109 protein-coding genes and 2 riboswitches (2 of these 111 only partly in view) are annotated in these 115,343 nt (G+C 34.0%); of the genes, 42 read left to right on the top strand and 67 right to left on the bottom strand.

The genetic code is table 11. The features are described 5' to 3' along the window. Positions 1-720, top strand: partial view of a phytanoyl-CoA dioxygenase family protein gene (locus LNQ81_RS10425; protein WP_229946513.1) — the 3' portion only. It extends 15 nt beyond the left edge of the window; only the last 720 of its 735 coding nucleotides appear in the window; the start codon falls outside the window, past its left edge; it ends in the stop codon at positions 718-720. Between the two features lie 64 nt (positions 721-784). Here LNQ81_RS10425 and LNQ81_RS10420 read toward each other — a convergent pair whose 3' ends face one another. Further along, the gene (locus LNQ81_RS10420; protein WP_229946511.1) at positions 785-1,093 is read right to left on the bottom strand and encodes a DUF805 domain-containing protein; all 309 of its coding nucleotides are present in this window, start codon (positions 1,091-1,093) and stop codon (positions 785-787) included. Between the two features lie 260 nt (positions 1,094-1,353). On the opposite strand from LNQ81_RS10420, the gene LNQ81_RS10415 reads away from it, so the two are divergent. After that, positions 1,354-3,726: an erythromycin esterase family protein gene (locus LNQ81_RS10415; protein ID WP_229946509.1), complete on the top strand. Its 2,373-nt coding sequence runs from the start codon at positions 1,354-1,356 to the stop codon at positions 3,724-3,726. 50 nt (positions 3,727-3,776) lie between these two features. On the opposite strand, the gene LNQ81_RS10410 is transcribed toward LNQ81_RS10415, so the two are convergent. From LNQ81_RS10410 to LNQ81_RS10360, 11 genes are all read right to left on the bottom strand, one after another. Next, positions 3,777-4,187, bottom strand: coding sequence for a hypothetical protein (locus LNQ81_RS10410; protein ID WP_229946508.1), 411 nt, complete (start codon positions 4,185-4,187; stop codon positions 3,777-3,779). Positions 4,188-4,279: 92 nt separating this feature from the next. Next, positions 4,280-5,311, bottom strand: coding sequence for an alpha/beta fold hydrolase (locus LNQ81_RS10405; protein ID WP_229946506.1), 1,032 nt, complete (start codon positions 5,309-5,311; stop codon positions 4,280-4,282). A gap of 116 nt (positions 5,312-5,427) precedes the next feature. Then, positions 5,428-6,669: a hypothetical protein gene (locus tag LNQ81_RS10400; RefSeq protein WP_229946505.1), complete on the bottom strand. Its 1,242-nt coding sequence runs from the start codon at positions 6,667-6,669 to the stop codon at positions 5,428-5,430. 58 nt (positions 6,670-6,727) lie between these two features. Continuing rightward, positions 6,728-7,168: a bleomycin resistance protein gene (locus tag LNQ81_RS10395; protein WP_229946503.1), complete on the bottom strand. Its 441-nt coding sequence runs from the start codon at positions 7,166-7,168 to the stop codon at positions 6,728-6,730. Positions 7,169-7,265: 97 nt separating this feature from the next. Then, on the bottom strand, positions 7,266-7,724 hold the full coding sequence (locus LNQ81_RS10390) for an SMI1/KNR4 family protein (protein ID WP_229946501.1): 459 nt from the start codon (positions 7,722-7,724) through the stop codon (positions 7,266-7,268). Positions 7,725-7,766: 42 nt separating this feature from the next. Then, positions 7,767-9,023, bottom strand: coding sequence for an NAD(P)/FAD-dependent oxidoreductase (locus tag LNQ81_RS10385; RefSeq protein ID WP_229946500.1), 1,257 nt, complete (start codon positions 9,021-9,023; stop codon positions 7,767-7,769). Between the two features lie 128 nt (positions 9,024-9,151). Further along, a complete protein-coding gene (locus LNQ81_RS10380; RefSeq protein ID WP_229946498.1) occupies positions 9,152-9,571 on the bottom strand; it encodes a hypothetical protein in 420 nt (139 codons plus the stop codon). A 176-nt stretch (positions 9,572-9,747) separates the two neighbouring features. Further along, complete coding sequence (locus LNQ81_RS10375; RefSeq protein WP_229946496.1) at positions 9,748-10,635, bottom strand: bifunctional 5,10-methylenetetrahydrofolate dehydrogenase/5,10-methenyltetrahydrofolate cyclohydrolase; 888 nt, start codon at positions 10,633-10,635, stop codon at positions 9,748-9,750. A gap of 77 nt (positions 10,636-10,712) precedes the next feature. After that, entirely contained in the window at positions 10,713-12,050 is a 1,338-nt protein-coding gene (gene ffh, locus LNQ81_RS10370) for a signal recognition particle protein (RefSeq protein WP_121965858.1), read from the bottom strand. A 181-nt stretch (positions 12,051-12,231) separates the two neighbouring features. Further along, a complete protein-coding gene (locus LNQ81_RS10365; RefSeq protein ID WP_229946495.1) occupies positions 12,232-12,435 on the bottom strand; it encodes a hypothetical protein in 204 nt (67 codons plus the stop codon). 35 nt (positions 12,436-12,470) lie between these two features. Next, on the bottom strand, positions 12,471-12,695 hold the full coding sequence (locus LNQ81_RS10360) for a hypothetical protein (RefSeq protein WP_229946493.1): 225 nt from the start codon (positions 12,693-12,695) through the stop codon (positions 12,471-12,473). 276 nt (positions 12,696-12,971) lie between these two features. On the opposite strand from LNQ81_RS10360, the gene LNQ81_RS10355 reads away from it, so the two are divergent. Then, on the top strand, positions 12,972-13,751 hold the full coding sequence (locus tag LNQ81_RS10355) for a phosphodiester glycosidase family protein (RefSeq protein WP_229946491.1): 780 nt from the start codon (positions 12,972-12,974) through the stop codon (positions 13,749-13,751). A 17-nt stretch (positions 13,752-13,768) separates the two neighbouring features. On the opposite strand, the gene LNQ81_RS10350 is transcribed toward LNQ81_RS10355, so the two are convergent. Then, positions 13,769-14,155, bottom strand: a complete 387-nt coding sequence (locus tag LNQ81_RS10350) for a hypothetical protein (protein WP_229946490.1) — start codon at positions 14,153-14,155, stop codon at positions 13,769-13,771. A 21-nt stretch (positions 14,156-14,176) separates the two neighbouring features. Next, the gene (locus LNQ81_RS10345; RefSeq protein WP_229946489.1) at positions 14,177-14,440 is read right to left on the bottom strand and encodes a hypothetical protein; all 264 of its coding nucleotides are present in this window, start codon (positions 14,438-14,440) and stop codon (positions 14,177-14,179) included. A gap of 211 nt (positions 14,441-14,651) precedes the next feature. Between LNQ81_RS10345 and LNQ81_RS10340 the strand changes: the two genes are divergently transcribed. From LNQ81_RS10340 to LNQ81_RS10330, 3 genes are all read left to right on the top strand, one after another. After that, positions 14,652-15,740 carry a serine hydrolase domain-containing protein gene (locus tag LNQ81_RS10340; protein WP_229946487.1) on the top strand — a complete coding sequence of 363 codons (1,089 nt, stop codon included), beginning with the start codon at positions 14,652-14,654 and terminating at the stop codon, positions 15,738-15,740. Between the two features lie 84 nt (positions 15,741-15,824). Next, complete coding sequence (locus LNQ81_RS10335) at positions 15,825-17,516, top strand: RluA family pseudouridine synthase (protein ID WP_229946485.1); 1,692 nt, start codon at positions 15,825-15,827, stop codon at positions 17,514-17,516. 42 nt (positions 17,517-17,558) lie between these two features. Further along, positions 17,559-18,791: a DUF445 domain-containing protein gene (locus LNQ81_RS10330; protein ID WP_229946483.1), complete on the top strand. Its 1,233-nt coding sequence runs from the start codon at positions 17,559-17,561 to the stop codon at positions 18,789-18,791. 7 nt (positions 18,792-18,798) lie between these two features. Here LNQ81_RS10330 and LNQ81_RS10325 read toward each other — a convergent pair whose 3' ends face one another. The 6 genes from LNQ81_RS10325 to hisS form a co-directional block, all read right to left on the bottom strand. Continuing rightward, positions 18,799-20,115, bottom strand: a complete 1,317-nt coding sequence (locus LNQ81_RS10325) for an IS1380 family transposase (protein ID WP_229946480.1) — start codon at positions 20,113-20,115, stop codon at positions 18,799-18,801. Between the two features lie 311 nt (positions 20,116-20,426). Further along, positions 20,427-21,185 carry a hypothetical protein gene (locus LNQ81_RS10320; protein WP_229946479.1) on the bottom strand — a complete coding sequence of 253 codons (759 nt, stop codon included), beginning with the start codon at positions 21,183-21,185 and terminating at the stop codon, positions 20,427-20,429. Between the two features lie 2 nt (positions 21,186-21,187). After that, positions 21,188-21,682 (bottom strand): hypothetical protein, encoded by a 495-nt coding sequence (locus LNQ81_RS10315; protein WP_229946476.1) that lies wholly within the window; start codon positions 21,680-21,682, stop codon positions 21,188-21,190. A 175-nt stretch (positions 21,683-21,857) separates the two neighbouring features. Continuing rightward, positions 21,858-22,664 (bottom strand): DUF4261 domain-containing protein, encoded by an 807-nt coding sequence (locus tag LNQ81_RS10310; RefSeq protein WP_229946474.1) that lies wholly within the window; start codon positions 22,662-22,664, stop codon positions 21,858-21,860. A gap of 112 nt (positions 22,665-22,776) precedes the next feature. After that, on the bottom strand, positions 22,777-23,169 hold the full coding sequence (locus tag LNQ81_RS10305; RefSeq protein WP_229946472.1) for a hypothetical protein: 393 nt from the start codon (positions 23,167-23,169) through the stop codon (positions 22,777-22,779). A 63-nt stretch (positions 23,170-23,232) separates the two neighbouring features. Continuing rightward, positions 23,233-24,603 (bottom strand): histidine--tRNA ligase, encoded by a 1,371-nt coding sequence (gene hisS, locus LNQ81_RS10300; RefSeq protein WP_229946471.1) that lies wholly within the window; start codon positions 24,601-24,603, stop codon positions 23,233-23,235. 174 nt (positions 24,604-24,777) lie between these two features. On the opposite strand from hisS, the gene LNQ81_RS10295 reads away from it, so the two are divergent. Beyond that, the gene (locus LNQ81_RS10295; protein ID WP_418887953.1) at positions 24,778-26,019 is read left to right on the top strand and encodes an ABC transporter permease; all 1,242 of its coding nucleotides are present in this window, start codon (positions 24,778-24,780) and stop codon (positions 26,017-26,019) included. A 165-nt stretch (positions 26,020-26,184) separates the two neighbouring features. Here LNQ81_RS10295 and LNQ81_RS10290 read toward each other — a convergent pair whose 3' ends face one another. Continuing rightward, positions 26,185-26,880, bottom strand: a complete 696-nt coding sequence (locus LNQ81_RS10290) for a pseudouridine synthase (protein WP_229946467.1) — start codon at positions 26,878-26,880, stop codon at positions 26,185-26,187. Between the two features lie 181 nt (positions 26,881-27,061). On the opposite strand from LNQ81_RS10290, the gene yiaA reads away from it, so the two are divergent. Beyond that, positions 27,062-27,544 carry an inner membrane protein YiaA gene (gene yiaA, locus LNQ81_RS10285; RefSeq protein WP_229946465.1) on the top strand — a complete coding sequence of 161 codons (483 nt, stop codon included), beginning with the start codon at positions 27,062-27,064 and terminating at the stop codon, positions 27,542-27,544. A gap of 68 nt (positions 27,545-27,612) precedes the next feature. Here yiaA and LNQ81_RS10280 read toward each other — a convergent pair whose 3' ends face one another. From LNQ81_RS10280 to LNQ81_RS10260, 5 genes are read right to left on the bottom strand one after another with little or no spacing between them, the layout of a single operon-like run. Next, a complete protein-coding gene (locus LNQ81_RS10280) occupies positions 27,613-30,270 on the bottom strand; it encodes a carboxypeptidase-like regulatory domain-containing protein (protein WP_229946463.1) in 2,658 nt (885 codons plus the stop codon). 25 nt (positions 30,271-30,295) lie between these two features. Continuing rightward, positions 30,296-31,081: a GLPGLI family protein gene (locus tag LNQ81_RS10275; RefSeq protein WP_229946461.1), complete on the bottom strand. Its 786-nt coding sequence runs from the start codon at positions 31,079-31,081 to the stop codon at positions 30,296-30,298. A 4-nt stretch (positions 31,082-31,085) separates the two neighbouring features. Then, positions 31,086-31,892: a GLPGLI family protein gene (locus LNQ81_RS10270; protein ID WP_229946459.1), complete on the bottom strand. Its 807-nt coding sequence runs from the start codon at positions 31,890-31,892 to the stop codon at positions 31,086-31,088. Between the two features lie 17 nt (positions 31,893-31,909). After that, positions 31,910-32,737 carry a GLPGLI family protein gene (locus LNQ81_RS10265; protein WP_229946458.1) on the bottom strand — a complete coding sequence of 276 codons (828 nt, stop codon included), beginning with the start codon at positions 32,735-32,737 and terminating at the stop codon, positions 31,910-31,912. Positions 32,738-32,779: 42 nt separating this feature from the next. Then, positions 32,780-33,628, bottom strand: a complete 849-nt coding sequence (locus LNQ81_RS10260; RefSeq protein WP_229946455.1) for a GLPGLI family protein — start codon at positions 33,626-33,628, stop codon at positions 32,780-32,782. Positions 33,629-34,023: 395 nt separating this feature from the next. Between LNQ81_RS10260 and LNQ81_RS10255 the strand changes: the two genes are divergently transcribed. Next, the gene (locus tag LNQ81_RS10255; protein ID WP_229946453.1) at positions 34,024-35,442 is read left to right on the top strand and encodes an MATE family efflux transporter; all 1,419 of its coding nucleotides are present in this window, start codon (positions 34,024-34,026) and stop codon (positions 35,440-35,442) included. 51 nt (positions 35,443-35,493) lie between these two features. Here LNQ81_RS10255 and LNQ81_RS10250 read toward each other — a convergent pair whose 3' ends face one another. The 8 genes from LNQ81_RS10250 to LNQ81_RS10215 form a co-directional block, all read right to left on the bottom strand. After that, the gene (locus tag LNQ81_RS10250) at positions 35,494-35,967 is read right to left on the bottom strand and encodes a GNAT family N-acetyltransferase (RefSeq protein WP_229946452.1); all 474 of its coding nucleotides are present in this window, start codon (positions 35,965-35,967) and stop codon (positions 35,494-35,496) included. Positions 35,968-36,064: 97 nt separating this feature from the next. Beyond that, a complete protein-coding gene (locus LNQ81_RS10245) occupies positions 36,065-36,778 on the bottom strand; it encodes a CPBP family glutamic-type intramembrane protease (protein ID WP_229946450.1) in 714 nt (237 codons plus the stop codon). Positions 36,779-36,927: 149 nt separating this feature from the next. Further along, entirely contained in the window at positions 36,928-38,145 is a 1,218-nt protein-coding gene (locus LNQ81_RS10240) for a DUF4374 domain-containing protein (RefSeq protein WP_229946444.1), read from the bottom strand. A gap of 23 nt (positions 38,146-38,168) precedes the next feature. Then, a complete protein-coding gene (locus LNQ81_RS10235; RefSeq protein ID WP_229946442.1) occupies positions 38,169-40,529 on the bottom strand; it encodes a TonB-dependent receptor in 2,361 nt (786 codons plus the stop codon). 354 nt (positions 40,530-40,883) lie between these two features. Further along, complete coding sequence (locus tag LNQ81_RS10230; protein ID WP_229946440.1) at positions 40,884-41,360, bottom strand: hypothetical protein; 477 nt, start codon at positions 41,358-41,360, stop codon at positions 40,884-40,886. A gap of 32 nt (positions 41,361-41,392) precedes the next feature. Beyond that, positions 41,393-42,343: an NAD(P)-dependent oxidoreductase gene (locus LNQ81_RS10225; RefSeq protein ID WP_229946438.1), complete on the bottom strand. Its 951-nt coding sequence runs from the start codon at positions 42,341-42,343 to the stop codon at positions 41,393-41,395. Between the two features lie 9 nt (positions 42,344-42,352). Continuing rightward, a complete protein-coding gene (serC, locus tag LNQ81_RS10220) occupies positions 42,353-43,420 on the bottom strand; it encodes a 3-phosphoserine/phosphohydroxythreonine transaminase (protein ID WP_229946436.1) in 1,068 nt (355 codons plus the stop codon). A gap of 145 nt (positions 43,421-43,565) precedes the next feature. Further along, positions 43,566-44,624, bottom strand: coding sequence for an acyl-CoA reductase (locus tag LNQ81_RS10215; protein ID WP_229946428.1), 1,059 nt, complete (start codon positions 44,622-44,624; stop codon positions 43,566-43,568). A 74-nt stretch (positions 44,625-44,698) separates the two neighbouring features. Here LNQ81_RS10215 and LNQ81_RS10210 point away from each other — a divergent pair, with 74 nt between their 5' ends. Continuing rightward, on the top strand, positions 44,699-45,049 hold the full coding sequence (locus tag LNQ81_RS10210; RefSeq protein ID WP_038987937.1) for a 4Fe-4S binding protein: 351 nt from the start codon (positions 44,699-44,701) through the stop codon (positions 45,047-45,049). Positions 45,050-45,278: 229 nt separating this feature from the next. Beyond that, positions 45,279-45,500: a hypothetical protein gene (locus LNQ81_RS10205; RefSeq protein ID WP_229946426.1), complete on the top strand. Its 222-nt coding sequence runs from the start codon at positions 45,279-45,281 to the stop codon at positions 45,498-45,500. 123 nt (positions 45,501-45,623) lie between these two features. Here the strand turns inward: LNQ81_RS10205 and LNQ81_RS10200 are convergent, their stop codons facing one another. Continuing rightward, positions 45,624-46,460 (bottom strand): hypothetical protein, encoded by an 837-nt coding sequence (locus LNQ81_RS10200; protein ID WP_229946424.1) that lies wholly within the window; start codon positions 46,458-46,460, stop codon positions 45,624-45,626. 876 nt (positions 46,461-47,336) lie between these two features. Between LNQ81_RS10200 and LNQ81_RS10195 the strand changes: the two genes are divergently transcribed. Beyond that, positions 47,337-47,690: an ISAon1 family transposase N-terminal region protein gene (locus tag LNQ81_RS10195; RefSeq protein ID WP_229944319.1), complete on the top strand. Its 354-nt coding sequence runs from the start codon at positions 47,337-47,339 to the stop codon at positions 47,688-47,690. Beyond that, positions 47,680-48,663, top strand: a complete 984-nt coding sequence (locus LNQ81_RS10190) for an ISAon1 family transposase (protein ID WP_472850265.1) — start codon at positions 47,680-47,682, stop codon at positions 48,661-48,663. The genes LNQ81_RS10195 and LNQ81_RS10190 overlap by 11 nt, the downstream gene beginning before the upstream one ends. A gap of 345 nt (positions 48,664-49,008) precedes the next feature. Here LNQ81_RS10190 and LNQ81_RS10185 read toward each other — a convergent pair whose 3' ends face one another. Beyond that, positions 49,009-49,407, bottom strand: a complete 399-nt coding sequence (locus LNQ81_RS10185; RefSeq protein ID WP_229949281.1) for an acyl-CoA thioesterase — start codon at positions 49,405-49,407, stop codon at positions 49,009-49,011. 191 nt (positions 49,408-49,598) lie between these two features. Beyond that, positions 49,599-49,790: riboswitch (cobalamin riboswitch) on the bottom strand. 133 nt (positions 49,791-49,923) lie between these two features. Next, positions 49,924-51,417 (bottom strand): hypothetical protein, encoded by a 1,494-nt coding sequence (locus tag LNQ81_RS10180; RefSeq protein WP_229946422.1) that lies wholly within the window; start codon positions 51,415-51,417, stop codon positions 49,924-49,926. A gap of 146 nt (positions 51,418-51,563) precedes the next feature. Here LNQ81_RS10180 and LNQ81_RS10175 point away from each other — a divergent pair, with 146 nt between their 5' ends. The 8 genes from LNQ81_RS10175 (at position 51,564) to mgtE (ending at position 62,128) form a co-directional block, all read left to right on the top strand. After that, complete coding sequence (locus LNQ81_RS10175; RefSeq protein ID WP_229946421.1) at positions 51,564-52,739, top strand: 2-isopropylmalate synthase; 1,176 nt, start codon at positions 51,564-51,566, stop codon at positions 52,737-52,739. 11 nt (positions 52,740-52,750) lie between these two features. Then, positions 52,751-54,154: a 3-isopropylmalate dehydratase large subunit gene (leuC, locus tag LNQ81_RS10170; RefSeq protein ID WP_229946419.1), complete on the top strand. Its 1,404-nt coding sequence runs from the start codon at positions 52,751-52,753 to the stop codon at positions 54,152-54,154. After that, positions 54,138-54,725, top strand: coding sequence for a 3-isopropylmalate dehydratase small subunit (leuD, locus tag LNQ81_RS10165; protein WP_229946414.1), 588 nt, complete (start codon positions 54,138-54,140; stop codon positions 54,723-54,725). The genes leuC and leuD overlap by 17 nt, the downstream gene beginning before the upstream one ends. Position 54,726: 1 nt before the next feature. After that, on the top strand, positions 54,727-55,845 hold the full coding sequence (gene leuB / locus LNQ81_RS10160) for a 3-isopropylmalate dehydrogenase (RefSeq protein WP_229946412.1): 1,119 nt from the start codon (positions 54,727-54,729) through the stop codon (positions 55,843-55,845). A 213-nt stretch (positions 55,846-56,058) separates the two neighbouring features. Beyond that, positions 56,059-56,220: a 50S ribosomal protein L34 gene (gene rpmH / locus LNQ81_RS10155; protein WP_006256972.1), complete on the top strand. Its 162-nt coding sequence runs from the start codon at positions 56,059-56,061 to the stop codon at positions 56,218-56,220. A gap of 147 nt (positions 56,221-56,367) precedes the next feature. Next, on the top strand, positions 56,368-59,220 hold the full coding sequence (gene carB, locus LNQ81_RS10150; protein ID WP_229946405.1) for a carbamoyl-phosphate synthase large subunit: 2,853 nt from the start codon (positions 56,368-56,370) through the stop codon (positions 59,218-59,220). Positions 59,221-59,357: 137 nt separating this feature from the next. Next, positions 59,358-60,680: a DNA recombination protein RmuC gene (locus LNQ81_RS10145; protein ID WP_229946403.1), complete on the top strand. Its 1,323-nt coding sequence runs from the start codon at positions 59,358-59,360 to the stop codon at positions 60,678-60,680. Between the two features lie 134 nt (positions 60,681-60,814). Continuing rightward, positions 60,815-62,128 carry a magnesium transporter gene (gene mgtE, locus LNQ81_RS10140; protein WP_229946402.1) on the top strand — a complete coding sequence of 438 codons (1,314 nt, stop codon included), beginning with the start codon at positions 60,815-60,817 and terminating at the stop codon, positions 62,126-62,128. An 81-nt stretch (positions 62,129-62,209) separates the two neighbouring features. Here mgtE and LNQ81_RS10135 read toward each other — a convergent pair whose 3' ends face one another. After that, positions 62,210-63,454 (bottom strand): MFS transporter, encoded by a 1,245-nt coding sequence (locus LNQ81_RS10135; RefSeq protein WP_229946400.1) that lies wholly within the window; start codon positions 63,452-63,454, stop codon positions 62,210-62,212. A 136-nt stretch (positions 63,455-63,590) separates the two neighbouring features. Here LNQ81_RS10135 and meaB point away from each other — a divergent pair, with 136 nt between their 5' ends. Beyond that, positions 63,591-64,697, top strand: a complete 1,107-nt coding sequence (meaB, locus tag LNQ81_RS10130; protein ID WP_229946399.1) for a methylmalonyl Co-A mutase-associated GTPase MeaB — start codon at positions 63,591-63,593, stop codon at positions 64,695-64,697. 23 nt (positions 64,698-64,720) lie between these two features. Here the strand turns inward: meaB and LNQ81_RS10125 are convergent, their stop codons facing one another. Together LNQ81_RS10125 and LNQ81_RS10120 are read right to left on the bottom strand one after the other, a co-directional pair. After that, the gene (locus tag LNQ81_RS10125; protein WP_229946396.1) at positions 64,721-64,972 is read right to left on the bottom strand and encodes a hypothetical protein; all 252 of its coding nucleotides are present in this window, start codon (positions 64,970-64,972) and stop codon (positions 64,721-64,723) included. A 6-nt stretch (positions 64,973-64,978) separates the two neighbouring features. Next, positions 64,979-66,352, bottom strand: coding sequence for an MATE family efflux transporter (locus tag LNQ81_RS10120; protein ID WP_229946395.1), 1,374 nt, complete (start codon positions 66,350-66,352; stop codon positions 64,979-64,981). 139 nt (positions 66,353-66,491) lie between these two features. Between LNQ81_RS10120 and LNQ81_RS10115 the strand changes: the two genes are divergently transcribed. Continuing rightward, on the top strand, positions 66,492-67,016 hold the full coding sequence (locus tag LNQ81_RS10115; RefSeq protein ID WP_229946394.1) for a hypothetical protein: 525 nt from the start codon (positions 66,492-66,494) through the stop codon (positions 67,014-67,016). Between the two features lie 55 nt (positions 67,017-67,071). Here LNQ81_RS10115 and LNQ81_RS10110 read toward each other — a convergent pair whose 3' ends face one another. Continuing rightward, positions 67,072-67,950, bottom strand: coding sequence for a PPK2 family polyphosphate kinase (locus tag LNQ81_RS10110; protein ID WP_229946393.1), 879 nt, complete (start codon positions 67,948-67,950; stop codon positions 67,072-67,074). A 56-nt stretch (positions 67,951-68,006) separates the two neighbouring features. Between LNQ81_RS10110 and LNQ81_RS10105 the strand changes: the two genes are divergently transcribed. Next, the gene (locus tag LNQ81_RS10105) at positions 68,007-68,846 is read left to right on the top strand and encodes a DUF6929 family protein (RefSeq protein ID WP_229946392.1); all 840 of its coding nucleotides are present in this window, start codon (positions 68,007-68,009) and stop codon (positions 68,844-68,846) included. 75 nt (positions 68,847-68,921) lie between these two features. After that, positions 68,922-69,617, top strand: coding sequence for a hypothetical protein (locus LNQ81_RS10100; RefSeq protein WP_229946391.1), 696 nt, complete (start codon positions 68,922-68,924; stop codon positions 69,615-69,617). A gap of 80 nt (positions 69,618-69,697) precedes the next feature. Here LNQ81_RS10100 and LNQ81_RS10095 read toward each other — a convergent pair whose 3' ends face one another. The 6 genes from LNQ81_RS10095 to nhaA all read right to left on the bottom strand — a co-directional run bounded on the left by LNQ81_RS10095 (position 69,698) and on the right by nhaA (position 78,034). Continuing rightward, positions 69,698-70,774, bottom strand: a complete 1,077-nt coding sequence (locus LNQ81_RS10095; protein WP_229946389.1) for an ABC transporter permease — start codon at positions 70,772-70,774, stop codon at positions 69,698-69,700. Positions 70,775-70,862: 88 nt separating this feature from the next. Then, positions 70,863-72,047, bottom strand: a complete 1,185-nt coding sequence (locus tag LNQ81_RS10090) for an ABC transporter permease (protein ID WP_229946388.1) — start codon at positions 72,045-72,047, stop codon at positions 70,863-70,865. 8 nt (positions 72,048-72,055) lie between these two features. Beyond that, complete coding sequence (locus LNQ81_RS10085; protein WP_229946385.1) at positions 72,056-73,042, bottom strand: HlyD family secretion protein; 987 nt, start codon at positions 73,040-73,042, stop codon at positions 72,056-72,058. A 15-nt stretch (positions 73,043-73,057) separates the two neighbouring features. Beyond that, positions 73,058-74,446: a TolC family protein gene (locus LNQ81_RS10080; protein WP_229946383.1), complete on the bottom strand. Its 1,389-nt coding sequence runs from the start codon at positions 74,444-74,446 to the stop codon at positions 73,058-73,060. 467 nt (positions 74,447-74,913) lie between these two features. Next, a complete protein-coding gene (locus tag LNQ81_RS10075) occupies positions 74,914-76,548 on the bottom strand; it encodes an ABC-F family ATP-binding cassette domain-containing protein (protein WP_229946381.1) in 1,635 nt (544 codons plus the stop codon). A gap of 133 nt (positions 76,549-76,681) precedes the next feature. Further along, entirely contained in the window at positions 76,682-78,034 is a 1,353-nt protein-coding gene (gene nhaA / locus LNQ81_RS10070; protein ID WP_229946379.1) for a Na+/H+ antiporter NhaA, read from the bottom strand. Between the two features lie 1,248 nt (positions 78,035-79,282). Here nhaA and lipA point away from each other — a divergent pair. Both lipA and gap read left to right on the top strand, forming a co-directional pair. After that, positions 79,283-80,155, top strand: a complete 873-nt coding sequence (gene lipA, locus LNQ81_RS10065; RefSeq protein WP_121965908.1) for a lipoyl synthase — start codon at positions 79,283-79,285, stop codon at positions 80,153-80,155. A 45-nt stretch (positions 80,156-80,200) separates the two neighbouring features. Further along, positions 80,201-81,208, top strand: coding sequence for a type I glyceraldehyde-3-phosphate dehydrogenase (gap, locus tag LNQ81_RS10060; RefSeq protein WP_229946378.1), 1,008 nt, complete (start codon positions 80,201-80,203; stop codon positions 81,206-81,208). Positions 81,209-81,418: 210 nt separating this feature from the next. On the opposite strand, the gene yajC is transcribed toward gap, so the two are convergent. Genes yajC through nusB form a run of 3 tightly spaced genes read right to left on the bottom strand, consistent with a single transcriptional unit; the run spans position 81,419 to position 83,131 of the window. Continuing rightward, the gene (gene yajC, locus LNQ81_RS10055) at positions 81,419-81,694 is read right to left on the bottom strand and encodes a preprotein translocase subunit YajC (RefSeq protein ID WP_229946376.1); all 276 of its coding nucleotides are present in this window, start codon (positions 81,692-81,694) and stop codon (positions 81,419-81,421) included. A gap of 20 nt (positions 81,695-81,714) precedes the next feature. Next, complete coding sequence (locus LNQ81_RS10050; RefSeq protein ID WP_229946374.1) at positions 81,715-82,161, bottom strand: DUF1573 domain-containing protein; 447 nt, start codon at positions 82,159-82,161, stop codon at positions 81,715-81,717. 28 nt (positions 82,162-82,189) lie between these two features. Beyond that, positions 82,190-83,131, bottom strand: a complete 942-nt coding sequence (nusB, locus tag LNQ81_RS10045; RefSeq protein WP_229946372.1) for a transcription antitermination factor NusB — start codon at positions 83,129-83,131, stop codon at positions 82,190-82,192. Positions 83,132-83,378: 247 nt separating this feature from the next. On the opposite strand from nusB, the gene LNQ81_RS10040 reads away from it, so the two are divergent. From LNQ81_RS10040 to LNQ81_RS10020, 5 genes are all read left to right on the top strand, one after another. After that, a complete protein-coding gene (locus tag LNQ81_RS10040; protein ID WP_229946371.1) occupies positions 83,379-85,130 on the top strand; it encodes an ABC transporter ATP-binding protein in 1,752 nt (583 codons plus the stop codon). A 76-nt stretch (positions 85,131-85,206) separates the two neighbouring features. Then, positions 85,207-85,566: a PUR family DNA/RNA-binding protein gene (locus tag LNQ81_RS10035; protein WP_229946369.1), complete on the top strand. Its 360-nt coding sequence runs from the start codon at positions 85,207-85,209 to the stop codon at positions 85,564-85,566. A gap of 95 nt (positions 85,567-85,661) precedes the next feature. Then, a riboswitch (Fluoride riboswitch) is annotated at positions 85,662-85,729 on the top strand. Between the two features lie 24 nt (positions 85,730-85,753). Then, entirely contained in the window at positions 85,754-87,013 is a 1,260-nt protein-coding gene (locus tag LNQ81_RS10030) for a chloride channel protein (RefSeq protein WP_229946367.1), read from the top strand. A 295-nt stretch (positions 87,014-87,308) separates the two neighbouring features. Next, positions 87,309-88,865 carry an FMN-binding glutamate synthase family protein gene (locus tag LNQ81_RS10025; protein ID WP_418887952.1) on the top strand — a complete coding sequence of 519 codons (1,557 nt, stop codon included), beginning with the start codon at positions 87,309-87,311 and terminating at the stop codon, positions 88,863-88,865. A gap of 81 nt (positions 88,866-88,946) precedes the next feature. Continuing rightward, positions 88,947-89,864, top strand: coding sequence for a DMT family transporter (locus tag LNQ81_RS10020; RefSeq protein WP_229946363.1), 918 nt, complete (start codon positions 88,947-88,949; stop codon positions 89,862-89,864). A 62-nt stretch (positions 89,865-89,926) separates the two neighbouring features. On the opposite strand, the gene LNQ81_RS10015 is transcribed toward LNQ81_RS10020, so the two are convergent. The 3 genes from LNQ81_RS10015 to LNQ81_RS10005 form a co-directional block, all read right to left on the bottom strand. Continuing rightward, the gene (locus LNQ81_RS10015) at positions 89,927-90,865 is read right to left on the bottom strand and encodes a pyridoxal-phosphate dependent enzyme (RefSeq protein ID WP_229946361.1); all 939 of its coding nucleotides are present in this window, start codon (positions 90,863-90,865) and stop codon (positions 89,927-89,929) included. Positions 90,866-90,929: 64 nt separating this feature from the next. After that, positions 90,930-91,862 (bottom strand): peptidylprolyl isomerase, encoded by a 933-nt coding sequence (locus LNQ81_RS10010; RefSeq protein WP_229946360.1) that lies wholly within the window; start codon positions 91,860-91,862, stop codon positions 90,930-90,932. Positions 91,863-91,926: 64 nt separating this feature from the next. After that, positions 91,927-93,081 carry an MFS transporter gene (locus tag LNQ81_RS10005; protein ID WP_229946358.1) on the bottom strand — a complete coding sequence of 385 codons (1,155 nt, stop codon included), beginning with the start codon at positions 93,079-93,081 and terminating at the stop codon, positions 91,927-91,929. A gap of 273 nt (positions 93,082-93,354) precedes the next feature. Between LNQ81_RS10005 and LNQ81_RS10000 the strand changes: the two genes are divergently transcribed. The 3 genes from LNQ81_RS10000 (at position 93,355) to rplS (ending at position 94,963) form a co-directional block, all read left to right on the top strand. Further along, a complete protein-coding gene (locus tag LNQ81_RS10000) occupies positions 93,355-93,687 on the top strand; it encodes a DMT family transporter (protein WP_229946356.1) in 333 nt (110 codons plus the stop codon). A 58-nt stretch (positions 93,688-93,745) separates the two neighbouring features. Continuing rightward, positions 93,746-94,429: a tRNA (guanosine(37)-N1)-methyltransferase TrmD gene (gene trmD / locus LNQ81_RS09995; RefSeq protein ID WP_229946355.1), complete on the top strand. Its 684-nt coding sequence runs from the start codon at positions 93,746-93,748 to the stop codon at positions 94,427-94,429. A 183-nt stretch (positions 94,430-94,612) separates the two neighbouring features. After that, positions 94,613-94,963: a 50S ribosomal protein L19 gene (gene rplS, locus LNQ81_RS09990; RefSeq protein WP_229946353.1), complete on the top strand. Its 351-nt coding sequence runs from the start codon at positions 94,613-94,615 to the stop codon at positions 94,961-94,963. A 469-nt stretch (positions 94,964-95,432) separates the two neighbouring features. On the opposite strand, the gene LNQ81_RS09985 is transcribed toward rplS, so the two are convergent. Continuing rightward, a complete protein-coding gene (locus tag LNQ81_RS09985) occupies positions 95,433-99,116 on the bottom strand; it encodes an ABC transporter permease/M1 family aminopeptidase (protein ID WP_229949279.1) in 3,684 nt (1,227 codons plus the stop codon). A gap of 3 nt (positions 99,117-99,119) precedes the next feature. Next, positions 99,120-99,995, bottom strand: a complete 876-nt coding sequence (locus LNQ81_RS09980) for an ABC transporter ATP-binding protein (RefSeq protein ID WP_229946352.1) — start codon at positions 99,993-99,995, stop codon at positions 99,120-99,122. 186 nt (positions 99,996-100,181) lie between these two features. On the opposite strand from LNQ81_RS09980, the gene LNQ81_RS09975 reads away from it, so the two are divergent. After that, entirely contained in the window at positions 100,182-101,687 is a 1,506-nt protein-coding gene (locus tag LNQ81_RS09975) for a SulP family inorganic anion transporter (RefSeq protein ID WP_229946350.1), read from the top strand. Positions 101,688-101,763: 76 nt separating this feature from the next. Then, the gene (locus LNQ81_RS09970) at positions 101,764-101,916 is read left to right on the top strand and encodes a hypothetical protein (protein ID WP_173835566.1); all 153 of its coding nucleotides are present in this window, start codon (positions 101,764-101,766) and stop codon (positions 101,914-101,916) included. 71 nt (positions 101,917-101,987) lie between these two features. Here the strand turns inward: LNQ81_RS09970 and LNQ81_RS09965 are convergent, their stop codons facing one another. The 10 genes from LNQ81_RS09965 to LNQ81_RS09920 all read right to left on the bottom strand — a co-directional run bounded on the left by LNQ81_RS09965 (position 101,988) and on the right by LNQ81_RS09920 (position 110,988). After that, positions 101,988-102,698, bottom strand: coding sequence for an SH3 domain-containing protein (locus LNQ81_RS09965; RefSeq protein WP_229946349.1), 711 nt, complete (start codon positions 102,696-102,698; stop codon positions 101,988-101,990). A gap of 3 nt (positions 102,699-102,701) precedes the next feature. Next, the gene (locus tag LNQ81_RS09960; RefSeq protein ID WP_229946347.1) at positions 102,702-103,112 is read right to left on the bottom strand and encodes a hypothetical protein; all 411 of its coding nucleotides are present in this window, start codon (positions 103,110-103,112) and stop codon (positions 102,702-102,704) included. 160 nt (positions 103,113-103,272) lie between these two features. Next, entirely contained in the window at positions 103,273-103,530 is a 258-nt protein-coding gene (locus LNQ81_RS09955; RefSeq protein ID WP_229946345.1) for a Txe/YoeB family addiction module toxin, read from the bottom strand. After that, positions 103,531-103,785 carry a type II toxin-antitoxin system Phd/YefM family antitoxin gene (locus tag LNQ81_RS09950; RefSeq protein WP_229946343.1) on the bottom strand — a complete coding sequence of 85 codons (255 nt, stop codon included), beginning with the start codon at positions 103,783-103,785 and terminating at the stop codon, positions 103,531-103,533. A gap of 106 nt (positions 103,786-103,891) precedes the next feature. After that, entirely contained in the window at positions 103,892-104,506 is a 615-nt protein-coding gene (locus tag LNQ81_RS09945; protein ID WP_229949278.1) for a Vat family streptogramin A O-acetyltransferase, read from the bottom strand. Positions 104,507-104,636: 130 nt separating this feature from the next. Then, positions 104,637-104,819 (bottom strand): type II toxin-antitoxin system Phd/YefM family antitoxin, encoded by a 183-nt coding sequence (locus LNQ81_RS09940; RefSeq protein WP_229946341.1) that lies wholly within the window; start codon positions 104,817-104,819, stop codon positions 104,637-104,639. 100 nt (positions 104,820-104,919) lie between these two features. Continuing rightward, positions 104,920-105,951: a PLP-dependent cysteine synthase family protein gene (locus LNQ81_RS09935; protein ID WP_229946339.1), complete on the bottom strand. Its 1,032-nt coding sequence runs from the start codon at positions 105,949-105,951 to the stop codon at positions 104,920-104,922. Positions 105,952-106,025: 74 nt separating this feature from the next. Beyond that, positions 106,026-108,086 carry a S9 family peptidase gene (locus LNQ81_RS09930; protein ID WP_229946337.1) on the bottom strand — a complete coding sequence of 687 codons (2,061 nt, stop codon included), beginning with the start codon at positions 108,084-108,086 and terminating at the stop codon, positions 106,026-106,028. Between the two features lie 110 nt (positions 108,087-108,196). Then, on the bottom strand, positions 108,197-109,888 hold the full coding sequence (locus LNQ81_RS09925) for a S41 family peptidase (protein WP_229946335.1): 1,692 nt from the start codon (positions 109,886-109,888) through the stop codon (positions 108,197-108,199). A 152-nt stretch (positions 109,889-110,040) separates the two neighbouring features. Beyond that, complete coding sequence (locus LNQ81_RS09920; RefSeq protein WP_229946334.1) at positions 110,041-110,988, bottom strand: NADP-dependent oxidoreductase; 948 nt, start codon at positions 110,986-110,988, stop codon at positions 110,041-110,043. Positions 110,989-111,115: 127 nt separating this feature from the next. On the opposite strand from LNQ81_RS09920, the gene LNQ81_RS09915 reads away from it, so the two are divergent. After that, the gene (locus LNQ81_RS09915; protein WP_229946332.1) at positions 111,116-111,466 is read left to right on the top strand and encodes a winged helix-turn-helix transcriptional regulator; all 351 of its coding nucleotides are present in this window, start codon (positions 111,116-111,118) and stop codon (positions 111,464-111,466) included. Positions 111,467-111,520: 54 nt separating this feature from the next. Here LNQ81_RS09915 and LNQ81_RS09910 read toward each other — a convergent pair whose 3' ends face one another. Together LNQ81_RS09910 and LNQ81_RS09905 are read right to left on the bottom strand one after the other, a co-directional pair. Next, positions 111,521-112,048, bottom strand: coding sequence for an NADPH-dependent FMN reductase (locus LNQ81_RS09910; RefSeq protein ID WP_229946331.1), 528 nt, complete (start codon positions 112,046-112,048; stop codon positions 111,521-111,523). A gap of 13 nt (positions 112,049-112,061) precedes the next feature. After that, positions 112,062-112,379, bottom strand: coding sequence for a GNAT family N-acetyltransferase (locus tag LNQ81_RS09905; protein WP_229946329.1), 318 nt, complete (start codon positions 112,377-112,379; stop codon positions 112,062-112,064). 1,151 nt (positions 112,380-113,530) lie between these two features. Here LNQ81_RS09905 and LNQ81_RS09900 point away from each other — a divergent pair. The 4 genes from LNQ81_RS09900 to cobT form a co-directional block, all read left to right on the top strand. Further along, a complete protein-coding gene (locus LNQ81_RS09900) occupies positions 113,531-113,854 on the top strand; it encodes a YbaB/EbfC family nucleoid-associated protein (RefSeq protein WP_229946328.1) in 324 nt (107 codons plus the stop codon). Between the two features lie 4 nt (positions 113,855-113,858). Then, positions 113,859-114,620 carry a DUF4369 domain-containing protein gene (locus LNQ81_RS09895; protein ID WP_229946326.1) on the top strand — a complete coding sequence of 254 codons (762 nt, stop codon included), beginning with the start codon at positions 113,859-113,861 and terminating at the stop codon, positions 114,618-114,620. Between the two features lie 42 nt (positions 114,621-114,662). Next, positions 114,663-115,229 carry a Crp/Fnr family transcriptional regulator gene (locus tag LNQ81_RS09890; RefSeq protein WP_229946325.1) on the top strand — a complete coding sequence of 189 codons (567 nt, stop codon included), beginning with the start codon at positions 114,663-114,665 and terminating at the stop codon, positions 115,227-115,229. Positions 115,230-115,328: 99 nt separating this feature from the next. After that, positions 115,329-115,343, top strand: the beginning of a protein-coding gene (gene cobT, locus LNQ81_RS09885) for a nicotinate-nucleotide--dimethylbenzimidazole phosphoribosyltransferase (RefSeq protein WP_229946323.1). The gene runs 990 nt beyond the window's last position; only the first 15 of its 1,005 coding nucleotides appear in the window; it begins with the start codon at positions 115,329-115,331; the stop codon falls past the right edge of the window.

The following is a 115,343-nucleotide window of genomic DNA, read 5'->3' as shown; positions in this document are numbered from 1 at the left end:
TATAACAAAAACGGCTATCTATACCTTCCTAAATTCATTACTGAAAAAGAATTAGAACTAATAGAACTGATACTTGATAACTTTCACAAACAGTGGTTGATCAAATATGAACAAGATTATAAAAAAGGACTAATCAACAGTCACAGCCTTACGAGCAGTCCTTTTATTACTATACAAGAAAGGCTAGCATTATTCCAATTCATTACTCAGACTAAGCTTATGGATATCGTCAAGTCTATCTTTCCTGATAAAGCTAAATTCTTAAATACTCAATTGTTCTTTGACCCATATCACAGGGAACAAAAGAATTATTGGCACAGGGATATTCAATATACAGGCCTTTCAATAGAAGAACAACAAGAAAAGATTAAAACAGAAAATGTAGTTCACTTTAGAATCCCACTAAAGAAAGAGAATGGAATAGAAATCATCCCTTCTAGTCATCGACTATGGGATAGCCCTATAGAAGAAGATACTAGGTTATCTCAGCATGGTAGACACCCCAGTGATGCTCTAGAACGAGGGCAAGTGATTAATCTAAACAGAGGTGATCTATTTATCTTCTCTGCGAATAGTATCCACAGAGGGCTGTATGGTGATGAGAGGTTCTCTTTCGATATTATCTATTGTGATGATACACCAGCTTTTAATGCATTTATAGATCCTAAAAATCAGCCTACTGAAGAAGAGTTAATTCTTCTAAACAACAGTGTATTCTAAGAGTCTGTCCTTTATATGAAGGAACTAAAAAAGATGTAATGATACAATATTCATTACATCTTTTTTAGCTTTCTATTGGCTCTGATACAGGCTTAGTCACTTTTATCTCTCTGGATAACATACCTAACCAGGTTCTAAAACTAAACTGCTCCCATCCCTTCTTACCTAAATCATGACAACGTCTAGTCCCCTTGCCGAAAAGATAAATATGTAGCCCTATAAAAACAATTAGAAATAGTATTCCGAAAAAAGCCCCACTTAATCTCGCAAACAGTGAAAAGCTTAAAAACAACAGCGCAAAGTAAGTTACTAAACTTATGATATATGCCTTTCTGTTGATTGTCCCTTTATAAGAAAATGTATCTTTAATCACAATTATTCCGTTTATTTTGAAGCGTCAAATTTAAGTAAAAACTAGTGAAAAATTCACTCCCATTATATAAGTAATAGGTAGACTTATTTATGATATAATAAAGTTTTGTTTAGGTATACTGACTGTAAATATTTTAATCCCAAACAATATGACACCTTATGGCAAATATGTTAAACAATCAAACAACACTTTACAGTTAAACAATAAGAACCTTATATTTAGTGTTATATCTATAACCAACTAGAAACAAACACCATAATATGAGATTTTTATTCACCTTACTAATGGCTTTAGCAGTCACCATGACTAAAGCGCAAGAGTTAATAATACAGCCACTGCTTCCTCCAGATAGTAAGGAACTAACAGACCTGTCTTTCCTTAAAGAAGAGCTCAAAGACAAACAAATCGTCATGCTAGGAGAACAAACACATATGTATGATAATATCTTTGAGATGAAGATAAGAGTAGTTGAATACCTACACCAAAAAATGGGGTTTACTACTTTCGCTATGGAGTCTCCTGTATATGATATATGGAAGATGAATCAACAGGGGTTTAATACTGATGCGTTTAATCAAGCTATATTTGATACATGGAGTAAAAGTCAAGAGTTTCAAAGATTAGTTAAATATATAGAAGATAATAACCTAAAGGTAATAGGATATGACCCGCAAATCCTAAATGAGGATATCTTCATAGAAGACTTTTTTACTTATCTAGAGCAACAAAAAATAAGTTTAAAGATTGACTCAGATGACTTCGGTATCGCATTAGAGGCATTGCTAGCTACTTATAAATACGATAATCAAGATATCAAGTTTACTGCTTTTGAAAAAGAGCTTAAAAGAATAATTACTGCCATAGAGAAGTTACCTCAAACAGACACTAATCTTACTTGGGTACAAATCACTAAAGGTCTTCTAAGCACTGCACAATCAGCCAATGATACGAAAGAACCTATTATGACAAGTGACCTTACTTCTAAAGATCACAACTATCGCGATAAGCAGATGGCGGATAACTTAATACAGTATATCAAAAGACATCCTCAAGAGAAAATCATAGTATGGGCTGATAATATCCATGTTATGTACAGTACCCCTAATAGTGGAAATGTACAGGCAAGAGCGTTCATCTCTATGGGGCGACAGATAAAAGATTATTATAAAGAGAAAGTATTTAGTCTAGGTACATTACATGCCAATGATTCCCTATTCGATACAGGGACACGTACATTACATGCTACTCCTATTCAAGAAGGTTCTTTTGAAGATCAGTTACAGAAGTTACATACTCCTTATCTGTATATTTCTTCTAATCAGGAAGCAATGCATCGACCTATAGACACAAGGCTACTTCACTTCGTAGATTATACGAAGGAGAGATTAGACTTGTTTCACGATGGTTATATATTTCTAAATACTGCTTCACAAGCAGAACGAAAAAAGATAAAGAAACAAGATGCCCAAAACAATGTAATTACTCCTTCTAAAGAAATCAAACAAGAACAAGGTTCTTTTAAAGGGCAACTATTAGATAAAGACACTCAACAGCCTATCGCCTTTGCAACTATCATTTTAGTAGAACAAGATATCTATAGAGTAACGGATGACAATGGATATTATGAACTACCTTTTGACCCTAAGGCAAAAGGTAACTCTACACTAGAGATACAAGCTCTAGGGTATGATAACTATAGTGTATCCTTAAATGAATTAGCTTCTGTTATCTCCTTAGAAGCAAACTTTGACATACTCGATGAATTAGTTATCACCAAACAACTTACTCCAAAAGAAGTACTCCGCCTTGCCATCAAAAAGAAAGCTGAGAACCACCCTACTGAACCATTTAACTTCACTAGATTTAGTCATGAATTAATCTATAAGAACGATACTAAAATATTTGACCTTGAAATGATAACTAAAGATTATCAGAAAACTTATTTAGGCTTACACAGAACAACTTTTGAGGTACAACAAGTAAAATGGAACAATAGGGGTATTAAGAACATAAAAAATACAGACCATATTTTTAGAGGCAGAGAGAATCCTATTCAATACTCTAATATATTGCACAAAAGAAAATACAAGAAATTTAAACTTTCGTTTTTAGAATCAAAAGATCCTAATGATAGTAACTTATATGTTATCGCATTTGAAACAGAGAGAGAGGGGTGGAATTACACTAATAAAGTTGATCCCTCTAAATACTCAGGTAGAATTTATATTAATCAAGATAATTATGCCATCGTAAAAGTGGTTGAAACATGGGAATCATCATTAGATGCTGATTATTTAAAAAGTAAGTATAAACACAATTCTAATATAGAGCGTATTGCATTAAGGACTGCTAAGGAAGAAAATATCAGCGTATTCAAAGATCTCCTCAATAATGGTAAATACTATGCTACTAACTTCTTCTATAGATCCTTTAGTGAAGAAACTTATCAAAATGGAGAAAAACATAATTTCACCAACTCTAATGACTCACATTTATTTGATTTAAAAACAAATGACGTCAAATTCATAGAATATGAATTTAAAAACAAAAGCAAAACTTTACTAGATAGAGTTTCTTACGATGAGGACTTTTGGAACAACTTCTACAAAGAAAACCCTCAGTATAAACCATAATTAAGTTAATCAAAAAGAGGCTGTAATTCCATTACAGCCTCTTTTTATATCTATTTCGTAATTACGATCATCCCAAAATCACCTTTTTTATAGCCATACATCACATCTGTCTGTTTTGATTTCTCGAAGCGTATTTCTTTTACATCTTCTACTTTTAACAAGGCTAAGTCTCTTGACTTCATCATTGTATTTCCATCTCCTTTTTTATCTATTACCACTACACTAAAATCCCCAGATTCTATAGTAGGTATAGCTCCCTTGTGATATAACTTACAAGTATTAATATAAAGATCTTCTACATACTGCTGTAGAGTAAGTTTATTACCAAGGGTTATTTCTTCTTTAGATTGATATAAAGAAGCTAAACTGTCATTTATACTTGTGTTTTTGTCTTGTGGATTTTGTCCAATACAGAATGTAGTAACACATAGTGCCACTACTATATATCTTAAATGTCGCATGAGGTATAGAGTGAAATTATAAAGCTCTAATTTACTCTATCAATTCTTAATATAATGATAAAGATAAGGTATTGAAATGCTAATTAAATCAACTATTGCTTTAGCACCCAGTCCACTATTTTTTGTTTAGGCTCTTGATGGATTTCATAACTTTCTCCATCAGCAAAGAAATGATTCTCTCCTTCTAATACTTCTATTGTTATATTCTGATTATGAAAATTCTTTAGCAATTCAACATTACTGACAGGATCTACTAATACGTCTTGATCCCCTATCATATAGAACATTGGTATAGCGATCTTTCTATACTTATCCTTATTGTCTTTTGCTACTAAATCTTTTTCTGCACGTCCTATTAGAAATCGAAATCTCGTTTTAGTTTTCTTATCTGTATATCCTATCTCCTTCATCTTTTTCTTATACCTCTTCCAATAATTCTTATCATCCTTAATTGAAATATAATAATCCGCTAATTCGTTATACACCTTTTCTTTTTCTTCTTGAGTATCATACGCAAAGTAATCTTGAAAACCATTCTCCTTTTGTCTTAGTTGGTATAGAAACATCTCTTTACCAGAAACAACAGGTGATGATAACATCACTAAAAAATCAGGATCGAAAGAATGAGCATAAGCATCCATAATAGCAATCCCTCCCATGCTATGACCTATAACACCGATCTTTTTATCCTTTAACTCTTCTTTCTTCTTTAACATCTGAAAGGCAGAAGCTAATTCTGCACCCATTATAATAGGACTATATGACATATCTCCACCTCCTGTTCCTCCCGAATTTCCCTTCTCTCTTTCATCATATCTAAATACAGCTACATTGTGATCTAATAAGGCTTCTGCTAAATAGCTATGTGTATTACGCGTATTATATCCTGTACCTGGTTTAATAATCACTACTTTATCGAAGCCTGTCTTAGGTATGATCAAACTTCCTTCAAAAGAAACGCTATCTATCTTCTCTTTCCAATGAAAGGCAGGTACATTAAATTTAATCGTAGTAAAAGAATAATTGTCTTTTTTAGGAACATAGGTTTCTAAGTCAGTTTTAGCATTCTGTCCTATACACATCGAAGTAATCAGTAGAAAACTGTATAGAATTAAGTGTTTCATAATTATAAGTTTTAGTTAAGTGTTCTTTAGATAACTACTTAACTAAAAACTTTAGTATAAAACAAAGCTACTTTAACATATAGTAAAGTAGCTTTGTTCATTCTTATATCAAGTGATTACCATACTAATACGCTATCCTCATTCTTCCAAAGTAACAAACGGAAGTCTTCATAAATATCAGCAGTACCAATAGTATGTGTATCTCTTACAGGCTTATTCAAAGTCAACTTGTGTAATATACCTGCATGTGTACCTACATATAGTGTCTTCTCATCCTCTGATAATACGATTCCACTTATGGTAGAACCTAAGAAGTGTTGCCACAGTTCTCTTCCGTCTTTATGTACTGCTCTGATATATCCATAAGCATCTCCTAAGATATAGTAGTCATTAAAAGCTACACCAGCATACACACGCATTCCTTCATCTAATATTGTAATATCCTCATGATCATCCCAACCTGGTATATCCATTCCTTCTAACTTATCACCATCTACCCCTATCGATATCCCATTATAAAAATGACAAGAGTTAGTCAATAATTGTTTATCATCTTTAGTAAACAAACAATAATGTGGGTATTCAGTTTGTGGACCTACTGATCCTACTTTATTCCCTTCACTGTCCAAAACGATGTGATCGCTACACTGTTCTCCTAATACAATGTACTTATTATCATGAGATACAGTAGCATGATCCATAGATAATCCATTGTTTTCTTCCCCTTCTCCTAGTATTGGAAACAACAGTTTCTCTTCTTTAGTATTTAATAAATAAATTCCCTCTGAAGAGATGAACAAGACTTTCTGCCCATTATTAAAAGGAATAAGTCTTGTAATTCCTATATTAGCTAAAGTATCTAATCTAAACTCTGCTATAATTTCTCCTTCCCATCCTTGACGAGTCACTATCTTATCTGCGTATGCTGTCGCATAAACAAGGTTGCGCATAGACTGTCCGATGCTTTTAATCTCTTTATCTAATGCAACTACTTCTGTTCCTTTTACTATATATGCTTGTCGCTCTTCATAAGAAGTCCCTTGTATAAAAGCAACGCAATCTTCTGCTATATAACAAATATCTCCTATATACCCACCCTTATTGTCTAACATAGATGTTACAGGAGCATGTGCAGGAGCAAACTCTTCTCTAAAAGCAGCTACTGTACCATTTGCATTAGCTTCTCTTAATAGCTTAATAACTGCTTCTCCTATCTTACCTCTAGTATCTACAGCTTCCTCTCCTTCCCAATTATCCCATCCGTGTTCATTACCAAAAGCTACCATCTCATTAATATCCTTAGCGTATTTCGCTCCTTTTAAGCTCCACTCACGTTGCAACTCTTCTCTTGTTTTCATGTTTTATTCGTTTTATTAATGGCTAAAATACACTCTTAAGATCATTTACTTAATACCTTTATTCCGCTATTTTACGTTCACCTAGATTCTCTATCAATCTCACTAAATATCCATCAGGATCTTGTACTAAGAACTGCTTCTGACCGAACTCTACATCTTCTGCTCTATACCAACGCTCTTCTACATCAATAAATAAAGTATAATCAGCTTCCTGAAGTCGTTTTAGAATAGGTGCTATAGTATTTACTTCTATCTGAAAGTTTATCCCTCTACCATAAGGTTTCTCTAATACCCCCGTCTCCCACTCTCTGTCACTTGGATTATATTGCTCTAACATTATCTGGGCTTCTCCTAATCCTAAATAAGCGAAGTTCTCCTCAGGACGATCATACATTATCACAAAGCCAATTACTTCACACCAAAAATATAAACTTGCTGTAATATCTGATATCACCAACTCTGGCACTAAGGCTGCCCACTTTACATCTTGACTTCGCATAAATTATCTTTTTGAGTAAAAATACAACTTATTAGGTACAAAAAAAGCTACCTTTCAGGTAGCTTATATCATTCTAGAACTAGTATTCTTCCTCTTCCTAAAAAGAGAACTCGCTCCACACTAATTCCCAAAATGGATTATCTAAATCAAAATGCTCATTATACAATCTCTCTATTTCTTCTTTAGAAAACTCCGATTCTGTCAAATAAATCATATACTTCAAACATTCTTCAAACTCATCTAAAGAATTTGCTACTAATAATGGTTCCCATTTACCTGCTCCATGCTCTGCAAAATAAACAGGAAATCCTTTCTCTTCTTCTGTAATATCTATCCAATAAGGATCATTAGCATAACCACTACATATTACATACCAATTGGGATGAAAGTCACCTTCCAGAGTTCCAGTGATACCCCTTCCTTCAACACTATTAAATTTATACCCATCTTGAAAACTTTCAATATCACCATTTTGAGGATAAAAATGAGGCATAAAATAATGAGTACATTCTAGTTTGCTATTTATAAAATCTCTGATTGCTTGTGGAAACACCATATTAATCTTTTTATGTGGTTAAAGATAAAACATTCTCTTTCCCTACACCTGCTTACCTTTCATCATTTTATTCCAATATAAATAAGGTAACATATACTTTTTCAACATCCATAAACGCCAATGCTCCTGATCGCTGTCTGATACAAACATTTGCTTTAATTTAGGATCAGGTGTAAATTCATTCTTATAATTAAACTCTGCTAATACTAACTTACCATACCCTGTCACTAAAGGACAAGAAGAATATCCATCATATTCTTTATTAGAAGCTTCTTTACTTTCCAGTAGTTTACATAGATTATCTACTACTACAGGAACTTGTTTGCGAATAGCCGCTCCGGTCTTAGCTGTAGGTAACCCTACTACATCACCTAATCCAAACACATTAGCATACTTGTTGTGTTGTAAGCTGTTCAAATCAACATCCAACCATCCAGCACTATTGACCAAATCAGACTTCTTAACAAACTGTGGTGCTACCTGCGGTGGCGCTAAATGTAAGAAATCAAAAGACATCTCTACTACACTATCATCAATAGTAGTTGTACTTCCATCAGAAATCACAACACATTTATTATCTACCATATTAGTCTGCTTAAAATAGATCTTCTTATTAGCAGCATCAATTTTTATTGGATTGTAAAAAGGTTTAAAGTCAATCCCATATCGATCTACTACTTTCATTAGAGTATCTGCAATAGGTTTAACTCCAAAAATCACACTACCAGGCATTAGAAAGTGTACTTTCGTGTTCTGATCTATTCCTTTCTTGCGAAAGTAATCACATGCTAGATACATAATTTTCTGAGGTGCTCCTCCACACTTAATTGGAGTATTCGGTTGAGTAAAAATAGCTGTTCCTCCTTTAAACTCTTGTAGCAATTTCCAAGTATATTCAGGGTCTATATAATTACTACATACTACACCTTTCTCTACAGCGTCAGCTAATCCTTCTATCAAGGATAAATCATTCACTAGTCCAGGACAGACTACTAAATAATCATAGGTATAGTTTATTCCTTCTTTAGTATTTATTTTATTGTTTTGCGCATCCATTGATACTACCCAATCTTTTATCCATTGTACTCCTTTAGGAATAAGATCTCTAGTTGGTTTTATAGTTTTTTTCTTATCATAAGCTCCCGCTCCTACAAGTGTAAATGCAGGTTGATAGTAATGTAATTCTGAAGGGTCAATAATTCCGATATCTATTGTTTGTTTGCTCTTTTTTAATTGAGCAGCTACCATTATACCAGCAGTCCCTGCTCCTATAATAAGAATTTGATAGTGAGTTTTCATTTTTTACAATATTGTTTTGGTTAATATAGCAAAATATCAATTAACATCTAACTCTTGTGTAACATTTGTTACAATACTATTGGTAATATATTAATAAATATGCAAAGCAATCTTCTCTACTGAAATTATTAATTCAACGTGACAAATACTATCCCAAAAAGACCTCCTCTAGAACCATACAATGCTGTTATACTAGGTCCATTTTTATACTCTATAGACTTGACATCTTCTCTTTTGATAGTTGCTAAATCTTTCGAATAACTAGGTTCAGTACTATACTTCCCTTCATTCCTCACAATTATCACGATATACTCTCCTGACTTTATAATTGGCAAAGCCCCGTCATTATACCAAGCACTACTTAAATGATATAAACGCTCTACATACTCCTGCAAATTCAGTTTATTCTCTTCTTTTACCTCAGATGGAGCTTCTATTAGTAGTTTTGATATACTTCGACCTGGATGAGGAGGTCTCACTGTTAGCTTTTGGGCACTTACATTTATACCTACTAACAAACAAAGACAAATAATTACTTTCTTTCTCATAATACAACTACTTCTTTAAACCATCTACCTGATATTTTCCTAACATTCTGTTCCGCATCACACAATACATCTACAATATAACAAAAAGAAAAATCACAATACAACAGTAGAGACGATTACTTCAAAATAAAAAAAGAGACACATACATGCATCTCTCTTTTATAAATATTTATTTTTTATTCTCCTTTTTTAGCTCTTCTTGATCTAGCTAATAAAGTGTTCTTTAATAACATTGCTATAGTCATTGGTCCTACACCTCCAGGTACAGGAGTGATAAAAGCAGCTTTCTTACTAACCTCATCGAAGTCCACATCTCCAGCGATAACATATCCTTTCGGATTAGAAGCATCTGGTACACGAGTGATACCTACATCTACTACCGTTACACCATCTTTCACCATATCCCCTTTTAAGAAGTAAGGCACTCCTAATGCAGAGATAATGATATCTGCTTCACGAGTAATCTCAGCGATATTCTTTGTGCGACTATGGGTAAGAGTTACAGTAGCATCACCAGGATACCCTTTACGGCTTAACAAGATACTCATCGGACGTCCCACGATGTGAGAACGACCTATAACTACCACATTCTTACCTGCTGTCTCTACTTTATAACGCTCTAATAATTCCATGATTCCATAAGGAGTAGCTGGTAAGAATGTTTCCATCTCTAACGCCATACGACCGAAGTTAGTCGGGTGAAATCCATCTACATCTTTATCTGCATCGATAGCTAATAAAATCTTTTGCTCATCAATGTGTTTAGGAAGAGGTAACTGAACGATATATCCATCAATAGCTGGGTTCTCATTCAACTCTTTTACTTTAGCCAAAAGCTCCTCTTCTGTAGTATCTTCTGGTAAAGAAACTAAAGTAGATTCAAAACCTACTTTCTCACAAGACTTAACTTTACTTCCTACGTAAGTTAAACTTGCTCCATTACTTCCAACAATAACTGCTGCTAAGTGAGGTACTTTCTCTCCACGAGCCTTCATCTGTTGAACCTCAACAGCGATCTCTTCTTTGATATCTTCCGATACCTTTTTTCCGTCTAGTAGTTGCATTAAATAATAATATGTGTGTGTTGTATAAATAAAGAAGGTTTAAACCTCATAACGAACCTTAAACCTTCTCTTGTGTCTTATTGCATTCCTTTCATTTGCCCCATCATTCTCATCAAATTCTTTCCTTTAGCTCCTTGCATCATCTTCATCATTTTGCTCATTTGATCGAACTGCTTAAGCAATTGATTAACTTGTTGAATATCCGTACCCGAACCTTTAGCGATACGGGTCTTGCGTTTCACATCTATAATCGCAGGTTTAGAACGCTCAGCAGGAGTCATCGAGTGGATAATCGCTTCGATGTGTTTAAACGCATCGTCTTCGATCTCTACATCTTTCATCGCTTTTCCTACCCCTGGTATCATCCCCATCAAGTCTTTCATGCTACCCATGTTTTTCACTTGTTGGATTTGAGTTAAGAAGTCATCAAAACCAAACTCATTCTTCGCGATTTTCTTCTGGATCTTACGAGCTTCCTCCTCATCATACTGAGCTTGTGCACGCTCTACTAACGAGATTACGTCTCCCATCCCTAAGATACGGTCAGCCATACGATCTGGATAGAACACATCGATTGCATCCATCTTCTCACCAGTACCGATAAACTTAATTGGTTTATTCACTACTGATTTAATAGAGATAGCAGCTCCACCACGTGTATCCCCATCTAACTTAGTAAGGATAACTCCGTCGAAGTTTAATCTATCATTAAATGCTTTTGCTGTATTTACTGCATCTTGTCCAGTCATAGAGTCCACTACGAATAATGTCTCATGTGGAGCAATAGCTTTATGGATATTAGCAATCTCTGTCATCATCTCCTCATCTACAGCTAGACGACCAGCCGTATCGACGATTACTACGTTAAATCCATTTGCTTTTGCATGTTTAACTGCGTTCTCCGCGATCAGTACAGGATTGTTATTTCCTTCTTCTGAATATACTTCTATACCTAATTGATCACCTACTACATGTAGCTGATTAATAGCTGCAGGACGATAAACATCACACGCCACCAATAAAGGCTTCTTATTTTTCTTTGTCTTTAAGAAGTTTGCTAATTTACCAGAGAATGTTGTTTTCCCTGATCCTTGCAAACCTGACATTAAAATAACTGAAGGATTACCAGATAAATTAATACCTGCAGCCTCACCACCCATTAATTGAGTCAACTCGTCTTTAACGATCTTGATCATCAATTGTCCTGGTTGTAACGTAGTAAGTACTTCTTCTCCTAAGGCTTTTTCTTTTACTATATTAGTAAAATCTTTAGCAATCTTAAAGTTAACGTCGGCATCTAATAAAGCTCTACGAACCTCTTTTAGAGTATCTGCTACATTGACTTCTGTAATCTTGCCGTGTCCCTTAAGGATATGAAAGGCTTTATCTAATTTATCACTTAAATTATCGAACATATCGGTATTATTTTAATACTTTGAGTCGCCAAAGATACTATATAACTCGTTAAGTCACAAAAAGCAAAAGCAACAAAACTTACTTTTTTTGAATATTCTATATATTTCTTTGATTTCACAGACCTCAACAACTTCCTATACTAAACTATACAAAAACATTTTCAATACTTTAACCACAATATTAGTTTTTGTAATTAATAAAAAAGAATTCTTGATTCAGAAACAAACTATAATTCAAGTACTTTGTTTTTCTATAATTGTAAACCCAATACTTCGTGATAGATTGATAATAATTCAATTTGAAATACAACCTTTCTACATCTATTTCTTTTATCACTGTACGATCACCATCCATTCTCAATCCTTCATCTGACATCAGCTCCATAAAAAAAAGTTCTATATCAATTAAATTACTGTTTTCTATGTACTTTCTATGTACTTTCTATGTTCTATTGCATAAAAATCATATGGTTCATCATCTTTTTCGCCTCCAGTTTTTTCTAAAAGTGATTCGACTATTATTACCTTTTTAGTATATAATTGATCACTTAGTTTAAACTCCTTCTCTATTTTGGGATAATCATCCTCATGAGAATTACATCCTACTAATACAATTACTATCGTAACAAATAAAAAAATCTTCATAAATAAAATAAATTATTAAAACCCAATCTAATATTGCTCAACAACTAAGCCATTCAAAAGAAAATATTACATTTTACAAAACATTAAATAATATAGCGTTAACACTATTGATTTTTTATATCCCTACTTTTATTCTTTATGAATAACATATTATAAGCCCTAGCTATTATGAAAAACGCATTGACTCTCATCTGTTTTTATCTTACTATTATCTCCCTTTATAGTCAAGTCCATTCTCAAATAAACATCTCAAATAAACTATTGCAAAACACAGATTTGATAAGTAAAATATACAAAGACAGTGTTTATACCCTAACAGAGGGCGTTACTGTCAATGAACTGTCTTACTTATCTAACCAAGATAAAGCAATGAAGGTCTTTATTTACAAAGTCGATTTATCTAATCCAAAGATATCCATTGCGACTACTCTACCTAACAACGAGTTAAAATTCGCGATGCAACCTATGACAGAACAAGCTAAAGCTGCACAAAACCCCTTCTTTAATATTCTAGGAGGTGTTAATGGTGATTTTTACAACATGACTACAGGTGTTCCACAAGGGATATATGTCACTTATGGTGCTAAACTAAAATCTACATATAATGACAAAATTAAGGGGTTCCTCTCTGTAGATAAACACAACAAAGTAAACCTTTTTGATATAGAACAATTCAATATACAATCTACTACTATACAGCATGCTATTTCTGGTGGTGATTGGTTAGTAAAAGACAGCCAGATAATCCCTCAAAACAACACTGATATACATCCTAGAACCGCCGTAGGGTTGACAACGTCTAATCAACTTATCTTACTGGTAGTCGACGGGCGAAATCCTCAATGGTCTAATGGAATGAATTTAGAAGAATTAGCTACTATGATGCTAGCGCTAGGAGCTGATAGAGCACTTAACTTAGATGGTGGTGGTAGTTCTACTTTCTTTACTAACCCTAATCTAACTGAGAACAAATACACCATCCGCAATCTCCCATCAGATAAAAACGCTAAAGAAAGAGCTGTTAGTAATGGGGTGATTATTACAGAAGTGAAGTGATAAATTATCTATTTGCTTTAATAATCTGCTTCATACCCATGACCATTCTTGCCATAAAATATTAGCCACTTTGCAACCGCATATAGAATATGTAATCTTGCCTCCATAGTATCCTCATTTGCATCAGGTATTTCTCTCTGTTTCTTTAAGTAGACTAAGTTATACTCATCAGCAGCTGCCATTAGCCTATTACCATAGTCTAAAGTTGCATCAGCTCTCTTCGTTTCCCATGCCTCATAAACCAAATCTTCATCTATAATAGATAAACAATCATTTAAAAACTGCCCTCTTAATACATTTTGATCTTGTCCAAAAGAACAATACAACGGTACTCCATCCAGCTCTTCTGCTAAATCTATAACATAATATCCCTCGTGTTCTTTTACAAAATCATCATAAGACATAGACTTTTCATCTAATGCTTCTTATCTTGAACTCAACCACTGATTAGCTCGTTCATCTCTTCCTACCATAGGAGCTTTAATCGTCTGATAAGTAAATATAAGATTAGCGAACCATTCTGTCAATAATTCCTCTCTACTAGGAGCTTTCTTTCCCTTTAGTTTATCCCAAATACTAAGCTCTTGTTTTTTTCCATTATTGATATCACTTACTAAATCCATAATCTCATAATACCTATGCTCAAAACCAGGCTTTGCCTTACCCATAGGGCCCATATCTAATCCCATATTACGCTAATTCAAATTCTACAATATTTCTTCAAACACTTTTTCTATGAAGTCTATTCCGACAAAATTAGATTCGTCTCGTATCAGATTATTACTTTTATTATTAATAACTAAAGATATAAAAAACCTTAACCATAAACTTATACAAATCAAACTAGTATCCTTAATCACAAATTTAATTATCTAAATTAGTACACTTATAAACCACCCTATGAAGAAACTTTTTATACTAAGTAATACATTATTCTTACTAATGACTAATGTTATATATAGCCAAGACCTACAATCTAAAATAGACAGTATACGACAACTACATAATGTCCCTGAAGTAACCTACGCTATTGTCAATAAAGATAAAGTCATCGCTATCGGAGCAACAGGCCACCATAAGTTTAGTGAGATATCTGACATTCCTAACGCTAATCTAAAAGACTATTTTCATTTGGGTTCTAATACTAAAGCAATCACTGGGTTTATAGCTGCTAAATTAGTAGAGCAAGGCAAAATTAATTGGACGACTACTTATTTTGACTTATCCCCTGAAGTGAAAGAATCTTCTAATCCCACATATTATACCGCTACACTAAAAGATTTCTTCACACACAGAGCTAAAGTACACGCTTTCACTAATGGTAGTGAACGCATTGGACTTCCTAAATTTGAAGGTACGAAGCAACAACAACGACAAGCTTTCGCTAAGCATGTATTAACTATGTCGCCTTTAGACTCTCCTGATGGATATACTTACTCTAATGCAGGGTATAGTATAGCTGCATCAATGTTAGAGAAAGCAACTAATAAATCTTGGGAAGAACTTACGAGAGACATCCTTACTAAAGAGCTTGGAATAGACTTCGTTATTGGCTGGCCTAATCGCAATTTAGATAACCAACCTTGGGGACACGCGTTACAGTTTGATGTACTAGAATCTGTACCTCCTACTTATGATTATGCCTTAACACTTATAGAGCCTGCTGGTGACATCAGTATGAATATAGAAAACTATATCAAATACATTCAACTCAATCTAAAAGGCCTTTCTGGTCAAGACAACATACTTAAAACCAAGACGTATGACTACCTATTTAACAGTCAAAGCAAATACGCCATAGGATGGAGTAACCTTATTAATGATACTACTAAACTTTATGATCATGCTGGTTCTGACGGTACATTCTTCGCCTATACACAGATAGATGGCATCACTAATACTGCCTATATCATCTTAATCAACAGTGGTACTACTAATGCTCAACAAGCTGTAATGAAGATAATTGAAATAATGAAAAGCAATATCTAATAACAACTCACTCTTAATTTTAATACTTTCCCCTCCTCCATCTCTCATTTATCCTTAATTTTGCGCTTTAAATATTCAGAATAAATGTCTCAGCCTAAAGCAATCTTCAGAAAGTTCTCTACAGATGTGAAGTCTATCGAACTGCCAACTAAGTTTACTTTCCCTTTTTATTACGAACCACATCCACTGACTGTTATAGCAGTAGAGGAGCTACAGCAGGAGTTAAGTACACATCCACTTATTGCTCCCTTATTTGATACAGCGCACGCAGACTGTTTGCCTACAGGGAAGATGTTCGGAGTATTAATCGTGAAGAATGCAGAGGGAGAACTAGGATATTTAGCTGCTTTCTCAGGGAAGTTAGGCAGTCATACTGACTTAGAAGGTTATGTTCCGTTAATATGCGACCTGTGGAATGAGGAGGGCTTTTTTGCTAAAGAGGGAGAAGAAGTAACCGCTATTAATACGATCAATGCTAGAATAGAACTTCTTGAGTCTAATCCTACCTATATTTCTGCTAAAACGCTACTAAAACAACAAGTAGCAGAGGAAAAACAAGCAATAGAAGAGAGAAAGGCAGAACACAAAACACTTAAGAACGAACGCAAAACTATCCGCAAAGCACAAGAACCTCTCCTATCAGAAGAAGAATTTAAACTGCTGAATGACGATTTAGTTAGACAGAGCTTAAGAGATAAATATGAGCTACGTGTATTGACTGAACACTGGCAAGCTCAAGTGGATACTACTAAAGCAATCACAGAAAGCGTAGAGCAAGAATTAAATAGACTAAAAGAAGAACGCAAGAATAAGTCAAATGGCTTACAACACAAGCTATTTGCTTCTTACAAGTTCCTAAACTATAAAGGTGAACAACAGAGTCTATTAGAGATATTTGCTAAGACTGTAATACAGCAGCCACCAGCAGCAGCAGGAGATTGTGCTGCTCCTAAGTTGATACAGTATGCGTATGAACACGGATATATGCCACTCGCATTAGGGGAATTTTGGTGGGGTGAATCTCCGAAGTCTGAGATACGCAAGCACCAGCACTTCTACCCTTCTTGTCGTGGTAAGTGTGAACCTATCTTAGGACATATGTTAGAGGGGCTAGAGGTAGAGGATAATCCTCTGTTAGTTAATCCTGCACTTAACAGACCTATCGATGTAGTTTATGAAGATGAATACTTCGCTATCGTAAATAAGCCTGAGGATTTCTTATCTGTACCCGGTATCTATATTTTTGACTCTGTATATGAGCGTATGAAACTGCGCTATCCTGATGCGACAGGTCCCCTAATCGTACACCGATTAGATATGCCTACATCAGGTATATTGATCATCGCTAAAGACAAGGACTCTCATAAAGTAATACAAAGTCAGTTTATCAAAAAGACACTTGAGAAACGATATGTAGCTGTACTAGATGGGATTATTACAGAAGATGAAGGGATAATCGAACTACCGTTACGAATAGACTTTGACGACAGACCGAGACAAATGGTTTGCTACGAATATGGTAAATATGCGAAGACTCGTTATGAAGTAATCGAACGCAAAGATGGCAAAACTAAAGTGTACTTCTACCCGATTACAGGGCGTACCCATCAGTTGCGTATGCATGCCTCACATCCTAATGGGCTAAACACCCCTATCGTTGGTGATGACCTATATGGTATGAAGGCAGATAGGCTATATCTACACGCTGAAAGCATCACTTTCAAACATCCGAAAACACACGAATTAATGACTTTTACTATAAAAGAGAGCTTTTAAGCTCTCTTTTTTCATTACATTAGCTATTAAATCCCCTTTAGTATGACCGAAAAGAAAAGACAATTACAACAACATAAACGCATCGCTACAGGTCTATTTCTCTTTATGGCATTAGTCTATATTATTATGGTCTATGCCATCAGACATACTCCTGCAGTGTGGATGGGATATGTCAAAGCATTCTCAGAGGCAGCTATGGTAGGGGCTTTGGCGGATTGGTTTGCAGTGACTGCTTTATTTAGACATCCTATGGGTATACCTATTCCTCACACGAATCTTATCGTTAATAGCAAAAATAAAATAGGTGATAACCTTGGCGACTTCGTGACAGATAACTTCTTGACTTCTGAGAATATCCGACCTTATGTAGAGAAAGTAGACTTGGCTAATATGATTTCTTCTTGGTTAAACAAACCTGCTAACCAAACGATACTCGAAAGCGAACTAGCTACCCTTACTAAGAGAATACTCTCTGAGCTGGATGACGACACTATCATACATCTAATGACCGCAAAGGCTAAAGAAGGTATCAGAGCTATTAACATACAAAGCTTCGTTTCTAAGGGAGTATCCTATGCCATTGACCAAAATGAACACAATAAACTACTCGATATCATCCTTCCTAAAGCGCAGGTATATGTAGAAGAACACCGTCAGGAAATCTATGATAATGTAATCGAAAAGAAACCTATACTAGGGCTTATCGGTGGTAAAGCAGTGACAAATCAATTAGTAAATGGTATCAATACTTTCTTAGAAGATATCGCTCGCGATCCGAATCACAAAATTAGAAAAGAGATTACACTTCGCTTAGAAATGTTAGCGGTAGACATAGAGGCTTCTCCATCGTGGAAAGCGAAGTTCGACGAAATACTAAATCAATTCATCACAGATGAGAAGATCAATACGTATATGTCTGACTTGTGGCAATCAACCAAAACAAGTTTACTTGCACAGCTTGAAGATAAACAGTCTACTCTGCGCACTTATATCACTAAGAGCATAGCTCGTGTAGCAGATGATCTAGAAAACAACGAAGAGAACAAAGCCAAAATAAACAAGTGGATACAGCATACCATTTATAAAGTAGCTCTTAAGAATACTAAAGAAGTAGGACAATTAATCCGCAACACTGTGGATAGTTGGGATGGTCAGGAGCTTAGCGATAAGCTAGAACTAGAGGTAGGTAAAGACTTACAGTACATTCGTATCAACGGAACTATCGTAGGTGGTCTAGTAGGTCTGCTTATCTACATTATCACTTCATATCTTTAAACCCGGATTACGCATTAGGTATATTTAAAGGTAGCTCTAAAGGGTAATCCCATAGGCCTACGAACCATTTTCGTCGCTTCTTGACCAGTGCTATTTTAAGCTTGATTGTGTCATTTGTTTTTTCAAAATAAGCTCCAATAGCAAAGGTTCTATATCTTAATGTAGAAAGTGATTTTTGTGTTTTCTCCTGTAAAACAAACATTCTAAAAAGAGCCATTAGATTGTAAGCAATCATTACAAAGATTAGGGCAGCTTCGGTAGCATAGAAGTCTTTTAGATTAAATGATTCTGCTCCAAAATCTTGTTTTAGCTCTTTGATTCTATTTTCTGCATCACCTCTTGCTCGATAGTTTTTCCATACATCATAAGCTCCACATTCCAAGTTCGTAACATAAGCGGAGTATCTGTAATTTCTATGTATTTCATCTTCTGGAAACAGACTTAATGTTTTTCCAGGCGCTTGTGGGCGTTTACTTATTTTTTGTCTTACAATAATAACTCTTCTAGGTTTTTCCCAATTCTTAGCTTGGTAGAAGGTATCATTTATTTGGATAGCTTCATCGACATTTAGCCAAGTGGTTTGGCTATCTACTAGTCTTTGTACAGGATGAGTAAACTTAGCAGCAATGATGTAGTTCATAGGTTTAGATTCTAAATGATCTAAAATATCCTTTTGAAAAAAACCACTATCTAATCGTATTAAACCTACTTTTTTATTTCCAAAAACAGATAAAGTATCCTCTAAGAAGCTAATAAAGTTATTGGCAGAACTTGTATCTCCACTTCGCAACCAAAAGTTGGCTACCATGCGAATATCATTTACAAAAGCTATAATAGGATGATGAGATCTACGTCCGCGTTTACTGGGATTATATCCTCTTTTAGCTCCTTGTTGCTGTTCTCCATAGCGAGTTATGACAGTAGAGTCAATATCCAAGGTAAAGTAATTTAAATTGATGTTTTTAAAAAACCACTCAAAGAAGTGCTTAGCAGTTTCAATGTTACTACTAGCATCAAACTTGGAGAAATAACGTTTATACGCATCTTGACCTGGCGAAGTTCGCCAGTTAAAGATTTTACCAAGAGCTTTATCATGTCTAGTTACTTCTGTGTGTAAAAAACGATTTGCACCACACCAAACACTAGTCATAAAAGACTCTAAAATCACATCAACATCATGTGCCCTATTAGAATTTTGACAAGGAAGACTTTCACAGGAATTAATCTGAGATTTAAAGTCTATTTTATCTAACATTTGCTTTAAAAAGACCATTCCACCCCATGGTGTAATCTCTTTGTTGGTAAAGGATAGATCAAAATTCATAGGCTTAAATTTTCTAACGCTAAGCGTTAGGATTTACACATAATAAATATACATCTTTTTCTAATGCGGAATGTGGGTTAAAACAATTTCAACTAAATGCTACACCCTCTATGTAAGGTATATTTATTTTCTTAAATTTGCATTACACTTTGATTATAAACAAAGTATCAAAAATTAAGGCTTCCTATTCTAGAATACTATGCTGCCAATATCTAATCACTCCGAATCAGATAACAACTATAACCACAAAAGGGCTGTAACGTATACGTTACAGCCCTTTTGTGGTTACTTTTATTTAAATTTTACAGCTACTAATTATCTGATAATCCAGTAAGATTTCTCTCCTTACCTTCAGTGTCCTTTATGATGATAACTACCTCATGACGTACAGTAGATTCAGGATTATCCATTAGGATAGTAATAGTCTCTTGTCTCTTTTTATTTGTAAACTCAAGTACTCTATTTGCCATTGTCCCTTGTATCTCTTCAGTTCCATCTAATACTTGATTAGGTACATCTGCCATCGTTTTACCATCGATCCACATCACTAGACGCATCACATCTTGACTTTTTCTATCTATACGCCAGATATCTTGACCGACTTTAATAATCGCATACGGTTCTAAGAACTTGTTTACACTGCGGTGTATATTTTTTTTATCAGCCTGAATTAGCGTCTTTCTTAGTTCTTTCTCCACATCCGTCTGATCATTGATACGGAAGATATCTCCATCCTCTGTCAACCACATTCTTCCAAGGTCAAACATAATTCCCCTCCATCCCATTGGGCTATATTCTTCGATAACTGAGTGTGCTATCTTAGCAGAAAATTCAGGTGCAAACAATTCTTCAAAGCGACTCACAAATTCGAACTCCGTAGTAATCTCTGGTATTGGGTATTCTCTTTTTAGAGGGTAAACCACACGCTCAGCAATACTTTCTCTATCCTCATTTTCAAATAAAGACATTAAAGACTCAATCTTCATTACAGTACTTGGAGCGATCGTGCTCTCTTGACTAATCCCCTTAAATCCTATTAAAAGGAATAATATAGCTAACGCTTTTTTCATATTTATTCTTTATTTTTTAACTCTTCTAAACGATTGCGCATGTGTTCTGATAACATCTTCTGCACTTCAGCATCTGACTCTGTTGCCTTTAGATAATCGAAGTAAACAATCAATTCTTCTAAACGTTCTGTACTTAAATTTATTCTTGCTGTGCTTAAGAATGTATCAAATGAGATATGTGCCGCGCATAGATAATCATATAAGTATTCTGTTCCTCCGCGTTCTAATAAAGTTTCTGCTAATAAATGAAACTTGTTATAGACTGAAAAGTTTAGTTTAGTAACCATTCCTAAATTGATAAATAATTCTCTTAACAACACCAAATCAACTGTGTCCAACTGTTCGCAGACTAACTCTGCTATCTGTATTCTAAACAGGTAATTGTCATCTTTAAACTTACCACCGTACTTTCCGTTCCATTCCACTGCGATCCACTCACTATCAGTCGGGGAATAATTATCTATAAAACTCTGAAAATCAACACTACTCACTTGCATATCTCCTTACTTTTTTATTTCTACTTCGAGCGATAAAAATACAACTAAAAACAAAACCTTTACCACTAGTTTACCATAAATATAAAATTGTAATGACTACAAAAAAAGAGAAGTAACAACTGTAGTAGCCATTACCTCTCTTCGTTTGATTTTATATAAAATGTAAGTGTACTCCCTAATCTACTTTCAGATTAATCACAGTACGGCGTGGCTGTGAACTCGCAAACTGTTTCTGACACAGCCATTTGCTTCCTACTTCTAGTCCTTCTATTGTATGTCCATCCTCTATCACATCACCTGCTTCCATTAGATAGTAAGCGTAGTCCCATAGGCGACTTGCTACATCATTAAGAATAGCTTCGTCGTCATAAAAGAATTGGAAGTCTGAGACACCTAAAGCGTGAAGCCCTACTGTATCCATCAATAAACTTCCATATTCTGGTTGCTCCACATTAAATAGACGTACATTAATCATGAGATCGAGGCCTACATAGTTAGGATCCAGACAATCAGCCATAAACACTTCTGGATTAATTAACTTCTCGCCATGCTCTGAGACAATAACTGTCGGTTTAGACACTTTTGCCATTGCAAATAACATTTGTTGCATCAATACGATTCTCACTCTTGGCTCAAGGCTACGACTTAAGAAATCGGTTACTAATACCTCATAATTACACTTCTCTAAAGCTTCCGCGCCCTCTTCCCAATGCCAGTTCTGTTCTATATATTTAGATCCTACATTCTTTATACTATCATCCTCAGCGTGCATAACCACACACTGCGCTGGTACAATTCCTTCTTCAAACTCTACTTCACAGTCAGGAAAAGTAAACACATTCGCCTCTTCAGCTAATGTCACATTAGGAAACACCTTGTGCAATTCTGTTAATACGGCTTGCAAATCTATGGATGGTTTACTTTCGAATAATAATCTAAACATCATCATCTTTGGGTTGTTACCTAATTTTTTACTTGCCATATCTATTTTAGTTTGTTTTATATTAATCTTGAATAAAGTTTAAAATTACGAAATTACAAGGACTAAAAGCTGAGTAATGTCACCTTATTCAAAAAAACGAAATACAACTTACCTATACCATATCTTGTAGTAGTAACTTCTGTATATCATACTCCAATTCTACTAATAGTTGCAGACCATCTAATACTTGTGATGCATTCTCAGGATTCCACCCTTGACTTAATCCATAATCTAACGCCTGACGAATAAACAGAGGTCTATTTAAATTGACTACTATCTCTTTCTGAAGTATTTTATTATAAAGTAAAGCTCCGTGATTTAATGGATTACCTACATAATAATCATCTAACGTCCTGAAGTGAACTAGCAACGCATACTTACTCTTTTTATCTATAAAAATGCGCATCGTGAAAATGCTCTCCTCTGTCTCTGGTAAATAAGTAACTCCTATACGATATAAGTATAGGGTTTCATCAACCGTTAATGTTCTAATTTTCTTCTTCATAGATATAAAAAAAGGTATGTGAAGTTACTCACATACCTTATATTAATCAAGCTTAATGCTTATTTATTTTAGTTTCTCTATTAACTCTTCTAGCGATAATACAGTCTGTTCACCTGAAGCTAAATCCTTTAGCGTATATTTTTGATCAGCCATTTCTTGTGACCCTACTAATACTGCAAATGGAATTGCTTTCTTATCAGCGAACTGGAATTGCTTACCTACTTTTGCTTTATCAGGATATATTTCTGTACGGATACCTACGTCTCTAAGTTTCATTACTGCTTGCATTCCATAACTCATTTCTTCTTCCCCCATATTAAGGAACATCGCTTTAGAAGATGTACTCACTGTCTCAGGAAACAAGTTAAGCTCTTCCATCACTAGATAGATACGATCTAACCCAAATGAGATACCTACTCCGCTCATATCTTTTAATCCGAAGATACCAGTAAGGTCATCATAACGACCACCTCCACCGATAGAACCAAGCTGTACTGTCTCAGGTGCTCCAATCTCGAATATCGCTCCTGTATAATAGTTAAGTCCACGAGCTAAGGTTACATCTAAGTTTAGCTTTGCTGTCTGTAGCTCAATAAGCGCTACTTCTTTTCCTACGAATGCTAATTCTTCTACACCTTTAAGCCCTACTTCTGATGAAGCTAACATAATACGTAGTTTATCTAACTTCTCTTCGAATGTACCTGTGAAGTTAAATAGTGCTTTTACTTTATCGATAGCCTCTTCAGAGATACCCTTTTCAGTCATCTCTTTTCTCACTCCTTCTTCTCCTATTTTATCCAGTTTATCAAGAGCGACAGTGAAGTCGATTAGTTTATCACTTGCGTCGATCACCTCAGCGATACCAGCTAATATCTTTCTATTGTTTAATTTAATTGTTACTCCGTGTACTCCCAACGCTGTAAATACTCTATCGTATAAGGTCACAAACTCTACCTCTTGCCATAGCGATGTAGATCCGATCACGTCAGCATCACACTGATAGAACTCTCTATATCTCCCTTTTTGAGGGCGGTCAGCACGCCATACAGGTTGCATTTGGTAACGTTTAAATGGGAAGTCTAACTCATTGTGATGCATTACTACGTAACGAGCGAAAGGAACAGTCAAGTCATAACGCAATGCCTTCTCAGAGATTTGATTAGTTAGTTTTAAACTATTCTTACTCTCTAATACAGCGTCATCTACTTTACTTAGATAGTCACCTGAGTTTAATATCTTAAAAATTAAGCGATCACCCTCTTCACCATACTTACCTAGTAGGGTATCAAGGTTCTCAAAAGAAGGAGTCTCGATAGGATGGAAACCAAATTTCTCAAATCCATGTCGGATAGTTTGCATGATGTATTGTCTTCTTGCTACTTCTGTTGGAGAAAAGTCTCTTGTACCTTTTGGTATTCCAGGTTTCTTTGCCATCTCTGTTTAATTTTTATGTATTATTAATAGACAAAATTACTACTTTTTTTAAAATCAACCTATTCAAACTATAGCCTAAAAGAAGGATTTGTGACATAATTTAAGAATTACAGACAAGGAAGTATTTTAAACTTTTTTGTGTATTTTTACTATTTCAGTAATTTACGTGCCACTATGTTTAAACTCAGTATCGAAAATATGAGAATCGCATTATCAAGTATCAAGAGTCAAATGCTCCGTACTTGTATAACTGTATTTATCATCGCTATCGGTATTTGGGCATTAGTGGGCATACTAGCTGTAGTATCTGCTCTGCGCAACACCATACTCAATGACTTTGCTTCAATGGGAGCTAATACTTTTACTGTGTTACAATATGATGTTGCAAGCCGTATGGCTAAAAATAAATCTGTTCAACAGATCAACCCACCTATCAGCTATAGTCAAGCACAACAATTTAAAAAGGAGTTTCTCTTCCCCATGGCTAACGTATCTATATCATTTAATGCTGCATCTAATGTGGAGGTTAAAAATGATTATATGAAAACTGACCCTGAAGTTCCTATTATTGGTTGTGATGAAAATTATTTATCCAATAGTGGGTTAACTGTATTACAAGGGAGAAACTTTAGTTATAATGATATTTCTAATAATCGTTTTGTTTGTATTGTAGGATCTGATTTCTCTAAAAGTATGTTTAAAGGTTATAGTCCTCTAGAGCAAACCATCTCTATTAGAGGTTATAAGTTTAAAATAATAGGTATGCTAAAAGAGCAAGGAAGTACTTTTGGTAAAAATGAAGATCAACGAATCTTTATTCCTATCCAAATCGCTCGCTCTGTATTTAATATAGCTAATGTGAATTATGATATAAAAGTAGGGTTAATGCAGGACAATCTTCTTAATCAAGCTGTAAATCAAGCTACGCTAGACTTTAGAAATATAAGGCGATTGACCCCAACTCAACAGTCAAACTTCGGTATAGAACGCAGTGATGATTTAATACGCTCTATGATGACACAGGTAAATATGCTTAATGTAGCTGCTTGGGTAATCGGGTTAATCACTATACTAGGCTCCTCTATAGCATTAATGAATATTATGCTGGTATCTGTAACAGAACGAACTCGAGAAATAGGGGTGCGAAAAGCACTGGGTGCTAAGAGAAAGACCATCGCTATCCAATTTTTCACTGAGACTATTATCATCGGACAATTAGGTGGACTACTAGGTACAATATTAGGAATTATAACTGCTTATGCCTTAGCACAAGTTATGCATTTTAACTTTACTATTCCGTGGACTGCTATTATAGCTGCATTCACGACTACATTTATTGTCGCTATTATCTCAGGTTTATACCCTGCTGTGAAGGCAGCTAAGTTAGACCCTGTGGAAGCACTGAGGTATGAGTGATTTTGGTTGTTTTTTTGTGATGGTGTGATGTTGTTTAGTCTATCAGATCAATCGTTAGTATATTCTATCATCTAAGTACATTATACTCCCTTCTCCCTAGCCGAAGGCGACTCCCTCTTACGCCCGTAGGGCAAGACTGTGAACCGTTAACTGATAACTGTAAACCTAATAATACTGTTCTAGGTCGAATCCTAATACAGCATTGTACTTGCGATACTGATCATCGATAGTCGCTCTAAGTTCTATTGTATCTTTTGTAATAGGGTGTGTGAACTTTAGTTCAAGAGCATGTAGTAACATTGCTCCTAATCCATGTGTATCTAGCCATAGCTTATTCTGCTTATTGCAGCCATGTGGACGGCTGCCTAATATCGGGTGAAAGATATGTTTAAAGTGTTTGCGCAGTTGGTGTTGGCGTCCTGTCTCAGGATGCGCTTCTACTAGCGAGTAACGCGAAGTCAAGTGATTGCCAAAAGGCATATCTACTTCTACTCTCTGCAAGGTTTTATAATAAGTCTTTGCTTCTTGTACTTGGCCGTTGTCATTTGTCAAGGCGTAGTCTATTGTTTCCTCTTCTATGGTATATCCTCTCACGATAGCGATATACTTCTTCTCTACACTCCGAGTAGCAAAGTCATCGTTTAGTACTTTTAAAACTTCTTTATCAAGAGCAAATAACAACACCCCTGAAGTTTTTCTATCTAAGCGATGTACTGGATAGACATACTGCCCTATCTGATCTCTTAAGATCTGAATAGCGTACTCCTGAATATCACTTGCTATAAAAGATTTGTGCACTAATAAGTCACGAGGTTTATTAATAGCTACAATATATTCGTCTTGGTAAAGAATTTCTAACATAACGGCAAAGATAAAAAAGCTACTAATACTATCTACCAAAAACAGTTTGTACATATCAGTTTTAAGTCTTTCATGACAACATTAAACTAAATTATGTCACACAATTTCTAACATAAAAACACTATTAAAGTAATATATGTTAATATTTTATATATATTTACTTTAAAATACAAAAAAAAACATGTTAGAAGAAAAAGAAACAGAGGTTACAAATAAAGTACAACCTGACAATACAAACAAACCACATTTACAGTCTAATAACCAAAACTTAGACAGATTTAAACCTTCAGCTATTTATGTACTAGTAGCCTGGTTAGCACTAGGAATAGGAGTTACAACATTTCTGATCGGATTATGGAATGCGGAAATACTATTAAGCGAGAAAGGGTTCTACTTTACGCTACTATTATTTGGTCTATTCGCTGTAGTGGCACTACAAAAAAGTGTTAGAGATAAAATAGAAGGAGTTCCTGTGACACCTATATTTTATACTATCGGATGGATAGGTACATTAGCAAGTGTTACTTTATTAACTATCGGATTAATCAATGCTGAAATGCTATTAAGTGAAAAAGGATTCTATGCTATCTCTTATTTACTTTCTCTATTCGCAGCAGTGAGTGTGCAAAAGAACGTAAGGGACTTAGATAACTTTAGCAAGTAAAAAACACAAAGGTTATAAAAAGAAACCTCCAATCTTAATATTGATTGGAGGTTTTTTTATGTTCTATTTTAAAAATTAAATCTCACTGAAACTAAAAATTGTGAAGGTCTAAGTTTAAAATTAGTAGTTGATGTCTGAATACTATTGATGATTACTTGTTCATATTCTTTTGTATTCAAAATATTATTCCACTGGAAATCAAAGTCTATCTTCTTTTTATCCCATTTGAATCTGTACGCTACATCCATAAATCGATTAGCAAATTTCTGTTGACTAAAAACACTCTCCTGATAATCTAATTTCCAAATAAAACTATGTGATTTAAAAGGAATCAAATCTATACGTACATTATGTGAATTTCCATAAGAATATGTTGATTGACTGTTGTCCTTTCTCTCTGTTTCATTGTAAGCAAAATCATAAGTAAAGTTTAACCAATCAAAGTGATTATTTGTCAATTGTAAACCGTAATTATATCTATAAGTGTCAACATCTCTTAAAGATTGATTCACTAATATTTCTGTTGTATTCTTATTAATAGAGAAGCTTCCTTTAATATTAGAACTATACTCACTAAAGAATTTCCCAACATTCAGATTAGCAGATTGTGTATTGCTTTTATTCTTTTTTTCTACTGCTTCTATTACCGTTTGCCCATTCTCATCAATCGTTTGAGCCAACATAATTTTATTCCTAGAACTATTTATATTAATTCTTCCATTAGCAAACAATCCGTTAAATGGATTCTTAAACTCAAAGCGTATCCAAGAAGTAAATGACTGCGTATCTTCTATTTTACCTTTATAAGCCGTAAAGTTTAATCCACTAAATATATAGTGATTATACAATTGGCTAAGTGGTGTATAACTAGTATTTACTAAACTTCCACCACGTAGTGTCCACATATTATTTAACTTATATGACAAATAAAGGGATGGTGAAAAATCAACTGCATTCTTAGTATTCTTCTCTTCTATACTTCTGTCATTTAACTTGATAGCACTCCATATTATAGGAACTGTAAATGTCATGTCCCATGATATCCCTTTAAAATTGATACTTGAATTAAGTTGATTTACGAAGCGATTATAGGTCAAATCATTTTGATAATTACTCCCCATCCATACTCTCTCTTTATCTTGACCAAAAAGATTTGTTTCAAAGCGTTTATTCTCATACAATAAACTGTACTCTTCTGTAAAAGTCCACTGTCTATGCTTCCATGATAAAGACACAGCATTCTGCGTATAAAATGTATTATCTACAAATGACTGATTCAGCAATCTATACTTCTCTAAATTAGCATCCGGAAAGTTAACATTGCCATTCGATACTACATCATAATCTTGCTTATCTCTAGTAAAGTCAACGATAGACTTAAAGTTTGCAAACTTATTATTACCTACAGGAATTAGTGTACTCAACGAATTTTGGAGGATATAAGATGGGGATAAGATACTCTGTGAAATAGGATCATTATTCTGTAACAACAATCCCCTTTCCTTGTTTCTACTCACATTAATCGTTATGTAATCTTTTAAATAGTTTTCCTTTGTATTCTTTGTTATTGTAAACTTAGAGTTAAAAGCTTCTGTAAAATATTTACTATTGCTTTTGCGGTTATAGCGAATTACATCACCTATAAGATTGCCATTAACATCAACATTTCTAATCTCAGTAGACTGCTCTCCTGTTCTTTCTACTTCATCATTGACATAAGAGACATTAGTATTCATCTCTATTTTATCTGTAAACTTCGTCAAAAAGTTAGCTGATACCAAATGAGTTTTATTAAATAGATACCTAGATTTATCTATCCCAGGTAATGAAGTTGTCTCCATACTAAGTGTAGTTCCTGTTCCTTTACTATAGTTATATGTATCAAATGCTCCCATGGCTCCAAATGCTCTAAACTTATTCTGAACATCGTCACCCGAATTATTCGTATCGTAACTCACTAAATACTGTAAACCTTTGCTAAAAAACATAGGAGATATACTACTGTTCCACAAAAATGGATCTGCGCCAATCCCTATCTTACCACTCCCACTTAGACTTACCTTATTCTTCAATCTTATATTAATAGCAGGGCTCTCTGAAGCAACTTTGCCCTCTAACATTTTGATAGGCTGGTGATTCTCTATCACTTCTAATTTACTCACGTGTAGATTAGGTAGTGCCTTAGTAATGGCACCGTAGCTTCCTTGCATTAGGTCTTTTCCCTCTACATAAAACTTGTTAAGAGGCTTGCCTTGATATTCTATCTCACCGCTACTCTTCACTTCCATACCTGGCATCTTCTTAATTACATCTTCTAATACTCTATCATTCTTACCAGCGAATTTGCTTAGGTCAAATACTAATGTATCATTATGCTGTGTGATAGCAGATGCCTTCACAAAGATTTCTTGCAACTCAGTGAATTCATCCACTAGCTGTACCTGAACGTCTTGAGACTTATTCTCTATCGTTCTCTCAAATACACTATAGTTGACTGCTGATGCTTTTATCTTAAGTTGAGTTAGTGTGGTCTTAACGGGTATATGGAATGCTCCTTTATCATCAGACATCTCATAAGCAATCACAGCATTAGTCTCTGGATGTAGAATCGACACTATCACATTGGATAATACCTTTTTATTTTCGTCAATTACCTTTCCTTTTATTGCTACTTGAGCTTGTACAGATACACTTAGCAAAAGAAGTATATATAAATAGTATTTCATCGTTAATAAGGTGGATTAATTGTTGTTAATAAAACTCTATAGGGTTAGGTTCTTTACCAAACTTCTTGGTCATAAAATCAGAAGGTTCTTTGTCATCATTCATTAGCTTACTTCCGCGCTCTCGAAGAACTTGTATTAAATTTTTGTTTGCATTCAACGTCTTAATACGTTTTAGCTGTTTATCTGTTATCTCTTTATATTTATCATATCCCCCCATCTCAACCCAATAGTTATTGACTCTCATACTCTCAGTAAACTCAAAGATGTAATCTTGATTGCTATCCTGTGCTTTGACTACAAAGCCAGGCAGGTTCTTGAACTTATATGGTCCTTCTATAATAGATATCTCTGTAGTGAACCATACTGTCCATATACGTCCACTTAGTTCTCCAGTAGCCTTCTGTACCTTCATACCGTGATAATCTTCTGTCTCGTTTGTTATAGTCCATTTAATAAGATTAAGTGGTTGTTTAACTTTATAAAATTCCAGATAGTTCAGCACTTCATTTAGTGACATTTCTTTACTATCCTTAGTGACTAACCAAGTAATTTTTGATTCTTTTCCTTTATACTCCTCTCCTATTACATCAGATACAAATTCACTATAAGACAAATCAGATACAAATACTGAATTACTCCCCTCTACATCCAGATAGAACTTCTCTGTAATAGGAAGACTATCAGGCATTACTTTCAAATCATAAGGTTTATATGTCAAGATGTACTCATAGCGCATAAAGTCTTTTTTTTCTTGAGCTAAACAATTGCAAAAGAATAACAAGGTTAATAGAGGTATCACTAGAAACTTCATATCTTTATTTTTTTAAATGTTCTATATAATTCGTATTATCTCCTATTTTCTGATTCATCTTTTGTTGATTCTCAATTGTATCTTCTTCTACTATAACTATTCGTTGTGCAGCTAAACTCTGCTTTGAAGTCATATTTGCTCTCACATTTCTAATTTTAACCAGCTCACTTTCTTTAGATAAACTTGCTTTTTCATATTCATAAAAATGAACTGGTACTTGTGCCTTTTCACTCTTTCGAAACTCAAAAGTATAATCCCCTTTATCATCTTTTGCTTTGACCACAAAACCAGGCAAATTCTTAAACTTATAAGGCCCCTCTATTACTGGTACCTCTGTAGTAAACCATACTGTCCACGTTCGTCCACTTAACTCTCCTACTGCTTTCTGCACTTTCATTCCTTCATATTGTTCTATTTCTTCTTCTAACGTCCATTTCACTTGATTGATTAGACTCTCTACTTTAAGCATAGTACCTGTAACCTGTTGCACATAGAATAACTTATTATTATCTCTCACTACTACTGCTTCAAAATCAGTGAGCTCGTCAGGCATACTAACAGATTTACCTATTAGTCCTTTATTCTTAGGGTTGGCTAAACTTTCCACTCGAGTAGCATACCCTTTAGAATAAAATCGAGAAGAAGTATCCCATACATCTAAAAATACAGACTCTGTAAACATTTCGTCTGACTTAACAGATGGTTTAAATGTAACTTCATATTCATATCTCATGACCTCTATTTTATCCTGAGCTAGTGTTCCTAAAACTGTTAAAACAGTAACTGTAATACTAAATAAATATTTCTTCATAATTTAATCACTTTAGACTAATAGAACTCAATAGGTTTATCCTCTTTACCTAACTTCTTAGTCAATCTCTCACTAGTGTCCTCTTTTGATTTTAGAGTAATACCTCTTTCTCCTAATATCTGATTAGCATTCTTATTTGCATTAGTATTTCTTATTTTATTCCATTGCTTTTTATCAACAGCCATTGCCTTAGCATTTCTTTCTGTTAACCAATAAGATGTAGTTACTTTTTCACTTTTAAGAAACTCTAATTTATAATCTCCTGTACCATCCTCAGCCTTTACCACAAACCCTGGCAGGTTCTTAAACTTATAGGGGCCGTCTATCAAAGGGATATCTTGGGTAAACCACACTGTCCAGATACGTCCACTTAACTCTCCTACTGCTTTCTGTACCTTCATATCATTATATTCCTCTACTTCAGAGGAAATATCCCATTTAATAAGATTAGTGGATTCTCCTACTTTATAAATATCAAAACCAGAACTATCATAGGTGTTTAACTCTGTTTTACTTTTATAAACTGTCCACTTAACACTACTTCTATACTTATTTAATACCTGCAAACGATCCATAGCTAAAGACCTATCTTTAGGTTCCTTAGAGAATATTAAAAGTTCTTCTTCTTTGCGAATGTTTCCTTCACTAGTACATCTAGATTCACTACCAAGAATATCTAGATAAACAGTTTCTGTCTTAAGCGAAACTTCTTTATTATCAGCTTCTTTATTAACAGATGGCATTGTCATCTCAAACTCATAACGCATTACCTCTATTTTCTCTTGGGCAGATACACTTATTATGAATCCTAGAAGAGTTACTATATTTACAAACACTTTATACATACCTAATCTTTTTTATTAAAAAATCATCTCTTAAATATTACACTAATAGAACTCTATTGGTTTATCTCCTTTTCCCATCTTCTTTTTCGTCATTTCATCTGTAATATCTTTACCCTTATCATCTACTACTTTAAAGATTGCCTTTCCTCCACTTTCATTCATAATTTGAGAGAAGCTTTTATTTGCATTCATATTTCTAATCTTATCCCATTGCTTTTTATCTACTTTCATTGCTTTTTTATGTCTATCAGACATCCAATACGAAGTAGATGTTTTTTCACTTTTTAAAAACTCAAACTTATAATCTCCCGTACTATCTTCAGCTTTAACCACAAATCCAGGCAAGTTTTTAAACTTATAAGGTCCATCTATTAATGGTATGTCTTGTGTAAACCACACTGTCCAGGTACGTCCACTTAACTCTCCTACTGCTTTCTGTACCTTCATACCATTGTATTCCTCTATTTCAGGAGAAATATCCCATTTAATAAGATTAGTAGATTCCCCTACATTATAAGCCTCTATCCCAGAATTCCCATAAGTATTTAATTCCGAACCATTCTTATACGTCAACCATTGTATTTGACTTCTATATTGTCCTAATGCCTGAAACCTAGCAGTATGATCTGCATCTTTTTTGGCACCTGTAGTAAATTCTATTAATGTTTCTTCTCTTTTTATATTCCCCTCACTTCCACATCTAGATTCACTATTCAATACATCTAAATAAATAATCTCTGTTCCTCCTTTAGAAGCTTCCTCATCTCCTGATTCCTTTTTTTCAGGCAAGGTCATTTGATATTCATATCTCATTACATCTACTTTCTCTTGGGCATTAGCTATAATCGCAGAACACAATAAAGCTGCCGATACACACAATACTCTAATCATAATTTATATTTTTTTAAGGTTCCTAATTGGACGAACACACATATTAACATTTAACGCAACACACATAACACTCACAACAAACAATATACTACTAATAAGTACAATTTAATAAACATATTCAATCATAAATAACCAAATACAGAATTATACTAAATAATACTCTATACCCCAAACTAACAACTATTTATTTAGTTTTACAACTAAATAAATAGTTAATCTATCTTTTTTTTGCACACTAAAATCTATACTTCTAATAAACAGTTATTTATAGTAAAAATGAATTAAAAATATTTACCTCATAAATACCATTGACATAAAATCTAGAGAGGATGCACTTGTGAACTGTCTAATCAACTATCTTTGAATCCTCAAATTACTATAGACTATTCATTACCATGTCGACAACAACTCAAGCACAAAAGACTCCTATACTTGCTCTAATTAAACAATCGTTCTCTAGCGAGAACTTTGATCTGACGAATATGTCTATTAATAAAGCTGTATTTTTACTTGCTATTCCTATGATGTTTGAGATGCTGATGGAATCTGTATTTGCATTAGTGGATTTATACTTCGTAGGTCATCTTAAAGAGAGTGCATATGCCATACAGAGTGTCGGTCTGACAGAGTCTCTACTCTCTATTATCTATGCTATTTGTATTGGGATTAGTATGGCAGCTACGGCTATTGTAGCTAGGCGTATCGGAGAAAAAGATAAAGTAAAAGCCGCACAGAATGCTGCCCAAGCTATCACACTATCCATTATCATCACCATTATATTAAGTATCTTAGGCTTTATATTTGCAAAAGATTGGTTACTATGGATGGGAGCCTCTGAAGAATCAGCAGAATATGGATACGGATACACAAGAATCTTATTAGTTAGCTGTATAAGTATTATGTTATTATTCTTAATCAACGGAATCTTTAGAGGAGCAGGTAATGCTGCTATTGCTATGAAGAGTCTTGGTTTTGGTAATATTATAAACATCATCCTATGCCCTATTATGGTTAGAGGTTGGTGGATATTCCCAGAGATGGGATTAGAGGGAGCTGCTTATTCTACAGCAATCGGTAGAAGTATGGGAGTGGTTTACCAACTTTATTATCTTTCTAAAAAAGACTCTTTAATACAACTTAAACTGCGCTACTTTAAGATACAGTGGGAGATGACGTGGAATATCATTAAGATAGCCGTACCGGGGATGGTACAGTATATGATCTCTACTTGTAGTTGGGTGATATTAGCGAGAATAGTAGCACAGAGCGGAGGTGAGATAGGGTCTTCTGGATTCCTTACTTGTCTGCGTTTACTAGTATTCTTTATACTACCTGCTTGGGGACTAAGCAATGCTGCATCTACTCTAGTGGGGCAAAACCTAGGAAATAACAATCCTGACAGAGCATATAAATCTGTTATCGTTACCCTAAAATACAATGTTCTATATATGGCGATAGTTACGATTATCTTCTTTACTATGGCACAGATACTAGCATCATTCTTTACTACGGATCCTGCTATTAAAGCTGTTGCTATTCAGGCGATGTATATCGGAGCCATAGGGTTCGTAGCTTATGGAGCAGGGATGACCTTGATGAACGCCTTTAATGGGGCTGGAGATACGATTACCCCAACGATAATCAACGTTGTAGGCTTCTGGTTATTCCAAATACCTTTTGCTTATCTAATGACATATTATTTTGAATTAGGTCCTAAAGGAGCTTTTATAGCTATCCCTTCAGCTGAAGTTCTCATAGCAATACTCGCGTTTATACTATTTAAACGAGGAAAGTGGAAACTAAAGAAAGTGTAATCTCATTTATAATAGCGAAGGGCAATAGTTTACTACTACTGCCCTTCGCTATTATAATTTTGTCCAATAATGCTTAGCTTTTCTGATCATATCTACATGAGGAATGCCATCTTCCACATACTCTTCTGATGACGGTTCAAAACCAAAAGAACCATAGAACTTCTTCAAATAACCTTGTGCACCAATCTGTATATCTTGTTCGCCAAATTCTTCTGCTATTTTATCAATAGCATGTTGCATTAATACACGTCCATAACCATCTTTTCGATAATCAGCATGTACAGCAACTCTTCCGATAGCAATCTCTGGATAACTAAGTCCCGGAGGTACTATACGTGCACATGCTACTATTTGATCTAGTTTAGTTGCAAAGATGTGTAAACACTTCTTATCCTTGCCATCTAATTCAGGATATGGGCAATTCTGTTCCACTACAAACACATCTGTACGCAGACGCATTATATCATATAACTCATTCACTGTTAACTCATCAAATGCTTTCGTATGCCAATGTATACTATTCATAACTCACCGATTTATATTATCTTATCAAAGATAATTATTACAATTTAAGTTGCCTTAATTTTTATTCAAAAGTCAATAACCTTACACTGTTAAATAATTAGATATTAAAGTATCCTTGTGAATATAAAAAAAATGTTATCACACTATTATGCAAAATATGAAACAATACTCCATACCAAAAACCTAAACGCACTCTAACATACCCCATTCCCAAGCCTAACAAAATCTGTGGCAATACTATAAGCGGTGAAAGCCACAAAATCCTCGCGGTAATATCTTCAAAATTAGCAATATGTACATACCCAAAGACAATAGCTACCCCATAGAATATATAGGGATAATAAGTCACATAGAACATCTGGCTCTTCTCTCCTTTCTGACTAACAAAATAGACTAATATCAAAAAAATGACAGTAAACAATATAGCTAAACTAACTACCAAAGATTCACTTATCTTACTCATACTTGCTAGGATATATAAAGCAATAAACACAAAGGATATCAATAAATATGAAGGCTTATACCGCAACCCTAAACGAAAAGTAAGTTCTTCTAAAAAAGGACCTATAACCGTTACCAACAAGACAAATAATGGTACACCTAATTCTTTTAATTTAATGTCAAACAAATCTGGTATAGGTACATCTACTAAGTTATTAATTACTTGCCCTAGTAGTACAATAGTAAACAAAGTTATTATCCACAACTTCAATACTAGTCCTATTTTTTTGCTTTTCGAAAATTCTATCCCTAACAGATTTGGTGTCTTTAAGAAATCTATAATATCTTTTACTAATTCTTTATTTGTCATAATAATATCCCTCTAATTAATCTACAAGATAATAAAAAAGCAGCAACCTCATCACTGAGATTACTGCCTTAAAAAAAACGTATCAACGCTAGAGTAATTCTAGTTTATAACGCTAACTAATGAATTGTATATTTATGAAAATTCAAAAACTATTGTACAGATTCTAATTTAGAAATAGCTGTTACATCATTGGCATTTTCTATTGTAATACCTTTTTTAGCAATACCTGTTGTAACATCTATATTATACACTTGAAAACGGTTTGTTTTCTCAATTGGTGCTACGTAGTGTACTGTTTTCTTATCTTTCTCTACATATATCTTTTGTTTATATGGCATTTGTGCATGCTCAGCGATAGTTTCTATCCATTTAATCGATTTACTAGATACATCTACTAAAGCTAATTTAGTCACACCAGACCAAGTACTTTCAATGTTTTTATCTACAAAGAAGCTTACTAAAAACAGATTACCACTAATATATTCGGCACGAGATAATTTATGTCCTCCTGTTGCTTTTTGTACATCGAAGAAATAATCTTTATCTATCTCATGGTTTTTAATTCTAATAAATGCAGAAGGGTTTTTAGACTTCTCAGCAGGAGACCATGCATATACAGATCCATCCTCTACCTGTTGAATACCATTCATTCCAAACCAGCTTCCTATTAACCCACTTCTATCATCTATAATCGTTTTACTAATTTTAAGACTAGGATAATCTACTACAGCAATAAATGTATTATCTCTATACTTTGTATCTCCTTCTTTCGGTGACACAGAATAAGGAATATATAATTTATCTGTTCCTACTGCAAATACTCCAGTTAAATTACGTCCCCCAGCTTCTTCATCTTTATACTTTAATTTATCAAAATCAACAGCCCCTTTATGAGTCATTTGTTTTAATTCTGTATTTATAGCAAATAAGTTCCCTCCTAATGTAGCATTAACTACATCTGTCTTTCCAATATTCCCGTAACTACCAATCGTTTCAGTTGCTAACTTAGTTCCTTCTACTATTTCATTATTAGCATTTAGACTATAGAACGTCAATGGACTTTGTCCACTAAATCCGTATACAGCAGCCATTAATTGATTGTTTTGCACAAAGAATGAATAAGAATCAGTTTCGATACCGTTATTCTTATCTATTTTTATAATTCCTTCTGTTAAGGATGTTGTTGTTGCTATATATTTTGTTCCTCCTTCTTGTCCTGTCAAAGAATTAATTACAAAGACGTAAGAACTAGCTTTTTCTCCTTCTTCAGGTATTGTTGGTTTTTCTGGTGATGAATTGTCATCACTACTACATGATGCTATTAATACAAGTGATAATAGACCTAATGTTTTTTTTATGATATTCATTTTATATTAATTATGGTTTTTATTTATAAATTATATCTTAATTTTAAAGTAACTGAACGACTTGGTTTTTGTAAGCTAAAGTTGTCATACAGTGTTTTATTTGTTAAGTTTCTTACTTCTAATGCTACATTATATCTTCCATCACGAATGGCATAATGTAGACTGATATCTTGTGAGAATTGCTCTGGGATATATCTCTTATACTTTGCTATACCAGCACTCGGAGCATATAAATAGTATTTCTGTACATACATCATATTATAGTCAAGACGTAAGCTATTCTTAGATCCAAATACTTCTTTAAAATTAAATGACACCATTCCATTTCCATATAAATAAGGGATATTTGCTACCCTATCTCTGTATAATGCACTTACTTCTGTAGAATTATTTTCATATTTAATATCATTTAAAATATCCTGATAAGTAACATTAGCCATAATAGAAAAGATGTCTTTATAATTATATCTTATTTCACCATCAAATGATTTTACTAATACTCCTCCGATATTTCTATTTACTTTTTGAGCTGCAGTACCTTGTCCTGTGTTAACTTCCTCTTTAATATAATCATTAGCTTTTCGATATAAGAAATTAGTCTCAACCTTAAACTGGTTTACTTCATTTAGAGTAAATCCATATTGAAGCCCTACATTAAAATTATTACTAGACTCTGGCTTTAGATTATAATTAGAAGCTAAGTTTACTTCATCTCCAAACATCTCATACGCTTCTGGCATACGTATACTATGCTCAAATGAGCCCTTTACTTGTAAGTCTGGCAGTATATTATAAGCTGTAGCCACCCCATATCCCGTAAAGTTCTGTCTATTGTCTTGCGTGAAATATGTTTCATTATAATAACGTTCCGAGTAATTATACTGGAAGTACTTCTTTAAAAATGCTATTGCATTCCATTTTTCATTATGAGTATATTGGTAACTAAACCCTAGGATAGCTTTATTAGATTTCTTAGGAAGATTATTATTCTTTAATGTAGAGTCTAATAAGTCCTCTCCTTTTCTGTTGAATAAAGACAAATTATAATTTACAGCAAACAAATGATGTTCACTTAGCGCATAATTAGCATTAGCGATTACTGATCCATTGTTATTCTTATACTTAAACTGTCTTCTCTCTATCTCTCCTCCTTCTTTCTTTAAAGCATTTTTTATAATATAATCTCCATCCCAGTTGTATAATCTATTCATTGTATCTACTGCCTGTTCACTACCCAGATTATAGTTTGCATTTACAGACACATTCAAATTATCAACCAAGAAATCTTTCTTTATATAACTAAAACTTGGTAATATTAAATTACCTTTAGTAAAACGTCCTCCATACACATCCTCCATTCTATTACCTGTCTGGATCTGATTATAATTCTTTCCTAACGTAATGCCGAAAAGTAACTCATCAGCATACCATTTATTCACCATACCTCCTTTTAGGACTATACCTTCATTGTGATAGCGATCGTGGAAACGACTAACTCTCTTTGGAGTAAGTACTCCTGTTTCAAAATTGTGAACATCAACATTTACTTTATAATCATTATCTGAATAATTCTGATAAGCATTTAATTGAAATTTATAGCCCTTATCCGTAGTCATACCCATATTTATAGACGAACGTACTGTATTAAAAGAACCGTAAGAAACTGTTGCATCTAAATATTTACTCTTCGTATTCTTAGTGATAATATTTAGAGCTCCTCCTAAAGCATCTCCTCCTAAATTAATAGGAACTACACCTTTATAAATCTCAATGCGTTCTATCATATTTACAGGAATATTGTTTAGCTGAAAAGAAGATCCTACACCTTCTAAAGGAACACCATCTAAGTAAAATTTGATCTGATTACCACTAAATCCATTTAGAGCAAAGTTAAAGTTCGAACCAAGTCCTCCTTCTTCACGCACGCGTACACCAGCACTTCTATTTAATATTTGATTGACATCAGACACTGTATTTGCTAAGGCTTTTACTTCTATAGCGTTGACTGTATAGGCGCTTTGCTTTACTTTTTCAGTAGCACTCTTCGCTTTTATATTAATTTCTCCTAATTGTTCTTTTTCTTCCTTAAGTTTTATAGATAGTGTTTTTGTAGTCACACCATCGAAATCTATATTAGTTTTAAAAGTTTTATAACCAACAAAACTTATCTCGACAATTTCTTTTTCTTTTGAAAGACTTAATTCAAAACTTCCTTGCTGATCCGTTTGTGTAGATTGATTTGAATTTACACCTATAATTGTGGCATATCCGATAGCTACGTTGTTTTCATCTAGAACCTTTCCTTTTAAAGAGTATGTCTTTTGCTGAGCATAACTCCAAATATTTAGCAAAAGAAAGCACGTAAGTAGTATATATTTTTTCATTTAAGATTACATTTCCCAAAAAAGCTTCAGGTTATAGCTTTATTGATTTCTATTGATTGAATAATTTATTAGCACTTTAAGAGCAAGCATCATATTACTTGTTAGCTAAAAATTTTAACAGCTATTTATATATACCATGATAAGTTTAATTACTAACAACTAACTAATAATCAATCCTATGAAAATAAAACAATTAATTATTATTTAGACTAATTTTATATAACCACAAATATATAGTAAAACTTAACATAAAATCAAGTTATGAGAACTTTTATTTTTACTAAATCTAAATAAATAAAAAAGGCGATTACCTAGTATATAGATAATCGCCTTTTATTCAATATGATAAGTTGGTTAAAACAATCCTTTTAATTTATCGATTGCTCCACCTAATCCTTCTTTTCCTCCTAAAAGAGACCCAAGTAAATCCTGAGCTCCTCCTCCTCCTAGTCCACTTAAGATACTAGAAAGGTCAAATCCTGACTCACCTCCTTGTATCTTAGCTATTATAGTAGAGATTACTTGTGGTACTACTCCATTTGCAAAACTATCTGCTACGCTCTCAGATAATCCTAACTTAGCGATTAAACTAGTGGCTAAATTACCTACCATACCACTAACGATAGGATTAGATGCGATATTAGATGTTGATCCAGATAGTAAGTTCGTTAACCCACTGATATCTCCAGAAGACACACTGTCTTTTAATCCGTTGATAATACTGTCTCCAGTCTCTCTTGTGACTGCGCTAGTAAGGTCGGAAGTGATTCCTCCTTTAGCTACTTCAGAAGAACTAATTTGTTCTACTAATTTTGTGATTTGTTCTAACATAGTTTTTTTTATTATTCAATAAAACTACTATATTATTTTCGCATTATTTGAATTTTCTCAAATATTTCGTCCCAGATTAACATTTTGCTTTCATCTGTCGCTCCATTGATATTAGGAGATAAAGAGAACGCAGGTTGCATCAGTACTTGTATTGCAGGATGAGGCTCTTCTTCAAAGCGATCTATCCCAGCAAACAAGATAGTTTCAGCGTTAATAAGGTCTACTAAATCCACTTCATTTACTGCCTCTGCATACGCACAATTAATCACTCCGATCAAGTTATGAGCATGACTAAAAGCCTCTTTATCTAAGATATATTTCTGATAATGCTTAGTATGAATAGTGATAAAATGCGAATCATGTAGCAATCTATGCATATCAGTAGATTCTAGATTTACAGGGAAGTGTATACCATTAGGCAATACAAACTCCGCTTTTAGACTAGGCACTGTACTATCAGCATACAGTACATTCATTCCTAAAGCTAATGCTTTCTGTGCTACCTTTTCTCCTGCTGCATTCAGACCAATAATACCAAGAGTTTTACCTGCTAACTCGATCCCACTACTATACGACTGTTGTAGTGATTTAAAACTAGCATCACCCTCTAAAGGCATATTTCTATTTGCCTCTTGTAATAATCTAGCTCCTGAGAATAAATGTGCGAACACCAACTCCGCTGTAGCATTAGACAAGGCCTCTTCTGCCCAAATTACTTTAATCCCACATCCTTTGATGTAATCTATTATATCTAGATCTATCTGTGTACCCGCAAAAACTATAGCCTTTAAGAAAGACAACTCATCGATCATCGCCTTATTAAGTAACGTCCCTTGCTGTAACAGAAGTATTTCTATCTCATTTTTACTGGTGTAATTCACTAATTGCTCGTGAGCTACCCTTACTTCCTTTACTTCAAAACCTAATCCCTCTAAGTCAATCTTTACTTCCTCTGGGATACCATCATTAGCTAATATTCTCATCTACTCTTATTAAATCTTTGTTTTCATTGTGTGAAGTACTTCTACTAGCGCATCCACACTTTGTTGTTTTAAGGCATTATAAAGTGAGGCTCTATATCCACCAGCCACTCTATGCCCTTTTATATTTAAGATACTCGCCTCCTTACATAAGCTGTCGAATATCTCTTTCATACGTTCTTCTTTAAAATCAAAAGTGACATTCATCTTAGATCGGTACTCCACATCTGCTAATCCCACTACATAATCTAACGCATCAATAGCACTATATAAGGTGGTCGCCTTCTGATTATTTATCTTCTCTATAGCTTGTACGCCACCTAGATTACGTAACCATCTTAGATTTAATAAACAAGTATAAATACCAAAGACGTTAGCTGTATGATAGAGACTACCTTTATCTACATGCTCTGCATAATCCATCATTTGAGGAATGCTACGACCAGACTTGCCTAAAATATCATCTCTAACCAATACAACACTTAATCCCGCAGGACCTATGTTCTTCTGTGCTCCTGCATAAATCAAATCAATCTGCTCACAGTCATAAACTCTCGAGTAGATATCCGAACTCATATCACATACTATAGGACAGTCAGCCTGAGGTATATCATGCCACTGTGTACCATAAATTGTATTATTAGATGTATAGTGTACATAATCTAAACCTAAAGGTATTTCTATCTGCTGAGGAATATAACTATAGTTGCGATCCTCAGATGATGCTAATACATTAACCACTCCGAAAGCTGTAGCCTGAGCCATCGCCTTAGAAGACCAATTACCTGTGTTGATATACCCCGCTTTAGATTTCATCAGATTATAAGGTACACGTAAGAATTCCATACTTGCCCCTCCTTGTAAGAATAGAGCTGAATATCCCTTCCCCTCTAATCCCAACAGAGAAAGAGCCAAATGCTGTGCTTCTTCTAACACCGCTATAAACTCCTTACTGCGATGTGAGATAGACAATAGCGAAAGTCCACTCCCATTAAAATCCAAAACAGCTTCTGCTGCTCCTTTATAAACCTCATCTGGCAATAAACAAGGACCCGCACAGAAATTATGTACTTGAATCATCTTTTTATGTTTTTTCGTGATTTTGTTTTTTTGTGATGTTGTTTTTTTGTGATGTTGTTTTTTCGTGATGGGGTGATTCTGTAAACCATTAACTTTGACACACAACGTATTGTGTCTCTACTAACTGTAAACCGTTCACTGTAAACTATAACTCCAATAAAAACTTCATTGCATCTACATTATCAGCATAATCCCACAGTTGTGGTTCTTGTGTTTGACCGAATGCAATACTTCCCTCTACTAAGTTATTAGACACGATACACTGTATCTTATCTGCATCTTCAACTAAACGAGTTCTTACCTCATTAATGTCCGTATAATACTCATAAAAAATAGATGAGATCGGAGAAGCATATCCATTATCTTGCTTAACAGTCAAGAATCCATTATCTAAAATCTTAAACTCACTCATTAAAAATACAGCCTTATTATAATCATAATTATTAGCATAACGCTCATACATTATAACGTCTCTGTACTCATACATCCCCTGATAAAAACTGTCAAACACATACCCCTCAGGCACGAATATTTTAGAGACATTACGGCATCCTAATCCATAATAGGTAAATACATCTTTACCCAGTGCTACTAAGTCTTCATGACTCTCTGTACCGTCAAGTACAGCAACAGAATTTCTGCTTTTACGTATAATATTAGGAACATTATTAAAGTAGTAATCAAAATAACGAGCAGTATTATTACTACCTGTAGCGATTACAGCATCGAACCCCTCCATTTTCCCTTCTATAAACTCATAACGATCAGCAAAACCAGGTTCTACTGCTACTATATACTTTACTAAGAAAGGCAGTAACTTCTGATCATTAGAAGACATCTTTACTACAGCAATATTACCAGAAATTAAAACACTGATAAAATCGTGAAAACCTACTAAGGGAATATTACCTGCCAATATCAATCCAATGCGCTTATTTGGCTCAGTTGAAAAATCATATTTTGAAGTCCATTTATCTAAATTCTCAGGTGTCAACGCACTTGCCCAAGAGTTGATCGAGGCAACTACTTGCTCTAATGTGAACCATCCATTATAGTGTACTGAGCTGTGAATCAGTTCAGAAAATGTTGTGAAAAATTCATCATTATGACATACATCATTGTTTTTTACAAATTCATTTGTAGTAAATTGAGCTAAAAATTGACCTAACTTAACAAATGCATTTTTTTTAACATCTAAATTCATATTGACTTGTTTGTGAATTGTTTTGGGTGTAAATTTGCATACAAAGTTAATACATATAAAACAAAATATAAGCTATGGCAATCATTATAACAGACGAATGCATAAATTGTGGAGCTTGCGAACCTGAATGTCCGAATACAGCGATATATGAAGGGGCAGATGACTGGAGATATAAAGACGGTACAGCACTGACTGGTAAGGTAGTACTACCTGACGGAACAGAAGTAGATGCTGATGCTGCTCAAGAACCAGTTTCTGACGAATTCTATTTTATCGTACCTTCTAAATGTACGGAGTGTAAAGGATTTCACGAAGAACCGCAATGTGCTGCTGTATGCCCTGTAGATTGTTGTATTCCTGACGACAACCATGTCGAAAGTGAAGAAACACTTCTACAAAGACAAGCATTCTTACACAAGCATTAAGACACATACAAAGCTACTCTATATGAGTGGCTTTTTTTATCATAATACAACTCATATCTAAAATATTAAAACCTCAAGTATCATTAATATGCTACTTGAGGTTTTGTTTTTCTACCCCACAAAAAGTCCTTAGTTCACCATTTAGATTCACAAAATAATACTCTAAATTAAACACTTGTTTTCATAAATAGATTAACTTTAGAGCTAATTAACACAAAAACAATTAACTATGACTAAATCAAATTTATTCTGGACACTAGCTTTAGCGATGACTACTACTATGACCTTCGCAGGTGGACCATCTATCCAGCTATGGGGGGGAGGGCTAACTATTGGTTCTATTGTCGCTGTATATTTATCTTGGACAAGAAACCAATCCATATTATGGGCAATAATCCACTTCTTCTTAGGGTGGATATATGTAATCTATAATGTCTTAACTAAAAAATAAAAATAACTGATTATATCACTGCTCTGAATCTCTCGAATCAGAGCAGACTTTTTTACACTAGTTCTTTCAGAACATTTTTATTAAAAGACCTAGACACTAGTTATACTCTACAAAGTTTCTTATTTACTTCTTATTCACTTCTTTTTGAAAAGTAACAGGAACTATTAAATTGCAGTTATAGTAATTCCCCTTTATATCCTTATTAAAGTGAAACCCTTCTAACTTTTCATTATTCAAAACATACATTATAGCAGTTACTAGTTCTGTATACATATTATTTTCTAAACTATAATTTTTAGGAAAATCTAATGATAAGTTCCACTTTTGAGCTTTATAATCAGATTCTATATTTACTAAAATATAATTTGGTACAGGTCCATTTTTAGTATAAACAACTTTACTTATTTGTTCTTTTAATTTTTCAGATAAAGTTTTCATTTTTTCCTTTGGATAGTCAAATCTAGTATACAGTAGACATCCATCACTATTAATAATTTTTCTATCTTGATCAAAACACTTAACAACCTTTTTTTTATTTTTAGTTGTAATTTCTTCTACTAATCCATCTATCAAAAACTGCTTAGTAACAAGTATAGATCCTTTTTCTTTTTTATTATTATAAGTTCTAACTCTTTCCATATACAGAGTTTCTTCTTTAGTATCCAAATCTCTCTGATATACCTCAGATTTTAATTCGTACTTATTATCATCTAATACAGTACCAGTATAGATAACTCTATTCGTCCAAGAACGAGTAGAGTCTAACTCAAAACCACCATTGAAATAACGTATAAACGATGTATTCTCATTCTTTTTAAGGATACTCTTAATATTATCTGTTCCTAAAAATTTCATTCTGCTCTGCCTAAGAGCACTACCACCAGGTGTCATCTGACCATACCCTAAGGTAGAAAGAGTTACGATGACTACTAATAGTGTTGACTTAAATAATGCTTTCATTTAGTTATCTTTTAAATATTTATTGATAGTAACCTCAAAGCTACCTACTCCTCTTATTAAATCCCAGACATTATATGTCAAAACAAACAAGGCTTTGATACAATCTCAGTAAACACTAAAAGGACAATAATTGGTCAATAAAAGGATACTCCTTCAAATAATAACCTCTTTTCCCCACTATATGCGGCTTATTCTCCACCAAGTGTCGAAGGAATTACAAATAAACCCAGAATCAGCATTAGCCAAATACTACAAAGTAATTCTACTTTATAGTTCTTTTATTAGCTCTATAACCATACTATAGTATGCTGAAATCACTAATTCAGACCTATCTTGTATAATTGCTTTTCGTTTATCTGTCTATTGCTGATTCTGGGATAAACTAGTATTTATAAGGCTTCAAGAGTATATCAATAAACTATTCATTGTTTACAAAAAACAAATAAAACAATACAAATCAATACATTAAAATAAAAGCACTCATAAAAAATGACATCTTTTTTTCAGAAACGAGCTCATTATAGGTCTTTAAAGAGCTTCATATCTAAAAAAAAGAAGTAAAACTTAAAAAAAACTTTATAAAGGATTATATTTTATGTATGTCCGTTTGATGTAATAAGAGGGTATAATGTTGTAATTATCCCATTAAACTAGATAATACCAATTTTTACAATTACTGTATATTAACTAGTTACTTGTTTACATGATCAGTTCCTTTAACCTATAAATTATCAGTATGACACTAAACGGAGATACATTTTATATTTTAATCAAAAAGTAAAAAAGAATTTAGTGTTTTTAAGATTATACCGGATCAATCTCAAAAGTTGTGTGTGAATTAAAAACTACAGATCTTTGTAATGATAAATAATAAACGTGGAAAACTATATTGAGTTTATAAAAATGATTTTACCTGAGTTTTTAGTAGAACATTTTGATTTAGTAAAAACGATAAAACAAGGTGAAACAATGCACCTATATTTTGAAGAATTTAATAGAGTCCCAGATGAAGCGAAAGACCGTATTCTTATAGGTCATGGGTTTCATAATGAAACCACAATACAAGACTTTCCATTACGAGGAAATAGTGTTTATCTTCATGTCAAGCGACGTCGTTGGTTAGATAAAACTACTCGCGAATTAGTACAGAGAGATTGGAATCTAGTAGCAAAAGGCACTCGTTTAACTGATGAGTTTGCCTCTTTTTTAAAAGAAATTAATAGATACTAAGGCAAGTGATTGTCATACAATAGGAGGTTTCTTTAATATTGATGGTAAAAAACTACAACGCCAATACAAAGATTCACTAAGTGATTTTCAAGCTTGGGAACATAAAGAACACGCTAAAGACTATCTTCTTTTTCCTGAAAACATAGGACCTAAACTATCAATAGACGAAACAGCTTTGTCAAAAGGTGAGCTCTATACAATTATTACAAACAAGTATAGTAGAGGAAAGAAAGGGAGTATAGTAGCCATTTTTTCTGGCACTAAAGTAGAGCCTATTATAGAAAAGCTCCTTACAATCTCCTCTAAGACAAGATCTAAAGTTAAGGAGATAACACTTGATATGGCAAATTCTATGAAAAAAATTGTTACGAAGTGCTTTGTTAATGCCACACAAGTAACAGATCGTTTTCATGTACAGAAACTAGTAAATGAAGCATTACAAGATATTAGAATACAAGAACGTTGGAATGCTTCAGATATTGAAAACAACTTAATCCTACAAGCTAAAAAAGAAGGTAAACAATTTATTCCAATAGAGTTTGATAATGGAGATACAGCTAAGCAACTACTTATAAGGAGTAGATATCTACTAACTATGGATCCAAGTAAATGGACCACTAATCAAATACAAAGAGCAGATATATTATTTAATCAATATCCTTTGATTAAACAAGCTTATAATGTAGCGCAACACTTAAGAATAATATATAACACAACCACAGTAAAAGAAGTAGCTTATACTAAACTGGCTCATTGGTACAATGATGTTATGAAGATTAATTTAAAACAATTCGGCACTGTTATCAATACAATGCAAATCAATTATAAAACAATTCTTAACTATTTTGATAATAGAAGTACTAATGCCTCTGCTGAATCTTTTAATGCCAAAATTAAAGCATTCAGAGCTCAGTTTAGAGGTGTAAGAGATATTGATTTCTTTTTATACAGATTGACTAAGCTTTATGCATAAACACAACTTTTGAGATTGATCCATTATACCTCTTATAAAAGATTAAATCATTGAGTTAGATCTCTATAATGAGGCCAATGTTTAGACCTCAAAGACTTGATTAAATCCAGAATCAACATTAGCCAAATACTACAAAGCAATTCTATCATTAGCTCTACAATCATACTATAGTATGATTGTAGAGCTAATTCAGACCTATTTTGTATAATTACTTTTTGCTATTTTTTCTATTGCATGTTCTAGGTTAAAACAGGCGTAAAAAAATGGGGATAGACACTAACCTGTCTATCCCCCTACCAAAAACTAAAAAATGTAAGATGCTTACAAAATTTACTTGTATAAAACCTAATCTAATATAGATATCGGTTTGAAATTATCATCTAATGCGACGAGGGTGAATACACCTGTCACTACCTTTATGCGTTCCTCTTCCTTCATCTTCTCTCTATACACATTAACGCGGATACGAATACTCGTATTACCGATAGACTCTACCTCTCCTACCATCTCAACTAATGAGCCTGCTGGTATGGGTTGTCTAAAATCTATTTTATCACTGCTAACGATCACAAAGCTCTTACGGCAGAAACGTGTTGCAGTCATAAAAGCAGTCTCAGTCATCATCATGATTACTCGACCTCCGAACATCGTGTTATGGTGATTAGTAGTATCTGGAAATACTACTTTAAACACACTGGTCACAGCTTTTAATTTGCGCTCTTCTATATCTGCTTCTAATAACATCATTATGCTTGTTAGTCCTACAGTATTGTAACAATAATATAGACCTGATAATAACTTATCTGTGTGCTATTCGATAAAATGGTTTGGATTAAAATGAAAAGATACAATGTGCTTATCCTAGATACAACTTATAGGATGAATGAATTAACACATTCCAACTTGACATGAAGCTCTAAACCGCGAAAGCATAGTCTATAAAACAGAATAAGGCAGGTCTCCTGACTTGTAACAGCTTTTATCGTCCTTCCCATTATCTTAAATCATAACAGTGGATCACTAGGATAAAAACTAGCATGTTACTTACAGTTGCGCGACAGTTCGTGATTCTCACACGATTCCCTTTTCATATACAACTAAGTATAACCTATTCTCTGGAATTAATACTGTATTATTACTCTAATACAGAGGCGAAGATAGTAATTCTTTTGATACAAGCAAGCCTTTTTTAACAAACAAAGCCACAACAACTTCACAGTATGCGTGGCTTTCTATTTTACTTAATGTGATATTACCTTATTAACTTAGTTTCCTTTTAGCCCAATTTAGCACATCGATATACAGAATACTACGGATATAAAACTTATTGTCATACAGCAGTTCCATCTTTTCGACAAACTCCTTTAAGACAACAACTTGCTCTTTAGATGACGATCCTAAAAGTCCCTCAAATAACTTCATAAAAGTGTCGTGTATCTCAGTCTTGTTTTTCATCTTTTTCATCAAGTTTCTATTCGCTTTGATAAAGTCTTCATAGTGTTGATCTTGTCCTGATTCGAATTGTGCCATTAACGATAAAATACGGGTGTGAAACAGCAAATCTTCCTGTACCGTATAGTCAGTATTCGCTAAAATACGTGCTGTATAGGCTAAGGAATCTTCATATTTCTTATACCCAAAGTACAATGAAGCTACTTTAAAATATAGAATATGAAAGTGGTGCTCATCTATCATATTACTATATTCATTGATCCCTCGTTGCAGTTGTTTTACAAAGATTGTACTTCCACTATATGTCTGCTGTATAAATTCGATATTCAGTTTGTTGCTAAACTGCAATAAGAATGCCTGTGAATTAATATTCTCTGATTGTGGGAAGTTCTCGCTTGTCAATTGTTCTTCTAGTCTATTGTTCCAATAAATATATTTGTCTACCGACTTAAATAGTAGCAGTATTTTAAATAGATACGAATTTCCCTTAAGGTACCATATTGGGTGACTTAATATCATCTTTGGGTGGTCGTAAAATAACGCTACCCATAACTTAGCATATTTATAAGCATTGCGATAATCTTGTATCAAGAAACACAACCATACATGCGCTTTAAAGTACCACAGCTTCTCTCTAAAATTTAGCAACTCAATATTAATATCTAATAATTGATCACTAAACCTGGCGATTAGTTCTTGTTTTTCATCCTCACTCTTTGCATATCCAGAAGTAAGCATCTCATTATAATACTTTAGCGATAAGTTAGATAACTTCGTTGCATAATAATTCTGAATGATAAGCTCATTAGATTGGGCAATCAGTTCATCCGCACGACCAGTGATACTACGTGTGATATACTGAGATTCGATAACTTTCTCTAACTCTATAATTTCTAAAGCAAGGCTCTTCTCTTCTACGTCTAATGCGATTTGTTTTGCCTTATCTAATATTTTTAATCCCTGTTTATGTAGTCCTTTTTGATATAGAATAGTAGCGAAATCAAGTTGTTCACGTATTTGTATTCTGACATTTTTTCTACTAGGATTCATACGCAGACTCACTAAGATAGCCTTGTATAGATTTGCTTTTAAATTAGATAATTGCTGTTTGCTTGTGATTTTTTGTTTGAGAATATACTGCTCGTCATACTCCTCCATTTTATCCATAGCATTAAATAACGAGATGAATTTAGCATCCGCATTGTTCTGCAATCTGTTTACATATAATGTGAATTGACGTTTCTCTGACCTTGTCAGTGATTTTATCAATACAAATAACCAGTCTTTCCCCCAATTTGACATTGTAACAAAAAATACTTTAAATAATTATAAAACAACAACTTATATTACAAAAACCACATTTTAACATTGTAGTTTTTAACTTTTTTTTAAAGATAGTGAAAAGCTTTTATACACTTTTGTTTAAAGTTATTTAAAACACTAAAAATATGAAAACTGAAAAAATTGAGATTTTTGACACCACATTAAGAGACGGAGAACAAGTACCTGGTTGTAAGTTAGATAAAAAACAAAAACTAGAGATTGCTTACCAACTCGATGAGTTAGGAGTCGATGTTATCGAGGCAGGCTTTCCTATTTCTAGTCCAGGTGACTTTGAAGCTGTACAAGCCATCAGTAAAATAGTAAAGAATGCTAAGATATGTGCCCTAACACGTGCCAATACTAAAGATATCGATTCAGCTGTAAAAGCATTAGAATACGCTCATAAGCCTAGAATACATACAGGTATAGGTACTTCTGATTCGCATATTAAATACAAGTTTAACTCTACACAAGAGGAAATAATAGGTAGAGCCAGTGAAGCTGTAGCCTATGCAAAAAAATATGTCCAGGATATAGAATTCTATGCGGAGGATGCAGGAAGGACAGATAATCCTTATCTAGCTAAGGTTTGTGAAGCAGTAATACAAGCAGGGGCTACTGTTATCAATATCCCTGATACAACAGGGTACTGCTTACCTACTGACTATGGTAACAAAATTAAATATCTAAAAGAACACGTCAAGGGAATAGAGAATGTAATCTTATCATGTCACTGTCACAATGATTTAGGAATGGCAACAGCCAATTCTATAGCAGGTATTATGAATGGAGCTAGACAAATAGAGTGTACGATCAATGGTATCGGCGAGCGAGCGGGTAATACAGCACTAGAAGAGGTGGTAATGATCTTAAAACAACATAAGAATTTAGGTTTCCATACAGATGTCAATAGCACTATGTTAAACACATTAAGTCAATTGACCTCTAACACAATGGGAATGGTCGTGCAGCCAAATAAAGCTATTGTAGGGGCTAATGCATTTGCTCACAGTTCGGGTATACATCAGGATGGAGTGATTAAACGCCGTGATACCTATGAGATTATCGATCCTAAAGAGGTAGGTGTGGATGCCTCATCTATCATTCTTACAGCGCGAAGTGGTAGATCTGCATTAGCTTATAGATTTAAAAACATTGGATTTGATGTGACTAAAATAGAATTAGACACACTATATGAATACTTCTTAGGAGTAGCTGATACTAAGAAAGAAGTAACTGAGGTAGACTTACATGCTATTATGACTATGTACACTCAAAACCAAATGATTAAACACGCTTAAACCAACAACTAATGACTAATAAACCAAAAACATTATTTGACAAAGTATGGGACGCTCACGTAGTAGAGAGTATAGAGAATGGCCCAGATATATTATATATAGACAAACATCTAATTCATGAGGTAACAAGTCCACAGGCATTTGACGAACTTAAGAAAAGAGGTATCTCTGTTTTTAGACCAAAACAAATAGTAGCTACTGTAGATCACAATGTACCAACTCTAAATCAAGAACAACCTATAAAAGATCCGCTATCAAAACAACAAGTAGATCAATTAGCAATAAACTGTAAGGAAAATACTATTACCTATTATGACCTAGGACATGAATATCAGGGGATAGTACACATTATAGCACCAGAGTTAGGTATTACTCAACCGGGGATGAGTATGGTCTGTGGAGATAGCCATACATCCACACATGGTGCCTTTGGTACAATTGCTTTTGGAATTGGAACAAGTCAAGTAGCCCAAGTATTCGCTAGTCAGTGTACCTTAATGAATAAGCCTAAGACAATGCGCATCACTGTTGAAGGCAAACTAAATAGTCATGTTCAACCAAAAGATGTTATCCTGTATATCATTTCTAAAGTAGGAACGGATGCAGGTACAGGATATTTCTGTGAATATGCAGGTAATGTATTTGAACAGATGACTATGGAAGGCAGAATGACTGTCTGCAATATGAGTATAGAGATGGGGGCACGTGGAGGAATGATTGCTCCTGACCAAACTACATTTGACTATGTAAAAGGAAAGCCCTTCGCTCCTACAGGAGAACAATGGGATAAAAAAGTAGCATATTGGCAGACCTTACCTACAGATAAAAAAGCGAAGTTCGACTGTGAATATCACTTTAAAGCTGAAGATATAAAACCAATGATCACCTATGGAACTAATCCTAGTATGGGGATAAACATTGATACATTTATTCCTCTAAACAAAACCGAGTCAGAAGAAAAGGCACTTAGTTATATGGGATTATTACCAGGTCAGGCTATAGATACCATACCTGTAAAACACGTTTTTATAGGTAGTTGTACCAATGCTAGAATAGAAGATTTTAGAGTGGCAGCATCATATATTAAAGGAAAGAGAATATCTCAAGACATCAATGCCTTAATAGTTCCAGGTTCACAACAAGTGGTGGCTCAAATAAAAGAAGAAGGCTTAGATGCTGTATTCCAAGAAGCGGGATTTGTGATTAGACAGCCCGGATGCTCTGCTTGTCTTGCGATGAATGAGGATAAGATCCCATCAGGAGAATTTTGTGTATCTACTTCGAACAGAAACTTCGAAGGTAGACAAGGACAAGGATCTCGTACATTATTAGCAAGCCCTCTAACAGCTGCGATAGTAGCGATAGAAGGCAAAATTACTTACTCTAAAATGAATGAATATGCAAGCGTTAACTAAGATAACATCAACAGCAACTCCTCTAGCAATAGAGAATATAGATACAGATCAGATTATCCCTGCTAGATTCTTAAAGAGTATTAACAGAGAGGGCTTCGGAGATAATCTGTTTAGAGATTGGCGATCTAATAATGACGGTAGTCCTAAACTAGATTTCCCACTTAACAACCCTAAGTACTCAGGTGAAATATTAATCGCTGGAAATAACTTTGGTTGTGGAAGTAGTAGAGAACACGCTGCGTGGGCGTTGTCTGATTATGGCTTTAAAGTTATCGTAAGTAGTTTCTTCGCTGATATCTTTAAAAGCAATGCACTAAATAATGGCGTATTGCCTGTTATGGTCAGCAAAGAATACCTCGCTTACCTATTTAATGAAATAGAGAATAACCCTAAAACACAGATAACTGTAGATGTAGAACACCAATCTATAGTAATAAATAATAGAGAAGAACACTTCGAATTAGACCCATATAAAAAGATTTGTTTGCTTAATGGATATGATGATATCGACTATTTAATTGCTAAAAAAGAGGCTATCACAGCCTTTGAGTTAACCACTAATACCTACTAATATGATGAACAAATACGATATCGCTGTATTACCAGGAGATGGTATAGGCCCAGAAGTAATCAATGAAACTATTAAAGTGCTTAATGCAGCTGCTCAGACGTATGTCTTCCAGTTACAATATCACGAAGCATTAGTAGGTGCAATAGCTATCGATCAAACGAATAACCCACTACCCGCAGATACCTTATCGAAGTGCAAAGCTTCTGATGCAGTCTTATTTGGTGCTATCGGAGATCCTAAATATGATAATGACCCTACTGCTAAAATACGTCCTGAACAAGGATTATTAGCACTTAGAAAAGCCTTAGGATTATATGCTAACGTACGTCCTGTGAAGGCTTACAAGAAGTTAATCGATAAGAGTCCTTTAAAAGAGAGCATTATTCAAGGCACTGATATGGTTATTTACAGAGAGTTAATCAGTGGTATTTACTTTGGTGAAAAGAGTACAGCTACTGATGGAAAATCAGCTACTGATATCTGTACTTATCATCAAGAGGAAATCGAAAACATTACTCGTAGAGCCTTTAAAGCAGCTACGCAGAGACGTAATAAAGTTACTCTAATCGACAAAGCTAATGTGTTAGAAACGTCAAGATTATGGAGAAAAGTAGTAAAGGAGATTGCAGCTGAATTTCCACAAGTAGAACTAGACTTTATGTTTGTAGACAATGCTGCTATGCAATTAATACTTAATCCAAAACAGTTTGACGTCATCTTGACAGAAAATATGTTTGGCGATATTATTTCTGATGAAGCAAGTGTAATCGGAGGGTCTATCGGCTTATTACCTTCTGCCTCTATTGGTGATGAGCATGCTTTATTTGAACCGATCCACGGTTCTTATCCACAAGCTAAAGGACAAGGTATTGCTAATCCTATTGCTTCGATTTTAAGTGGAGCGATGATGTTGGAGCACTTGGGGGAACACGATGCCGCAGAAGCTATTCAGGACGCTGTATTACATTGTATTAATGCAGGGGTACTAACCACAGATTTAGATCCATCTTCTAAATTCAAGACGATTGATATAGGAGATTATATTAGTAATCATATTCATTATAGAACAGGATATAGATATCAAGACACTATCCCATATAATAAAACAACAATTATTTAATAATTTTAAAACAGTCTAATCTTAGGTTTTATCAGTATCTTAGCGCTCTAACTTGATTAAAATGTAGAGATCTTTTCAATGTTATAAAATATTTTTCAAAAACGTTTTGTAAGAGTTAAAAGACTTTTATATATTTGCACTCGGTTTTTAAGCAACAGCTAATTCAAAGAAACCAGTTAGATTAGTAAAATTTAAGATTTAAAGATAAAAGCAATGAGCAAAAGAACATTTCAACCATCGAACAGAAAAAGAAGAAACAAACATGGTTTCATGGATAGAATGTCTACTCCTAACGGTAGAAAAGTATTAGCTGCTAGAAGAGCTAAAGGAAGACATAAATTGACTGTTTCTTGTGAAACAAGACATAAAAAATAATGTTTGATTCAAACATAAATAAAGGTGTTACTATTATTTGTAACGCCTTTTTTTATACCTTAACATAATCAAACCAATCTATTACACGCAACAATACTAAACTTACTTCATTCACAACGAAGTATTTAACATAACAACACAATTAAAATGCCCAAAGACACTTCAATCAAAACAGTATTAATAATTGGTTCAGGACCAATTATTATTGGACAAGCCTGCGAATTCGATTATTCAGGTTCACAATCAGCAAGATCATTAAGAGAAGAAGGAATTAAAGTTATTTTAATTAACTCCAACCCTGCTACAATTATGACTGACCCATCAATGGCAGATCATATTTACTTAAAACCATTAACTGCAAGATCTATCATCGAGATTCTTGTAGCACATCCTGAAATTGACGCTGTACTTCCTACTATGGGAGGACAAACAGCCCTAAACTTATGTTTAGAATGTGATGAAAAAGGTATATGGGCAGACTTTGGAGTACACCTAATCGGTGTTGACATCAACGCTATTAACATCACTGAAGACCGTGAGCAGTTCAAACAACTTTTAGAAAGAATAGATGTACCTGCAGCACCTGCAAAAACAGCTACTTCATTCTTAGAAGGAAAAGAAATTGCACAAGAATTCGGTTTTCCATTAGTTATTCGTCCTTCATTTACACTTGGAGGTACTGGAGCAGCTTTCGTACACAAAGAAGAAGACTTCGACGATTTATTAACGTATGGACTAGAAGCCTCTCCTATCCACGAAGTTTTAATTGACAAAGCTTTATTGGGATGGAAAGAATACGAATTAGAATTATTACGCGACAAAAATGATAACGTAGTAATCATCTGTACTATCGAAAATATGGACCCTATGGGTATTCACACTGGAGATAGTATCACAGTAGCTCCTGCTATGACATTATCAGATAGAACATTCCAAAGAATGCGAGATCTATCTATCAAAATGATGCGTAGCATCGGTAACTTCGCTGGAGGATGTAACGTACAGTTCGCTGTATCACCTGACGAAAAAGAAGATATCGTAGCTATTGAGATCAACCCTCGTGTATCTCGTTCTTCTGCATTAGCTTCTAAAGCTACAGGATACCCTATCGCTAAAATTGCTACTAAACTTGCATTAGGATACACATTAGATGAGTTACAAAACCAAATTACTAAATCTACATCTGCTTTATTCGAGCCGACTTTAGACTATGTAATCGTAAAAATACCACGTTGGAACTTTGATAAGTTTGAAGGAGCTGATAGAACATTAGGCCTTCAAATGAAATCTGTAGGAGAAGTAATGGGTATCGGGCGCTCATTCCAAGAAGCGTTACATAAAGCAACGCAATCATTAGAGATTAAACGAAATGGTCTAGGAGCTGATGGTAAAGGATACACTAACTACGATCAGATAATCGATAAACTTACTCACGCAAGCTGGGACAGAGTTTTCGTTATCTATGATGCGATACAACACGGTATTCCATTAAGTAGAATACACGAAATCACTAAAATAGATATGTGGTTCTTAAAACAATATGAAGAACTATATACACTAGAAAAAGAGATTTCTAAATATACACTTGAGACTTTACCTAAAGATTTAATGCTTGAAGCAAAACAAAAAGGTTTTGCAGATAGACAAATCGCTCACATGTTAAATACACTTGAGAGTAAAGTACATGACTTACGTGATACAATGAATATCAACCGTGTGTTTAAATTAGTAGATACATGTGCTGCAGAATTCCCTGCTAAAACACCTTACTACTACTCTACTTTCGAAGCTGAAATTCAGAGACCTGACGGAACGCGTTATGTGTCTAACGAAAGTATCGTAACAGATAAGAAGAAAGTAGTGGTATTAGGATCAGGACCTAACCGTATCGGTCAAGGGATTGAGTTTGACTACTCTTGTGTGCACGGAGTATTAGCAGCAGAAGAATGCGGATACGAAACGATAATGATTAACTGTAACCCAGAGACAGTATCAACTGACTTTGATACAGCAAATAAATTATACTTCGAACCAGTATTCTGGGAGCACATCTATGACATTATCAGACACGAGAAACCAGAAGGTGTAATCGTACAGTTAGGTGGTCAGACTGCTCTTAAATTAGCTGAAAAACTTGAGAAAAATGGTATCAAAATATTAGGTACTAGTTTTGATGCATTAGACTTAGCGGAAGATAGAGGTCGTTTCTCTGAACTATTAGAGCAATTAAACATCCCATTCCCACAGTTTGGTGTTGCTAAAACAGCAGAACAAGCAAACAAATTAGCAGATCAATTAGACTTCCCTCTATTAGTAAGACCTTCTTATGTATTAGGAGGACAAGGAATGAAGATTGTTATCAATAAAAAGGAATTAGAAGATCACGTAATCGAATTACTAAACTCTATTCCTGGTAACTCATTATTACTTGACCACTATTTAGCAGGAGCTATAGAAGCTGAAGCGGACGCTATCTGTGATGGAGAGAATGTACACATTATTGGTATTATGGAGCATATAGAGCCTTGTGGAGTTCACTCTGGTGATAGTCACGCTATGTTACCTCCATTTAACTTAGGTGAGTACGTGTTAAACCAAATTAAAGACCACACAAGAAAAATTGCTGTAGCTTTAAAAACAGTTGGTTTGATCAACATTCAGTTTGCTATCAAAGATGATATCGTATACATCATCGAAGCTAACCCTAGAGCATCTAGAACAGTTCCGTTCATCGCTAAAGCGTATGGAGAGCCTTATGTAAACTACGCTACAAAAGTAATGTTAGGTCACAATAAGGTAACTGACTTTGAATTTAATCCACAATTAAACGGATACGCTATCAAAACACCTGTATTCTCATTCAACAAGTTCAAAAATGTAAATAAAGCATTAGGACCTGAAATGAAATCTACAGGAGAAAGCATCTTGTTTATCGAAAACTTAAGAGACGATCAATTCTATGAAATCTATTCTCGTAGAAAAATGTACTTGAGTAGATAATATAAATTACAATATCATAGAGAGGTTAACTTAATTGTTAACCTCTCTCTTTTTTTGCTATAAACCATCGCAATTCTATTAGCATATATAACTACTTAATTTAGTACTTTTGATCGTTAAACTTTAGTAAACAAATTATGTCTCAAGAACTATTAATTGCACTATTAGCTATCTTAATTATCATCGCATTTTTTATTGGTAAATCTGGCAAAAAAGAAACTACCTCATCTAATGATCTAATTAGACTAGAAGCAGATAATGACTATAAAAGCAAACAAATAGAACAATTAAAGACTGAAAAGAAAACTATAGAAGAAAGTCTAGAGATTATTCGATTAGACAATCAAGAACTAATTGCACGCATATCTATACGCGATACAGAATACCTCAATCTTCAAGAGCGATTAGAGTCACAACAATTAGAAACAGCTAACTTACAAGAGAAGTTCACAAAAGAGTTTGAGAACCTTGCTAATCGAATATTAGAAGAGAAGAGTGATAAGTTTACCAAACAGAACAAAGCTAGCTTAGAGACTCTCCTAAACCCTCTACAAGAGAAGATACTTCATTTCGAACAAAAAGTAGAACAAACACATAAAGAAAGTATTGACCATCACGCATCATTACGTCAACAGATATTCGGTTTACAACAACTCAACCAAAAGATGAGTCAAGAAACACTTAACCTTACTAAAGCTCTAAAAGGAGATAATAAAATGCAAGGGAATTGGGGAGAGATGATCTTAGAGAGCGTACTAGAAAAATCTGGTCTAGAGAAAGGACGTGAATACGAAACACAGCAAAGTTATACTTCTGATACAGGAAATAGATTACAGCCCGATGTAGTTATTTATCTACCTGACAACAGACATATGGTAGTTGACTCAAAAGTATCCTTAGTTGCTTATGAACAATATGTCAACTCAATAGATACTGAAGAGCAAAAACGTTGCTTACAAGAACATTTATACTCATTGAAAAGACATATCGATGGGCTGTCTGAGAAGAATTACTTTGAACTATACAAAGGTACTAGTCCAGACTTTGTACTGTTGTTCATTCCTATTGAGACTGCCTTCTCTATCGCTATTAATACCGATAATACCTTATACACAAAAGCATTCGAAAAGAACATTGTGATAGTCACTCCTTCTACCCTATTAGCTACTCTTCGTACTATAGAATCAATGTGGAGTCAGCGTAAGCAACAAGAAAATGCTTATGAAATAGCAAAACAAGCAGGTTTATTATATGATAAATTTGTTGGTTTAGTAACCGATTTACAAAAAGTAGGTAAAAGAATAGAAGAAACTAGAAACGAATACGATAGTGCCTTCAATAAACTTAGTGAAGGAAAAGGAAACTTAATTACCTCTGTACAAAAACTAAAAGACATGGGAGCAAAAGCAAAGAAAACCTTAGATTCACAAATTATAGATAATGCTATAGATAAGCACTAGTTTAAATACAGAAAATATTGATAGAAGTTTATTTTATTAAAAAATCATTAGAAATTTTAAAGTACACCAAGTAAAGATTACCTTTGCTTTGTTTTAAAAAAACTTTGTACTAACACCTTAATATACTTCAATCTATGACTTTTAAAGATATGCACCCAGCAGATATTGCTGAAGCTATTACAGAGATGAAAAGAACTGAAAGAAACCTTGCATTTCTAAAGCTTTCACCTGACTTAAAAGTTGAAGTATTCTCCTTTTTAGACATTAATATTCAAGAGGAAATAGTACGCAGTATGACTCAAGAAGATTATGCTGATGTATTAAACAACCTTGAACCTGATGACCGTACGGAGCTTTTAGAAGATTTTCCTGATGAGCTAATCAAATATTCTATCAACCTACTTAACGATAAAGAGAAACAAATAGCATTAAACTTAATAGGTTATAAAGAAGATAGTATTGCTAGGCTAATGACTCCTTTATATATCCAAACCAAAGCTAACAGAACAGTTAGACAGGTTTTAGACCATATAAAAGTCTATGGAAAGAAAGCTGAAACATTAAATTACATCTATGTAGTAGATGACCACAATAAGCTAATCGATGACCTAAAATTAGGAGAACTAGTATTAGCTGATGAGAATACATTAATCTCAGATTTAATAGACAATACCTTTGTCTCTATCACCAGCACAACTAAGACAGAAAATGCTTTTGATATATTCGAAAAATATGATCGCTCTGCATTGCCTATTATCACAGAAAGTGGTGTACTAGTAGGTATTGTGACCTTCGATGACATCTTAGACGCTATTAAAGATAGAGATACTGAAGATATCCAGAAGTTCGGAGGGATGGAAGAGTTAGACCTATCATATACTCAGACCCCCTTATTCGAACTAGTTCGCAAAAGAGCAGGTTGGTTAATTATTCTATTCTTAGGAGAAATGCTAACAGCTTCTGCGATGGGACACTTCGAAGGAGAAATAGAAAAGGCAGTAGTATTAGCTCTATTTGTTCCTTTAATTATCTCAAGTGGTGGTAACTCAGGATCACAGGCAGCGTCACTTATCATCCGTGCAATGGCACTAGGTGAATTAAAAATAAGCGATTGGTGGTATGTAATGCGCAAAGAATTGGCTTCAGGGGTAATGCTTGGAGGTATTCTTGGTGTTATCGGTTTTATACGAATCTTTATCTGGCAAGAAGCCAATATATATGATTATGGAGAGCACTGGGTATATGTAGGATTGAGCGTTTCTGTATCCTTACTTTTAATTGTATTATGGGGAACCTTATCTGGATCATTAATCCCATTTGTCTTGAGAAAATTTGGTATGGATCCCGCTACAGCATCAGCACCATTTGTAGCTACTTTAGTAGACGTTTCTGGATTGATTATCTACTTTTCAATTGCAGCAATGTTCTTATCTGGAAAGATATTATAACAACAATATAAAATAAGAAAGGGCGTAGTATCACAGTACTTACGCCCTTTGATATATTAAAGAAAGACTTTATTATTAATATTACTCCTCTTCTCTAAACTTAATTTTCTTCATATTAGGTAAGAAAGCAGCTATGATACCAATTAATGGAAGGTAAGCACAGATTACATAGATATGTTCTATTGATGTATGATCTGCCCACCAACCTAATACAGCAGAACCTAATCCTCCCATACCAAAGGCAAAACCATAGAATAGACCAGATACCATACCTATCTTTCGAGGTAATAACTCTTGCGCATATACTAATATAGAAGGAAATGCAGATGATAAAATTAGTCCTATAATTACGATTAGTATTCCTGTCCACTCTAACGACGCATAAGGTAGCATTAGTGTAAAAGGAGCCACTCCTAATACTGAGAACCAGATAATGTACTTACGTCCTACTTTATCTCCAAAGAAACCTCCTATCAACGTTCCTGCAGCCACAGCTAATAAGAAATAGAACAAATGTACTTGTGCCTGTACTTCACTTAGTCCAAACTTCTGCATTGTATAAAATTGGAAATAACTAGAAATACTAGCTACATAGAAATATTTAGAGAAAATGAGCAACAACAATACAGCAATAGATATCCATACTCTCAGCTTAGACAGCTCAGGTATACGAATAGCTTTTTTGGTCTTTCCTACTTGATTTTTTAAAACGTCTTTATACCATCCCCCAATAAAAGCATATATAAATTGGGCTACAATTCCGACCACTAAAAACCACAATAGATGTTGTTGTCCTTTAGGTAATACTATCCACGCAACTAATAAAGGAGCTAATGCCGTTCCAGTATTTCCTCCTATTTGAAAGATGGACTGAGCCAGACTTCGTTTACCACCTGATGCTACATAAGAGACTCTAGATGACTCTGGATGAAAGATAGATGATCCTATACCTATTAATACCACTGCGCAGAGTACCATCGCATAACTAGGCGCATAACTTAATAAGATAACTCCAAACATAGAGCATAGCATTCCTATCATTTGAGAATAAGGTTTAGGGTGCTTATCTGTATAGGTACCTACTAAAGGTTGAAGCAAAGAAGAAGAAACTTGATAACAGAAAGTAATCATTCCTATTTGCGCAAAAGTCAAATTATAATTAGTCTTAAGCAACGGATAAACCGCTGGAACTATTGCTTGTAGAAAATCATTACATAAGTGTCCAAAACTAATTGCAAGCAGTATTGGATAGACTGTTTTTTGATTTACTGTTAGTTCATTGATTTTGTTTACTAATGTTTTGGGTGCAAAAATTTTAGTATTCATTACATCGTTTTTCGTTAAGCCCAAATATACTAGGTTGTATATATACTGTCCTAACCATTCAAATAAATTTCGAAATATGCCTATTTTTAGTACATTTACCTTTTATCATTGTTACCAACTATTTAGATTCTTAAAAATGTTACAGCATAATCATAATAAATCAGCGTTAACTGAAAACCAAGGTATAGAGCAACCTAATACTACGGATAGAAGTGCTATTGCTAAGTTTCAAGAAAGACGCAGACAAAAAATATCGACAGCTGAAATTATTAATAGAATAATAAACAATGATAAAGTAGCCTTGAGTCAAGGGATTACTTTAATAGAAAGCTTAAATCCTGAACACCATGCTCAAGCAGAAGAAATAGTACAAGGGTGTCTACCTTATGCCAACAAATCTATCCGCATTGGTATCACTGGAGTGCCTGGAGTTGGAAAAAGCACCTTCATAGAAGCATTTGGACTTCTACTTACTCAACTAGGAAAGAAAGTGGCAGTATTAGCTATCGACCCTAGTAGCAGTATCACAAAAGGAAGCATCCTAGGTGATAAAACACGAATGGAAGAATTAGTAAAAGAAGAAAATGCTTTTATACGTCCATCAGCATCAGGAGATAGTTTAGGAGGTGTAGCTAGAAAAACAAGAGAGAGTATTATATTATGTGAAGCCTGTGGTTTTGATACTATTTTGGTAGAGACAGTAGGTGTTGGTCAGAGTGAAACCGCTGTACAGAGTATGGTTGACTTCTTTCTGCTATTAGGTTTGGCTGGTGCAGGTGATGAACTACAAGGGATCAAAAGAGGAATAATGGAAATGGCAGATGCTGTAATTATCAACAAAGCGGATGGTGAGAATGTCAAAAAAGCACATATGGCTAAACTTGATTATAACCGAGCGTTACATCTATTTCCTAGAAAACCATCAGACTGGAGTCCCAAAGTAAGTACCTGTAGCGCTATCGAAAATACTGGTATCCAAGAAATTTGGAATATCATCACACAATACATTGAATTGACAAAAGACAATAGATATTTTGATTTACATCGCAAAGAACAGAATCAATATTGGATGATGGAAACTATCAATGAGAATATATTAATGAACTTCCATAACCATCCTGAAGTAAAAGCAATGCTAGTAGAAAACAAAAAAGCAGTGCAAAATAGTGAGTTATCACCTTTTGCAGCTGCTCATAAAATATTGGATCTTTATTTCAAATCAGACGATTCAAGTAAATTATAAAATCGAAAGTGCTTAATGAAATATTAGTCTTCCTCATCTAATTCTTCATCGTCTACATAACGTTCCATTTCTCTTTCGTAAAACGCTCCTGCTTTAACGATAAGCCCTTCCATCTCTGCTTCTATTTCTTCTTCTTCTGACTCTTCTATCGATTCTAAGAATTCTACCTCATCAGTATTTAAATTGATGATAAATCTTGGAAATTCTAAATGTACAATAAAAATATCCTCTGGATACTCTGTATTATCTGCTAGTACGAACTTTGGTAATTCCATATTATTCTAATTATTATTTATTAATTTGTTTGACAGTTTATGAAAACGCCAATAAAGACAAACTGCTGCCATTGTCAATCCTGCTAATAGCCCTATCCAGATTCCTGCTGCCCCTACACTTGTGTATAGTCCTAAATATATTGACACAGGGAAACCTACAATCCAATATGATACAAAAGTAATAATCATCGGCATATTTACATCTTGAAGACCTCTCAATGCACCTAATGTCACTACTTGAATACAATCTGATATTTGGAATACAGCGGCTACTAATAGTAATTTGCCTGCTAATTTAATCACTTCTTGATTCATTACAGCACTTTCGATGTTTTTATTATCTAAAAACAACATCGGAATGTAGTTGTGGAATAAGACAAAGAGAAGTGCAAAAACAGTGTAAATCAATATTGCCATCAAAATAATAGAACGTGCTACCACTCTTAATTGCACATAATCCTTTAATCCTCTTTGATTTCCTACTCTAATCATCGCTGCTACACTTAATCCACTAGCAAACATAAATGTCATAGATGACATACTAAGCGCTATTTGATTAGCTGCTTGAGCTTCTGTACCTATCATTCCTGATAACCAAACGGCACCAACAAATAAAGCAACTTCAAAGAAACTCATCATTCCTGAAGGGATACCAATCTTAGTAATCCTAGTAATCATAGCCTTCTTTACCTCACTAAACTTTATATCGCTCATAAAAGGCTTAAATATATCCTGTTTATGCAAAGCAAAGTGCATATATATTAACATAACAATACGGGCAATAAGTGTACCATAAGCAGCACCTAACATCCCCATTTTGGGGAATAACCACACACCGTGTATCAAAGAATAACTCAATACAAGATTTGTTATATTAGTAATTAAGGTAGCATACATTGCATTTTTAGTCTTTGACTTACCGTCTGCAAACTGCTTATACGCTTGATACATTACCAATGGAATTAAAGATAATGCAACTATATCTAAGAAAGGTCTAGCTAGTGTAACTACCTCTTCTGGCTGTCCCATATAAATTAATAGTGGCTTGCAAAAATAGATAAGAGCAAACAAAATTAACCCAACAGTAGTACATAAAAACAACCCATTGACAAATACTGAACGACCTTCATTAACATCTTTTGCGGCATCACTATGTGCCACTAGAGGTGTTAAAGCTGTTGAGAATCCGACTCCTAAAGAAATACCTATAAAGACAAAACTATTGGCTAAAGACGCTGCCGCTAATTCTGTTGCACCTATTTTTCCAACTAATATATTGTCAATTACTCCCACTACCGTGTGACCTAACATGGCTAATATAATAGGGTATGCTAATCGTATGTTATATCCGAATTCTTTATAATATACTGATAAATTCATTTACTTAATTTTTGTGCAAATATACTGAGTGTAGATTAAACTAACTTCCCTTATTACGCGAATCAACAAAAACAAATTCTCAAACGGCAAGTTTATTGCAGTGCATTTAGTACAAACAACAAATAAAAACACAAAACTTATGTTCAAGCTCACTAAGAAAATAGCCTTAGCTTCTCTTGCTATTGCTACATTAGCGGCATTACCTGTAACAGCACAAAAAAAAGACAAACCCTATTACCCTAAAGGATTTAGAGTTGGTTTCGGATTAAATGGTGGTCTGCCATTAGACTCTGAATATAATGTCGCCGTAGGTATTGACGCAAGAATACAATATGATGTAAGCCAAAAAACATCATTTACACTTACCTCTGGTTATACTCATCTATTTGATAGTGATAATGGAGACTTAGGTTTAATACCTGTTAAAGCAGGTTTTAAACAATTCTTAAACAAGAATATCTATGCGATGGGAGAACTAGGAGCTGGTATAGGTACACATAAGGGTATGGGAAATACTTTTATATGGTCACCAGCTATAGGGTATGCTAATCGCTATGTAGATATAAGTCTTCGCTACGAAAACTTTAATGATTATAATACAGATCAACTTGCTGTCCGTCTAGCCTACGGATTCTCTTTAAAAAAGAACAGCAAAAAGAAATAGCATATAACTGAATAATAAAGCCAATTCTACTACTAGAATTGGCTTTATTATAAATTTACTCTTCATTCTTTAATGTCTCGATATACAAATCTAAATCTTTCTGAATCTCAGGAGCTAGTCTGGGTAACTTGATATCATCATATTTACTGAATACTTCTTCTAATATCTTAGCAAAAGTAAATCTACAGTATGCCTTATCATCTGCTGGTATCACATACCAAGGACACTGATCAGTAGACGTTCTATTAATAGCTTCTTCATAATACTTCTGATAATCATCCCAATACTCTCTTTCTTTGATATCACTTGGTTCGAACTTCCAATTGTGCTTTTCCTTTTCAAGTCTACGCAATATTCTCTTCTTCTGTTCTTTTTTACTCAAGTGTAAAAAGAACTTCAGTACGATAACTCCATTGTTAGCAATATGCTGTTCGAAATTATTGATTTCCTCATAGCGTTTATCCCAAAACTCTTCTGTTAGATCAGTCGGTTTCTCTATACCAGGTATCATCTCATTCATTACCACTTGCGAATGCACTCGTGAGATTAATACATTCTCGTAGTGACTACGGTTAAAAACAGTAAACTTTCCTCTCTCAGGCAGATTGACATAATGTCTCCATAGATAATCGTGCTCTAATTCATACGAAGTTGGTTTCTTAAAACTCTGTACAACAACTCCTCTAGCATTAAATGATTTGAATACTTCACGTATTAAACTATCTTTCCCTGCAGTATCCATTCCTTGAATACAAATCAGTACACTATAGCGATTATGGGCATACATAACATCTTGAAACTTGCCCAAGTTGCGACTTAACTTGTCTACTTTTCGAAAAGCTTTAGTCATCGAAAAGTTTAAATCAGGAACTGTAGATAGTTCTTCTAACTTCACTTTACTATTGCTTATTCTATATTTTTCTTCTAAATTCATTTCATCACAATTAAAAGCTTAAATTACTACTTTATTTTAAAACAAACATTTATCTCATGAAACAAATTGCTTTAGAACTACTTTTTCAACTATTAGGTATTGGGGCTGCCTCAGGGCTAGTATATGACGATAATCAAGTACATATTATCTCGGACAATTCTACTTACTTTTATCACTATAACATAGAGCAACAACATTTATACAAAACTACTTTAGTTAGTGATAACTTAAGTGAAGAGAATATTCACAAAACTGCTAAACCTGACTATGAATCTATTACTACAGATGGTATCAACTATTATATTTTTGGCTCAGGGTCTAAGCCCAACCGTATAAAATTAGTAGAAGTAAATAGATTGACTAATGAAGTGTTATCAGAGAATGAACTTGATATTCTTTATGATTCTATGAAAAGTTTTGCTAATCTAAGTGATGAGGACTTTAATATTGAAGGAGTGATTTATGATAACGACTTATGGTATTTTTTTAATAGAGGTAATGGGCCTAAAGGAGCTAATGGAATATTCGTTGTAAAGGGAAACAACATATTAAATGACTTCCAAATCACCTATACTCCTATCAAACTACCAAAGCTTAATAAAGTACAAACAAGCTTTACTGACGCCATAAAAGTAGAAGATAAAATATACTTCCTTGCCGCTGCTGAAGATGGTAAATCAACTTATGCTGATGGGGAAATAAAAGGAACTATATTAGGAAGAATAAACACTGCTAAACTAAAACTAGAGAAAACACTAACCATTAGTAACACACATAAATTCGAAGGAATCACACTCTATAGTCAAGAAGGAAACAACTTAGAATTCTTATTATGTGAAGATCCCGACAATGATGAGAATAAATCAGGGATATACAAATTATCAATAAAAAACTAAAAAAGACAATAGTATTAAATATATTTTAGCTAATTTTAACTTATTAATAATTAATAAAATACTAAAAAATTAACTATGGATCCATTAATAATTGCTGCTATTGTTGTTGTCTTTGGAGGTTCTTTTGCTTTTATGTTTTTTCAAATGAAAAAACAAAAAGAAACTACTAAGAAATACGAATCTCCAACTATGATTGCTAAAAGTGAAGAGTTTCAAAAGGAGCTACTATCACAACTTTATGAACAACTTACTGAGGTTCATCCTGAAGAGCCTATCATAGCTTTCACTGAGTGCGCTTACATCAGTAACTTGGCTGAAAAAACCAAAAACACTTTATTAACAGGGTTAAAGGTTATCGGTTGGGGAGCTGTAGGAGTTAAAGCAAAATATCAACAAGTAGATAATGCTGCTTATCTAGTTTTGACCAAAGAACATCTACATTATCTTTTATTTGAAGAAGGAGAATTAACTGATACTTTTTCTTTAACTAAAGAAAAATTGGCAAAAGCAAAAGTAACAGATTTAAATACTACAGATCAAGCTACAAGAGTCTTTGCTACTGCAGGAAATAAAGTAAGTAAAAAGATAGTAATAGAAAATGAAGGTACATCCTTTGATATAATATTCTTTGATAGAATAACAAAAGACACATCAGGTACTCCAGTAGCAGATTATACAACAGGTGTCAAAGATATCTTAGGTAAAAACAGAATAATGGGAATACGTTTTAAAGACAAATTAAAAGAACAATATCCAAATTTGAATCACTAAATTTGGATATTGAAAATAAAAAAAGCAGAAGTAATGATACTTCTGCTTTTTTATTGCTCTAATAATAAAGCTATATTGAATTATTTGTTTTCTCTTCTAAATCTCCTGTTTGTCCAGACTGCAAATATAAAATAAAAAAGACAAAGCCCCCACATTTTAATAAATACGTCGTTAATTTCAGATAATGAAGCTCCGAATTGTGTTAATGATACGAATCCCTTCACCCCTAATGTACTAGGAGCCAAGACAGACACAGCTTTAATCCAAGCCGGAAAAGCAACAGTTGGCCAAGAAGTACCACTTATCATCAACGCTGGGATAGAAAATACAGTAATGCTCATAATAGCATCTTCTCTGCGTTTAAAGAAGTTTACCAATCCCATTCCCAAAAATGTAATAGATAATATAACTGGTATTAAGAACACCATTATCTCAACTATCTTTCCTCTCTGAGGTAAGTTATATACGTGCATGACTATTAATATCTCTATTAATAATAGTACCATAGAAATGACTAAATATGCTAATCCTCTTCCAAAAGTTAAAAAGACATTATTAAATCTTCTTTTCTCTGCATAAGCGAATACTTGAGCAAATCTTCCCCCTTCGCGCAACGTTCCTCCCATAATTCCCATAGCAGTCAATTGTAATGTCTGTAAAGCTATAATGAATACAACAGGCATTAAGAACGTAGCGTATCCTACATTAATATTATATAACGGTACTGCAGTAACATTAAATGGTCGTCTAGTAGCTATGGCCTGATCCATAGGTGTACTTTTAGCCATAGCTTTATTGACCTCTACTTGAGCATTGAATGTTCCCATAGATACCATTACAGCACCTAAAGTCTGTTTATAATACAGCATATAAGAAGCATCAGCATATACTGATATAGCAGGTACTTCCCCTTTTTGCATATCCTTAGTAAAGTCTTTTGGAATCATTATAATCCCTCTTACTTGACCTTTGTCATATATCTCTTTTGCGGCATCAAAATCAGTAGTTCTATAGACCACTTTTATCTGATGAGTTGCATCTATCATTCTGCCTACTTGCTGACCTAGCTTAGCCTGATCATTATCTACAATCGCAACTGGCAGATCATCAAATGTCTCATGTGAATACACGTAAGAATAGAAAAAACCGACTAACATCACTGATAGCATATAAGACATTACTACAGCCGAATCTGAAAATATAAGCTTGAATTCACGCTTACAGGCTTCTAATATTAAAGCGCAATTATTTATCAACCCTCTCAACATTATACCCTCCTTTCTTCAATTTCTTGTAATAAATAGGAATACACAATGCTCCTAAACATACGAACACTGCCATTGTTATTACATAGTTCTGTTGAATACTATTATATTGAATTCCTCTAATCGCATAATCAACTGTAAATCGCATATACGAATGGAAGGGAAATATATAATTAAGCCCTCGAGTGAATGCACTCATCCCTTCTGGTGGAAATGTATATCCTGCAAAAGAGAATGCTAATGCAGCATAAGATCCTCCAATAGTTAACGCAGTACGCATACTTGACAATAGCGTTGCCATAAAGAAAGCCATACTCTGACACACAACCACGAATGAACAAAAGAATAAATTCAACACAAAGAAATTTCCTCTAAAAGGTACTCCTATCTTATAATACAACAGTGAATTCATTAACAACCCTAGTAGGCAGAATATTAAAGTATATGGTAATATGCGAGCGATAATAGCTACGAATATATTGTCATTGCTTCGCTCTAATAATTCTTTACCTCGATTATACTTCAGCACTGAGCCAAATGCATAAATAGAGATTACCATAATGATAATCTGAAATGACATTGGCATAAAAGCAACGTTTAGATAATAACCATAACTTGTATATGGATTATATAACACATGGCTATTAGTACCTGTAGGTACTACTGTAGCGACCGCTTGATCAGCCATCAGTCCACTTTGTTCTAGGCTCATTATCTTTGCTCCTGCAGCAAAACTACCAGCAGTTAACTGAAAGTCTCTTTGGATTAAACCAGCAGGCAGTAGATACTGTCCATTATAGTAACATACTACATTAGTATAGATACTCTTCTGTATATTCTTCTGAAAATCTTTTGGAATTATAATTAGAGCAAAAGAATCTCCTTTTTGAATAGTTTTTTGTCCCTCTAATTCATCACTCACTTCGTAAGCGATATCCATACTTGCAGTAGCATCTATCATACGTCCTAGCTGACGTGACAACTTACTTTTGTCTAAGTCCAATAATGTAACTGGCATATCTCTCGAAATCCCTTTATTCAATAAGGAAAAGTAAAAATAGAATAACATCACAGGTACTCCTATCATCAAGACCAATAGTCTAGGTGAAGAGAATATCCGAACACACTCATCTTTAAATATAGATAAAAAACCTTTTTTCGTCATTAAAATCTCTATTTCAAACTACTTTCTAATACTAATGCACTCATACCAGGTCTAAGCCCCTCAACCTTCTTAGTAGGGTAAGCTTTTATTTGAAAAGTTTTCATATCAAAATCACCTTTAGTCTTAGTTGCAGTCCATGTTGCATAATCTCCTTGAGCGGCAATATATTTTACTTCCAATTCTACTAATTCATCACCTAAAGCAGGAAATCTAGCCATAAACTTACCGTTCATCTTAAACTTAGGCATGAGATCTTCTTTTATATTAAAATAAACCCAAACATCTGACAAGTCTACTAGATTAACCACTGGATAACCAGAGTTAACAATCTCTCCTTTATTAGGCATAATACTAAGTACTTCTCCATTTTGGGGAGCTTTAACATCTCCTTCTCCTTTTAGGGATAACACCTCATTTACTGCTCCTTGTGCTTGTCCTACCATCGCTAATGCAGCTGCTTTATCTTCTACACGAGCACCATTTTGCACCATTTGATACTTAGCATAAGCTGCTTTCTCTACTTCTTGAGAAGCTTTGTATTGTGTATATGCCTCATCTCTTTTTTGAGCAGGTACTACCTTTTCATTAAATAAATTATCGACGCGCTTATACGTTTTTTCTGCTAATTCAGCTCCAGCCTTAGCTTGTTGCCACATATTATAAGTAGCAGATATCTCTTCACCTCTAGCTCCTTTATTCGCTTTGTCATCCATTGCTTGAGCTGCCTTTCTAGCAGACTCTGCTTGTAATAACTTCGCATCTATTTCAGGAGTACTTATTTTTAATAATAAATCACCAGCTTTAACCTGTTGTCCCTCTTTTACTAAAATATCCTCTACTCGTCCTGGTATTTTTGAAGCTACATTAATCTGTGTAGCATCTACCTGTCCTTGTAAATAAGTCTCTGTAGGAGCACTCATATACCATAGTGAGATTATTAAAATCAAAAGTACGATTACGATTGCAACGATTGCACTTACAACTTTATTCTTCATTTCTTAAAGCTTATATTAGTTTGTGTATTGTAAAAAATCATGACTTAACCCAGCTACTTCAAAGAGCGATGCCACTCCTACTGCATAATTATAATTAGCCTGTAGCTTCATCAGTCTTACTCCTGACAGATTCATCTCTGCGTCTACTACTTCTGTAGACGTAGCAAAACCTTCTGAGAAAGCCTTGTTTCGAACGCGAAGATACTCTACTGCCAACTTCTCTTGTACATTAAGATTCTTTATCTGATCTTCTTGTTTTTGTATATCTTGATACAACTTTGCCACTAACATCTTCACATCACTCTTAGCCTTAGCTTCAAATAATTCAACACTTTCTCTAGTTGCTTTAGCTGCTCTAATTTCGTTTTTATTTTTAAATCCTTCAAATAATGTATAAGTAACTCCTACACCTACTACCCAAGGTTTATTATCTTTTTCACCTACTAAAATAGGATTGTTATGAGCTAGAATGGTTTGACCAAATCCAAATACTGTTGGGTAATTAGCAGACTGCTTTACTTTAACTCCTTGATCAGCTAATTCTTTTTGCAATACTAATTTCTGCAAATCCGGATAATTATCATTTGCTGACTCTTGAAAGAAACTTACACTTTCTAATTGTGGAATAGAAAAAAACTCACTGCGCAGATTAGCAGTCACTACATCCATTTCTAATGTGTTAGCCAAAGCTAACCTAGCTAGCTGTGCGTCTTTTAGAGCACCATCTAACTGTCTATTTGCTTCTGATACTGCTACATCTGCACTCATCTTCTCTACTGCCGCTATCATACCATGCTCCTCTAACTTCGTTGCATCATGCAAGTGCTTATTCATTCCTTCTAACACGGCTTTACGCACTATAACTGCTTCTTCTGCTAACTTCACAGAATAATAACGCTGAGCTAATTCAGTAATAAGTTTGTTCTTTGTTTTTTCAAGATCTTTCTCTCCTATTTTACTCTCGATTTCATGCGCCTTTATCGCTGCATTGATCTTCCCTCCTGTATATAAAGGCCATGTCGCCATAAATCCTCCAAATGCCATATCTCGTTTATTAAACGACATAGACCAATTTCCTAATAAATCAGGATTAGGCAAGTGAATAAAATCACCGATGCCATTCTTTAATCCATTTAAGTCAATACCTAGCGAACGTCCAACATAGACTCCGCCACCAAAAGCTTTAATAGAAGGATATCTCAATCCTTTCATTGCTTCCCATTTATAATGATGTATTTCTTCTTGTTTTTCTACTGCTTTAATAAGACTGTTATCTTGATACATCTTATTATACGCTTCAGTGAATGTCATACTCTCTTGGGCATACACTGAACTAGACATACTAAAACAGAATAAAACTCCTCCTATAACTGAAAGATAATTCTTAAAATCTAATCGCTTCATTAACATACCTTCTATTTATATACTTGCAAATATAAAGACTATACTTCAATTATTATATTTTACCTAAAATTATCAATAAATTTAAACTTTTTTAGCACAAACTAGTATTATCTTTTGTCGTTTTTTATCACTTAGTCTAAAAAACCATTTGCTTACCTACAAAACACTTAATTTAACCCAGAATCAGCAATAGACATATAAACGAAAAGTAATTATACAAAATAGCCCTGAATTAGTGAGTAAAGCATACTATAGTATGGTTTAAGAACTAATGAAAGAGATATGAAGTAGAATTGCTTTGCAATATTTGGCTAATGCTGATTCTGGGTTTAACTACTACAAACTAATCACAAAAGATATGCCACGTTACACATTTAATGACAGGTTAAAAATCAACATACAAAAAAAACCTCAATAAGCTATTTACTTATTGAGGTATAATTATAATCACACTGATTTATTTTCTATTACTTTTTCTCGATATCTCTAAGACTCTCCATCTTTTTAAGTTCCAAGAAACCTTTGATATTTTCGAAGTGTTCTACCACGCGTTTATTACCAAACTCGAATACTTTCTCTGCTAATCCATCTAAGAAATCACGGTCATGAGATACTAAAATCACAGTTCCTTCGAACTCCTTTAAAGCATCCTTGATAATATCCTTCGTCTTCATATCTAAGTGGTTCGTCGGCTCATCCAGAATCAATACATTATAAGGTTCTAACAACAGTTTTACCATTGCTAAACGAGTCTTCTCTCCTCCAGATAATACCTTCACTTTCTTTTGAATATCATCTCCAGAGAACATAAATGCCCCTAAGATATTTTTAATCTGTGTTCTGATATCTCCCTCTGCGATTCTATCTACAGTTTCAAATATCGTCTGATTCTCATCTAATAATGAAGCTTGATTCTGTGCGAAATACCCCACCTGAACATTATGACCTAACTCTAAACTTCCTTCGAAGTCTATTTCTTTCATAATCGCCTTAATCATAGTAGACTTACCTTCACCATTCTTTCCTACGAAAGATACTTTCTGTCCGCGCTCTACTACTATACTTGCATCCTTAAACACTACGTGATCACCGTACTTCTTAGAAAGCTCTTTCACTACGATAGGATACTGTCCAGAACGTGCAGCTGGTGGAAATTTTAATCTCAATGCTGAGTTATCTACTTCATCTACTTCGATAATATCTAACTTTTCTAACATCTTCACACGTGATTGCACTTGCAACGTTTTTGAATATGTTCCTTTAAAACGCTCGATGAACTCCGTATTTTCAGCAATCATCTTTTGTTGCTCCTCATACGCTTTTAACTGGTGAGCACGTCTATCTTGACGCAATACTAAATAGTCAGAATATTTAGCTTTATAATCATAGATTTTACCCATCGTTACTTCTATCGTACGATTAGTAATATTATCAACGAATGCACGGTCATGCGAAATAACCATAACGGCCTTAGCCGAATTAATCAAGAAATCTTCTAACCACTGAATACTCTCGATATCCATGTGGTTCGTAGGCTCATCTAATAAAATCAAATCTGGCTTAAGCAATAATATCTTTGCTAATTCGATACGCATTCTCCATCCTCCACTAAATTCAGAAGTAGGACGTGAAAAATCTTCTCTTGTAAACCCTAATCCTTTAAGAATCTTCTCTACCTCTGCTTCATAATTCACTTCTTCGATAGAATAGAACTTCTCACTTAACTCAGATACTCTCTCAATCAACTTCATATAAGCATCACTCTCATAATCCGTACGTACAGTCAGCTCTTCATTAAGCTCATCTATCTCTTTTTTCATTGAGAATACCTCAGAGAACGCTTTAGAAGTTTCCTCCATTACTGTACAGTTATCAGCAGTCAGTAAATGCTGTGGTAAGTATGCTATAACAGCATCTTTAGGTGCAGATATAGCTCCAGATGAAGGCTTATTCTCCCCTGCTACTATCTTTAATAAAGTAGATTTTCCTGCTCCATTTTTTCCCATTAGAGCAATCTTGTCGTTTTCATTGATTGAAAAATTGACACCACTAAATAAAGTAGTACCTCCGAACTGAACTGAAATATCGTTAACTGTAATCATGTAACTGCGTGTATCTGTTTTGAATTAAGTTGCAAATATAGTATTTGTTAAAGACCAACCACTACATTTAGAACATAAAAAAGCTCTGTGAAATTAAATTCCACAGAGCTCATTTATATATTATCTAGAATTTCTATTCTGCTTGTACTCCTGTTTTCTTTCCATTCATAAATAGTAGAATGTATCCTATAATACCACCTAAACCTGACGCAATAAGAATACCTAACTTAGCCTGATCAGGAAATTCTGGATGAAGATTAATATCAAAAGCTAATTCTGTAACGAATAAGGACATCGTAAATCCAATAGCTGCTAAGAATCCCAATCCTAATAAATTAATATAAGTCATTCCCTTAGGCATAGGCACTACTTTTAGCTTGATCAACAGACCTGTTAGACCTGCTACTCCGATAACCTTACCAACTAATAATCCGAAAGCTACTCCTAATGTCACAGCACTTAATCCTCCATCTCCTAAATGAATAGGAATAGCAGCATTCGCTAATGCAAAAACTGGCATTACAAAGAATGAAACAAAATTATGCATACTGTGCTCTAAACGAATAGATGGAGGCAAAGCACCTGCAGATAATTCTTTTATATCCTGCACACACTCCATTTGTTCTCCTGTCAAATGAGGAACCTTATCATCAGGATCTATCTTACTAAAGCGATCTCTTAATTTATTTAATTTAGCCACGAAATATGATTCGTGTACTTTAGCCTTACTCGGAATAGCAAAAGCTACTAATACTGAAGCAATAGTAGCATGTACTCCTGATAATAAGAAACACAACCACACTCCACCAATACCAATAACAGCGTAATACACTGTATTTCTAACTCCGATAAAATTACTTAATAACAACAAGCCAAAGAACCCTAATCCCATACCTAAATGAAGCATAGATAGCTCATTCGTATAGAATATAGCAATAACTAATACAGCACCTAAATCATCTGCTATAGCTAATGCTGTTAAGAACACCTTTAATGAAGTTGGTACCTTATCCCCTAATAAAAATAATACCCCCAATGCAAAAGCAATATCAGTTGCCATTGGGATACCCCATCCATGAGCAGCATCTGTACCTGCATTAAAGAATGTATATACTAAAGCTGGTACTACCATCCCTCCTATTGCTGCGATGATAGGTAACATCGCTTTCTTAGGTGAAGATAGCTCTCCAGTAGTTAATTCACGTTTAAGTTCTAACCCCACTACAAAGAAGAAGATAGCCATAAGACCGTCATTTACCCATAATTTAAGTGAGTGGTTTAAAACCATATCATTTAACGAAAAGCCTATATGAGTATCATCCCAAAAACTTACATACGCATCAGCCCACTGTGAGTTGGCCATAAAAATAGCAAACATTGCTGCTACGAATAATACCATTCCCCCTGATGTAGACTTGCTCATGAAGCGACTCATCGGATTTGAAATCCACTTATCTGCTGGGGTTACCTTAATTTGATCTTCCATTTTGTTGTAAAATAAATAATAGCGAATATATATTTTCTCTACTGTTTACACAAGTATATACCGTATTTTTTACAAATATCTAAATTAATAACAGTAAAAAACTTCTTATTTTAAATATTTCACAGTTATACACTAAACCCCTCTAAAAACCTAACTCACTATATTAACCTCATTAAACATTCCTTTTTTTTATCAATCTAGAAAATTTATTCCCCTTTTTAAATGAAGTACATAAATTATATAGTAACATTACGTCACAATCGCTCTAATTAGTTCATTGATAATTTACTAAATCACGTTAAAGAAAAAGCGTTTACCATCTTAAACCAAGCTATTTCCTCTTCATCTGCCTTCTAGTCAAAATCTAGCCCCTCCCAAAACATGTTCATAGTATAGGAGACTAGACATTCTTAAAAAGCAACTGAGAGCAAAAACCTTTTTGGAGAATTATAAAATATAACACCCCCTTGCTGATATCTCCCGAATAAGTGCAGTTTCACTGCCCTATCCCTGCTCATGAGGCCTCTCTCAGCAAGCGTACCGCATACATACCTCGCGCATTGCTTAACGAAATAGTATCCCAAATAACTGAAATAAACCTCTACTAAAATTTGATTGTGATTATAAAACCTAATTTGCTGGCGCAGATTTGTAATCTGTGCCTCCTCCTCTTTTAAGACACTTGCAAGGGTCACGATAGTAAAACTAGGATTTTTAGCTGAGGGAAGAAAACGCCACTTTTAACCACTTTTTGCCTACGCTGTCTAAACTCTCCATAATCACACAAAATCGTCAATCCCTTATATACAAAAGGCTGAAGATGGTATATTGGAGGGTTTGTTCGGGAAGTGTTGTAGAAGGCTTTTTGTAGTTCTTCAGAAAAAAGGCCCTCTTTCCGAACAATTGCTGAATTATTCCGCAGCCCTTCCGAAGAAAAAGATGCACCACCACGCACAAAACACTATAAATCAATATATTAAATTTAAAAATAGAGTCCATTTTAAGCAAAAAGCGGCCTTTTTTGCCCTTTTGGGATCAATTTTGCCAAAAGTGCCATTCTCCAAAAAAAAGAATTTTAATAACCGTAGTTTTGTGGTATAATCAAATATACACAATAATTTGTTTTTTATGTCCTCTACTTCCAATTTTTAACTCATTTGTTAATTTTGATTTTAGAATGCTTTTTACAGATTTAAGACGATAAAAGTCTTAAGAATAAGTATATTTGTACTTTCATAAAATGATACTATGGATACAATCTTAGACACCAATATAGAACCTAAAGCTAAACCAAAATGGCTACGTGTGAAGCTTCCTACAGGGAAGAAATACACTGAACTTAGAGGTTTAGTAGATAAATATAAACTTAACACAATCTGTACTTCGGGTAGTTGTCCTAATATGGGAGAATGCTGGGGAGAGGGAACGGCTACATTTATGATATTAGGAAATATCTGTACGCGTTCTTGTGGATTCTGTGGAGTAAAAACAGGACGTCCTGAAACAGTGGATTGGGATGAACCAGAGAAAGTAGCTCGTTCGATCAAATTAATGTCTATCAAACACGCTGTTATCACTAGTGTGGATAGAGATGACCTTAAAGACGGTGGGTCTATTATCTGGGCAGAAACTGTGCAAGCAGTGAGAAGAATCAGTCCCGGCACAACAATGGAAACATTGATACCTGATTTCCAAGGAATAGAAAGAAATATAGACCGTATCATCGAAGTCAATCCAGAAATCGTATCTCACAATATGGAGACGGTAAGAAGACTGACGCGTGAAGTACGTATACAGGCTAAATACGATAGAAGTTTAGAAGTACTTAGATATCTAAAAGAAAAAGGTATCAACAGAACTAAGTCTGGTATCATGCTAGGTCTAGGAGAAACTGAAGAAGAGGTAATCCAAACAATGCATGACCTTAGAGCAGTAAACTTAGATGTATTAACCATCGGTCAATACTTACAACCAAGTAAAAAACACTTACCTGTAAAAGAGTTTATCACTCCAGAGCAGTTTGAGAAATACGAGAAAATAGGACTAGAATTAGGCTTTAGACACGTAGAGAGTGGTGCTTTAGTTCGCTCTTCTTACAGAGCTCAAAAACACCTACTTTAGTATAATTAAGGTCGCGTAGAACGCGACCTTCTTCTTTTAAAAATTATGACTAAAATAAAAATAGCTATAAATGGTTTCGGACGTATAGGACGCAACCTTTTTAAACTTCTCCTAGATCATCCTACGATACAAGTAGTCGCTATAAATGATCTAGCCGATGCACAGACAATGGCGCATCTACTTAAATACGATAGTATACACGGTATTCTTCAGAAAGAAGTTTCTTTTGATGAGAATCACATTATCGTAGACAATACTAAAATCTCCTTCTTCAGAGAAAGTGAAATCACTGGATTAGATTGGAAATCACTAGATATAGACTATGTAGTAGAAGCTACTGGTCGTAGAAAAACACATAGTTTATTAGAACAACATATTCAACAAGGTGCTAAACGTGTCATCCTATCTGTACCACCAGAGGATTATGCAATAAAGACTATTGTACTGGGAGTTAATCACGATATCCTAACAGGTGAAGAACTAATCATCTCTAATGCGAGCTGTACTACTAATAATGCTGCTCCTATGGTCAAAGTGATTAAAGAGCTATGCGGTATAGAGCATGCATACATTACTACTGTACATTCTTATACGACAGATCAAAGCTTACACGATCAGCCACATAAAGATTTACGCAGAGCTAGAGGAGCTGCTCAGTCTATAGTACCTACTACCACTGGTGCCGCAAAAGCTTTGTCTAAAATATTCCCAGAGTATGAGGGCAAGATAGGTGGTGGTGGTATCCGTGTACCTGTACCTGATGGATCACTAACTGACATTACATGTATTGTCAAAAGAAAAGTAGAAATAGAAGAAATAAACGAGGCGTTCAAAAAAGCTGCCGAGGGAGAATTAAAAGGTATATTAGCCTACACTTCTGACCCTATCGTTTCTGTAGACATCATAGGTAACACGAATTCGTGCTTATATGATTCACAACTGACTTCTGTATTAGATAAGATGGTAAAGGTAGTAGGATGGTATGATAATGAGATAGGATATTCGTCTCGATTAATAGACCTGATTACATACTTCGAGAAGATAAAAAAGTAAAAACATAAAAAAACCACCTTTATCGAAGGTGGTTTTTTATATATAAGCTAACCTTAAATCTACAACTACCATATACTGCGAATTCATTCTACTTTACATAGTTTCAATTAACTCTAAAACTACACTATAGTGTGCTTTAATCGTTAATCTTGCTCTGTCTTGTACGAATTCATTCTCGTTTAAATGTTATCTACAGATTTAAGATGCTAATTACTTTTTCTCATTTAATTTTTGGCTCATTTCCATAGAGATTGCAGAACGCTCCATTAATAACTTACCTGCCATTGTTTCTATAACAACTGTAGTATCGTTTAATTCATTGATTCTACCGTGAATTCCAGACTTAGTAACAATACGATCACCTACTTTGATAGCAGCTTCATACGCTTTCTCTTGTTTCATTTTCTTTTGTTGTGGGCGTATCATTAAAAAGTAGATTACCACGAACATTAAAATTATAGGTAAAAATTGTTGAATGTTTTCCATTTGGTTTAGTTTATAGATTATTAATTATCGCGAAGTCCTACATTAGCTTTAATAGTAAGTACTTCTTCTGCTTTTTCTGTATTCGTAACCAAAGTTACTGTTTTTTGCTGTTGTCCTTCTGCTCCAGTTTGGAATCTAACAGTTATTTTAGAAGTTTCTCCTGGTTTAATAGGCGTCTTTTGATACTCTGGTACAGTACATCCACAAGATGTAGTTGTATTAATAATAATCAAATCTGCTTTACCTGTATTTGTAAGTTCAAATTCGGTAGTAACGGCTTCATTATTAAGAATATTTCCAAAATCGTGTACAACTTTATCAAACTTAATAATAGGATACTCCTCACTTGTCTTAACTCCCTCTACAATTGCTGCATTTTCTTTGTCAATTTGACTAGACGCATTACTCTCTTTACAAGAAACAACTGTTAAAGCTGTAGCTAGTGTTAATAAAACAATTTTTTTCATAGTTCTTAACTTGATTTAGGTTATCAGACTACAAAAGTCCTTTTCCTATTTTATTTAATCTATTTTCATCATTATAAGCTTTAGATATATTATCTAAAACTCCATTGATAAAAATACTACTTTTCGCAGTAGAATACTCTTTTACAATCTCTAAATATTCGTTAATAGTAACTTTTACTGGTATAGAACCAAATTTTAGAAATTCACAGATAGCCATTCTCAAGACAATTGTATCTAACTCAGCAATACGTTCTGGATCCCAGTTAGGCGTCTTATTCTCAAACTCTTTTGTCAATTCATTAAAGTTCAGGATTGTTTTTCTATACAAGTTGATTGCAAAATCTTGATCTTCTGAATCCTTATATAACTTAGGAACTATAAACTGTACGTCGCGCTCCTTAAGTTGACGAAGTTGTTTTTGAATCATTGTATTCACTACAGGAATATCGTCTAACCAAGTAAGTTTACTATCTTCTAAGAATTCATACACCTTTTCATTTGGTGCAATCACTTCAGTAAATATATCACATACAAACTGGCGATCATCCTCAAATGTAACTTCTCCCTTCGCCATATACGTTTTAAAGAAAGAGCTTTCTTTAACTTCATCTAATAACATTTGAATATAGTTATCATGTACTTGCCATGTAGTAATTCCTTTTTCTTCTATCTTATTTGATATAGATGTAGAATTTTCCAACAAGTCTAAAACTTTATTCTCGATAAATCGTTTACTTGGATTTCGTTCTGCAGCTGTAGCTAAATGTTTTTTTTGTGCTAAGGAGATATACTCGACTTCTTTCTTTCTAATCTCTATTAATGTAGAAATCATTAATAAGTATAGATCTTGTAGATTTTCTATACTATTGATTAGAAACTTTTCTCCTGACTGAATTTGTTCAGAATTACTTTGTTGCATTGCATAAAGCGTTTGCATAACCTTTATACGAATGTGTCTTCTGTTTAACATGCTACTTAAGAACTTTTAAAATAATATATTGTTGTTTGTATAACGGCGCAAAGGTATAAAAATATACTTTTAATCAAATTAGATTTTTGACAGAACTGTATATTTTAACGTGAATTTTAATAATTTATTTATTTTCTTACAATTTAGGATCTCTAATAAACCTTTATATTTGCAACTATCAAAGGGTGTTCACACCTGTTTTTTAATGAATTATTAAAAATGTTAGTTATTAACATTTATTCTAGATATGAGCGCATTACGTCAATTAAACAAATACTTTTTTAAGTATAAATACCGTTTCTTAATAGGAGTGATCATCACTATAGCGGCACAAATATTCACCTTATACACACCTAAACTAGTTGGAGATTCTATTCGTACATTAGAACAGATGACTGTATTCGATAAAGGAGAGGTGACTTCCATTCTACTTGAGAATATCATTTGGATTCTAATTACAACACTAGTTGCAGGATTCTTAACTTTCTTAATGAGACAGACACTTATCGTGATGTCTCGCCATATAGAATTTGATTTAAAGAATGATATCTTTAAACATTATGAGGTACTTTCTCAAAATTTCTATAAACGCAACAGAACTGGTGATTTAATGAACCGAATCAGCGAAGATGTTGGTAAGGTAAGACAGTATGTGGGACCTGCTGTGATGTATTCTATTAATACTTTAATTAGATTTGCAGTAGTATTAACACAGATGTACTTAATCTCGCCCCAACTGACATTCTATTCACTATTACCTTTGCCTTTATTAGGATATTACATCTTTAAACTAAGCAGACAGATCAATGAGAGAAGTTCAATATTCCAAGCGAACTTATCAAAATTAACAACATTCACTCAAGAAATGTTCTCTGGAATTCGTGTAATCAAAGCCTACTCAAGTGAACAAGACAAACAAAATGAGTTTAGTGAACTAGCACAAGAGAGTAAAGACAAATACTTAAAATTAGCGAAAACAAGTGCGTTAATTGCTCCTTTGATGATATTCTTAATTGGGTTAAGTAACTTAGTGGTTATCGCAGTAGGTGCTTTAATGTTCTTTAACGGTCAAATACCTGATATCGGTATTATCGCACAGTTTATCTTATATATTAATATGTTGACTTGGCCAGTAGCATCACTTGGATGGGTATCTACTATGATACAAGAAGCTGAAGCTTCTCAGAAGCGAATTAATGAGTTCTTAAATGAAAAACCTGATATCTATAATACTACTCATAATCACACAATTATAGGCGGAAAAATAGTTTTTGACAATGTATCCTATACTTATGAAGATACAGGAATTAAAGCACTTCAGAATGTATCATTCACACTAGAAAAAGGAAAAACACTTGCCATACTAGGAAAAACGGGTTCTGGTAAATCTACTCTACTTACGTTAATTAGTAGAATGTATGACATTGATAAAGGGACAATATATATAGATAATACACCTATAAAAGACTGTAATCTTCAAGATCTAAGACAAGCTGTAGCTGTAGTACCACAAGATGCATTCTTGTTTTCAGATAGTATCAGCAATAATATTAGATTTGGAAAAGAGAACGCTACAGAAGAGGAAATTATTGAAGTAGCCAAAAAAGCTGTTGTACATGACAACATCATACAATTTAACAAAGGCTATAATACTATATTAGGAGAAAGAGGATTAACATTATCTGGTGGGCAAAAACAACGTGTTTCAATAGCCAGAGCTCTAATAAAAGATGCTCCAATCTTAATTCTTGACGATGCTTTATCAGCTATAGATACAGAAACTGAAGAGAAAATACTCCAAAATCTAGAAGAACACAGCAAAAATATCACGACATTAATCGTCACGCACAGAGTCTCTTCTGCCAAAAATGCAGACCAAATAATAGTCCTTGATAATGGTCAAATCATAGAACAGGGTACACACAGTGAACTAATAAACACAGAAGGGTACTACAGTGAGCTATACCAAAAACAATTAAATGAAAAAGAATTGTTATAAATAGTTGGTTTATTAGGTTTTTTTTTAGACTTTTGAATGCTATATGAACAAATCAATTAATTGATAAGAAGGAATTATGAGAGATAACGAAATGTTAGAAAAAGAAGAAATTTTTTCAAAAGTACTAAGAGCAGGGAGAAGAACTTATTTCTTTGATGTTAGATCTACAAAGGCAGATGACTATTACATAACAATTACTGAGAGTAAAAAGTTCACAGAAGATGATGGATCTTTTCACTTTAAGAAACACAAAATCTACTTGTACAAAGAAGATTTCGGTGCGTTTAGAGAGATCTTAGATGAGATGACTCAGTTTGTAGTAGATCACAAGGGAGAAGAAGTTATTTCTGAAAGACACCAAAAAGATTTCAAAAAAGAATATTCGTCAGAAGATGAAGTAAGTTCATTTACTGATGTTAATTTTGATGATATTTAATAGAATACAAAATAAAATGAGTCCAAGTTATTTAGCTTGGACTTTTTTTATACCTTTGTTTTAAGCTAGTGATTTATTATCAATGTACTAGCCAACACATTATAGGCAATGATGTCTGCCTCGAACCGCTTCTTCATTGAATGCTGATGACGTCTACCATAAATAGTAATTTACTAAATGATAGACTATGCAATTTAATTACCACAACTTCAAAGAAGCTTTTACAACAGAACACACTTTATTATCACTATCTATAAGATGGGGATTTATAGTCATACTTGTCGGTGTAGCCATAGGTAGTGTATCCGCCTTATTCTTACACTTACTAGAATTAGTAACAGAGATAAGAATAGAACATGCTTATCTATTATATGGTTTACCTATCGGAGGATTGAGTATTGGCTTACTTTATCACTACTATGGAGGAGAGACTAATAAAGGCAATAATCTTATCATAGAAGAATACCATACCCCTGACAAAACTATACCTTTTAAGATGTTTCCATTAGTCCTTATCGGAACACTAACTACTCACCTATTCGGAGGATCGGCAGGAAGAGAGGGTACAGCTATACAAATGGGAGGTACTATAGCTGATCAATTCACAAGCTTATTTAAACTAGATCCAGAGGATAGAGATACTCTGCTATTAATGGGAATAAGTGCAGGTTTTGCATCCGTTTTTGGTACGCCAATAGCTGGTATATTTTTTGCTTTTGAACTAATGCTATTCAAGAAATTCAATATTAAAGCTATACTACCTGTAATCATCACAGCGTATATCAGTCACTATATATGTATCCTATGGGGAATAAATCACACTGTTTACACAGTAGATGCATTAGCGTCATATAGTTTAACTACACTAGCAAGTATCGCTCTAGCAGGTATCCTCTTTGGGATAACAGCTTATCTATTTATCCATAGCACTAAACTTTGGAATAAGTTATTTACTAATTTTATTACCTACCCTCCTCTAAGACCATTTATAGGGGCGATCATCTTTATAATCCTAATATTACTTATAGGTAGTACAGACTACTTAGGATTAGGAGTTCCTATAATTGTTAATTCCTTTACATATCAGATGGTATGGAACGTCTTCTTATTAAAGATTTTTTTTACAAGTTTAACACTAGGGGCAGGTTTTAAAGGGGGAGAAGTAACTCCTCTCTTCTTTATAGGAGCAACATTAGGAAGCTTCTTATCTATTTACTTAGATTTACCAGTAAGCTTAATGGCTGCATTAGGTTTTGTAGCAGTCTTCTCAGGAGCAACTAAAACACCTATTGCCTGCACATTTATGGGAATGGAGCTTTTTGGCATAGAATATGCTATTTTACTTGCGTTAACATGTTTTATAGCCTATAGAGTCTCTGGAAAACAAAGCGTGTATAATTCACAATATAAAAACAACAATAAAACAAGTGTTTCAAAACTGAATTAAATATAGATTATCAAAGCATAAATAACATATTATCAAAGCACTATTATCAAAAGAGTATAAAATTATCAATTTGATATTTTGATGGCTTTATAATCCGAAAATTATAATTACAAAAATGAGGTAAATTCAAAATCTTTGCTACCTTTGCTTCGTAAATTTCAGGAAATATGGATTGATTTGAGACGAGAAAACAGTAAGCCTTAAACCAATAAATAACTACTGATTTAGAATAAAAAATAAACAGACAATTCTATTACAAACTAAACAACAAAAGATTGCATTAAAATTCTATTTTATGTTTCACAAAAAATTTTTAAACCGGTTTACATTTGGACAATTAACGGTTGCTATCGTTTTTCTTTACCTTATCTGCTCTATTGCTTCGTTCATTTTCTGTAACCAATCAACTGCAAGTATAGTAAATATCATTATTTCAGGTTTTCTTGTAACACTTGCTGTAATAGATAAATTACAAGACAAACATACAATTCGTAAAAACTACCCAATTTTCGCAAGATTCAGATATATGTTTGAAGCTATCAGACCTGAGATGCGTCAATACTTCTGGGAAGGTGAATTAGACGGAAAACCATTTAATAGACGTGAACGTTCAATCGTTTATCAAAGAGCAAAAAACGAGAAACAGACTGTTTCTTTTGGTATGCAAGATGACCCTAACCGTATTGGTTACGAATGGGCTTCTCACTCAGTATACCCTAAACATATATCAGATACAAATTTTAGAACTACTATCGGTAGTGACTTATGTAGTCAACCATATAGTGCAAGTGTTTATAACATTAGTGCAATGAGTTATGGTGCTTTAAGTAAAAAAGCAATTACAGCTTTAAACGAAGGAGCTAAGATAGGTGGATTCGCACACAATACAGGAGAAGGTGGAATCAGTCAATACCACCGTTCAGGAGGAGATATCATTTGGCAAGTAGGTACAGGATACTTCGGATGTCGTAATGAGAAAGGTTTCTTTGACGATGCTTTATTTGAAGAGCGTTCTAACTATCCTGAAGTTAAAATGATCGAGCTTAAACTATCTCAAGGAGCAAAACCTGGTCATGGAGGTCTTTTACCTGCTGAGAAGAATACACTTGAGATTTCTAAAATCCGTAGTATTACTCCTCACACTACTGTACACTCTCCATCAAGTCACTCTGCTTTCTCTAACCCAACAGAGTTAGTGCACTTCATCGCTAAGTTGAGAAAGTTATCTAATGGTAAACCTATTGGTTTTAAAATCTGTATTGGTAAAAAAGACGAGTTCTTAGATATCGTGAAAGCGATGGTGGAAACAAATATCTACCCTGACTTTATCACTATTGATGGTGCTGAAGGAGGAACAGGTGCTGCTCCATTAGAGTTTATCGATTATATGGGTATGGCATTAAATGATGCTTTAGTATTCGCTAATAAAGCATTAATCGAAAACGGACTAAGAGATAAAGTTAAATTACTAGCTTCTGGTCGTATTATTTCTGCTTTTGACATTGCTAAAACAATGGCTTTAGGAGCTGATGCTTGTTACAGTGCACGTGGTATGATGTTCGCTTTAGGATGTATCCAAGCTCTACAATGTGATAGTGGTCACTGTCCAGTAGGTATTGCTACTCAAGACGAAACTTTATACAAAGGATTAGACGTTACTGATAAGAGAATGCGTGTAGCTAACTTCCATAAAAATACTATGAAAGCTTTAGGTGAATTTATCTCAGCTTGTGGATATGAAAATACACAAGAAGTTAACCCTAACACATTCTATAAACGTATTGACCACGGTGTAATTAAAAGTTTCCAAGACATGTACTTCGGTAACTTAGACACTAGAAAAGTAAAATAGTAGCTCTAACAAGCTCCATTCATATAAAAGACCACAAGTTATTGTGGTCTTTTTTTATATTAGCATTTTAATATTCTTACATTGAAACTAAAACCTAAACATTGGATTACACTTGTTGTACTCTCACTAATCTGGGGTTCCTCATTTATCTTGATCAAGCGAGGTCTCGAGTACTTCACTCCTATTCAAGTAGGCGCTCTACGAATAACATTCGCCGGACTATTCTTACTTCCTATCTCATTAAAACATATCAGTAAACTTCCTAAGAAAACATTTCACTGGTTATTCTTAACCGCCTTAGTAGGTAGCTTTATACCGATGTTTCTATTCCCGATAGCAGAAGTACATTTAGATAGTTCTATCGCTGGAATACTCAACGCTTTGATGTCAATCTTCGTAATTGTACTTGGGGTCTTATTCTTTAAATATAAAACGCATTTAGGCGAAGTAACAGGAGTTATCCTCTCTTTTATAGGAGTTATATTATTATTACAGTCCCCTGATTCAGGCAATATAATCTCTAGTGATTGGTTCTATCATCTATTATTAGTCATCGCTTCCTTAATGTACGCATACAGTGGTCTATTAACTCAAAAATACATGGGGAATATCCCTCCATTAGTTTGGACGGCCTTTATTGAATTAGTACTTCTTATACCTGCATTAATTGTATTAATCTCTTCAGGTTTTTTTCAAACTATCGGCGAACATCCTGAAGCATTGAAGGGATTAGGCTTTGTCTTTTTACTAGCCTTGTTTGGAAGTGCATTAGCGAATATTTACTACTATAAACTAATACACGAGACCAATGCTAGCTTTGCTTCATCTGTTTCTTTACTTATGCCATTAGTAGCATTCTGTTGGGGGTTATTTGATGGAGAAGTACTTGGTTACATACAGATAATAGGAGGAATACTAATCGTTGCAGGATTATACTTTGGTAGAAAAGACATCAAGATACCTACATTCAAAAAGAAAGCAACACAGCATAAAATATAAGTTCTGCATTACCTAATACCTAAAAAATATAAAAGGGTGTCCATCTAGTGACACCCTTATTTTTATTCAAAAGGAAGATTATTCAAATCTACATTGCCTCCTGATAAGATAATTCCTACTTTCTTACCAGAGAAAGACGGTCTCTCTTTTATCAATACAGCAAGAGCAACTGCACTACTCGGTTCTACGATAATCTTCATACGTTCCCATATTAATCTCATCGAACTAACTATTTCATTCTCACGTACTCTAACGATAGATGACACATTATCCCTTATAATCGGAAAAGTAATATCGCCTAACTGTGTACGTAAACCATCAGCTATCGTATCCGTAGTTTCATTACACTCTATTTGTCCACTTTGCATTGAACGATAAGCATCATCAGCTTCTAATGGCTCCCCTCCAATAACTTCTATTGTAGCTTTACCAAATGCTTTAGCTGCTAATGCAGTACCCGAAATAAGTCCACCACCACCTACAGGTGTAATGATGACATCTAAATCAGGCTGTTTTTCTAAAAGTTCCATAGCAGCAGTCCCTTGTCCTATAATAACATTTAAATCATTAGATGGATGTATAAATGTAGCTCCAGTATCTTCTAAGATTTGATTACATATACGCTGTCTAGAGTCTAATGTAGGAGCGCATTCTATAATCTCTCCACCATAGACTATCACAGCATTGCGCTTCACAGCTGGCGCATCGTGAGGCATTACTATATAGCATTTTACACCGATATACTTAGCCGCTAAAGCTAATGCTTGAGCAAAATTGCCTGACGAATGTGTCACAATTCCTTTCTCTCTTTGGGCATCTGTTAACTGAAGAATAGCATTTACAGCTCCTCTCATCTTAAAAGCTCCCGCACGTTGAAAGTTCTCACACTTAAAATATAAATCATTACCTAAAAAGTTCTCTATATGACCAGACTCCATAATAGGAGTATAATGAGTATAAGGTCTAATACGGTCTAAACAAGCTAAGAAATCCACTTTCATACTAACTCTATATTTATATAACAAAAAAACTCTCAGCGTTTAAACTGAGAGTTTTGTATGATTATTACTTTACGTCCATTAACTCTACGTCGAATACTAATACTGCATTAGGAGGAATAACTCCACCTGCACCAGACTCACCGTATCCTAAGTAAGAAGGAATAACAAATCTTGCTTTGTCACCCACTTTTAATAAAGCAATACCTTCATCCCATCCTTCGATTACATGTCCCATACCTAACGGAAACTCGATTGGTTTCTTTCTTTTGTATGAACTATCGAACTCAGTTCCGTTAGCTAAAGCACCTTTATAGTGTACAGATACAGTTTTACCTTTTTCTGCTTGTTTACCAGTACCGTTAACGATCATTTGATATCTTAATCCACTTGCAGTTTCTTCAAACCCAGCAGCTAATTTTTCTACTTCAGCTAAAGCAGCTTTTTTCGCTTCTGCTTCTCTTTTTGTTCTTGAACCTTCGAACGTTCTGAATGCCTCTATAGCATTCCACTTCTCAGCAGCATCACCTACTCTGATAATTTCTACTGCTTCTAAAATATCTCCTTGTGCTACTGCATCAACGATATCTTGTCCTTCTACAACTTTACCAAAAACAGTGTGCTTACCGTCTAACCAAGGAGTAGCTACATGAGTAATAAAAAATTGAGATCCGTTTGTACCAGGACCTGCATTAGCCATAGATAATACTCCAGGACCATCGTGTCTTAACGCTGGATGAAACTCATCATCAAATTTATAACCTGGACCACCAGAACCTTGACCTAATGGACAACCTCCTTGAATCATAAAGTCAGGAATAACTCTGTGAAATTTAAGACCATCATAGTAAGGTTTACCTTGTGGGCGTGCATCATTTTCTAGATTACCTTCTGCTAAAGCTACGAAGTTTCCTACTGTACCAGGAGTTAATTCCTCAGTAAGCTTAACTAAAATAGCTCCTTTTGATGTGTTGAACTTAGCGTAAATACCGTTTTCCATTGTTCTATTATTTTATCGTTTTTGAATAACTTCACTTAGCCTATTTTGGCTAATTATACTTTTATCATTTCTTATTTGCAGCAAGATATACGATAAACGAAAGCAATGCTAAACACGCCCCCCCTATACATACTCCACTCCATCCAAAAAACTTCCACAAATATAATCCAAAAGCCGAGCCAAAAGCTGTTCCTAAGAAACTAAATGACATATAGACAGTATTTAACCTGTTACGTGCCTCTGGTAACAACGAGTAAATACGGGTTTGATTAGACACATGGATAGTCTGTAATCCCAAATCAATCAATACAATACCAACAATCAAACCAATGACAGATGTAGCAGAAAAGTAAAAAATGACAAAACTAAGTAGTGTCATAACTATGCCATAAAGTATCAATTTACGCGAACCACTTGATCCGCCAAACTTACCTACTAACGGTGCAGCAAAAGCTCCACATGCTCCTATCAAACCGAATGACCCTATCAATGCTGAATCATATTCAAAAGGCTTATTGTGTAACAACAATACCATTGTAGTCCAAAACGTACCGAACTGAGCGAATGCCAATGCTGTAATACCAGTTGATTCTCTAAGTATAGGTTGTTCTTTTATCAATACAAATAAAGATTTATACAAGTCTATTACTCTTCCATTAAATGTTGGTTTATTATAAGGAAGCCTCCATTGAATCATCAGAACCAAGATGACACTAACTCCTGTAGCTATCCAGAACATTCCTCTCCAACCTAACCATACACCAATAAATCCACTGACAGTACGAGAAAAAAGGATTCCGATTAACAATCCACTGACAACCGTACCTATTACCTTACCTCGCTGCTCATCAGAAGATAAGCTTGCCGCTAATGGCAGTACTAATTGCGGTACTATAGAGGTTGCTCCTAATACGAAACTGATAATTTGAAGCCAAAAGAAATCCTTAACTACTGCTGTCAATGCTAAAGCTATAGTAGCAAATATAGTAGTGATAATAATTTGTTTCTTTCGCTCTAACATATCTCCTAGGGGGATCATTAGAAACATTCCTACTGCATAACCAGCTTGTGTCAAATAAGTCAAAGTACCTGCTGAAGACTCTGACACCCCAAACTCTTCTGATATCAAAGGAATAAGGGGTTGGCAATAATATAAGTTAGCAACGATTAATCCCGTAACCGCTGCCATAAATAAAACATTTGATTTTGATAAACTCATAGGTGCAAATTTATACTAATTCAAAATCATAAATCTTAAGCTAGCGTAATAAATTATAATTAACACAACAAATGCAGAAGATTTACAACGAAGATAATTAGTCTATAAAAACTGAATACTGTAAAAGAAACATTGTCCCTCTTACTACAAATCACCATTGTACTTATTAATTGATTCTAAAATCCTTGTTTGTTAATCAAATTCTCTAATGAATAAAAATAGAGTGTCTTTTTTAGACAGAAAACAAATATAAAAAGTATTTTTGCTAAAAAAATGAAGAATCTAATCTTCTTACTTATCGCAATACTGCTTGAAACGATAGCTACTACATCACTTAAAGCAAGTGAGGGATTTACTAAGGTAGTGCCTGCTGCTATAACATTAATAGGATATGCAGGTGCATTCTATCTATTGAGTCTTACGCTGCGTACTATTCCCATAGGGATAGCTTATGCGTTATGGTCAGGTATAGGAATAGTCCTAGTTACAATAGCAGCCTACTTCTTATACAAACAAAAATTAGATACACCTGCATTACTAGGAATAGCCTTAATAATCATAGGAGTACTAGTTATTCAATTATTCTCTAAAAGTCAGGCACATTAATTCTGTTTTGTAGGATACAGAATACAATTGTACCTTTGTCAAAATATCAAAAGTAATTATGCGCATAGACATTATTTCCGTTTTACCAGAATTAATAGAAAGTCCTTTTCAAGCTTCAATTCTTAAAAGAGCAATAGAGAAAGAACTAGTAGAAGTACATTTTCACAACTTACGCGATTACAGTACTAATAAGCATAAGAACGTAGATGATTACCAATTCGGTGGTGGTGCAGGAATGGTAATGAGTGTAGAGCCAATAGATAAATGTATCACTGCTCTAAAGGCAGAACGCGAATACGATGAAGTAATCTATATGACTCCCGACGGAGAAACATTAAATCAACAAATGGCTAATGGAATGTCAATGCTTAAGAATATTATTATTCTATGTGGACATTATAAAGGGGTTGATCAACGTGTACGTGATCACTTTATCACTAAAGAGATTTCTATCGGTGACTATGTACTCTCTGGAGGAGAATTAGGCGCTGCAATCTTATGTGACTCTATTATCCGATTAATCCCAGGAGTACTATCTAATGAAACATCAGCCTTAACAGATAGTTTCCAAGATAACTTACTAGCTCCACCTATCTATACTAGACCAGCTGAATACAAAGGATGGAAGGTACCAGATGTACTACTAAGTGGTAATTTTGCAGTCATAGATAAATGGAGAGAAGATATGGCTTATGAACATACGAAAACAAGAAGACCTGATTTACTAGAAAGAGAAGATTAAAATAATTATTTTTATCTTTAGAAGTAAATACCGACAACTAAACAACAGAATAACAACTAGTTATTTACTAAAAATAATTAGTTGTTATTCTGTTTTTATTTTTATATTTGCACACGATTTGGATCAACCTCTGGCGAGGTCCGTGAATGTTGTTCTGAAAAATAATTTTTATACATTTTTACAATGGCAGATTTAATGAAATTCGTTCAAGACGAATTAGTTACAAAAAAAGAATTTCCTAAATTCAATGCAGGAGATACTATCACAGTTTACTACGAAATTAAAGAGGGTGACAAAAAAAGAACTCAGTTCTTTAAAGGAGTAGTTATTCAAAGAAGAGGACACGGTGCTACTGAAACTTTTACTATCCGTAAAATGTCAGGTAACGTTGGTGTAGAGCGTATCTTCCCAGTTAACATGCCAGCTTTAGAAAAAATCGAAGTTAATCAAAGAGGTAAAGTACGTAGAGCTCGTATCTTCTACTTCAGAGAACTTACTGGTAAAAAAGCAAAAATCAAAGAAAGAAGAAGATAATCAACTTTCTAAGAGTTATAAAAAAAGAGATTGTACACAGTACAGTCTCTTTTTTTGTACCTATAACTTAGCTAATAATATAACAGCCTCTTCTCTTTACATCACATTCCTGCGGTTGCTTGCCTAATTCTAGCGGTTTCATTGAGGTTCTCCTAATCAGAACGCTTGCTTCAGCAACAACTCCTCACAAATACTGCACAAATTCTAGAGTCATATAGAGAATTAAGAACCTTCTATCTGACTTTTAACCCAGAATCAGCCTTAGCCAAATACTACAAATCAATTCTACGTCATAGCTCTTTCATTAGCTCTATAACCATACTATAGTATGCTAAAATCACTAATTCAGATCTATTTTGTATAACTACTTTTCGTTTATATGTCTATCACATATTCTGGGTTTAAAACACAAAAAAAGGCTGTCACTTACGCAACAGCCTCTAATCTATATATAACCAGTAGTCTAGTTTTAGTTTACACTTTTTCTATTATCAACAGATTCTGTATCAATTAATTTATTATAAGGATCTATACCTACCTCAGTTGGTTTCTCATCTACTATAATCATAAAGTCATTCTTAATATCTGAAATCTTCACTTTCTTCAGATATAAGACTTTCTCTTTACTCTTATCTTTCTTATCCCCATTTTTACTGTCTTGACTAAAGATACCAACCTCTACATAATCAGCTAAAGGGAGAGATTTAATCTCTTTGCCCTTTTCTGTTTTAGTTACCAGTGTTCTACTATCTGTATCAGTCTTAGAAACACCATCAGCATAGCTCTTCTCTCCTTTCTCACCAGCTCTGTACTTACTAACGATAGCCTTTATTTTCACTTCGTACTTTCCATTCTCTAGCTTTTTAACCTCAGCTTTCTCTATATAATTATCATATAGTGTAATCGTTTCAAACATATCTTTGACAAGATACTGAAGTGAATCTGGTGTAGCTAGTTTTATATCTGCTACTAATTCACCAGCTGTAGTATAAGGTGCATCTTGAAAAGCTACTTTTTTAATATACTCTTTTAGTGTATTATTTAACTTATCATCACCTATATAATCACTCATAGCATAAAATACTAGGGAACCTTTATTATAATGAATATGTTGTTGATTCTCATTATACATCAGTGCTTTTTCTTTCTTAGATTCAAAACCACGTCTGCTCAAATATTTATCTAATGACTCTTTTAAGAATTTGCGCATTTGGCCTTTTCCATATTCTTTTTCTAAAACTTTTAAAGAACTATATTCAGCTAAACTCTCAGAAAGCATTGTTGCCCCTTGTACATTAGCTCCGATAACTTGGTGTGCCCACCATTGATGTGCTACCTCATGAGAAGTAACAGAAAAAGGATAATCAACCTTGTCATCTGCTTCCTCATCTATCTTCGCTATAAAACCAATAGCTTCAGAGAATGGTATCGTATTTGCAAAAGACTGTGCGAATGTTCCCATTGTACTAGGAAATTCAATAATACGCACTTGCTTATGTTGATATGGGCTAAACTCTTTCTCATAATAAGCTAATGATTTTTTGACACCATTTATCATACGATCTAGGTTATATTCATGCCCTTTATGATAATAGATTTCTATGTTTATATCGTTCCACTTATCGCGTTTCACCTCATATCTAGCAGAGTTAAACGCATAAAAGTTCAGCATCTTTTGATCCATCTTATAATGGAAATAACGTCTATTACCTTCTTTCCATTCTTTTTGTAAATATCCAGGTGCTATCGCTATCTGATTTGCAGCAGTACTAACAGTGGTTTCAAAAGTTACCCAATCTGAATCACTACTAATGTAAGTATTCTGAAGTGCTTTCTTATCTGTCTGTGCTGCCATACGTTCTTTTGGCGCTAGATCATACTTCTTACGTACCTCATCATCTTCTAATTCTCCACTGTCGTTATATCCAAATGATGGGAACATACTATTATTTATAAATGTACCATTCTCAATAACAGCAGAATTATTGCGAATAAGCGTATTAGGCTTATTCTTCATTTCAAACTTAAACGTTAACTTCTCTCCTGATGCTAACGGTTTATCAAGTTTATAGATTCTAATGCTATGTACAGTATCATTCAATACTTCCTTAGCTCCCTCGATAGTGATAATATTTAGATAATCATTTGTATAGTTAACAAATAGACTATCAACAGCTCCTTCATTCTTATTCTCTAAAATGAATTGTCCTTTAGCAGAGAAATCTCTCGTATAAGGATATAAGTCTACATCTACCTTAATGTCTGTGATACGAGGTAAAAGCATATTCTCATACTTCTTATAGGTCTTCTCATACGCCACTGTCTGTAGCTCTCCTTCTTTATCTGATGTATATACATTAAGTACTGTATTCTCATAGTATAAATATCCTCCTAAACTAAAGAAAGCAACAGCAAATATTACAGTAGGGATAACAATCACACGAGTAGCCCTTTGTTTGGCAAAATAGAATCGTTCCTTTATATTACTTACAATACCTCGTCTCCAGAACAACAAACTCAAACCACTTAAAGAACAAATGAACAATATCCAATAGAATGCATATACAAAATATCTACCTACATCACTTCCGAAACCATTCATATCAGAATATCGTGGACTAGGTAATTTATTAAAGAAGAATATACGTTGTTCTATTCCAATTTTTGAAAGTTGATTACCAAATAAGAAAAAGACAAAAAGTACAAAGAAACCAACTAAGTAATTTCTAAAGTATGTCTGCACTGCTATTGCTAATCCTGCCCAGATGATATACCATACCCAGCTAAACCCTATCAACTGTTTTAAATAAAGACCTATCTCAAAGTTAAAATATCCATTAAAAACCTGAACAGCTATACCTCCAACTATGACGACTAACAACAATAGTAATTGAACTGTTATTAACCCTAAAAATTTAGAGATAAAGAAAACATAATTAGGTGTTGGTGTTGCATCTATCAATAGATTCATATTTGCTAACTTACCTCTATGAACAAGTAATCCCGCACCTAAAAAGGTGATAATCATAATAACAAACTGAAATGTAGAACCTGGTATTTCTAGCATTACACGTGTTACAGGATATATAGTAGTTCCAAACATTGATGTAGCAGAAGATGCTACTAAAAGCATCATTAACACACCTAGTCCAACCAATACCATAAACACTCTATTCTTAGCTAAATACTTAATCTCTCCTAGGGCAAAACTAAATATATTATTCCATTGTGTTTTTAATGAAAAATCATATCCTACTTTAGGCAGCTCTATACGCGTTAATCCACCAAAGTTATTTTTAGTTACACGTTCGCCTTTTTTCGCCTTTCTACCAAAAGTAATCGGCTGTTGTGTGAAAGAGAACATCTTCCCTAATCCCAACAAGAACAATAAAGATACACCTAACCAAATCAAACGATTCCATAAATACCATTTCTCTATCGGTAGATTATTCATATTCATCTCATCGATCGTCCAGTATTCAGTATAATAACTTAATGCAGAGCCTCCTGAAGGTTCTAATAAAGCTACTAATTCTTTGTTGTCTAAGTCATGTCCTAATCCTGATAATATACCTTGGATAATTAACAAGATAACCATAGAAACAAATCCTATATATACACTTCTAGATAATGTTACGACAACAAATACAATACTACCAAAGAATAACATATTAGGTATAATAGCGAATATGTAAACTTGCGCATAGTTCCAAAATGTATTAGGTCCTATCAATAATCCGTTAGTCCACGGTAATAGAGTCGCTACATAAATACCTATTCCAATCATCACACTAATTAATAGCGTCACAAGAAATGAGCTTAAAAACTTACCTGCTAAATACTCTACTTTAGAGAAAGGGTAAGAGAATAATATGTGATGCACATCGTATCGAAAGTCTCTATAAATAGAAGCCCCTATAATAGATGGAAACATAAAATATAACAGATTATTAAAGCCATCTATTATATTAGTCAACATATAAGGTGAGTTATACTTCGTTAACGATGTAGAAGATACTTGAACAAAATCAAATACCCCTGCTAAACTCGCCATCGTTAAAAAGCCTAAGGCAAAGAATAATCCTAGGTATAAATAAAATACCCAGTTTTTTAACCATCGCTTTATTTCAAATGAAAAAATAGTTCCAAACATCATTTATCCGTTTTTAAGTGCAACAAAATAAACATCTTCTAAGTTTGGTTTCACTTGTACAAAACCAGCTTCCACAAGAGGGACTTCTGAATACGCTCTTATATTCAGTTTATTCTCTTGATTATATTTTCCTGATAGAATAGTCAATTCTTTATTTAATTCTTCGGCTACTTCACGAGTAGTCTCTCTAGTCCATATCTTTCCTTCTAGCTTTTGTTCTGCTTCTTTAGGTGTACTTCGTTCTAATAAATTTCCTCCGTTTAAGATAGCCATCTCGTGACATAGTTCATTCACGTCATCCACAATATGCGTAGAGAATATCACCGTATTATTATTTCCTATTTCTCTTAATACATTTAAGAAGCGATGTCTCTCTGCTGGATCTAGTCCTGCTGTTGGTTCATCTACAATAATCAACTTAGGATCATTTAGCAACAATTGGGCAATACCAAAGCGTTGTTTCATCCCTCCTGAATATCCACTCACACTTTTACGTCTCACCTCATATAGGTTAGTTACTTCTAATACTTTAGTCACAATCTCATTGCGTTCAGAAGCTTTAGATATCCCCTTTAAACGAGCGAAATAGTGTAATAAGTCTAATGCTGACATATTAGGATATACTCCAAAATCTTGTGGTAAATACCCTAATATTTTTCTAAACTCATTCTGTTGTTCTAGTATATTAATATCCCCAAAGTGAATAGTTCCACTATCAGGTTTTTGTAATGTAGCGATAGTACGCATTAAAGAAGATTTACCCGCACCATTAGGTCCTAATAGTCCAAACATTCCTGACCCAATCTCTAAGTTAAGATTATCGATAGCCTTAACACCATTCTTATAAGTCTTGTTTAAATTTTCAATAACTAATTTCATAATACTAATTTTGGTTTATATATAAGTAGTAGTTTAGTTAATAATGTTACAGTTACATTCACATTATTAAAATATAAACAATGTAAATCTCTCTCACATTAGTAAGAATCACACTTTTTTAATTTAATCAATTACTGCGTCTTTATTAATCCATTACATTTACATCTTTAAAATATACAACATTTTATGTTACAAAATATACTGGAAATTAAGAACAACAATATCCTCATTCAGAATGAAATCCTAGCAGGTCTAACGGTTGCTATGACCATGATACCAGAGTCATTATCCTTTGCAATATTAGCGGGATTACACCCCCTGACAGGACTTTATGCAGCGTTCTTAATGGGAATTATAACAGCTATTTTTGGAGGACGTCCAGGCATGGTGTCAGGAGGAGCAGGTGCTACTATTATCGTGATGATATCTCTGATAGCGATGTATGGAATAGAATATCTATTTGCGGCAGTTATACTAGCGGGTATTATTCAGTTAATCGTAGGTATTCTTAAACTAGGTAGATTTGTTCGTTTTATCCCACAACCTGTCATGTATGGCTTTTTAAATGGATTAGCTGTAGTCATCTTCTTTGCACAGATTTCTCAATTTAAAATAAATGTAGATGGTATTAGTACTTGGCTGACAGGTATACCATTATATATGATGATAGGCCTAACAGTACTTACCATAGTAGTTGTAACACTATTTCCTAAGATAACAAAGAAAGTACCGGCTACGCTTATTGCTATCGTTATAACTACTGCAGTAGTATTCTTCTTTCAACTTGATACACGCAAAGTAATGGATATTGCTCATATTAGTGGAAGTTTGCCTAGTTTTCATATCCCTGTATTACCTTTTACCTTAGAAACTATACAAATCATACTGCCATTCTCTCTAGTTATGGCAGGAGTAGGACTAGTAGAGTCTCTGCTAACCTTAAGCATAGTAGATGAAATCACAAATACAAAAGGCAATACCAATAAAGAATCTATCGCTCAGGGTATCGCTAATATTACCAACGGTTTCTTTGGTGGTATGGGAGGATGTGCTATGATTGCACAGACTTTAGTTAATCTGGATGCAGGAGCGAAAAGTAGAATAGCCGCTATCATAGGCTCTATAACTATATTAATCATCATTTTAGTAGGTGCACCTGTGATCGAGCAGATACCATTAGCAGCACTAGTTGGAGTAATGATAATAGTCTCTATTACTACATTTAAGTGGGTTTCTTTTCAGCTAGTCCTTCGTATGCCTAAAGCAGATGTATTCGTTTTATTTCTAGTTACAGCTGTTATTATTGTTACGCATAACTTAGCTTTAGCAGTACTAATCGGTGTGATTGTATCAGCACTTGTCTTTGCTTGGGACAATGCGATACGCATCCGTGCCCGCAAATCATTTGATGTGAATGGAAACAAAGTATATGCTATCTATGGCCCCCTATTCTTTGGTAGTACTACTACCTTTACAGAGAAGTTCACTCCTCATAAAGACACCTCTACTATCACTATTGACTTTAAAGAATCACGAATAGTCGATATGTCTGCTCTTGAGGCAATCAAAAAGATAATAGATAAATACAAAAGTCATAATAAACAGGTTATACTACTAAACATCAATACTGAAGGCAAAAGATTAATGACCAACTCTAAGTTATTTGAGGATAACTTATTAGAAAACAGTTAGATTAAGCTTTCAACCTTCTCATTATTAGACTTAATTCTTTATATTTGATTACTACAATCAATAAAACACTATAACCATGCTTAAAATATCACTATCCGTACTACTTGCTATCTTAGGTGGCTATCTAATATTCTTAGGTTTAAAAGCCGATATGTTACCTCCAACTATTACAGGTATAGGGTTCTTTCTAATCGCTATTATATTTAATTTACCTAAAGATAAAAAATAAGAATAACCTGATCAGTCAATTCTGAAAAGTATATAAACAAAGGACAACCTCATCAGTTGTCCTTTGTTCTTTTAAAAAGGTCTTATTACAAAACGACCAATATATGTATCTCCCTTTATAATCCAAGCTACGATATAAGCCCCTGCACCATCTCCATTAGAAGTATATATATAAATAGTATCATTCTCTCTATCAAAGACACAGTGGGGTTTAATACTAGGATTAAACATATTATCAAATGAAGAAACAGGTAATTCTATTATATTACCGTATTTACTAATCGTAATAGAAGTATAGTGACTTAACTTATGAAGCCCTTCAATTCCCCATGCCTCTTGTTCTTTATAGCCTACTAAATTATATGCTCCATCGACTGTTTTATACTGTGGAATGAAATCACGCTTATTCTCTTCAAAATCTACTTCTTCAATATTCATTTCAACTTTTATTCCCTTCCCTTCTAGAATAACATTAGTATAGGATTCTTTAGCAAGAGGTATTTTATCAAAGGTACTTAGTGCTTTTAATCTTGAGTTATGAATAAACCCGCCTTTACCTATGCGTTCATCAGAAAAGCTTACATTTTGCCAATCAGCTTTTTTATCATACTCTTCATCGAATACAAACACTACGTCACCACTAGCCAACTGTCTAACGATACTTGCTTTATTATCTCCTGTCTCTCTGACATTTACATATCCATCTTTATCTACTAAAGCAAATAACTGCCCATACGATGTACTGCATATTAATAGCAACAATAATAAACCTATTTTTTTCATGTCTTACATCTTAAACTTAAACCCACGTGGAGCATATAACTTCCCCTCATCATACAGATTTAGATAAAGTCTTATAGTATCTGTTTTTCCTTTTACATAAACTGCATAAATATCCAATACTCCTCTTCCATTAAATAACCCATTCGGAGTATCAAAATGACAACAACTACCTACTCTATAGAATGATAAACTATTGCCTTCTAAATCTGTCAAATCCTTTAAGTATTCTATCTGATTCTGAGGCCCTCTGTTCTGCTTTACACCTCCTACATTTATAGGATTAGAAGGAGAATATCCATATTCGCGATTAGCTGAATGCATTAAAGAAGATGATGAAGTAGTCTCCAATATCTGTTTCGGCTTACAGCTTACCCAAACTAGAACTAACAATATAAACAGTAGATTTTTTCTCATATTAGGCTAATTTAATGATTAACACATTATCTAAATTACAAAAAATAATAAGTATACTTGCTTTTGATAGTATCATATGATACTATCAAAAAAACAACTACCTCATAATGAATAAATTATTTCTAAATAAAAAAGCACTCCCATAAGGAATGCTTCTATATTACTCATAATGAAATCTACATTTTAATATTTGTATTTCATCATCTTCTATACGATATATAATTCGATGCTCATCATCTATTCTTCTTGACCAATAACCAGCATATTTATGTTTTAACGGTTCGGGTTTACCAATACCTTCAAAAGGATTACGCGCAATGGCTTTAAGAAGTTCGTTAATCTTCTTTAATTTCTTCTTATCTATATTTTGCCAATAAAGATAATCTTCCCAAGATTCTTCAACGAAAACAAACTTCATCTATAGATCAATTAAGGTCCTCACTGTCTTATCCCCTTTCTTCATTTTTTCAATAGCTGCATCTAATCTCATTTCATTTTTTCTGGAAGACAATTCGTGATTAGTTGCCATCAAAGAATTATACTCTTCTAATGACATCACAACAATTCCTTCATTTTTACCTCTATTGATTATTAAAGTTTCGAAGTCTGTAGACACCTTGTCAAAATAAGCTTTGATATCTTTTCTAAATTCACTAATACTTGCTATTAACATAATATAATACTTTAATATTTTGTACAAATATACGTACAAAATATTACATAAACAATATAACAAAAAAACCTAACTAACAACTATTAAACCACTTATAAAATAACACTTACTCTTTAATTTTCTCAGTAAGGTATTTAAGATTAGCTGTTATCTTCTCTATGTCCCAGTTCCACCATTGCATTTCTAACAACTCCTGTATCTTCTGCTCTGAGAATCTCTTCTTGATTTCTTTAGTAGGGTTACCACCTACGATACTATATGGTGCAACATCTTTCGTTACCGTTGTATTAGAGGCAATAATAGAACCATCACCTACCTTCACTCCCGGCATAATCGTCACGTTCGTTCCTATCCATACGTCATTCCCTATAACAGTATCTCCTTTATAAGGAAGATCTGACAACTTAGGTTCCGCTACTTTCCAATCCTTGCCAAAGATATTAAACGGATAAGCAGTTATCCCATCCATCTTATGATTAGCTCCATTCATAATAAATACAACGCCTGACGCTATCATACAAAACTTCCCAATAATCAACTTGTCACCTATAAAGTCAAAGTGATACTTCACATTCTTTTCAAAGTTGTCTACACTCTCGAAGTCATCGTAATAGGTATAATCACCTACTATGATATTGGGATTCGTAATTATGTTTTTTAGAAAACACAATCTATTATAATGTTCTAATGGAAACTTATCGTCGCTATCTGGTATATTCATCATTAATTAGTTTTAAACAAATAGACCAATACAGTCTTTAAGTTCTCAAAGATAAAACAAAAAAAGCACCTCAACCTAAAAGGAAAAGGTGCATATTTATACTTCTTGCGTTGTGTATCAGCTTCTGTTGTTATGCATTTATAGCTTGTTGGCTAGCTATTCTTTTAAGAGCGTTATACTCTTCTATTGGTATAATTGCTATTCCTGTAGTTTCACACTCTTTGACCATTAAGTCAAGCCCACTATCCATCACATAATCGATGTAAATTGATACATCTTCTTTAAATTCATTTAGACTAATCTGTTTCTTCATTTTTGTACATTTTGTAATACAATTACAACAATCGAACCATTTAGTTATTTTTACTCAAACAAAAAATTAAATAAACAGAATTTACCTCAAAATATTATGACTACTTTACGTAGTTAATTTCATTCTTTGGCTCTCCATCTAAGAACCCTTGTTGTTCCATCCAAGTATCACTATAGATCTTACTCATATAACGAGAACCGTGATCAGGGAATAACATCACTATCACACTATTCTCATCAAAAGCTCCTTCTGCTGCATACTGTCTCGTCGCTTGTAGTACCGCTCCAGAAGTATATCCTAAGAATAACCCCTCTGTACGAGCTAACTCACGTGCTGCCTGAGCTGCATCTTTATCCGTTACCTTGATAAACTTATCAATCACAGAGAAATCAGTAGCACTTGGTATCAAGTTCTTCCCTAACCCTTCTATTTTATATGGAGCGATCTCATTAGGATCAAGCTCTCCTGTCTCATGGTATTTCTTTAATACAGAACCGTAAGCATCCACTCCTAAGATTTGGATGTTAGGATTCATCTCTTTTAAATAACGAGCCGTACCTGATATAGTGCCTCCTGTACCAGAACAACATACGAAGTGCGTAATCTTACCACCTGTCTGTTCCCATATCTCAGGTCCTGTAGAAGCATAATGCGCCTCAGTATTTAACTCATTAAAATATTGATTGATATAGATTGAGTTTGGAGTCTCTTTCTGCACAGTCTTTGCCACTTCATAATATGAACGTGGGTCATCAGCAGCTACATTAGCAGGACATACGTATACAGTAGCTCCCATTGCGCGTAGCATATCTATTTTGTCAGGAGAAGACTTATCACTCACTGATAAGATACATTTATACCCTTTAATAGCACTTACCATAGCAATACTAAATCCAGTATTACCAGATGTCGTCTCTACAATAGTACTACCTGGCTTTAATATTCCTTTTTTCTCAGCTGCTTCGATAATGTGCATTGCAATTCTGTCTTTTGCAGAATGACCAGCATTGAAAGCTTCTACTTTTCCATAGAAATTCCCCTTTAACTCCTTAGTAACTTTACTCAATTTTACAATTGGCGTATTTCCTATCAGAGCTAATACATTATCATACGCTTGAATCTCATCTTTCATAATATCTTATTTACTATTGACAGTTATTAAACTGCCCTTGTTACACTAACAAATTTACTAAAAAAACAAAGCCACTACTCTTTTATCCCTTCTAAATCGAACATAAAAGTGAACTCTTTTGCTACTTCTTTAATTGCTTCAAAACGTCCTGATGCACCACCGTGTCCAGCCTCCATATTGGTATCTAAATAAAGTTGCTTATCATTCGTTTTCATCACTCTCAACTTCGCTATCCACTTCGCAGGTTCCCAATACTGGACTTGACTATCGTGTAGCCCTGTAGAGATATATATATTAGGATAATCTTGAGCAGCCACATTATCTAATGGCGAGTACGACAGCATATAGTCATAATACTCTTTCTCATTTGGGTTACCCCACTCATCATACTCTCCTGTAGTCAACGGTATCGTATCATCAAGCATAGTCGTCATCACATCAACGAAAGGCACTTGAGCAATCACTCCGTTATACAAGTCAGGGCGTTTATTCACCACTACTCCCATTAATAAACCTCCAGCAGAACCACCTTCTGCATATAGATGTTCTGGACTAGTATATCCTTCAGCAATCACGTGCTCTGAACAAGCAATAAAATCATCAAATGTATTCCACTTCTCTAATAACTTCCCATCTTCATACCACTGACGTCCCATATCTTCTCCTCCGCGAATATGAGCGATAGCATAGATAAATCCTCTATCTAATAGCGTTAATCGCGTAGTAGAGAAATAAGGTTCCATAGAATATCCGTACGAACCATACGCATACTGTAAGAATGGATTAGTCCCGTCTTTCTTCATACCCTTTTTATAAATGAGAGACATTGGTACTTTCACTCCGTCTTTAGCTGTAGCCCAAATACGCTCTTCTATATAATCGTTCTTGTCAAAAGTTCCTAATACCTCTTGTTCTTTCTTCACTTCCTTCTCACGCGTACGCATATTGAAGTCTATCACAGACGATGGCGTGTTCATAGACTGATATCCATAACGCAATATCTCAGTATCGAAGTCTAAGTTCGTACCTGTATAAGCATTATACGTTTCGCTCTCAAATGGTAAATAATACGCTTCTTTACTATTGTCCCAAGACTGAATCTTTAAGTGAACTAATCCATTAGAACGCTCTGAGATCACCAAGTAATCTTTAAAGATGTCCACTCCTTCTAACAATACTTCTTCTCTGTGAGCAATCAGCTCTTCCCAATGCTCTACAGTAGTTTTATCTTCGGGACAACGCATTAACTTAAAGTTATCTGCATCATCTAAGTTGGTCATAATGTAAAAGTGTCCGTTATAGTGAGAGATGTTATACTCTAGCTCACGTATTCTCTCTTGGAACATTCTAAATTCCCCATCAGGATTCGATGATTCTAATATTTGGAACTCACTAGTCAGTGTACTCTCACTTGCGATAACTAAGTATTTACGTGATTTCTCTTTGAAAATATGTGTGTCAAAAGTATCATCAGCTTCGTAGTAGACCATTACATCTTCCGCAATCGTTGTACCTAACTTATGCTTATAGATTTTATCTGCACGAAGTGTTACCTCATCTTTACGAGAGTAAAACAAAGTCTTATTATCAGATGCCCAAGTAGAGCTACCTGTAGTCTTCTCTATGGAGATAGGAGATATCTCCCCTGTAATCAAATTCTTTACTTGCAGTGTATACTCTCTACGAGATACAGTATCTGTACCATAAGCTACCCATTGGTTATCCTCAGATACATTCACCCCTCTTAAGTGAAAGTATGCATGCCCCTCAGCCATCACATTACAGTCAAATATAATCTCCTCATCAGCCTCTAAGCTACCTTTCTTACGACAGATGATAGGATAGTCTTTTCCTTTCTCAAAACGAGTGATGTAGTAGTATCCGTTGTAGAAATAAGGCACAGAACTATCGTCTTCTTTTATTCTGCTTTTCATCTCTTCGTATAGATCAGCCTGAAAAGCTTTAGTATGTGCAGTCTCTGCTTGATAGAATGCATTCTCTGCATTTAAATAATCAATTACCTCTTGATCTTCTCTATCGTTTAACCAAAAGTAATTATCTATTCTTGTATGATTATGTGCTGTTAGCTCGTGTGGTTTCACTTTAGCTATAGGCGCTTGTATATTATTACTCATTATTTTCAATTGTTAAAACACAAAAGTAAGGTTTTATAACTTAAATAATTGTTAGCGGGGTTTAAATGAGTATTAAGGGATTTGTACAGTGGGATATAATGTAATACTTCCTACTTCTCCCCTTTTATCAAATCCATCGCATACTGTATCACCCCATACGCATTATAATTACTTGCAGACTCAGGTACTATATAATCTATTTTTAAACCATTTCGGTGAACATTATATGCTTTATCATTAGGATAGAAAGCTCCATAACCCGAGAAATCTATTGTAGTATCATCTTTCAGAAGTACTTGTATACGATTAGTCACTGCACCTGCTGTCTGCTTACCTATGGTAATACATCTCGGCGCCTGCTGAATTCCCATCCCCATATATTCGGCTGCACTCATCGTATAATGATCTACAAGTAATACTACTGTTCCTTTATAATAATCCTTATTCTCCCTTCCTGTAACAAAAGGATCTGCAATTTTAGCAACTCCCACCTTACTGTCCCATTGTCCTAATGCAGGACCATACCAATCTAATGATTTAAAAAAAGTAGTTTTATGAGGTAATAGATAAGATGCAATATGCTCTAGGCGTATCTTCTCAGGATAATTACGTAGATCTAAGATAATGTTTTCCTTACTACTATTAGCCTTAAAGAAAGTGCTCAATTCTTTCTTTGTAACATTGCCCAAATAGAGATACCCAATATCATTACCTAAATCAGGAAACTGCTGTGTATCAATAAGTGATTCTATAGTTTTAAAACTTACAAACTCCTCTCCTTTTAACAAAGGAATAGTTCTTTCTATAATGTCTCCTCCTTTCTTTTTTATGCTTACTTTCATTGATTCTTGATCACCTAAAGCTGGAAAATAATAATTCTCATATGTTTTTAAATAATTGGGATTAGATACACTCACATACTTCCCTATAGTACTCTCTCTATACTCCTTTACAGACATCCCTTCTACTCTATAGATTATATCTCCTAATTCAATATTACTCTCTTTAGCTATAATAGGATCATAGATAGTCACTATGACTAACGAATCGTTTACATTTTTTGTTTTATATGTACTAAAACGCTTTACTTTATTTTTAAGAAAATAGCTTGCTTGATAATCACTATGTGAATCGTTCAATTTTACAAAAAGCTCATCTTTTAGATACTCAAATTCTATTCCTTCACTCGTCTTAAACCTTGGAACGAACTCAGTCAATACCTCATCCCATGGCGTATCAGTTAGATATATATTCACATTCCCATAACGGATACTATTCCAAAAAGAAGATAAAAACAGCATCCGGTGGTTTTCCTTCTCATTGCTAAAGTTAGGCAATGGCTTTTCGTGATCAAACTTTACCATAGCAGATATTTTATAGTTCGTTAGATAATACTTTCCATAATTGCTATTCTCTTTTAAATCGATTAGTATAGATTGTAACTCCTCATCATAGAGACTATTCTCTATCCATTCAAACTTAGCATTAGCAGTAAATAATTTATCTTCACTTACTTTAATCTTGTCTTTTTTAATAGGGTGCTTAGAAGAGTCAAACTGTTTTATCCATTGCTTTAAGTACGTATTTAAAGCCTCTTCGCTCTTTATCATTTCTAGACTAGAATATGCTTTTAAGAATTCTTGATCCATATCATAACCACCTCTACTTACATTAGGATGTTTATACTTGACTAATCCCCATACATGCATTAGACTTTCAGAACTTACCTCTTTCAACTCTCTTTTCTGAGCAAAAGAAACAGTACAAATCAATAGTGTAAACAGCGCAAAAAATTTATTCATTATATCGTTAATTAGATATTTTGTGTTCTAAATATATTGATATCACCACAGGACACTTAAGCTATTAACATTAAAATAACTTTGCTACTTACTGTCAATACAAAATCTATAAAAGAGAAAAGCCAGAGACTCTCATCTTTGGTATTCTTATTCTACAACGTCACCACTACTTTTCCCACTACTCTATTTGTCTCCACTGTCAAGTGAGCCTTAGCCATATCCTCAAAAGAGAACTCCTCATTAATATGTACTTTCACTAATCCTTCTGACATTAGTTGAGCTACTGCTTCTACTGTCACCTCTTTAGACTCCACCATCATAAACACAATACTTACCTCGCACTCTTTAGCTAATGCTAAAACCTCTTCGCTAATCTCAGGAGAAGGTAATGTCACTATCATTCCTCCTTGTTTAACCACTTTTATAGATTCTAACAGTGTATCACCTTGTATCGTATCTATTACCACATCTACTGCCTCCACCTTATCTACTAATTGCTCACTCGTATAATCGATATGCTCATCAGCTCCTAATGACATCACGAAAGCTTTATTCTTAGCAGAAGACGTGCCTATTACATGAGCTCCTTTTGCCTTAGCGATCTGTACTGCTATATGTCCTACACCACCTGATGCAGCGTGTACTAATACTTTATCTCCTTGTTTTACTTTTGCCACATCTACTAATGCTTGATAAGCAGTACTTCCCACCATCGCTATAGCAGCTCCTTCTTTTAAAGTAACATTGGGAGGTACTAAACTAAGGTGTGTAGCATAAGCTCCTACATACTCTGCATAGCCATCACCCACACCGAAGAAGTTAATCATACCACTCACCTTATCTCCTATCTTAAATTTAGTCACTTCACTTCCTAGTTCTATCACCACACCTGCTATATCCCATCCAAGTATCACAGCATCCTTCTTACCGAATATCCATTGTTTCACACCCTCATACGCTCTTGACTTTACATCTACAGGATTGATACCTATAGCTTTTACTTGTACTAATACTTCATTTGATTTTATAGTTGGTAATGCTACTTCAGTTAATATCAGATTATCTACACTACCTGCTTGGTTTAATACGATTGCTTTCATTGTTTTTATTTAAAGTTTTAATCAAAAGTATCTACCTTTATACCGCAAGTCAAGTAGGTACTTTTATGTACCTTAGTTACTTAAACTATACTAATACTGTATATCAGTTTGCTATTTTTAAAGAATTATGAAAAAAATAATCCCTAACGAACCTTCTTGTCCTGTTGACTACGCTTTTAGAAGAATAGGTGGCAAGTATAAAGGTCGTATCTTATGGTACCTCCATGTAAAGAATATTATGAGGTATGGAGAACTGAGAAAAGCGCTATCCGATATTACCCCTAAGATGCTTACTCAAGCTCTTCGCGAATTAGAAGAGGATCATATCGTACACAGAGAAGCTTATCAAGAGCTACCTCCACGCGTAGAATATTCACTTACGGATACAGGTAGAGAGCTTATGCCGTTTATAAAACACTTAAAACAATGGGCTGAGAAACAAATAGAGAAGGAACAAATAATAACTAATGTAAACTAAAAAAGCCAAAGACTCTCATCCTTGGCTTTCAAAAAATATAAATCAAAAAAACTACTATAGTCCCCCTCTAAACTTTGCTATTTTCTCTTTTAATTCTGTTAATAATTCAGCATTGACAATACCGTTGACCTCATCGAAGTTCTCATAGTATTTAGGCAATGCGAATGTATCTATAAGCTGACCTCCAAACTGTGGAAATACCGTCTTGGCGATATTCAGTGAGTTCTGTCCTCCATATCCACCAGGAGAAGTCGACATCACGAACATTGGTTTGTTCTGCCATAACTTTAACTCCTTGCGAGAACACCAATCAAATAGATTTTTAAAAGCTGCTGTCCAGTTTCGATTGTGCTCAGACATTGAACAGATAATAGCATCTGACTCTTTTATCTTCTCTAAAAAACGGTTAGCTCCTTCAGGGAATCCTAACTTCTCTTGATCTACTGAGAACAAGGGTACTGGATAGTCATTTAAATCAATTACCTCAAGCTCTCCTTCAGGAAATATAGGTAGGGTAAATTCTACTAACTTCTTATTAATCGAAGTACTTGATGTACTTGCAGCAAATCCTAATATTTTCATAGCTTATATTTAATTATAATTTATCATACGCTGGGAATACCTTAGAGACGATGCGCTTCCACTCAGGATGGCGCTTAATATATGCGTAGACTAAAGGACACAGTGGGAATAACTCATAGCCGTTATCCTCAATATACATTAAACTCTTCTCGATTAAAGCAGTTGCCACACCTCTACCAGCTAACTCTTCTGGACTCTCTGTATGAATAAGCTGAATGACTTTACCTTCTTCTGCATAATCGATAAATGCAGTATAGCTATCGACTGTCAACTCAAAACGCTTCGTATCAGCATTTTTATTTACGTCTAAAGTTACAAATTCCTCTTTCATATCTATCTGTTTTTTTGGGTTATTAATTCTTTATCTTACAATAATATGCTGAGAAACACTCTTATCTACTTGTCGTAGATTAAGTTTTACACATCGTTCTAATTTAAATAAAACTTTATGAGTTACAAATACCACACTTAATCTAAGGATTAATGAATTTAATTTTTTTATTTTATCTACTTATTCCTCTATTTAAACGCCTATTTTAAAGCTTTATTCATTCATTTTTTCTAAATACTCTTCATTTTTACCGTTAAACGCTCAATTTACAAAAAAAAATATTCCTTTTTTTTCAACACCTCAAAACATAATCAACTGTATTTAAACCACTTAATTATAGTTATAGATTTTCTATTTCTTTTAAGACACCTCTCAATCCTAACTGGAATAAGGCTTTGTGCTAAATTGCTCGAGGATTCCTCGTAGATACACCGTAAATAGTCGTATAAAGGAGCTCTTTCTCGGATAATGTTCCACTTATTGATGCGGAATTCTCCTATAGCTTAGTACTCCTATAGAATCAAAATCACATCTATAATACTGTAATAAAAAGCTCTTACATTTTAAGTCAATAGTTGAAGGGAAGGGTAAAATATTCGATAGAAGTTACTTCGATACATTGTACTATGGATTAAAACAACTGTTTTATAGTCTCTACAAACACAGTAAATACAACAAAATAATACCTACAGCTTCTAAAATAGCGCTAATTATATTTTTTGGCACGATATATGTAATACTCATTATGCAACAAAAACAATAAACTTTCTTTTTCTTAAGCGACCTAACTACCCCCAAATAGCTAGGTCGCTTTTTCTTTAATCAATATCCCCCAGAATAAGTGATATACATATAAACGAAAGTAATTATACAAAATAGATCTTTAATTATTGATTAAAGCATACTGTGTATAGTTTTAGAATTAATGAAAGAGCTATGAAGTAGAATTGCTTTATAGTATTTGGCTAAGGCTGGGTATGGGTTAAGTAAGTAAGTAAGTAAGTAGTAGTCTAAATTTATTTCTCTTACTTGATTTTGACATAATCCACTAATAATAAACAATCTATATAATACATTAACTATTCTCTAACAAAAATGTATAACTTCAAAAGATTTTAATATTTTTGCGACTCAATTTAAATACATTTGACATGTTTGGAGACTTAATGGGAATGATGGGTAAGCTACAAGAAACCCAAGCTAAAATAGAGGAAACTAAAAAGAGATTAGATACCGTATTAATAGATGATCAAAGCAATGATGGTCTTCTAAAAGTAACCTTAACTGCTAATAGAACAATTCGATCATTATCTATCTCTGATGAACTAATGGAAGATAGAGAGCAACTAGAGGACTACCTAATCATAGTTCTAAATCGCGCCATAGAGAAAGCATCAGATATCAATGAAGCTGAGCTTGCTGCTGCTGCAAAAGATGGTATGCCAAATATTCCAGGACTTGACCTTTTTAAATAATATTATGAAAAAAATTATCTGTGCTCTTTTCTTAGCTATCGGGGCTTCATTTGTATCTTGTAATAAAGAAGATGCTAAAGGTAACCTTACTGTAACAGGTAATGTTGATGGTTTTAAACAAGGTAAACTTTACCTTTATCAAATACAAGATACTGTATTTAAAGCAATCGACTCTCTAACAGTAAATGGCAACTCTACCTTTAAGTTTTCACTTAATATAGATTCTCCTGAAGTATTCTTTTTAACCTTAGATAGAGGTCATTCTACTTCACAAGACAATCAAATTATGTTCTTTGCAGAACCAGGTCAAATGACTATTAACACTTCTCTTAAGAACTTCTATAATGATGCAAAAATTACAGGTTCTAAAAATCAAGAAGTTTATGATGATTATGTAAAGACTCGCGCTCTTATTATAGATAGACAAAATAGTCTTCTAGTAGATATCTTTAATGCTGATAAGGAGAATAACAATGTAAAAAAAGATAGTTTAAACAATCTATCCAAAAAGCTTACTATTCGAAAATATCTAAATGCTGTGAATTATGCTATAACGCATAAAGATGCTGATGCAAGCCCTTACATTGCTTTAACAGACCTATATGATGCAAACACTAAACTGTTAGATACAATTTATAATTCTTTATCACAAGAGGTATTAAACCGCAAGTATGGTAAACAGCTAGACCAATACATCAAAGAAAGAAAAGCTGCAGAAGCTGAGATTACAACACAAAATAATACTTCTACAGAAGCTCAACAATAAACAAAAACGCCTAATAGGCGTTTTTTTTTGTATTTTTACTATATGACTAAACTATCTCAACAACTACAGCGGTCTCTGCAACTATCAACGCAAGAAGTTAAGGTAGCGGAGGACTTATTCGTTCCCATTAAGTTTGACAAAGGAGAAATACTAATCTCTGATCTATCTAAAAACTGTCATCTCTATTACATTTTAGAAGGATATGTAAGAGTCTATACATTAATGGATGGAAAAGAAGTAACACAGTGGATAGGTAGCCCTAATTATTTTATCACCGACTTATCTACCTGGATATTCAATACTCCTATTAAGTGGACCATCGAAGCAATTACTCCAGTAAAAGCTATTTACATAACTCAAAAGAATTATCATCTCCTTTCTTCACAAGTAAACAATTGGCTAGAGAAGGAACGTTTCTTTATAGGTCATTGTTTTGAGCAGATGGAAGTCCGAATTTTAGAATTTCTAACCTTAACAGCAGAACAACGGTACTTATCTTTCTTTAAGCAATCAGGATCCTTATTTAATGAAGTTCCCCATCAATACATTGCATCTATGTTAGGAATGAGCCCAGAAACTCTAAGCAGACTCAGAAACAAAACATTATAACCTAATAATTATCTATATAATTCACTAACAACCTTATTAGAATATAGGCATTCTTGTATACTATTTCCACTATATTTGTGTCAACCAAGACACTATAAAATGAATATAAAAGAA

It is taken from the genome of Myroides oncorhynchi (genome assembly GCF_020905415.1).
In the GTDB taxonomy this organism is placed as follows: domain Bacteria; phylum Bacteroidota; class Bacteroidia; order Flavobacteriales; family Flavobacteriaceae; genus Flavobacterium; species Flavobacterium oncorhynchi_A.
This window is presented reverse-complemented; position numbering and strand designations above follow the sequence as displayed.

What these genes read in the sequence shown, in the direction of transcription:
- LNQ81_RS09980 (WP_229946352.1), bottom strand. Translation starts at nt 99,995, where the DNA reads ATGAAATTAGTTATTGAAAATTTAAACAAGACTTATAAGAATGGTGTT.
- mgtE (WP_229946402.1), top strand. Translation starts at nt 60,815, where the DNA reads ATGACTTTTAAAGATATGCACCCAGCAGATATTGCTGAAGCTATTACA.
- lipA (WP_121965908.1), top strand. Translation starts at nt 79,283, where the DNA reads ATGGATACAATCTTAGACACCAATATAGAACCTAAAGCTAAACCAAAA.
- LNQ81_RS10415 (WP_229946509.1), top strand. Translation starts at nt 1,354, where the DNA reads ATGAGATTTTTATTCACCTTACTAATGGCTTTAGCAGTCACCATGACT.
- LNQ81_RS09925 (WP_229946335.1), bottom strand. Translation starts at nt 109,888, where the DNA reads ATGAATAAATTTTTTGCGCTGTTTACACTATTGATTTGTACTGTTTCT.
- LNQ81_RS10260 (WP_229946455.1), bottom strand. Translation starts at nt 33,628, where the DNA reads ATGATTAGAGTATTGTGTGTATCGGCAGCTTTATTGTGTTCTGCGATT.
- trmD (WP_229946355.1), top strand. Translation starts at nt 93,746, where the DNA reads ATGCGCATAGACATTATTTCCGTTTTACCAGAATTAATAGAAAGTCCT.
- LNQ81_RS09930 (WP_229946337.1), bottom strand. Translation starts at nt 108,086, where the DNA reads ATGAGTAATAATATACAAGCGCCTATAGCTAAAGTGAAACCACACGAG.
- LNQ81_RS10325 (WP_229946480.1), bottom strand. Translation starts at nt 20,115, where the DNA reads ATGAATTTTGATCTATCCTTTACCAACAAAGAGATTACACCATGGGGT.
- LNQ81_RS09940 (WP_229946341.1), bottom strand. Translation starts at nt 104,819, where the DNA reads ATGAAGAAACAGATTAGTCTAAATGAATTTAAAGAAGATGTATCAATT.
- ffh (WP_121965858.1), bottom strand. Translation starts at nt 12,050, where the DNA reads ATGTTCGATAATTTAAGTGATAAATTAGATAAAGCCTTTCATATCCTT.
- LNQ81_RS10225 (WP_229946438.1), bottom strand. Translation starts at nt 42,343, where the DNA reads ATGAGAATATTAGCTAATGATGGTATCCCAGAGGAAGTAAAGATTGAC.
- LNQ81_RS10305 (WP_229946472.1), bottom strand. Translation starts at nt 23,169, where the DNA reads ATGAAGAAGAAAATTAGAACATTAACGGTTGATGAAACCCTATACTTA.
- LNQ81_RS10350 (WP_229946490.1), bottom strand. Translation starts at nt 14,155, where the DNA reads ATGTCTTATGATGATTTTGTAAAAGAACACGAGGGATATTATGTTATA.
- LNQ81_RS10125 (WP_229946396.1), bottom strand. Translation starts at nt 64,972, where the DNA reads ATGGAATTACCAAAGTTCGTACTAGCAGATAATACAGAGTATCCAGAG.
- LNQ81_RS10310 (WP_229946474.1), bottom strand. Translation starts at nt 22,664, where the DNA reads ATGGCAAGTAAAAAATTAGGTAACAACCCAAAGATGATGATGTTTAGA.
- LNQ81_RS10175 (WP_229946421.1), top strand. Translation starts at nt 51,564, where the DNA reads ATGAAAACTGAAAAAATTGAGATTTTTGACACCACATTAAGAGACGGA.
- LNQ81_RS09890 (WP_229946325.1), top strand. Translation starts at nt 114,663, where the DNA reads ATGACTAAACTATCTCAACAACTACAGCGGTCTCTGCAACTATCAACG.
- LNQ81_RS10030 (WP_229946367.1), top strand. Translation starts at nt 85,754, where the DNA reads ATGCAATTTAATTACCACAACTTCAAAGAAGCTTTTACAACAGAACAC.
- LNQ81_RS10080 (WP_229946383.1), bottom strand. Translation starts at nt 74,446, where the DNA reads ATGAAGCGATTAGATTTTAAGAATTATCTTTCAGTTATAGGAGGAGTT.
- LNQ81_RS10340 (WP_229946487.1), top strand. Translation starts at nt 14,652, where the DNA reads ATGAAGAAACTTTTTATACTAAGTAATACATTATTCTTACTAATGACT.
- LNQ81_RS10040 (WP_229946371.1), top strand. Translation starts at nt 83,379, where the DNA reads ATGAGCGCATTACGTCAATTAAACAAATACTTTTTTAAGTATAAATAC.
- LNQ81_RS10015 (WP_229946361.1), bottom strand. Translation starts at nt 90,865, where the DNA reads ATGAAAGTGGATTTCTTAGCTTGTTTAGACCGTATTAGACCTTATACT.
- LNQ81_RS09955 (WP_229946345.1), bottom strand. Translation starts at nt 103,530, where the DNA reads ATGAAGTTTGTTTTCGTTGAAGAATCTTGGGAAGATTATCTTTATTGG.
- LNQ81_RS10410 (WP_229946508.1), bottom strand. Translation starts at nt 4,187, where the DNA reads ATGCGACATTTAAGATATATAGTAGTGGCACTATGTGTTACTACATTC.
- gap (WP_229946378.1), top strand. Translation starts at nt 80,201, where the DNA reads ATGACTAAAATAAAAATAGCTATAAATGGTTTCGGACGTATAGGACGC.
- LNQ81_RS10185 (WP_229949281.1), bottom strand. Translation starts at nt 49,407, where the DNA reads ATGTTATTAGAAGCAGATATAGAAGAGCGCAAATTAAAAGCTGTGACC.
- carB (WP_229946405.1), top strand. Translation starts at nt 56,368, where the DNA reads ATGCCCAAAGACACTTCAATCAAAACAGTATTAATAATTGGTTCAGGA.
- LNQ81_RS09950 (WP_229946343.1), bottom strand. Translation starts at nt 103,785, where the DNA reads ATGTTAATAGCAAGTATTAGTGAATTTAGAAAAGATATCAAAGCTTAT.
- LNQ81_RS10035 (WP_229946369.1), top strand. Translation starts at nt 85,207, where the DNA reads ATGAGAGATAACGAAATGTTAGAAAAAGAAGAAATTTTTTCAAAAGTA.
- LNQ81_RS10380 (WP_229946498.1), bottom strand. Translation starts at nt 9,571, where the DNA reads ATGAGAAAGAAAGTAATTATTTGTCTTTGTTTGTTAGTAGGTATAAAT.
- LNQ81_RS10250 (WP_229946452.1), bottom strand. Translation starts at nt 35,967, where the DNA reads ATGAATAGTATACATTGGCATACGAAAGCATTTGATGAGTTAACAGTG.
- LNQ81_RS10215 (WP_229946428.1), bottom strand. Translation starts at nt 44,624, where the DNA reads ATGAATTTAGATGTTAAAAAAAATGCATTTGTTAAGTTAGGTCAATTT.
- LNQ81_RS10095 (WP_229946389.1), bottom strand. Translation starts at nt 70,774, where the DNA reads ATGTTAGTCGGTTTTTTCTATTCTTACGTGTATTCACATGAGACATTT.
- LNQ81_RS10320 (WP_229946479.1), bottom strand. Translation starts at nt 21,185, where the DNA reads ATGAAAAAAGCGTTAGCTATATTATTCCTTTTAATAGGATTTAAGGGG.
- leuC (WP_229946419.1), top strand. Translation starts at nt 52,751, where the DNA reads ATGACTAATAAACCAAAAACATTATTTGACAAAGTATGGGACGCTCAC.
- nusB (WP_229946372.1), bottom strand. Translation starts at nt 83,131, where the DNA reads ATGTTAAACAGAAGACACATTCGTATAAAGGTTATGCAAACGCTTTAT.
- LNQ81_RS10145 (WP_229946403.1), top strand. Translation starts at nt 59,358, where the DNA reads ATGTCTCAAGAACTATTAATTGCACTATTAGCTATCTTAATTATCATC.
- LNQ81_RS10345 (WP_229946489.1), bottom strand. Translation starts at nt 14,440, where the DNA reads ATGGGATTAGATATGGGCCCTATGGGTAAGGCAAAGCCTGGTTTTGAG.
- LNQ81_RS10240 (WP_229946444.1), bottom strand. Translation starts at nt 38,145, where the DNA reads ATGAATATCATAAAAAAAACATTAGGTCTATTATCACTTGTATTAATA.
- LNQ81_RS10360 (WP_229946493.1), bottom strand. Translation starts at nt 12,695, where the DNA reads ATGAAGATTTTTTTATTTGTTACGATAGTAATTGTATTAGTAGGATGT.
- yiaA (WP_229946465.1), top strand. Translation starts at nt 27,062, where the DNA reads ATGTTAGAAGAAAAAGAAACAGAGGTTACAAATAAAGTACAACCTGAC.
- LNQ81_RS10290 (WP_229946467.1), bottom strand. Translation starts at nt 26,880, where the DNA reads ATGTTAGAAATTCTTTACCAAGACGAATATATTGTAGCTATTAATAAA.
- LNQ81_RS09970 (WP_173835566.1), top strand. Translation starts at nt 101,764, where the DNA reads ATGCTTAAAATATCACTATCCGTACTACTTGCTATCTTAGGTGGCTAT.
- LNQ81_RS09920 (WP_229946334.1), bottom strand. Translation starts at nt 110,988, where the DNA reads ATGAAAGCAATCGTATTAAACCAAGCAGGTAGTGTAGATAATCTGATA.
- LNQ81_RS10390 (WP_229946501.1), bottom strand. Translation starts at nt 7,724, where the DNA reads ATGGTGTTTCCACAAGCAATCAGAGATTTTATAAATAGCAAACTAGAA.
- LNQ81_RS09895 (WP_229946326.1), top strand. Translation starts at nt 113,859, where the DNA reads ATGAAAAAAATTATCTGTGCTCTTTTCTTAGCTATCGGGGCTTCATTT.
- LNQ81_RS10100 (WP_229946391.1), top strand. Translation starts at nt 68,922, where the DNA reads ATGGATCCATTAATAATTGCTGCTATTGTTGTTGTCTTTGGAGGTTCT.
- LNQ81_RS09975 (WP_229946350.1), top strand. Translation starts at nt 100,182, where the DNA reads ATGTTACAAAATATACTGGAAATTAAGAACAACAATATCCTCATTCAG.
- LNQ81_RS10265 (WP_229946458.1), bottom strand. Translation starts at nt 32,737, where the DNA reads ATGTATAAAGTGTTTGTAAATATAGTAACTCTTCTAGGATTCATAATA.
- LNQ81_RS10330 (WP_229946483.1), top strand. Translation starts at nt 17,559, where the DNA reads ATGACCGAAAAGAAAAGACAATTACAACAACATAAACGCATCGCTACA.
- LNQ81_RS10205 (WP_229946426.1), top strand. Translation starts at nt 45,279, where the DNA reads ATGACTAAATCAAATTTATTCTGGACACTAGCTTTAGCGATGACTACT.
- LNQ81_RS10315 (WP_229946476.1), bottom strand. Translation starts at nt 21,682, where the DNA reads ATGCAAGTGAGTAGTGTTGATTTTCAGAGTTTTATAGATAATTATTCC.
- LNQ81_RS10010 (WP_229946360.1), bottom strand. Translation starts at nt 91,862, where the DNA reads ATGGAAAACGGTATTTACGCTAAGTTCAACACATCAAAAGGAGCTATT.
- LNQ81_RS10075 (WP_229946381.1), bottom strand. Translation starts at nt 76,548, where the DNA reads ATGATTACAGTTAACGATATTTCAGTTCAGTTCGGAGGTACTACTTTA.
- LNQ81_RS09985 (WP_229949279.1), bottom strand. Translation starts at nt 99,116, where the DNA reads ATGTTTGGAACTATTTTTTCATTTGAAATAAAGCGATGGTTAAAAAAC.
- hisS (WP_229946471.1), bottom strand. Translation starts at nt 24,603, where the DNA reads ATGGCAAAGAAACCTGGAATACCAAAAGGTACAAGAGACTTTTCTCCA.
- LNQ81_RS10210 (WP_038987937.1), top strand. Translation starts at nt 44,699, where the DNA reads ATGGCAATCATTATAACAGACGAATGCATAAATTGTGGAGCTTGCGAA.
- LNQ81_RS10405 (WP_229946506.1), bottom strand. Translation starts at nt 5,311, where the DNA reads ATGAAACACTTAATTCTATACAGTTTTCTACTGATTACTTCGATGTGT.
- LNQ81_RS10050 (WP_229946374.1), bottom strand. Translation starts at nt 82,161, where the DNA reads ATGAAAAAAATTGTTTTATTAACACTAGCTACAGCTTTAACAGTTGTT.
- LNQ81_RS09945 (WP_229949278.1), bottom strand. Translation starts at nt 104,506, where the DNA reads ATGAATATACCAGATAGCGACGATAAGTTTCCATTAGAACATTATAAT.
- LNQ81_RS10270 (WP_229946459.1), bottom strand. Translation starts at nt 31,892, where the DNA reads ATGAAGAAATATTTATTTAGTATTACAGTTACTGTTTTAACAGTTTTA.
- LNQ81_RS10230 (WP_229946440.1), bottom strand. Translation starts at nt 41,360, where the DNA reads ATGTTAGAACAAATCACAAAATTAGTAGAACAAATTAGTTCTTCTGAA.
- rplS (WP_229946353.1), top strand. Translation starts at nt 94,613, where the DNA reads ATGGCAGATTTAATGAAATTCGTTCAAGACGAATTAGTTACAAAAAAA.
- LNQ81_RS09960 (WP_229946347.1), bottom strand. Translation starts at nt 103,112, where the DNA reads ATGAGAAAAAATCTACTGTTTATATTGTTAGTTCTAGTTTGGGTAAGC.
- LNQ81_RS10200 (WP_229946424.1), bottom strand. Translation starts at nt 46,460, where the DNA reads ATGAAAGCATTATTTAAGTCAACACTATTAGTAGTCATCGTAACTCTT.
- LNQ81_RS09910 (WP_229946331.1), bottom strand. Translation starts at nt 112,048, where the DNA reads ATGAAAATATTAGGATTTGCTGCAAGTACATCAAGTACTTCGATTAAT.
- LNQ81_RS10400 (WP_229946505.1), bottom strand. Translation starts at nt 6,669, where the DNA reads ATGAAAACAAGAGAAGAGTTGCAACGTGAGTGGAGCTTAAAAGGAGCG.
- LNQ81_RS09935 (WP_229946339.1), bottom strand. Translation starts at nt 105,951, where the DNA reads ATGAAAGATGAGATTCAAGCGTATGATAATGTATTAGCTCTGATAGGA.
- nhaA (WP_229946379.1), bottom strand. Translation starts at nt 78,034, where the DNA reads ATGGAAGATCAAATTAAGGTAACCCCAGCAGATAAGTGGATTTCAAAT.
- LNQ81_RS10115 (WP_229946394.1), top strand. Translation starts at nt 66,492, where the DNA reads ATGTTCAAGCTCACTAAGAAAATAGCCTTAGCTTCTCTTGCTATTGCT.
- LNQ81_RS10395 (WP_229946503.1), bottom strand. Translation starts at nt 7,168, where the DNA reads ATGCGAAGTCAAGATGTAAAGTGGGCAGCCTTAGTGCCAGAGTTGGTG.
- LNQ81_RS09915 (WP_229946332.1), top strand. Translation starts at nt 111,116, where the DNA reads ATGAAAAAAATAATCCCTAACGAACCTTCTTGTCCTGTTGACTACGCT.
- meaB (WP_229946399.1), top strand. Translation starts at nt 63,591, where the DNA reads ATGTTACAGCATAATCATAATAAATCAGCGTTAACTGAAAACCAAGGT.
- LNQ81_RS10335 (WP_229946485.1), top strand. Translation starts at nt 15,825, where the DNA reads ATGTCTCAGCCTAAAGCAATCTTCAGAAAGTTCTCTACAGATGTGAAG.
- LNQ81_RS10090 (WP_229946388.1), bottom strand. Translation starts at nt 72,047, where the DNA reads ATGACGAAAAAAGGTTTTTTATCTATATTTAAAGATGAGTGTGTTCGG.
- LNQ81_RS10005 (WP_229946358.1), bottom strand. Translation starts at nt 93,081, where the DNA reads ATGAGTTTATCAAAATCAAATGTTTTATTTATGGCAGCGGTTACGGGA.
- LNQ81_RS10255 (WP_229946453.1), top strand. Translation starts at nt 34,024, where the DNA reads ATGTCGACAACAACTCAAGCACAAAAGACTCCTATACTTGCTCTAATT.
- LNQ81_RS10105 (WP_229946392.1), top strand. Translation starts at nt 68,007, where the DNA reads ATGAAACAAATTGCTTTAGAACTACTTTTTCAACTATTAGGTATTGGG.
- LNQ81_RS09905 (WP_229946329.1), bottom strand. Translation starts at nt 112,379, where the DNA reads ATGAAAGAGGAATTTGTAACTTTAGACGTAAATAAAAATGCTGATACG.
- LNQ81_RS09965 (WP_229946349.1), bottom strand. Translation starts at nt 102,698, where the DNA reads ATGAAAAAAATAGGTTTATTATTGTTGCTATTAATATGCAGTACATCG.
- LNQ81_RS10280 (WP_229946463.1), bottom strand. Translation starts at nt 30,270, where the DNA reads ATGAAATACTATTTATATATACTTCTTTTGCTAAGTGTATCTGTACAA.
- LNQ81_RS10245 (WP_229946450.1), bottom strand. Translation starts at nt 36,778, where the DNA reads ATGACAAATAAAGAATTAGTAAAAGATATTATAGATTTCTTAAAGACA.
- LNQ81_RS10385 (WP_229946500.1), bottom strand. Translation starts at nt 9,023, where the DNA reads ATGAAAACTCACTATCAAATTCTTATTATAGGAGCAGGGACTGCTGGT.
- leuB (WP_229946412.1), top strand. Translation starts at nt 54,727, where the DNA reads ATGATGAACAAATACGATATCGCTGTATTACCAGGAGATGGTATAGGC.
- serC (WP_229946436.1), bottom strand. Translation starts at nt 43,420, where the DNA reads ATGATTCAAGTACATAATTTCTGTGCGGGTCCTTGTTTATTGCCAGAT.
- LNQ81_RS10375 (WP_229946496.1), bottom strand. Translation starts at nt 10,635, where the DNA reads ATGCAACTACTAGACGGAAAAAAGGTATCGGAAGATATCAAAGAAGAG.
- LNQ81_RS10085 (WP_229946385.1), bottom strand. Translation starts at nt 73,042, where the DNA reads ATGAAGAATAAAGTTGTAAGTGCAATCGTTGCAATCGTAATCGTACTT.
- LNQ81_RS10000 (WP_229946356.1), top strand. Translation starts at nt 93,355, where the DNA reads ATGAAGAATCTAATCTTCTTACTTATCGCAATACTGCTTGAAACGATA.
- LNQ81_RS10135 (WP_229946400.1), bottom strand. Translation starts at nt 63,454, where the DNA reads ATGAATACTAAAATTTTTGCACCCAAAACATTAGTAAACAAAATCAAT.
- LNQ81_RS10295 (WP_418887953.1), top strand. Translation starts at nt 24,778, where the DNA reads ATGTTTAAACTCAGTATCGAAAATATGAGAATCGCATTATCAAGTATC.
- rpmH (WP_006256972.1), top strand. Translation starts at nt 56,059, where the DNA reads ATGAGCAAAAGAACATTTCAACCATCGAACAGAAAAAGAAGAAACAAA.
- LNQ81_RS10110 (WP_229946393.1), bottom strand. Translation starts at nt 67,950, where the DNA reads ATGAATTTAGAAGAAAAATATAGAATAAGCAATAGTAAAGTGAAGTTA.
- LNQ81_RS10120 (WP_229946395.1), bottom strand. Translation starts at nt 66,352, where the DNA reads ATGAATTTATCAGTATATTATAAAGAATTCGGATATAACATACGATTA.
- LNQ81_RS10365 (WP_229946495.1), bottom strand. Translation starts at nt 12,435, where the DNA reads ATGGAGCTGATGTCAGATGAAGGATTGAGAATGGATGGTGATCGTACA.
- LNQ81_RS10025 (WP_418887952.1), top strand. Translation starts at nt 87,309, where the DNA reads ATGTTTCACAAAAAATTTTTAAACCGGTTTACATTTGGACAATTAACG.
- leuD (WP_229946414.1), top strand. Translation starts at nt 54,138, where the DNA reads ATGCAAGCGTTAACTAAGATAACATCAACAGCAACTCCTCTAGCAATA.
- yajC (WP_229946376.1), bottom strand. Translation starts at nt 81,694, where the DNA reads ATGGAAAACATTCAACAATTTTTACCTATAATTTTAATGTTCGTGGTA.
- LNQ81_RS09900 (WP_229946328.1), top strand. Translation starts at nt 113,531, where the DNA reads ATGTTTGGAGACTTAATGGGAATGATGGGTAAGCTACAAGAAACCCAA.
- LNQ81_RS10235 (WP_229946442.1), bottom strand. Translation starts at nt 40,529, where the DNA reads ATGAAAAAATATATACTACTTACGTGCTTTCTTTTGCTAAATATTTGG.
- LNQ81_RS10180 (WP_229946422.1), bottom strand. Translation starts at nt 51,417, where the DNA reads ATGTCAAATTGGGGGAAAGACTGGTTATTTGTATTGATAAAATCACTG.
- LNQ81_RS10275 (WP_229946461.1), bottom strand. Translation starts at nt 31,081, where the DNA reads ATGAAGTTTCTAGTGATACCTCTATTAACCTTGTTATTCTTTTGCAAT.